The sequence below is a fragment of the Streptomyces sp. NPDC001157 genome (assembly GCF_053598255.1).
This window is the reverse complement of sequence record NZ_JBSFJW010000028.1, coordinates 1-112,365: the sequence shown is the minus strand read 5'-3', so window position 1 is coordinate 112,365 and position 112,365 is coordinate 1. Positions and strand designations below refer to the sequence as shown.

Annotated in this window: 103 protein-coding genes, 1 rRNA gene, 4 pseudogenes and 1 riboswitch; of the genes and pseudogenes, 43 read left to right on the top strand and 65 right to left on the bottom strand. The window is 70.2% G+C overall.

Features of this window, described 5'->3' with window-relative positions:
- Positions 1-9,163: 9,163 nt before the first annotated feature.
- The 5 genes from ACWDAG_RS35440 to ACWDAG_RS35420 form a co-directional block, all read right to left on the bottom strand.
- Entirely contained in the window at positions 9,164-9,409 is a 246-nt protein-coding gene (locus tag ACWDAG_RS35440) for a hypothetical protein (RefSeq protein ID WP_450699651.1), read from the bottom strand.
- Positions 9,406-9,582 (bottom strand): hypothetical protein, encoded by a 177-nt coding sequence (locus ACWDAG_RS35435; RefSeq protein WP_450699650.1) that lies wholly within the window; start codon positions 9,580-9,582, stop codon positions 9,406-9,408. The genes ACWDAG_RS35440 and ACWDAG_RS35435 overlap by 4 nt, the downstream gene beginning before the upstream one ends.
- A gap of 625 nt (positions 9,583-10,207) precedes the next feature.
- Positions 10,208-10,834 (bottom strand): YigZ family protein, encoded by a 627-nt coding sequence (locus ACWDAG_RS35430; RefSeq protein ID WP_450699649.1) that lies wholly within the window; start codon positions 10,832-10,834, stop codon positions 10,208-10,210.
- A gap of 62 nt (positions 10,835-10,896) precedes the next feature.
- Complete coding sequence (locus ACWDAG_RS35425; RefSeq protein ID WP_450699648.1) at positions 10,897-11,469, bottom strand: SixA phosphatase family protein; 573 nt, start codon at positions 11,467-11,469, stop codon at positions 10,897-10,899.
- Positions 11,466-12,230: a hypothetical protein gene (locus tag ACWDAG_RS35420; protein WP_450699647.1), complete on the bottom strand. Its 765-nt coding sequence runs from the start codon at positions 12,228-12,230 to the stop codon at positions 11,466-11,468. The genes ACWDAG_RS35425 and ACWDAG_RS35420 overlap by 4 nt, the downstream gene beginning before the upstream one ends.
- A 352-nt stretch (positions 12,231-12,582) precedes the next feature.
- Between ACWDAG_RS35420 and ACWDAG_RS35415 the strand changes: the two genes are divergently transcribed.
- Both ACWDAG_RS35415 and ACWDAG_RS35410 read left to right on the top strand, forming a co-directional pair.
- On the top strand, positions 12,583-12,990 hold the full coding sequence (locus ACWDAG_RS35415) for a CoA-binding protein (protein WP_450699646.1): 408 nt from the start codon (positions 12,583-12,585) through the stop codon (positions 12,988-12,990).
- Between the two features lie 268 nt (positions 12,991-13,258).
- Positions 13,259-14,905 (top strand): APC family permease, encoded by a 1,647-nt coding sequence (locus tag ACWDAG_RS35410; protein ID WP_450699645.1) that lies wholly within the window; start codon positions 13,259-13,261, stop codon positions 14,903-14,905.
- Positions 14,906-14,998: 93 nt separating this feature from the next.
- Here the strand turns inward: ACWDAG_RS35410 and ACWDAG_RS35405 are convergent, their stop codons facing one another.
- The gene (locus ACWDAG_RS35405) at positions 14,999-15,529 is read right to left on the bottom strand and encodes a hypothetical protein (protein WP_450699644.1); all 531 of its coding nucleotides are present in this window, start codon (positions 15,527-15,529) and stop codon (positions 14,999-15,001) included.
- A gap of 220 nt (positions 15,530-15,749) precedes the next feature.
- On the opposite strand from ACWDAG_RS35405, the gene ACWDAG_RS35400 reads away from it, so the two are divergent.
- A complete protein-coding gene (locus ACWDAG_RS35400; RefSeq protein ID WP_450699643.1) occupies positions 15,750-16,967 on the top strand; it encodes a 4-hydroxybenzoate 3-monooxygenase in 1,218 nt (405 codons plus the stop codon).
- Between the two features lie 12 nt (positions 16,968-16,979).
- Here the strand turns inward: ACWDAG_RS35400 and ACWDAG_RS35395 are convergent, their stop codons facing one another.
- Positions 16,980-17,339, bottom strand: a complete 360-nt coding sequence (locus tag ACWDAG_RS35395; RefSeq protein WP_450699642.1) for an ArsR/SmtB family transcription factor — start codon at positions 17,337-17,339, stop codon at positions 16,980-16,982.
- Positions 17,340-17,400: 61 nt separating this feature from the next.
- On the opposite strand from ACWDAG_RS35395, the gene ACWDAG_RS35390 reads away from it, so the two are divergent.
- Entirely contained in the window at positions 17,401-18,468 is a 1,068-nt protein-coding gene (locus ACWDAG_RS35390) for a cation diffusion facilitator family transporter (RefSeq protein WP_450699641.1), read from the top strand.
- 122 nt (positions 18,469-18,590) lie between these two features.
- Here the strand turns inward: ACWDAG_RS35390 and ACWDAG_RS35385 are convergent, their stop codons facing one another.
- Both ACWDAG_RS35385 and ACWDAG_RS35380 read right to left on the bottom strand, forming a co-directional pair.
- Entirely contained in the window at positions 18,591-19,145 is a 555-nt protein-coding gene (locus ACWDAG_RS35385) for a YbaK/EbsC family protein (protein ID WP_450699640.1), read from the bottom strand.
- A 32-nt stretch (positions 19,146-19,177) separates the two neighbouring features.
- The gene (locus tag ACWDAG_RS35380) at positions 19,178-19,750 is read right to left on the bottom strand and encodes a helix-turn-helix domain-containing protein (RefSeq protein WP_450699639.1); all 573 of its coding nucleotides are present in this window, start codon (positions 19,748-19,750) and stop codon (positions 19,178-19,180) included.
- A 113-nt stretch (positions 19,751-19,863) separates the two neighbouring features.
- Between ACWDAG_RS35380 and ACWDAG_RS35375 the strand changes: the two genes are divergently transcribed.
- Positions 19,864-20,721 (top strand): EamA family transporter, encoded by an 858-nt coding sequence (locus tag ACWDAG_RS35375; RefSeq protein WP_450699638.1) that lies wholly within the window; start codon positions 19,864-19,866, stop codon positions 20,719-20,721.
- On the opposite strand, the gene ACWDAG_RS35370 is transcribed toward ACWDAG_RS35375, so the two are convergent.
- Complete coding sequence (locus tag ACWDAG_RS35370) at positions 20,718-21,482, bottom strand: acyltransferase (protein ID WP_450699637.1); 765 nt, start codon at positions 21,480-21,482, stop codon at positions 20,718-20,720. The genes ACWDAG_RS35375 and ACWDAG_RS35370 overlap by 4 nt on opposite strands.
- 129 nt (positions 21,483-21,611) lie before the next feature.
- Here ACWDAG_RS35370 and ACWDAG_RS35365 point away from each other — a divergent pair, with 129 nt between their 5' ends.
- The 3 genes from ACWDAG_RS35365 to ACWDAG_RS35355 all read left to right on the top strand — a co-directional run bounded on the left by ACWDAG_RS35365 (position 21,612) and on the right by ACWDAG_RS35355 (position 23,314).
- A complete protein-coding gene (locus ACWDAG_RS35365) occupies positions 21,612-22,223 on the top strand; it encodes a hypothetical protein (RefSeq protein ID WP_450699636.1) in 612 nt (203 codons plus the stop codon).
- Entirely contained in the window at positions 22,220-22,663 is a 444-nt protein-coding gene (locus ACWDAG_RS35360; RefSeq protein WP_450699635.1) for an RDD family protein, read from the top strand. Before ACWDAG_RS35365 ends, ACWDAG_RS35360 begins: the two co-directional genes overlap by 4 nt.
- Positions 22,664-22,783: 120 nt before the next feature.
- Positions 22,784-23,314: a gamma carbonic anhydrase family protein gene (locus ACWDAG_RS35355; protein ID WP_450699634.1), complete on the top strand. Its 531-nt coding sequence runs from the start codon at positions 22,784-22,786 to the stop codon at positions 23,312-23,314.
- A gap of 65 nt (positions 23,315-23,379) precedes the next feature.
- On the opposite strand, the gene ACWDAG_RS35350 is transcribed toward ACWDAG_RS35355, so the two are convergent.
- From ACWDAG_RS35350 to ACWDAG_RS35335, 4 genes are all read right to left on the bottom strand, one after another.
- Positions 23,380-24,021, bottom strand: coding sequence for a DedA family protein (locus ACWDAG_RS35350; RefSeq protein WP_450699633.1), 642 nt, complete (start codon positions 24,019-24,021; stop codon positions 23,380-23,382).
- 86 nt (positions 24,022-24,107) lie between these two features.
- Positions 24,108-25,667, bottom strand: coding sequence for a carboxylesterase/lipase family protein (locus ACWDAG_RS35345; RefSeq protein ID WP_450699632.1), 1,560 nt, complete (start codon positions 25,665-25,667; stop codon positions 24,108-24,110).
- A complete protein-coding gene (locus ACWDAG_RS35340; protein ID WP_450699631.1) occupies positions 25,664-28,129 on the bottom strand; it encodes a beta-glucosidase in 2,466 nt (821 codons plus the stop codon). Before ACWDAG_RS35340 ends, ACWDAG_RS35345 begins: the two co-directional genes overlap by 4 nt.
- A 270-nt stretch (positions 28,130-28,399) precedes the next feature.
- Positions 28,400-30,190 carry a ricin-type beta-trefoil lectin domain protein gene (locus ACWDAG_RS35335; protein ID WP_450699630.1) on the bottom strand — a complete coding sequence of 597 codons (1,791 nt, stop codon included), beginning with the start codon at positions 30,188-30,190 and terminating at the stop codon, positions 28,400-28,402.
- 360 nt (positions 30,191-30,550) lie between these two features.
- On the opposite strand from ACWDAG_RS35335, the gene galU reads away from it, so the two are divergent.
- The gene (gene galU, locus ACWDAG_RS35330) at positions 30,551-31,489 is read left to right on the top strand and encodes a UTP--glucose-1-phosphate uridylyltransferase GalU (protein ID WP_450699629.1); all 939 of its coding nucleotides are present in this window, start codon (positions 30,551-30,553) and stop codon (positions 31,487-31,489) included.
- A 66-nt stretch (positions 31,490-31,555) separates the two neighbouring features.
- Here the strand turns inward: galU and ACWDAG_RS35325 are convergent, their stop codons facing one another.
- The 5 genes from ACWDAG_RS35325 to ACWDAG_RS35305 all read right to left on the bottom strand — a co-directional run bounded on the left by ACWDAG_RS35325 (position 31,556) and on the right by ACWDAG_RS35305 (position 36,498).
- Entirely contained in the window at positions 31,556-32,008 is a 453-nt protein-coding gene (locus tag ACWDAG_RS35325; RefSeq protein WP_450699628.1) for a DUF4442 domain-containing protein, read from the bottom strand.
- Positions 32,009-32,121: 113 nt separating this feature from the next.
- Positions 32,122-32,967 (bottom strand): spermidine synthase, encoded by an 846-nt coding sequence (locus tag ACWDAG_RS35320; protein ID WP_450699627.1) that lies wholly within the window; start codon positions 32,965-32,967, stop codon positions 32,122-32,124.
- Positions 32,968-33,021: 54 nt separating this feature from the next.
- Entirely contained in the window at positions 33,022-33,861 is an 840-nt protein-coding gene (locus tag ACWDAG_RS35315; protein WP_450699626.1) for a patatin-like phospholipase family protein, read from the bottom strand.
- A gap of 463 nt (positions 33,862-34,324) precedes the next feature.
- Complete coding sequence (gene tuf, locus ACWDAG_RS35310; RefSeq protein WP_450699625.1) at positions 34,325-35,494, bottom strand: elongation factor Tu; 1,170 nt, start codon at positions 35,492-35,494, stop codon at positions 34,325-34,327.
- Positions 35,495-35,775: 281 nt separating this feature from the next.
- The gene (locus ACWDAG_RS35305) at positions 35,776-36,498 is read right to left on the bottom strand and encodes a DNA alkylation repair protein (protein WP_450699624.1); all 723 of its coding nucleotides are present in this window, start codon (positions 36,496-36,498) and stop codon (positions 35,776-35,778) included.
- A gap of 49 nt (positions 36,499-36,547) precedes the next feature.
- Between ACWDAG_RS35305 and ACWDAG_RS35300 the strand changes: the two genes are divergently transcribed.
- Positions 36,548-37,318 (top strand): TVP38/TMEM64 family protein, encoded by a 771-nt coding sequence (locus ACWDAG_RS35300; protein ID WP_450699623.1) that lies wholly within the window; start codon positions 36,548-36,550, stop codon positions 37,316-37,318.
- A 7-nt stretch (positions 37,319-37,325) separates the two neighbouring features.
- Here ACWDAG_RS35300 and ACWDAG_RS35295 read toward each other — a convergent pair whose 3' ends face one another.
- Positions 37,326-38,495 carry a thiolase family protein gene (locus ACWDAG_RS35295; protein ID WP_450699622.1) on the bottom strand — a complete coding sequence of 390 codons (1,170 nt, stop codon included), beginning with the start codon at positions 38,493-38,495 and terminating at the stop codon, positions 37,326-37,328.
- 107 nt (positions 38,496-38,602) lie between these two features.
- Between ACWDAG_RS35295 and ACWDAG_RS35290 the strand changes: the two genes are divergently transcribed.
- Complete coding sequence (locus ACWDAG_RS35290) at positions 38,603-39,073, top strand: winged helix-turn-helix transcriptional regulator (RefSeq protein ID WP_450699621.1); 471 nt, start codon at positions 38,603-38,605, stop codon at positions 39,071-39,073.
- A gap of 21 nt (positions 39,074-39,094) precedes the next feature.
- Here ACWDAG_RS35290 and ACWDAG_RS35285 read toward each other — a convergent pair whose 3' ends face one another.
- The 4 genes from ACWDAG_RS35285 to ACWDAG_RS35270 all read right to left on the bottom strand — a co-directional run bounded on the left by ACWDAG_RS35285 (position 39,095) and on the right by ACWDAG_RS35270 (position 42,265).
- The gene (locus ACWDAG_RS35285) at positions 39,095-39,370 is read right to left on the bottom strand and encodes a YciI family protein (protein ID WP_351481081.1); all 276 of its coding nucleotides are present in this window, start codon (positions 39,368-39,370) and stop codon (positions 39,095-39,097) included.
- Positions 39,371-39,441: 71 nt separating this feature from the next.
- On the bottom strand, positions 39,442-40,161 hold the full coding sequence (locus ACWDAG_RS35280; RefSeq protein ID WP_450699620.1) for a cupin domain-containing protein: 720 nt from the start codon (positions 40,159-40,161) through the stop codon (positions 39,442-39,444).
- Positions 40,155-41,081 (bottom strand): DUF6807 domain-containing protein, encoded by a 927-nt coding sequence (locus ACWDAG_RS35275; RefSeq protein ID WP_450699619.1) that lies wholly within the window; start codon positions 41,079-41,081, stop codon positions 40,155-40,157. Before ACWDAG_RS35275 ends, ACWDAG_RS35280 begins: the two co-directional genes overlap by 7 nt.
- Complete coding sequence (locus ACWDAG_RS35270) at positions 41,078-42,265, bottom strand: Gfo/Idh/MocA family protein (RefSeq protein WP_450699618.1); 1,188 nt, start codon at positions 42,263-42,265, stop codon at positions 41,078-41,080. The genes ACWDAG_RS35275 and ACWDAG_RS35270 overlap by 4 nt, the downstream gene beginning before the upstream one ends.
- Positions 42,266-42,527: 262 nt before the next feature.
- Between ACWDAG_RS35270 and ACWDAG_RS35265 the strand changes: the two genes are divergently transcribed.
- Positions 42,528-43,403 (top strand): undecaprenyl-diphosphate phosphatase, encoded by an 876-nt coding sequence (locus tag ACWDAG_RS35265; protein ID WP_450699617.1) that lies wholly within the window; start codon positions 42,528-42,530, stop codon positions 43,401-43,403.
- A 160-nt stretch (positions 43,404-43,563) separates the two neighbouring features.
- Complete coding sequence (locus ACWDAG_RS35260; RefSeq protein WP_450699616.1) at positions 43,564-43,743, top strand: hypothetical protein; 180 nt, start codon at positions 43,564-43,566, stop codon at positions 43,741-43,743.
- 10 nt (positions 43,744-43,753) lie between these two features.
- Here ACWDAG_RS35260 and ACWDAG_RS35255 read toward each other — a convergent pair whose 3' ends face one another.
- The gene (locus ACWDAG_RS35255; RefSeq protein WP_450699615.1) at positions 43,754-44,671 is read right to left on the bottom strand and encodes an alpha/beta fold hydrolase; all 918 of its coding nucleotides are present in this window, start codon (positions 44,669-44,671) and stop codon (positions 43,754-43,756) included.
- A gap of 131 nt (positions 44,672-44,802) precedes the next feature.
- Here ACWDAG_RS35255 and ACWDAG_RS35250 point away from each other — a divergent pair, with 131 nt between their 5' ends.
- On the top strand, positions 44,803-45,414 hold the full coding sequence (locus tag ACWDAG_RS35250) for a TetR/AcrR family transcriptional regulator (protein ID WP_450699614.1): 612 nt from the start codon (positions 44,803-44,805) through the stop codon (positions 45,412-45,414).
- 27 nt (positions 45,415-45,441) lie between these two features.
- Here ACWDAG_RS35250 and ACWDAG_RS35245 read toward each other — a convergent pair whose 3' ends face one another.
- Positions 45,442-46,422: an LLM class flavin-dependent oxidoreductase gene (locus ACWDAG_RS35245; RefSeq protein ID WP_450699613.1), complete on the bottom strand. Its 981-nt coding sequence runs from the start codon at positions 46,420-46,422 to the stop codon at positions 45,442-45,444.
- Between the two features lie 155 nt (positions 46,423-46,577).
- Between ACWDAG_RS35245 and ACWDAG_RS35240 the strand changes: the two genes are divergently transcribed.
- Both ACWDAG_RS35240 and lnt read left to right on the top strand, forming a co-directional pair.
- On the top strand, positions 46,578-47,063 hold the full coding sequence (locus ACWDAG_RS35240) for a nuclear transport factor 2 family protein (RefSeq protein WP_450699612.1): 486 nt from the start codon (positions 46,578-46,580) through the stop codon (positions 47,061-47,063).
- Between the two features lie 70 nt (positions 47,064-47,133).
- The gene (lnt, locus tag ACWDAG_RS35235; RefSeq protein WP_450699611.1) at positions 47,134-48,723 is read left to right on the top strand and encodes an apolipoprotein N-acyltransferase; all 1,590 of its coding nucleotides are present in this window, start codon (positions 47,134-47,136) and stop codon (positions 48,721-48,723) included.
- Here the strand turns inward: lnt and ACWDAG_RS35230 are convergent.
- Positions 48,647-49,552, bottom strand: a complete 906-nt coding sequence (locus tag ACWDAG_RS35230) for a Gfo/Idh/MocA family protein (protein ID WP_450699610.1) — start codon at positions 49,550-49,552, stop codon at positions 48,647-48,649. The two genes, lnt and ACWDAG_RS35230, sit on opposite strands and share 77 nt — an antisense overlap.
- Positions 49,553-49,726: 174 nt before the next feature.
- Between ACWDAG_RS35230 and ACWDAG_RS35225 the strand changes: the two genes are divergently transcribed.
- Together ACWDAG_RS35225 and ACWDAG_RS35220 are read left to right on the top strand one after the other, a co-directional pair.
- On the top strand, positions 49,727-50,239 hold the full coding sequence (locus ACWDAG_RS35225; protein ID WP_450699609.1) for a DinB family protein: 513 nt from the start codon (positions 49,727-49,729) through the stop codon (positions 50,237-50,239).
- A 112-nt stretch (positions 50,240-50,351) separates the two neighbouring features.
- Positions 50,352-50,828, top strand: coding sequence for a hypothetical protein (locus ACWDAG_RS35220; protein WP_450699608.1), 477 nt, complete (start codon positions 50,352-50,354; stop codon positions 50,826-50,828).
- Positions 50,829-50,855: 27 nt separating this feature from the next.
- Here ACWDAG_RS35220 and ACWDAG_RS35215 read toward each other — a convergent pair whose 3' ends face one another.
- From ACWDAG_RS35215 to ACWDAG_RS35185, 7 genes are all read right to left on the bottom strand, one after another.
- Positions 50,856-51,377, bottom strand: a complete 522-nt coding sequence (locus ACWDAG_RS35215; protein WP_450699607.1) for a hypothetical protein — start codon at positions 51,375-51,377, stop codon at positions 50,856-50,858.
- Positions 51,378-51,499: 122 nt separating this feature from the next.
- Positions 51,500-52,183 carry a uracil-DNA glycosylase gene (gene ung, locus ACWDAG_RS35210; RefSeq protein WP_450699606.1) on the bottom strand — a complete coding sequence of 228 codons (684 nt, stop codon included), beginning with the start codon at positions 52,181-52,183 and terminating at the stop codon, positions 51,500-51,502.
- 104 nt (positions 52,184-52,287) lie between these two features.
- Positions 52,288-53,871 carry an ABC transporter substrate-binding protein gene (locus ACWDAG_RS35205; protein WP_450699605.1) on the bottom strand — a complete coding sequence of 528 codons (1,584 nt, stop codon included), beginning with the start codon at positions 53,869-53,871 and terminating at the stop codon, positions 52,288-52,290.
- Between the two features lie 212 nt (positions 53,872-54,083).
- Entirely contained in the window at positions 54,084-54,845 is a 762-nt protein-coding gene (locus tag ACWDAG_RS35200; RefSeq protein WP_450699604.1) for an SDR family oxidoreductase, read from the bottom strand.
- 13 nt (positions 54,846-54,858) lie between these two features.
- Positions 54,859-55,620 carry a 3-oxoacyl-ACP reductase FabG gene (gene fabG, locus ACWDAG_RS35195; RefSeq protein ID WP_450699603.1) on the bottom strand — a complete coding sequence of 254 codons (762 nt, stop codon included), beginning with the start codon at positions 55,618-55,620 and terminating at the stop codon, positions 54,859-54,861.
- A gap of 157 nt (positions 55,621-55,777) precedes the next feature.
- Positions 55,778-56,227 carry a DUF3037 domain-containing protein gene (locus tag ACWDAG_RS35190; protein WP_450699602.1) on the bottom strand — a complete coding sequence of 150 codons (450 nt, stop codon included), beginning with the start codon at positions 56,225-56,227 and terminating at the stop codon, positions 55,778-55,780.
- Positions 56,224-56,988, bottom strand: a complete 765-nt coding sequence (locus tag ACWDAG_RS35185; protein ID WP_450699601.1) for a HipA family kinase — start codon at positions 56,986-56,988, stop codon at positions 56,224-56,226. Before ACWDAG_RS35185 ends, ACWDAG_RS35190 begins: the two co-directional genes overlap by 4 nt.
- Positions 56,989-57,143: 155 nt before the next feature.
- On the opposite strand from ACWDAG_RS35185, the gene ACWDAG_RS35180 reads away from it, so the two are divergent.
- Positions 57,144-57,656 carry a Rieske (2Fe-2S) protein gene (locus ACWDAG_RS35180; RefSeq protein WP_450699600.1) on the top strand — a complete coding sequence of 171 codons (513 nt, stop codon included), beginning with the start codon at positions 57,144-57,146 and terminating at the stop codon, positions 57,654-57,656.
- Positions 57,657-57,659: 3 nt separating this feature from the next.
- On the opposite strand, the gene ACWDAG_RS35175 is transcribed toward ACWDAG_RS35180, so the two are convergent.
- A complete protein-coding gene (locus ACWDAG_RS35175) occupies positions 57,660-58,310 on the bottom strand; it encodes a cysteine hydrolase (RefSeq protein WP_450699599.1) in 651 nt (216 codons plus the stop codon).
- Between the two features lie 157 nt (positions 58,311-58,467).
- Here ACWDAG_RS35175 and ACWDAG_RS35170 point away from each other — a divergent pair, with 157 nt between their 5' ends.
- The gene (locus tag ACWDAG_RS35170) at positions 58,468-58,935 is read left to right on the top strand and encodes a pyridoxamine 5'-phosphate oxidase family protein (RefSeq protein ID WP_450699598.1); all 468 of its coding nucleotides are present in this window, start codon (positions 58,468-58,470) and stop codon (positions 58,933-58,935) included.
- Here the strand turns inward: ACWDAG_RS35170 and ACWDAG_RS35165 are convergent.
- From ACWDAG_RS35165 to ACWDAG_RS35155, 3 genes and pseudogenes are all read right to left on the bottom strand, one after another.
- Positions 58,932-59,834 (bottom strand): LysR family transcriptional regulator, encoded by a 903-nt coding sequence (locus ACWDAG_RS35165; RefSeq protein WP_450699597.1) that lies wholly within the window; start codon positions 59,832-59,834, stop codon positions 58,932-58,934. The genes ACWDAG_RS35170 and ACWDAG_RS35165 overlap by 4 nt on opposite strands.
- A gap of 46 nt (positions 59,835-59,880) precedes the next feature.
- A pseudogene (locus tag ACWDAG_RS35160) lies at positions 59,881-60,030 on the bottom strand (EamA/RhaT family transporter); the annotation flags it as partial.
- A gap of 51 nt (positions 60,031-60,081) precedes the next feature.
- Complete coding sequence (locus ACWDAG_RS35155) at positions 60,082-61,413, bottom strand: aminotransferase class I/II-fold pyridoxal phosphate-dependent enzyme (RefSeq protein WP_450699596.1); 1,332 nt, start codon at positions 61,411-61,413, stop codon at positions 60,082-60,084.
- A gap of 35 nt (positions 61,414-61,448) precedes the next feature.
- Here ACWDAG_RS35155 and ACWDAG_RS35150 point away from each other — a divergent pair, with 35 nt between their 5' ends.
- Together ACWDAG_RS35150 and ACWDAG_RS35145 are read left to right on the top strand one after the other, a co-directional pair.
- Positions 61,449-62,135, top strand: a complete 687-nt coding sequence (locus ACWDAG_RS35150; protein ID WP_450699671.1) for a pyridoxamine 5'-phosphate oxidase family protein — start codon at positions 61,449-61,451, stop codon at positions 62,133-62,135.
- Positions 62,135-62,782 (top strand): FMN-binding negative transcriptional regulator, encoded by a 648-nt coding sequence (locus tag ACWDAG_RS35145; RefSeq protein ID WP_450699595.1) that lies wholly within the window; start codon positions 62,135-62,137, stop codon positions 62,780-62,782. The genes ACWDAG_RS35150 and ACWDAG_RS35145 overlap by 1 nt, the downstream gene beginning before the upstream one ends.
- 30 nt (positions 62,783-62,812) lie before the next feature.
- Here the strand turns inward: ACWDAG_RS35145 and ACWDAG_RS35140 are convergent, their stop codons facing one another.
- From ACWDAG_RS35140 to ACWDAG_RS35130, 3 genes are all read right to left on the bottom strand, one after another.
- A complete protein-coding gene (locus tag ACWDAG_RS35140) occupies positions 62,813-63,766 on the bottom strand; it encodes a DMT family transporter (protein WP_450699594.1) in 954 nt (317 codons plus the stop codon).
- 169 nt (positions 63,767-63,935) lie between these two features.
- The gene (locus tag ACWDAG_RS35135; protein ID WP_450699670.1) at positions 63,936-64,940 is read right to left on the bottom strand and encodes an EamA family transporter; all 1,005 of its coding nucleotides are present in this window, start codon (positions 64,938-64,940) and stop codon (positions 63,936-63,938) included.
- A 46-nt stretch (positions 64,941-64,986) separates the two neighbouring features.
- Entirely contained in the window at positions 64,987-65,532 is a 546-nt protein-coding gene (locus ACWDAG_RS35130; RefSeq protein ID WP_450699593.1) for a Clp protease N-terminal domain-containing protein, read from the bottom strand.
- A 220-nt stretch (positions 65,533-65,752) separates the two neighbouring features.
- Between ACWDAG_RS35130 and ACWDAG_RS35125 the strand changes: the two genes are divergently transcribed.
- Positions 65,753-65,920 (top strand): hypothetical protein, encoded by a 168-nt coding sequence (locus ACWDAG_RS35125; RefSeq protein ID WP_450699592.1) that lies wholly within the window; start codon positions 65,753-65,755, stop codon positions 65,918-65,920.
- Between the two features lie 117 nt (positions 65,921-66,037).
- The gene (locus tag ACWDAG_RS35120) at positions 66,038-66,466 is read left to right on the top strand and encodes a type II toxin-antitoxin system Rv0910 family toxin (RefSeq protein WP_450699591.1); all 429 of its coding nucleotides are present in this window, start codon (positions 66,038-66,040) and stop codon (positions 66,464-66,466) included.
- Positions 66,467-66,531: 65 nt separating this feature from the next.
- On the opposite strand, the gene ACWDAG_RS35115 is transcribed toward ACWDAG_RS35120, so the two are convergent.
- Positions 66,532-67,167 carry a PadR family transcriptional regulator gene (locus tag ACWDAG_RS35115; RefSeq protein ID WP_450699590.1) on the bottom strand — a complete coding sequence of 212 codons (636 nt, stop codon included), beginning with the start codon at positions 67,165-67,167 and terminating at the stop codon, positions 66,532-66,534.
- 195 nt (positions 67,168-67,362) lie between these two features.
- Here ACWDAG_RS35115 and ACWDAG_RS35110 point away from each other — a divergent pair, with 195 nt between their 5' ends.
- The 7 genes from ACWDAG_RS35110 to ACWDAG_RS35080 all read left to right on the top strand — a co-directional run bounded on the left by ACWDAG_RS35110 (position 67,363) and on the right by ACWDAG_RS35080 (position 75,304).
- A complete protein-coding gene (locus ACWDAG_RS35110; protein ID WP_450699589.1) occupies positions 67,363-68,115 on the top strand; it encodes a TnsA-like heteromeric transposase endonuclease subunit in 753 nt (250 codons plus the stop codon).
- Between the two features lie 353 nt (positions 68,116-68,468).
- Positions 68,469-69,992, top strand: a complete 1,524-nt coding sequence (locus tag ACWDAG_RS35105) for a Mu transposase C-terminal domain-containing protein (RefSeq protein WP_450699669.1) — start codon at positions 68,469-68,471, stop codon at positions 69,990-69,992.
- On the top strand, positions 69,989-71,038 hold the full coding sequence (locus ACWDAG_RS35100) for an ATP-binding protein (RefSeq protein WP_450699588.1): 1,050 nt from the start codon (positions 69,989-69,991) through the stop codon (positions 71,036-71,038). The genes ACWDAG_RS35105 and ACWDAG_RS35100 overlap by 4 nt, the downstream gene beginning before the upstream one ends.
- A 631-nt stretch (positions 71,039-71,669) precedes the next feature.
- Positions 71,670-72,668: a TniQ family protein gene (locus ACWDAG_RS35095; RefSeq protein WP_450699587.1), complete on the top strand. Its 999-nt coding sequence runs from the start codon at positions 71,670-71,672 to the stop codon at positions 72,666-72,668.
- A 116-nt stretch (positions 72,669-72,784) separates the two neighbouring features.
- On the top strand, positions 72,785-73,435 hold the full coding sequence (locus tag ACWDAG_RS35090; protein ID WP_450699586.1) for an HAD family hydrolase: 651 nt from the start codon (positions 72,785-72,787) through the stop codon (positions 73,433-73,435).
- 115 nt (positions 73,436-73,550) lie between these two features.
- On the top strand, positions 73,551-74,204 hold the full coding sequence (locus ACWDAG_RS35085) for a class I SAM-dependent methyltransferase (RefSeq protein ID WP_450699585.1): 654 nt from the start codon (positions 73,551-73,553) through the stop codon (positions 74,202-74,204).
- A gap of 203 nt (positions 74,205-74,407) precedes the next feature.
- Complete coding sequence (locus ACWDAG_RS35080) at positions 74,408-75,304, top strand: aminoglycoside phosphotransferase family protein (RefSeq protein ID WP_450699584.1); 897 nt, start codon at positions 74,408-74,410, stop codon at positions 75,302-75,304.
- Positions 75,305-75,367: 63 nt separating this feature from the next.
- Here ACWDAG_RS35080 and ACWDAG_RS35075 read toward each other — a convergent pair whose 3' ends face one another.
- Both ACWDAG_RS35075 and ACWDAG_RS35070 read right to left on the bottom strand, forming a co-directional pair.
- Positions 75,368-77,008, bottom strand: a complete 1,641-nt coding sequence (locus tag ACWDAG_RS35075; protein ID WP_450699583.1) for a thiamine pyrophosphate-binding protein — start codon at positions 77,006-77,008, stop codon at positions 75,368-75,370.
- Positions 77,005-77,790, bottom strand: a complete 786-nt coding sequence (locus ACWDAG_RS35070; RefSeq protein WP_450699582.1) for a cyclase family protein — start codon at positions 77,788-77,790, stop codon at positions 77,005-77,007. The genes ACWDAG_RS35075 and ACWDAG_RS35070 overlap by 4 nt, the downstream gene beginning before the upstream one ends.
- 144 nt (positions 77,791-77,934) lie before the next feature.
- On the opposite strand from ACWDAG_RS35070, the gene ACWDAG_RS35065 reads away from it, so the two are divergent.
- Positions 77,935-78,744, top strand: a complete 810-nt coding sequence (locus ACWDAG_RS35065; RefSeq protein ID WP_450699581.1) for a PhzF family phenazine biosynthesis protein — start codon at positions 77,935-77,937, stop codon at positions 78,742-78,744.
- Positions 78,745-78,763: 19 nt separating this feature from the next.
- On the opposite strand, the gene ACWDAG_RS35060 is transcribed toward ACWDAG_RS35065, so the two are convergent.
- Complete coding sequence (locus ACWDAG_RS35060) at positions 78,764-79,564, bottom strand: CPBP family intramembrane glutamic endopeptidase (protein WP_450699580.1); 801 nt, start codon at positions 79,562-79,564, stop codon at positions 78,764-78,766.
- Between the two features lie 185 nt (positions 79,565-79,749).
- Between ACWDAG_RS35060 and ACWDAG_RS35055 the strand changes: the two genes are divergently transcribed.
- Positions 79,750-81,510, top strand: a complete 1,761-nt coding sequence (locus tag ACWDAG_RS35055) for a substrate-binding and VWA domain-containing protein (RefSeq protein ID WP_450699579.1) — start codon at positions 79,750-79,752, stop codon at positions 81,508-81,510.
- A 146-nt stretch (positions 81,511-81,656) separates the two neighbouring features.
- Here the strand turns inward: ACWDAG_RS35055 and ACWDAG_RS35050 are convergent, their stop codons facing one another.
- A complete protein-coding gene (locus tag ACWDAG_RS35050) occupies positions 81,657-83,174 on the bottom strand; it encodes a glutamate-cysteine ligase family protein (protein ID WP_450699578.1) in 1,518 nt (505 codons plus the stop codon).
- A 552-nt stretch (positions 83,175-83,726) separates the two neighbouring features.
- On the opposite strand from ACWDAG_RS35050, the gene ACWDAG_RS35045 reads away from it, so the two are divergent.
- The 4 genes and pseudogenes from ACWDAG_RS35045 to ACWDAG_RS35030 form a co-directional block, all read left to right on the top strand.
- A complete protein-coding gene (locus ACWDAG_RS35045; RefSeq protein WP_450699577.1) occupies positions 83,727-84,311 on the top strand; it encodes a hypothetical protein in 585 nt (194 codons plus the stop codon).
- Positions 84,312-84,697: 386 nt separating this feature from the next.
- Positions 84,698-84,904 (top strand): DUF5999 family protein, encoded by a 207-nt coding sequence (locus tag ACWDAG_RS35040; protein ID WP_390700276.1) that lies wholly within the window; start codon positions 84,698-84,700, stop codon positions 84,902-84,904.
- A gap of 107 nt (positions 84,905-85,011) precedes the next feature.
- Positions 85,012-85,339, top strand: a pseudogene (locus ACWDAG_RS35035) (LacI family DNA-binding transcriptional regulator); the annotation flags it as partial.
- A 144-nt stretch (positions 85,340-85,483) separates the two neighbouring features.
- Positions 85,484-85,649, top strand: a pseudogene (locus ACWDAG_RS35030) (LacI family transcriptional regulator); the annotation flags it as partial.
- Between the two features lie 148 nt (positions 85,650-85,797).
- On the opposite strand, the gene ACWDAG_RS35025 reads toward ACWDAG_RS35030, so the two are convergent.
- From ACWDAG_RS35025 to ACWDAG_RS35005, 5 genes and pseudogenes are all read right to left on the bottom strand, one after another.
- On the bottom strand, positions 85,798-86,850 hold the full coding sequence (locus tag ACWDAG_RS35025; RefSeq protein ID WP_450699576.1) for an endo-1,4-beta-xylanase: 1,053 nt from the start codon (positions 86,848-86,850) through the stop codon (positions 85,798-85,800).
- A 52-nt stretch (positions 86,851-86,902) separates the two neighbouring features.
- Positions 86,903-87,667 (bottom strand): carbohydrate ABC transporter permease, encoded by a 765-nt coding sequence (locus ACWDAG_RS35020; protein ID WP_450699668.1) that lies wholly within the window; start codon positions 87,665-87,667, stop codon positions 86,903-86,905.
- Between the two features lie 53 nt (positions 87,668-87,720).
- Positions 87,721-88,728 (bottom strand): carbohydrate ABC transporter permease, encoded by a 1,008-nt coding sequence (locus ACWDAG_RS35015; RefSeq protein ID WP_450699575.1) that lies wholly within the window; start codon positions 88,726-88,728, stop codon positions 87,721-87,723.
- Positions 88,729-88,734: 6 nt separating this feature from the next.
- Positions 88,735-90,030 carry an extracellular solute-binding protein gene (locus ACWDAG_RS35010; protein WP_450699574.1) on the bottom strand — a complete coding sequence of 432 codons (1,296 nt, stop codon included), beginning with the start codon at positions 90,028-90,030 and terminating at the stop codon, positions 88,735-88,737.
- A gap of 351 nt (positions 90,031-90,381) precedes the next feature.
- Positions 90,382-90,653, bottom strand: a pseudogene (locus ACWDAG_RS35005) (potassium-transporting ATPase subunit C); the annotation flags it as partial.
- 179 nt (positions 90,654-90,832) lie between these two features.
- Between ACWDAG_RS35005 and ACWDAG_RS35000 the strand changes: the two are divergent.
- Positions 90,833-91,390 carry a hypothetical protein gene (locus tag ACWDAG_RS35000; protein WP_450699573.1) on the top strand — a complete coding sequence of 186 codons (558 nt, stop codon included), beginning with the start codon at positions 90,833-90,835 and terminating at the stop codon, positions 91,388-91,390.
- 100 nt (positions 91,391-91,490) lie between these two features.
- On the opposite strand, the gene ACWDAG_RS34995 is transcribed toward ACWDAG_RS35000, so the two are convergent.
- Positions 91,491-93,353 (bottom strand): NAD-binding protein, encoded by a 1,863-nt coding sequence (locus tag ACWDAG_RS34995; RefSeq protein ID WP_450699572.1) that lies wholly within the window; start codon positions 93,351-93,353, stop codon positions 91,491-91,493.
- A gap of 622 nt (positions 93,354-93,975) precedes the next feature.
- Between ACWDAG_RS34995 and ACWDAG_RS34990 the strand changes: the two genes are divergently transcribed.
- Both ACWDAG_RS34990 and ACWDAG_RS34985 read left to right on the top strand, forming a co-directional pair.
- Complete coding sequence (locus ACWDAG_RS34990; RefSeq protein WP_450699571.1) at positions 93,976-95,925, top strand: APC family permease; 1,950 nt, start codon at positions 93,976-93,978, stop codon at positions 95,923-95,925.
- A gap of 148 nt (positions 95,926-96,073) precedes the next feature.
- A complete protein-coding gene (locus ACWDAG_RS34985; protein WP_450699570.1) occupies positions 96,074-96,592 on the top strand; it encodes a hypothetical protein in 519 nt (172 codons plus the stop codon).
- Here the strand turns inward: ACWDAG_RS34985 and ACWDAG_RS34980 are convergent.
- Positions 96,570-97,169, bottom strand: coding sequence for a DUF1707 SHOCT-like domain-containing protein (locus ACWDAG_RS34980; protein ID WP_450699569.1), 600 nt, complete (start codon positions 97,167-97,169; stop codon positions 96,570-96,572). The genes ACWDAG_RS34985 and ACWDAG_RS34980 overlap by 23 nt on opposite strands.
- Positions 97,170-97,285: 116 nt before the next feature.
- Between ACWDAG_RS34980 and ACWDAG_RS34975 the strand changes: the two genes are divergently transcribed.
- Both ACWDAG_RS34975 and ACWDAG_RS34970 read left to right on the top strand, forming a co-directional pair.
- Positions 97,286-97,681: a TOBE domain-containing protein gene (locus tag ACWDAG_RS34975; RefSeq protein WP_450699568.1), complete on the top strand. Its 396-nt coding sequence runs from the start codon at positions 97,286-97,288 to the stop codon at positions 97,679-97,681.
- A 202-nt stretch (positions 97,682-97,883) separates the two neighbouring features.
- A complete protein-coding gene (locus ACWDAG_RS34970) occupies positions 97,884-98,303 on the top strand; it encodes a TOBE domain-containing protein (RefSeq protein ID WP_450699567.1) in 420 nt (139 codons plus the stop codon).
- 47 nt (positions 98,304-98,350) lie between these two features.
- Here ACWDAG_RS34970 and gcvP read toward each other — a convergent pair whose 3' ends face one another.
- Positions 98,351-101,236, bottom strand: a complete 2,886-nt coding sequence (gene gcvP, locus ACWDAG_RS34965) for an aminomethyl-transferring glycine dehydrogenase (protein WP_450699566.1) — start codon at positions 101,234-101,236, stop codon at positions 98,351-98,353.
- 176 nt (positions 101,237-101,412) lie between these two features.
- Positions 101,413-101,508: riboswitch (glycine riboswitch) on the bottom strand.
- 113 nt (positions 101,509-101,621) lie between these two features.
- Here gcvP and ACWDAG_RS34960 point away from each other — a divergent pair.
- Entirely contained in the window at positions 101,622-101,999 is a 378-nt protein-coding gene (locus ACWDAG_RS34960) for a PRC-barrel domain-containing protein (protein WP_450699565.1), read from the top strand.
- Positions 102,000-102,053: 54 nt separating this feature from the next.
- On the opposite strand, the gene ACWDAG_RS34955 is transcribed toward ACWDAG_RS34960, so the two are convergent.
- From ACWDAG_RS34955 to rrf, 11 genes are all read right to left on the bottom strand, one after another.
- On the bottom strand, positions 102,054-103,418 hold the full coding sequence (locus ACWDAG_RS34955) for a DNA polymerase IV (RefSeq protein ID WP_450699564.1): 1,365 nt from the start codon (positions 103,416-103,418) through the stop codon (positions 102,054-102,056).
- 89 nt (positions 103,419-103,507) lie between these two features.
- Positions 103,508-104,191 (bottom strand): MerR family transcriptional regulator, encoded by a 684-nt coding sequence (locus ACWDAG_RS34950; protein ID WP_450699563.1) that lies wholly within the window; start codon positions 104,189-104,191, stop codon positions 103,508-103,510.
- A 260-nt stretch (positions 104,192-104,451) separates the two neighbouring features.
- The gene (locus tag ACWDAG_RS34945; protein WP_004002801.1) at positions 104,452-104,925 is read right to left on the bottom strand and encodes a bifunctional nuclease family protein; all 474 of its coding nucleotides are present in this window, start codon (positions 104,923-104,925) and stop codon (positions 104,452-104,454) included.
- Positions 104,926-105,010: 85 nt separating this feature from the next.
- Positions 105,011-105,748 (bottom strand): transcriptional regulator FtsR, encoded by a 738-nt coding sequence (gene ftsR, locus ACWDAG_RS34940; RefSeq protein WP_450699562.1) that lies wholly within the window; start codon positions 105,746-105,748, stop codon positions 105,011-105,013.
- A 44-nt stretch (positions 105,749-105,792) separates the two neighbouring features.
- On the bottom strand, positions 105,793-106,698 hold the full coding sequence (locus ACWDAG_RS34935; RefSeq protein ID WP_450699561.1) for an FHA domain-containing protein: 906 nt from the start codon (positions 106,696-106,698) through the stop codon (positions 105,793-105,795).
- 61 nt (positions 106,699-106,759) lie between these two features.
- Positions 106,760-107,596 carry a DUF881 domain-containing protein gene (locus ACWDAG_RS34930; RefSeq protein WP_450699560.1) on the bottom strand — a complete coding sequence of 279 codons (837 nt, stop codon included), beginning with the start codon at positions 107,594-107,596 and terminating at the stop codon, positions 106,760-106,762.
- Positions 107,597-107,601: 5 nt separating this feature from the next.
- Positions 107,602-107,934 (bottom strand): small basic family protein, encoded by a 333-nt coding sequence (locus ACWDAG_RS34925; RefSeq protein WP_003988855.1) that lies wholly within the window; start codon positions 107,932-107,934, stop codon positions 107,602-107,604.
- A complete protein-coding gene (locus ACWDAG_RS34920; protein WP_450699559.1) occupies positions 107,931-108,836 on the bottom strand; it encodes a DUF881 domain-containing protein in 906 nt (301 codons plus the stop codon). Before ACWDAG_RS34920 ends, ACWDAG_RS34925 begins: the two co-directional genes overlap by 4 nt.
- Before the next feature lie 107 nt (positions 108,837-108,943).
- On the bottom strand, positions 108,944-111,439 hold the full coding sequence (locus tag ACWDAG_RS34915; RefSeq protein ID WP_450699558.1) for a sugar phosphate nucleotidyltransferase: 2,496 nt from the start codon (positions 111,437-111,439) through the stop codon (positions 108,944-108,946).
- A gap of 114 nt (positions 111,440-111,553) precedes the next feature.
- Positions 111,554-112,162, bottom strand: a complete 609-nt coding sequence (locus tag ACWDAG_RS34910; protein ID WP_450699557.1) for a CDP-alcohol phosphatidyltransferase family protein — start codon at positions 112,160-112,162, stop codon at positions 111,554-111,556.
- Between the two features lie 108 nt (positions 112,163-112,270).
- Positions 112,271-112,365, bottom strand: a 5S ribosomal RNA gene (gene rrf / locus ACWDAG_RS34905); the annotation flags it as partial.

Here is a 112,365-nt window from a genome sequence, read left to right as displayed (position 1 = left end):
GCGAGCCGGCCAAACTGCTCCCCGCACCCGCGGGGTGATCCCAAGGCCACCGCCCACGCGGCCCGCCGCAAGGCCTGCTCTCCGCACTCGCGGGGATGATCCCACTGGCGGCCACTCCGACGTGTGGATGCGCCGCTGCTCCCCGCACGCGGGGATGGCCCAGCTCGGACGTCCTGCCGAGCTGGGTGAGGGAGAGCTTCCCGTTGCTCGCGGGATGGTCCCCTGTCGACGCGTGCCGAGGTCCCCGTGCATATGTGCTCCCCGCACGCAGGGATGGTCCCAAGTATGGTGCGAGGCTTCCCTTTTCCTGGGAGTGTTCCCCGTACCCGCGGGGATGGTCGACGATGTGCTCCCTGCACCCGCGGGGATGATCCCAGCAACGGCTACAGCGACCAGCAGATCGACGACTGCTCCCTGCGCCCTCGGGGATGATCCCCTGTACGTACCGCTGTGGGAGCCTGCGGTCGGCTGCTCCCCGCGCCCGCGGGGATGATCCCGGGACTGCATAACCGCCGGACGCGTCGGTGCCGTGTTCCCCACCCCCGCGGGGGATGATCCCGAGCTGGGTTGGTTCACCGGCGGTGGCGCTGGCTGCTCCCCGCACCTGTGGGGATGGTCCCTGGGCCGAGATCGGGACGGCACTGGTGTGTCGTGCTCCCCGCACCCGCGGGGATGGTCCCTCGGGCCGCATGACGGCTTCGCCGCCGGACAGGCGCTCCCCGCACCTGAGGAAATGGTCCCGCGGCGAACACCCACACAGCACCGCCGTACCAATGCTCCCCGCTCCCGCGGGGATGGTCCCGCCATTGGCGAGGAGCGGATCAAGGCGTGGAACTGCTCCCCGCATCCGAGGGGTTGTCCCATCATGCTCGGCGCCGAGCGCAGCGTCCTGGGCTGCTCCCCGCCCGCGGGGATAGTCCCGATGCGTAGAAACCGAGGCCTCCGACGGCGGCCTGCCCCCTGCACCTGCACGGATGGCTCCATCTGGGCCGGTGATATCGGCGCCTACGAGCGCTACTTCCCGCACCTGCGGAGATGATCCCGACCAGGGTCTCTTCTACGGGCACGAGACCGTCTGCTCCCTGCGTCCGCGGGGATGGTCCCATGGAGCGTGTGGTGCTCCTCAGAGACCGCGAGGACGGTCCCGTGCGCCGGTTCAGAGAGCCGGACGGCACGGTGCGCTCCCCGCGCCAGCGGGAGTGGTCCGCCTCATAATCGGGGGCGTCGGCCTCGTTCTTGTGCTCCCTCCACCGAGGGGGATGGTCCCGGGGAGTCCGGCATTACCAAATTCGACGCGGGCTGCTCCCCGCGCAGGTGGAGATGGTCCCAGACGACGCCCGTGGTAGAGCGCCCACGGCATCCGCCCCCGCGCGCGGGGGGATGCTCCCTCCTCGCTGGAGCCGGTCGGATCCCATCCCAACTGGGCCCCGCGCCCGCAGGGATGGTCCCGCCCACATCGCGCACTGCCTCGTCGGACCAGGGTGCTCCCCGCACTCGCGGGGATGACCCCCTCGCCTTCGAGGGCTGGGCGTGTCGACGACGGCTGAAAAGTGGACCAGTAGCGGCGCTTGGGTTCGGAACTGGATCACAATTCACGCGTCGTCGGCATGAGCGCGCGCCGACCCCTGCTCCCCGCACCGACGGGGATGATCCCGTCTCACCGGTGTCGAACGGGCCGTTGTTCTGCTGCTCCCCGCACCGGCGGGGATGGTCCCCAGCTCCGCATGTCCGTCATGGCCCTGGCCAAGTGCTCCCCGAAACCGCGGGGATGGTCCCAACGGACCGCACGACCGCAGGTGGGCCGCCCAGTGCTCCCTGCACCCGCGGGGATGGTCCCGCTCCCGGCCGACGGTGTCACCGTGCCGATCGACTGCCCCCTCGCCCCCATGGGGATAGTCTCATCTTGACCTTGTCGACTTCGATCTCGAACAGCTACTCCCCGCACGCGCGGGGATGGTCCCATAGGCGACGCCGTCATGGCGCAAGGCCGCATCTGCTCCCCGCACCTGTGGAGATGGCCGCCGCTTGTAGCGGCCGAAGGGCACGTTGCCGACCTGTTCCTCGCACCCGCGGGGATGGTCCCCAGCCGGTTCCCGGCGGTGTCGCCCTGCAGGTCTGCTCCCTACACCCGCGGGGATGGTCCGCGACATGGACCGATGTCACGGCCGATGTGCGCTGCGCCCCGTACCCGCGGGGATGGTCCCACGAAGGTCGCGTTCGTGACGTCCATCGCGAACTGCTCCCCGCACACGCGGGGATGGCCCCCGGAATGCCGAGCGCAGCAGCTTCGTCAGCAGGTGCTCTCCGCACCCGCGGGGATGGCCCCGTCTACCAGCCCGGCATCGTCACGTACGCGGGGTGCTCCCCGCACCGGCGGGGATGGCCCCAGGACGATCTGCATCAGGTCCGTGGTCTCGGCGTGCTCCCCGCATCCGCAGGGATGGTCCCGACGCCGACACCTGGCTGAGCCTGTACAGGCACTGCTCCCCGCGCCCCCGGGGATGGTCCCACCAGTGGCGGCAAGGATTCACAGGCCCAAAACTGCTCCCCGCACCCGCGGGGATGGTCCCGGCATCTGGTACGCCAACCTGACCGTCGCCCCGTGCTCCCGCACCCGCGGGGATGGTCCCTGCGCGGCGATCTTCATCCAGAACCTGGACGCGTGCTCCCCGCACCCGCGGGGATGGTCCCTACGGAACCCAACATGGCACCCTGGCCAGCGACAACTGCCGTCCGCACCCGCGGGGATGGCCCCTGGGACGCGGTCAAAATCAGCCACACCGCCTTGTGCTCCCCGCACTCGGGGGGGATGGTCCCGCTGTGGACGCCGGTACGGGTGACAAGACGGTCTGGCTCCCGCGCCCGCGGGGATGGTCCCCCCTCAGCTCGCGTTGAAGACGGAGACGAGCGTGCTTCTCGCACCCGCGGGATGTCCCCAGGAGCGGGCAGAGAAGTTCGACCGGGCCGTGTGCTCCCTACGCCGGCGGGGATGGTCCCCCAGGGACGTTTTCGCCGACATAGTCCAGGGGGTACTCCCCGCACCCGCGGGGATGGTCCCTGGTTGAGCCACCACCGGTAAGTGGAGCCGTCCTGCTCCCCGCGCCGGCGGGGATGGTTCCTGGCCACCGTCCTCGACCTTGAAGGTCTGGCTCTGCTCCCCGCGGACGCGGGGATGGTCGCCACTAGGAGCGCGCAGCCATAGCGGTGGTCGTGGTGAGGCAGACCGGCGTGGGCAGGAAGACGTCGCGGCCAGCCACTTCTCCCTCTGCTGTCGCGCCGAAGACCGCTCCGCTGTCTTCGCCCTCGCTGAGGAACCCCATGGTGCACAGCCACTTCGAGAGCACCCCGTCCAGCTACGCGTCCGCGTGCGCGGCCAGCCCGTTGGCCGACTGCACGCCCAGCTCGAAACCACCGGAGCCTGCGAACAAATCAAGGACGTTGGGACGTAGTCGAGTTGCCTTGTTTATGGCGGACGCGGCGAAATAGATGGCCTTGTTGGTGGGCCCCTACCACAACCACTCTCCGTATTTCGCACCGTCAGTAATGCGCTGACCAGGGGCGATTGGCCGCCAGAAGTTATCCACAACGGGCGTCTCCCCGCGCTCGCGGAGATGGTCCCCGCTCAGCCCGGGCGAACGCGAAGATCCTCGACCCCGGGGGTGGTCCCCAGGCTCGCGGGGTTGATCCCATCCGCTGGACGCTCCACCGCCGCATCATCGAAGGGGTCCCCGCGCCGCAGGGCTGGCCCGCCATGGACGGGGTGTACTTCCGTACGCTGTTGTTGGCCCGCTGCCCGCGGGGTTGGTGCCAAGTCGTCCAACCTGGTGGCAGTGCGGACTTTGCTCCCCGCCCGCGGGGATGGTCCCATCAGCTTGATGCCGGTCCCGTTGAAGGTGGCCTGCTCCCTGCACCCGCGGGGATGGTCCCCGGGCATGGATGGGCTGACAAAGGGCAGCCCCTGCTCCCCGCGCCTGCGGGGATGGTCCCGGACCGGGCACTTCGTAGCCGTGGGCCTCCAGGCGCTCCCGGCGCCCGCAGGGATGGTCCCAGCACCCGCAGATCCCGCACCACGACACCCCCTGGTCCCCGCACCCGGTGAGATGGTCCCGAAACGACCCCGGCCAAAGCGACCGCGGCTGGGTGCCCCCACTTCCACGGCGATGGCTCCGTCAAGGTAGTCCTTCGGCCGGATGATGCCCACCTGCACCTCGCACCAGTGGGGGATAACCTCCAGTTGATGTTCAGGTCGACCGCATAGGCGGTCTGCCCCGCACCCGCGGGGATGGCCCCACCACACCTACCGGATCACTGCAGACAGCCTCCGCTGCTCCTCGCGCGCGGGGATGGTCCCTTGCCCATGAACTCGACGGTGCCCGTGGTGCCCTGCTCCCCGCCCCGCGAGGATGGTCCCTGGAGAGACTGCGCCTGCGTGCCCTCCGTGAGCTGCTCTCCGCGCCCGCGGGGATGGTCCCAGTTCGGCCATCTCATCGGCGACCGTGGTGCGCTGTTCCCCGCACCCACGGGGATGGTCCCGCCGGGGTGAACGGTCCGGCCTGGATGCTGGGCTGCTCTCCGCACCCGCGGGGACGGCTCCCATACGCCGCATCTATCGTGGGCGAGCGCCATCTGCTCCCTGTACCCGCGGGGATGGTCCCATGGCCGTCAAGCAGCCCAAAGGCCAGACGATCGGCCCCCGCATCCGCAGGGAGGGTCCCCACGTCCTGGCCGAACCTAGCCCACAGCACAAGTGCTCCCCGCATCCGCGAGGATGGTCCCCCGGCTAGCAGCGCGGTACCCGCGGTCGTCGCGTGCTCCCCGCACCGCGGGGATGGTCGCCCCCGCCCTCGTAGATCTCGTGGATCCCCGACGTGCTGTGTCGGCGACGGCTGAAAAGTGGACCAGTAGCGAACCCAAGTGTCGGACGTGGGTCACGATTCACGCGTCGCCGACAGTGCTGCTCCCCGCACCCGCAGGAATGGTCCCTCCGGTGCTGCCCAGGATCTGACCGAGACCGCCTGCTCCCCGCTACCAGCGGGGGTGGTCCCCAGCTGGACCAGATCGACGCGACACTCGGATTCTGCTCCCCGCACCTGCGGGTATGGTTCCTGCGGGTCGTCGTACTAGGCAGGCCGTCGTACTGCTCCCCGCAGCCGCGGGGATGACCCCGAGTTCGGCGCGGCGGCGATCGTGGACGCCATCTGCTCCTCGCGCCCGCGGGGATGGTCCCCCAAGGCGACGTTCGTGCGCCAGTGGGTCGCCAGCCCCGCACCCCCGGGGATGGTCCCGCCACGCTCGCAGGGAAGCTCACCTGGCTCGGGTGCTCCCCGCACCCGCGGGGATGGGCCCTGGCCGCTGCTGCTGGCCGCGTTCATCATCACCTGCTCCCCGCGCCCGCGGGGATGGTCCCGTGATCGGAAACGTGACGGGGAAGCTGAGGCCCTGCTCCCCTCGCCCGCGGGGGTGGTCCCGGCATCCATGTGGAGTACTGCAACTGGCCGGTCTGCTCCCCGCGCCCGCGGGGATGGGCCCCCGGTCGCCGCCCGGATCTCCCGCACCGTCGGCTGCTCCCCGTGCCCGCGGGGATGGTCCCAACCTCGACGTGCTCGAGAAGAAGCAGGAGCACTGTTCCCCGCACCCGCGGGGATGGTGCCTTGGAACGCTCGCGCTGTCCTGCTTCCCGCGCATGCGGGGATGGTGCCACGATCACCTCGTCACCCTCGCCGGTGGCGCTCTGCTCTCCGCGCCCGCGGGGATGGTCCCGTGCCCGTCGCACGGCCGAGCCGGTCGCGCACCTGCTCTCCGCACGCGCGGGGATGGTCCCGAGCTGCGTGTCGACGGCTCCGGCGACACCATCTGCTCCTTGCACCCGCGGGGATGGTCCCGCGCCCAACTTCTCCGCGCCGAACCAGCTCGTCTGCTCACCGCACCTGCGGGGATGATCCCGCCAACGGCGGTGTCTTCCAGGGCCCGGCGATCTACTCCCCGCACCCGCGGGGATGGTCCCACGACCATGCTGCTGTCGGCCATGGCTCCGGCCTGCTCCCCATGCCCGTGGGGATGGTCCCAGCATCGCCCCTAGCAGCGCCTCCTCCGCCCGCTGCTCCCCGCACCCGCGGGGATGGCCCCTGCGACGGCCACGCGTCCACCCGGGCGCCGGTCTGCTCCGCGCACCCGCGGGGATGATCCCTCCACGCACGACGACCAGGTGGACGCTACGAGCTGCTCCCCGCACTCGCGGGATGGTCCCCAGGCTTCGGTGTGGTCGTCGGTCACCACGAGCTGCTCCCCGCATCCGCGGGGATGGTCCCCCGGACGAACCGCTCGACCGTGGTCCGAGCATCTGCTCCCCGCACCCTCGGGGATGGTCCCCTGATGCTGCAGCACAAGACCGCCACTATCGGCTGCTCCCCGCACCCGCGGGGATGGTCCCCAGCCGCGGTAGATCCATTCCATGGTTCCGCCCTGCTCCCCGCGAACGCGGGGATGGTCCCCCCAGGAAGGAGGGGCTGCGGCTGGTCCATACCTGCTCCCAGCACCCGGGGATGGTCCCGTCGATGGCCGAGGTCACTCTCACGAACCTGACTGCTCCCCGCACCCGCGAGGATGGTCCCACCGGCCCGCTGACCTCGATCTCGGCGGTCTTCTGCTCCCCGGGCCCACGGGGATGGTCCCATCAGGTAGCGGCCCTGGTGATCGGTGATGACCTGCTCCCCGGAACCGCGGGGATGGTCCCAGAACCGCGGCCATGGCGGTGGCAATCGGGATCTGCTCCCCGCACCCGCGGGGATGGCCCCTGGCCCCCCACGGAAAAGGCGAAGGCGATCTACTGCTCCCCGCAGTTGCGGGGATGGTCCCGTGGGCTGACGGTGGCTCAGGGCAAGATGAGCCTGCTCTCCGCACCCGCGGGGATGGTCCCCAGGACTCCCCGGCCCGGCCCTCACTGCACCACTGCTCCCCGCACCCGCGGGGATGGCCCCCGCGTCGCCGGCCTCGTCATGCGTGACAACGACTGCTCCCCGCACCCGTGGGGATGGTCCCGGCAGGTCAGCTGTCCAGATCCCGTCGGTTGTGTGCTCCCCGCACCCGCGGGGATGGTCCCGGCAGGTCAGCTGTCCAGATCCCGTCGGTTGTGTGCTCCCCGCACCCGCGGGGATGGTCCCGGCTGCCACCGGTTGTTCCCGTGGTACTCACTGTGCTCCATGCACTCGCGGGGATGGTCCCGGCGGTGGGCTCGCGCTGCCGTGGCTGCGCGCTGCTCCCCGCACCTGTGGGGATGGTCCCAGCACTCCTCGCAAGGCGGTGTCCGACCGCTGCTGCGCCCCGCACCCGCTGGGATGATTCTCGACAATGCTCCCCTCCGCAAGTGGGACAACCTCACGGACACCCACTGCTGCCCGCACCCGCGGGGATGGTCCCAAGGCGGTCTCGGGCGCGCTCCACGGTCGTGAGTGGTCCCGCACCCGCGGGGATGGTCCCCGCTGATGAACATGCGCGAAATCAGCGTGGAGTGCTCCCCGCACCCGCGGGGATGGTCCCCGTGCCGAAACGGCGGCTCAAGCGGCTCGGTGTTGCTCCCGGCACCTGCAGGGATGATCCCATCGCGTGGAACCCGGTGATCGGCTGCGCGTACTGCTCCCCGCTCCGCGGGGATGATCCCGCATGGGACAAGCTCGACGCGTACCGGCCGGACTGCTCCCCGCACCCGCGGGGATGGTTCCGACAAGGAACTCAGCCTCAAGATCACCGTTGGGTGCTCCCCGCAGCCGCGGGGATGGTCCCCGCTCAACGTGGATCGCCATGGAAGGTGCCAACTGCTCCCCGCGCCCGCGGGGATGGTCCCTGGGTGGCGAACGGCACTCCGTGGACGCTCGCCTGCTCCCCGCGCCCGCGGGGGATGGTCCCGCGAACGACATCTCATCCATGTCGCCGCGTTCCTGCTCCCGCGCCCGCGGGGATGGCTGTCGGCGTCGGCTGAACTCGGACCCACATTGGGCCCAGAACTCACGCGCCGTCAGAGGGCAGCGTTCGGCCATGGTCGAGAATGGCCCCGTCATGCAACTTGTCGATGACGGCGCCGTTCTCTGCCCATTACCTTCCTCGTATAGCCCGGTTCGGGCTCGTGGCCTCCGGGGCCGGTATGGCTCTTTGCCCCTGTCCTTGATGATCCGGGGGGTGCTGTCGCCGGTCCCGGCGGCACCGGTTGATCGCTGATGGAAGCGTGTCCGCCGACAGGCAGGGCTGCGTAATGTGGCTGCCGATCTCCGGTGCCCGGGCGGGCCACCGGTCGTGACTCCGGGGAGGGAAAGCCCGGTGACCAGCAACAATTTCACGTCGATCGATGTGTTCTGCGCTCTGGGCGTGGGCAAGTCCACCCACCACGGCACGGCCCTGCTGCATGATGGCCGCATCACCTTCGACAAGCCGCTGCCCAACGGCGAGCCCCAGCTGCGGGAGCTGTTCACCCGCCTCAAGCGCAAGGGGAAGGTCCTTTCGCGTCGTCCATGCCGACGCCGATCAGCTTCTGCTCCCCGCACCCGCGGGGATGGTCCTGTCACGGTGCGCTTCGCTGAGGCGCCCCATCCGTGCTCCCCGCCCCCGCGGGGATGGTCCCGCGCCGTACCTTCAGGGCGCCATCATCATGGCGTCCTCCCCGAACCTGCGTAGAGATGGTCCCAACCAGATCGGCCTGCCGCTGACCATCACCATGTGCTCCCTGCACCCGCGGGGATGGTCCCACGATGGTTTGGTCGTCGGGCATGTGGAGGTAGTGCTCCCCGCACCCGCGGGGATGATCCCACCGGTTTCACGCAGGGATATTTGTGGCGCAAGTGCTCGCCGCACCCGCGGGGATGGTCCCTCGCCGCCCATGGCCAGGATCGGCACGTCGTCGTGCTCGCCGCACCTGCAGGGATGATCCCATCGCGTGGAACCCGGTGATCGGCTGCGCGTACTGCTCCCCGCTCCGCGGGGATGATCCCGCATGGGACAAGCTCGACGCGTACCGGCCGGACTGCTCCCCGCACCCGCGGGGATGATCCCGTCGTCGTCCCCGACCAGGCCCCGGTGTTGCCCTGCTCCCCGTACCCGCGGGGATAGCCCCCTGTTCGCCGTGCGGTGCACCAGCCCGTACGCGTGCTCCCCGTAGAACGGGTCTCCCCTGGCTTCAGCAGCTGTGGCTCATGGCCAGGACTTCCAGCGCGCGCCACGGTTCGTTCTCCGCCACGGTGCCGTCCTGCACCAGTTGGTCGATCGCGGCTCGTACTGCAACCGCGGTCTCCAACGGGATTTCCCGCACCCCGAACACTGTCTCCAGCGGGGCTGTGCCCTTGCGACTCGGGCCACGCGTGTCCGCGTCGAACCAGCCCTCGGCCAGCTCACCCGCATGCCGCTCAAACACAGTGAGGATCACACCGAGCGCGGTTGCGCTGTTGCCGATCTGTACGCGGCCCGGGAGGTCTCCACCGCATCGAGCACCGGCTCACACTGCTCAAGCCCGGCCACCCACCGCTCATCCGCAGTCGCCGTCGACCGGCCGGCATCGAAGGCCGCCTCGGCCCGCAGCAGCTCGTCGGGCAGGAACATGAACTGGACGCTGGCGAAGTCGAGGTTCGCCTCGCCGAGGGAGGCGACGTCGACCTTTCCAGCAGATCCAGCATCTTGTCGTCGAGGCCCGTGTACTGCCGCCACTCCACGTTCTCCAACTCGTCGTACAGCTCCTCCAGGTCGCCGGATCGTCCTGGCCCCGCGATGGCGTTGCAGGAGAGCTGGAGGGGCGATCAGCCGCTGGCAGGGCAGCGGTTCATCTATCCGATCTGCGACAGGCCAGCCTCGATCGCCGCGAGCGTGCGGTGATTGCCGGACAGCACCTAGCCAGGCAGGCCTCGATTCCACACGACGATACGAAGCCTGAACCCAGCACGCACCCAGCACGGGAGCGATCACCAGGGATGACAAGCGGTGCCCACAGGTCAGCACGAAACCAGCACCGGCACCGCCCCCGAGCGCCGCGAGGATGAGCGGAACCACACTTGACCTGGCACTTTGCGAAAACCGTGCAACTACGTTAAGCAGCGCCCCGAAAATTTGTGCAGCAGCCTCATGATCCCCGACCCTAACGGCCGGGTGTGACATCACGGTCGGTCACTCCCGTATCGGCCCGTCATGAACCGTCCCACACCGGTCCGTTATGCCCTTTTCATAACGAATCTCACGCGTCCCCGTAGGCCTCCCCGCCCAGTTCGAATCCGGCCGTCCCGGCGGTCACGTCGGCGAGCCAGGCCCGGAAGGCGTCCACGTCGGAGTCCGGCAGGCCGACCTCGATGGTGACCGCCTCGCCGTAGCGCACGTCGCGTACCTCGCGGCCCGTCGAGTGCAGGTCGTTCTGGACCTTGCCGGCTCGCTGGTGGTCGACGGTCACCGTGGCCAGCCTGAATCTGCGGCGGGTGAGGGTGCCGAGGGCGTCCAGGGCCTCGCCGACCGCGCCGCCGTAGGCCCTGATGAGTCCGCCCGCGCCGAGCTTGACGCCGCCGTAGTAGCGGGTGACGACGGCGACGACGTACCGCATGTCGCGGCGCAGCAGCATCTGCAGCATGGGGACGCCCGCGGTGCCGCCCGGTTCGCCGTCGTCGCTCGCCTTCTGGACGGAGGCATCGGCGCCGATGACATAGGCCCAGCAGTTGTGGGTGGCGTCCGCGTGCTCCTTGCGCACGGCGGCGATGAAGTCCTGGGCCTCCTGCTCGGTGGCCGCCGGCGCCAGGGCGCACAGGAAGCGGGAGCGGTTGACCTCGGTCTCGTGCACGCCCGCGTGGGCGACCGTGCGGTACTCGTCCTGCATCCGGTCAGCCTATGCGGCGCACGTGCGCTCGCCCGCCCCGGAGGGGTGCGCGGCCCGCCGGCTCAGTCCTGCTTGCCGCCGTCCTTCTTCTTGCCGTCCTTCTTGCCCCGCGGCACGAGCATGCTCGTCAGCAGTGCCGTGCCCGGGGCGAGTGCCTCCCAGGCGGTTCCGCGCCAGGCCAGTATCGCGATCGCCGAGGTCGGGAACTTCAGCCGCACCTCGTCCAGGGCGTCGTCGAGGCTGTCCCCGGCCAGTTCCAGGACGAGTTCCTCCAGGCCGGGGTTGTGCCCGACCAGGAGCAGCGTCTCGACCTCGCCGGACACCTCGTGCACGGCGGTCAGTAGGTCGGCCACGTCGGCGGCGTACAGCCGCGGGTCATGGCGTACCGGTGGCGGTGTGCCCCACTGGGCCGAGGCCAGTTCCCAGGTCTGCCGGGCGCGTACGGCGGTGGAGCACAGGGCCAGGTCCGGCAGGCAGTCGGCCTCGGCGAGGGCCCGGCCGGCGGCAGGCGCGTCCCGGCGGCCGCGTGGCGCGAGCGGGCGTTCATGGTCGGGGACCTTCTCTGGCCAGGCCGACTTGGCGTGCCGCAGCACCACCAGGCGACGCAGCGGGCCGACTCCCGCGCGCGCGATCACGCCGGGGATCCGAGGTCGCGGGTGAGATCGAGGCCGAGCAGCCGGTCCGCGTAGGCGTACGTCTCGAAGCGGGCACCCTCCGGCAGCTCGGGCTCCGTCTCCACCCAGGTGAGCACCCCGAGCACGGAGGGGATGTCCAAGTCGTCCTCCCAGGCGGTACGGAGGCGTGTGCGCGCCTCGTCGGGGATCGGCCGGGACGGCTGCTGTGCCCAGGCGGCGACCGCGCGGCGCCAGCGCGCGAGGGTTTCGCGGGCCTCGGTCAGGACGGCCGCGTCGAGCCGCAGGGGTGTGCTCCGGTGCCGGGAGAGCAGGGCCAGCCGCAGGGCGGCCGGGTCGGCGCCCCGCGTGGTGGCGGGTGCCTCCGAGTCGACGGCGGCGACGGCCACCCGGACGCCCTCGGGTGTCGCTCCGCCCTCCCCCACGACGTGCAGGACCTGGGCCTCGCCCAGTCCTGGACCGACATCCCGCCGGTCCTCAAAGGGCCGGATGCCGAGCGCGGCAGCCCCGGCCCGCAGCTCGGCCTGCCCCCGCTCACCGGTCAGCACCCCCCACACCGGGGTTCCGCCGAGTTCCAGGGCCCGCACCAGGAGGTCGGCCACCAGCAGCACCCGCAGGGCGCCGGTGTGGAAATCCGGCACATGGGCTTCGACCCGGGTCAGCCCCCGGCGGACCGGGGCGGCGTCGACGGACTCGCCGGTTCGGGCGTCGGTGATGCGCAGCACGGGCTGAGCGTAGGCGTGCGGACGGCCGCGCGCAGGCATCCGGCGCGAATTCCGCATCCCGCGGCTGGATTCCACCAGGTGCGTGACACGCACGCGCGCGTGCTGCTGCCCTCGCGCGGATGTGACGTACGCGCGCGTACAGAGCTCATCCCCACTCGGCCCCACCTTTCGCTCATGCGCGAGGCTCACTTGTCCGCGCACGGCGTTCGCGTCCGCCACGTGCGGCAGGAAGTCCCGCAGGCCGGGCTCCTCATCGACGATGACCACGGCGCAGGGCCCCTTCGGCGCGAGGGGCGACTGCTTGGGGGGGACCGGGGAATCGGGGAATCATCATGCACTCCTGGCCGTTGTCGGGCAGAAGGGCAAGTCCACGAGGTGCAGGGAGGCCGCGGTGTACGGCGACGAGGCAACGGTCCGCAAGATCCTCACCGAGTCCGGCGACACCTGGGCCGTGGTCGGCCTCTCGTCGAACCGGGGCCGTGCCGCCTACGGCGTCGCCCAGGTGCTGCAGCGCTTCGGCAAGCGCATCGTGCCCGTCCACCCCAAGGCGGAGACGGTGCACGGCGAGCAGGGGTACGCCTCCCTCGCCGACATCCCCTTCGACGTGGACGTCGTCGATGTCTTCGTCAACAGCCACCTCGCCGGACCGATCGCCGACGAGGCGGTCGCCAAGGGCGCCCGGGCCGTCTGGTTCCAGCTCGGCGTGATCGACGAGGCGGCGTACGACCGTACGCGGGCGGCGGGCCTCGACATGGTGATGGACCGTTGCCCCGCCATCGAGATACCGCTGCTCGGCTGATCCTGCTGGGTCGACACACTCCCACATGTGGCACCGGTCACACTGCGACCGCTCACGCATGGCCGCGTCCACTGCCCATTCCGTGGTCGGTTCCAGTGGTCACAGCGGTTTCCGCTGCCTTCACAGCCTCTGAAGCTCTGTCCAGGAAGCTCCCGGGCGTTGGTCAAAACTTCACCATGAGCCTTCTGCTCGACCCCTGGTGTTTCCTAATCTGCGACGTCGCATGGACTGAAAACATGTATTCATCTCGTGAGAGGTCGCTGAAAATATGGTGAGCGTCGAACAGACCTCCCTGAAGGACACCGGAGGCTCAACAGGCCTCCGGCGGGACGTCGGACTGATCGGTCTGATGTGGGCGTCCGTGGGTTCAATCATCGGCTCCGGCTGGCTGTTCGGCGCCAAGAACGCCGTCACCATGGCCGGTCCGGCGGCGATCATTTCGTGGATGATCGGCGCCGTCGCAATCGTCCTGCTCGCGCTCGTGCATGCCGAGCTCGGCGGCATGTTCCCGGTGGCGGGCGGCACGGCGCGTTATCCGCACTACGCGTTCGGCGGCCTGGCCGGCATGTCGTTCGGCTGGTTCGCCTGGCTGCAGGCGGCCACCGTGGCCCCGATCGAGGTCGAGGCCATGATCGGCTATGCCGGACACTGGGACTTCGCAAAGGGCTACCTGCACCACAGCCCCACGGACAGTACCCTGACGACCAGCGGCCTGATCGTCGCGATCGTCCTGATGGCCGTCTTCGTCGCGGTCAACTTCCTCGGCGTGAAGGTCCTCGCACACACCAACAGCGCGGCCACCTGGTGGAAGATCGCCGTCCCGCTCGCCACGATCTTCATCGTCGCGGTGGGCCACTTCCACCCGGGCAACTTCACTTCGGAGGGCTTCGCCCCGTTCGGCGCGAAGGGCGTGCTCAGCGCGATCAGCACCAGCGGCATCATCTTCGCCCTGCTGGGCTTCGAACAGGCGATCCAGCTGGCGGGCGAGAGCCGTGACCCCAAGCGCGACCTACCTCGCGCGACCCTGGGCTCGGTCGCGATCGGAGCGACCATCTACGTCCTGCTCCAGATCGTGTTCATCGCCGCACTGCCGCACAGCACGTTCGCGCACGGATGGGCCAAGCTCGACTTCCCGGGCATCGACGGCCCCTGGGCGGGCCTGACCACCCTGGTGGGCCTGGGTTGGCTGAGCGTCGTGCTGTACCTCGACGCCGTGGTCTCCCCCGCGGGCACCGGCCTGATCTACACGACCGCCACCTCCCGCGTCTCCTTCGGCCTCTCCAAGAACGGCTACGCGCCGAAGCTGTTCGAGAAGGTCGACGCCCGCGGTGTGCCGTGGTTCGGTCTGATCCTCTCCTTCGTGACCGGCATCATCTGCTTCCTGCCCTTCCCGAGTTGGCAGAAGCTGGTCGGCTTCATCACCTCGGCCAGCGTCCTGATGTACGCGGGCGCACCGCTGGCGTACGGCGTCTTCGCCGACAAGCTGCCGAACCACGAGCGCCCCTACCGTCTCCCCGGCGGCAAGGTGATCTCCCCGCTGGCCTTCGTGGTGGCCAACCTCATCATCTACTGGGCCACCTGGGACATCCTGTGGCGGCTCGGCGTGGCGATCATCCTCGGCTACGTGCTCCTCGGCGGTTACGCCGTCTACGCCAAGAACAAGGGCCTGCCGGACGCGCCCCGGCTGGACTTCAAGGCCGCCCAGTGGCTGCCGGTCTACCTGGTCGGCATGGGCGTGATCTCCTGGCAGGGCGGTTTCGGCGGCCAGGCCAACATCCCGCTGTGGTGGGACATCCTGATCGTCGCCGCCTTCTCCCTGGGCATCTACTACTGGGCCCGGGCCGTCGCCCTGCGCCCCGAGGCGATCCAGCGCAGCATCGACGAGGTCGTGGTCGTGGACGCGCCCACGCACTGACCCCCCTCACATTCCTCCTGGAATGCACGAGACGGCGGTGGGCCCCCGGTTCGGGGCCCACCGCCGTCTCTTCTTGCTCAGGTCAGCGACAGGTCACCGGTCGTAGACGAGGCGGAAATTCGGAGCAATGAACTTGTGGGCGTAGGCGGTGTGCTTCTCACCCGTGGCGGTGCATGTGTCGGTGCCGTGCGCGAGGCATGCGTACCGGCTCTGGGTCACCTTGTTGGTGGTGTAGGCGGAACGCCACTGCACCCTGCCCGACTTGTTCTTGGCGGCGCTGTAGCTCTCACTGGCGGTGACGCTGTAGGTCTTGGCCGCCGAGTAGCCGACGGCGGCGGAGACGGCCTTGACCGAGACGGAAAGCGTGCCGCTTACGGTCGTGGTGACGCTGGTCGACAGCGAACAGCCGACCGTACGCGTCGTACCCGACTTGCTGAAGACGTCGCAGGTCTTCCAGCCACCGTACGTACGGTAGCCCGCGCCGACATGGGTGACCTTCCACCGGTACACGACCGGGTTGTCCTTCGGTGTCACGGTGGAGGCGGTGGCGGTGCCGGTGGCCGCGACTCCGAGGCCGGTCGCGAGTGCGAGTGCAACAAGGGCACTGCCTGCTTTGTTCTTCATCATTGGTTCCCCGTTTGAAATCGAAATCACTGAACACCCGTGACACTAGCAGCGGTTGGGATCATGAATCCAATGCGAATAGGTATGGACGAAGGAAAGAAACGACCACCATCGAGAAAGGATCCGTTTTCCGCAGAATGCCTTTCCTCAAGTAATCCTCAAGAGGATTTGCAGCACAGGGAGTTCACGTGAACAGGTGATCAACCGCCATACTGCTCGGGTGACTTCCTCCCCCCACCCCAACTCCCCCTCCCCGCAGCGCTTTCCGGTGGTGATCGTGGGCGCCGGGCCGGCCGGTCTCACCATCGGGAACATCCTGCGGGCCGGGTCGGTCGACTGCCTGGTCCTGGAGACGGAGACACGCGAGTTCATCGAACAGCGGCCACGGGCCGGTGTGCTCGAGGAGTGGGCCGTGCGCGGACTCCAGGAACGGGGCCTCGCGGAGAACCTGCTGGAGCGGGCGCAGCTGCACACCCAGTGCGAGTTCCGCGTGGGGGGACAGCGGCACCGGTTCTCCTACACCGACCTGACGGGGCATCACCATTTCGTCTATCCGCAGCCTCTGCTGGTGACGGACCTGGTGCGCGAGTACGCCGATGTGCGCGGCGGCGCCATCCGCTTCGGCGTGCGGGACGTGCAGTTCCACGGCCTGGACACGGACCGCCCGGCGGTGTCGTACCTCGACCCCGAGACCGGTCGGCGCACGCTCGTGCACTGCGACTTCGTGGCGGGCTGCGACGGAGCACGCGGGGTGACCCGGACCGTGCTTCCGCAGCAGGCCCGGATCGCCCGGCACGACTACGGCATCGGCTGGCTGGCGCTGCTGGCCGAGGCGCCGCCGTCCAGTGACTGCGTGGTGTTCGGCATCCATCCGAACGGCTTCGCCGGGCACATGGCCCGCAGCCCCGAGGTCACCCGCTACTACCTGGAGTGCCCGCCCGGCGACGCCCCGGGCAACTGGCCGGAGGACCGCGTCTGGGCCGAACTGCAGGAGCGGCTCGGCGCCGCCGACCGGCCGCCGCTCACGGAGGGGCGGCTGATCGAGAAGCGCGTCCTCGACATGCACAACCACGTGGTCGAACCCATGGTGTTCGGCCGTCTCTTCCTGGCCGGGGACGCAGCCCATCTCACCGCGCCCATCGCGGCCAAAGGCATGAACCTGGCCCTCCACGACGCCTTCCTGCTCGGCGACGGGCTCGTCGCCCATCTCACCAAGGGCGACGCGCGCGGCCTCGACGGCTACTCGGCGGCCTGTCTCGGACGGGTGTGGGACTACCAGGAGTTCTCTCAGTGGCTGTCGGAGGTGTACCACGGCGCGTCATCGGGCGACGCCTACCGTGCAGGCACGACGCTGGCCCGGCTGCGCCGCCTCTTCGCATCCCCCGCTGCCGCGGCGGCGTTCGCGGAGCAGTACCTCGGCAGGAGCTCCGCGTCCTGAACGCCGTGATCCTCAGTCGTGCAGCGGCCGATCGCTGAGGCGGTGGTCCGCCACCTTCAACGCCTCGTCCACGAGCCGGCGCAGATGGCCGTCGCGAAGCGAGTAGATGACCCTGCGGCCCTCCTTGCGCGTGTTCACCAGACCCGCCAGCCGCAGCCGCGCCAGGTGCTGGCTGACCGCGGGCCGGGCCGCCCCGCCCGCCTCCGTGAGGGTCGTGACGTCGGCCTCGCCGCCGGTCAGGGCATGCAGCAGCGCGAGGCGGGTGCGGTCGCCCAGCAGGGCGAGGAGTTCGGCGGCGAGTGCGAACTGTTCCTCGCCCGGGATGCGCGGGTGCGCATCCTTCGCAGTTGATAGGTGCATGCGTGCGCTCATACGCACATAATGGTCCCGTGGGCGTCCCGCGTCCACCACCGCGCACCGGAAGGGGCCCCACGTGAGCGACCGGCACCACCATCACGACGGCGAGCACCACGACCACCACGGGCACCATGGGCACTCGCACCACCACCAACCCACCGGACTGAGGCACCGCCTCGGCCACCTCCTCACCCCCCACTCCCACGAGACCGCCGACAAGCTCGACTCCGCACTGGAGTCCTCGGCCCGCGGAACGCGTGCGCTGTGGGTATCGCTGGGCGTCCTCGGGGCCACGGCCGTGGTGCAGGCAGTGGTCGTGGTCCTGTCCGGTTCGGTGGCCCTGCTCGGCGACACGGTGCACAACGCCGCCGACGCGCTGACCGCCGTACCGCTCGGGATCGCCTTCGTGCTGGGCCGGCGGGCGGCCACGCGCCGCTTCACGTATGGCTACGGCCGGGCCGAGGACCTCGCCGGGATCGCGATCGTGCTGACGATCGCCGCCTCGGCGGCTTTCGCGGCCTGGGCGGCGGTGGACCGGCTGCTCGATCCGCGCCCCGTCGCGCACATACCGGCGGTGGCGGTGGCCGCTCTGGTCGGGTTCGCCGGAAATGAGTGGGTGGCCCGCCACCGGATCCGGGTGGGCCGGGAGATCGGTTCGGCCGCGCTGGTCGCCGACGGACTGCACGCCCGCACGGACGGGTTCACGTCACTGGCCGTGCTGCTGGGCGCCGGCGGCTCGGCGCTGGGGTGGCAACTCGCCGATCCGCTCGTGGGGTTGGCGATCACCGCGGCGATCGCGCTGGTGCTGCGGGACGCCGCCCGGGAGGTGTTCCGGCGGGTGATGGACGCCGTCGACCCCGAACTGGTGGACCGGGCCGAGCGGGCGCTGCGGGAGGTGCCGGGTGTGCGGGAGGTCGGTGAGCTGCGACTGCGCTGGATCGGTCACCGGCTGCGCGCCGAGGTGGCGGTGGTGGTCGACGGCGAGGCCACGGTACGTACGGCGCACGGCATCGCGGTCGAGGCCGAACACGCGCTGCTGCACGCCGTACCGAGACTGACGGCGGCCCTGGTGCACGCAGATCCGGCACCGATACCGGGGCAGGCGGACCCCCACCTGGCCTTGGCACATCACGCGACGCGCTAGGCGACCCCGGCAAAGTACGGTGCGGTTCCGGAGCGCCCTGAAGGGGCGCGGGGAACGGCGCGACCAGCCCCGACGAATGCCGCAGACGACAAACGGCAGGCCCCTGAAGGGGCGCGGCGTCGTCAGACGCCCAGTCCCTCCAGCACCACCGCCCCCGGCAGCTCCGCGAACGCCTTCCCCGGCACCAGCAGCTTCCCCCGCCGGCGCCCGCTACCGACCAGGACGTAGGAGAGATCGGCGACAGCCGAGTCCACGAGTACCGGCCAGCCGTCCGGGAGTCCGATCGGGGTGATGCCGCCGTACTCCATGCCGGTCTCCGCCGTCGCGGTGTCCATGGGCGCGAACGAGGCCTTGCGGGAGCCGAGTTGGCGGCGGACGACGCCGTTGACGTCGACCCGGGTGGTGGAGAGCACGAGGCATGCGGCGAGTGTCGTCTCGCCGCCGCGCTTGCCTGCCACCACCACGCAGTTCGCCGACTGCTCCAGCAGTTCCTGCCCGTAGTGCTCCACGAAGACGGCGGTGTCGGCCCACTGCGGGTCGGTGTCGACGTAGACGATCTGGTCTGCGGGGACGCTGCCGCTCCAGTGGCGTACGGCTTCGGCGACCGGGCGGGTCAGTTCGTCGAGGGCGTCGGGGGCAGGGATCGCGATGTCGAAGTGTCCGATGGGTGGGCGCATGGCCGCACGTTAACAGGACGTCCCGGGCCGCCTCAGCGCACGGGCGGGACGGAGACCGCCAGCACGAGCTCCATCGGCACATCGCCCTGGTTGCCGTAGCTGTGCGGGGCGTTGGCCTCGAAGGTGACGCTGGCGCCGGCCGGGACGCGGTACTCCGCGCCCTCCACCGTGAGGGTCAGCTCACCCGCCGTCACATGGGCGATCTCCACCGTGCCCGTGGGGTGCGGGTCGGAGGCGCTGCTGTCGCCCGGCATCAGCCGCCAGTCCCACATCTCCAGCGGGCCCGGCGCCTCGGTGCCGGCGAGCAGCCGGCTGTAACTTCCCGCGTCGGTGTGCCACAGCCGTACCACCTGATCGGCCGGGACCACGCGCACCTTCGGCCCCTGCTCATAGTCGAGCAGAGTGGTGACACTGACGCCGAGCGCGTCGCCGATCTTGACGACGGTGCCGATGCTCGGGTTGGTGCGGGCCTGCTCGATCTGGATGAGCATGCCGCGGCTGACCCCGGCGCGGGCGGCGAGCGCGTCCAGGGTGAAGCCCCGCTCGCCTCGCCAGCGCTTGACGTTGCGGGCCAGGGACTGGGTCAGCAGATCGAGGTCCGACACGTTCCGTCCAATATCCACATACCGAGGTCAATATTCTGGATGGCAGAGTTCATTGTACTGAACTACGGTGGTGTGCACCCGATCGTTCACCGAACTGTACTGCGAGGCGACCCGTGACAGCATTCTTCGCCCTGGCCACCAGCCTGCTCTGGGGCCTTGCCGACTTCGGCGGCGGACTGCTGACTCGGCGCACGCCGGCGCTCACGGTGGTCGTCGTCTCGCAGGGGATCGCCGCGGCCGTGCTGGGGGCGATCGTGCTGACCACGGGTGGCTTCAGCGAGGCGGGTCCCCGGCTGTGGTTCGCCTTCGCCGCCGGGCTGGTGGGCCCGGTCGCCCTGTTCTCCTTCTACAAGGCCCTCGCGCTGGGCCCGATGGGCGTCGTCTCCCCGCTCGCGACCCTGAGCGTGGCGGTCCCGGTGAGCGTGGGCCTCTTCCTCGGCGAACGTCCCGGCCTGACGCAGGTCGCGGGCATCGCGGTCGCGGTCACCGGCGTCGTTCTCGCCGGCGGACCGCAGCTGAAGGGCGCACCGGTGCAGCGTCAGGCCATCGTGCTCACCCTCGTCGCGGCCCTCGGCTTCGGCACGGTCTTCGCCCTGATCACCGAAGCGTCCACGACCGTGACCGGCCTCTTCCTCGCCCTCTTCGTCCAGCGCCTGACGAACGTGGCCGCGGGCGGCATCGCGCTCTACGCCTCCGTGAAGCGGGGTGGCGAGGCCCTCCCGCCCGGCGGCTTCCCCTGGGCGTCCCTCCCGGCCCTGGCCTTCGTCGGCCTCGCGGACGTCGCCGCGAACGGCACGTACTCGGTCGCCGCCCAGCACGGCCCCATCACCGTCGCCGCCGTCCTCGCCTCGCTCTACCCGGTGGTCACCGCACTCGCCGCGCGCGGCTTCCTCAGCGAGCGCCTCCGCGGCATCCAGGCCGCGGGCGCGGGCCTCGCGCTAGTGGGCACGCTGCTCCTGGCGACGGGCTAGGACTCAGGTTCCAGCTCGGCCAGCCTTGCCACCGCCTCCTCGTCCAGCTCCGAGAGGGCCCGCAGCTGGTCGGGCGTGATCCCGTCGGGAATCGGCACGGGCGCGGGCGTCCTCAGCGGCGGCTGCCAGCCTTCGGCGGCCGTCCACCGGCGTACGACGCGGGCGGGTGCCCCCGCCACCACGGCATGGTCGGGCACCTCACCCCGGACCACGGCCCCGGCGGCCACGACCACGTTCCGCCCGATCCGCGCACCCGGCAGGATCACCGCACCGGTGCCGATCCAGCAGCCCGGCCCGATCTCCACGGGCTCCATGCGCGGCCACTGCTTGCCGATGGGCTCGTGCGGATCGTCGTACGAGTGGTTCGTGGACGTCACATACACATACGGCCCGAAGTAGCAGTCGCTGCCGATGGTCACCGTGGTGTCGGCGATGACGTGGCTGCCGCGGCCCAGCACGACGCCGTCGCCGATGCGCAGGATCGGGTCGGGACCGAGGTCCAGGTCGGGCATCAGTCCCGCGGTGAGGGTGACCTGCTCGCCGACGATGCAGTGGGAGCCGATATGGATCCAGGCCTCGCCGAAGACGGTGCCGAGCGGGAAGGCGAGCCGGGTGGCTTCACCGATCGAGCCGAAGCGGAAGCGGCCGGGGCGCTGGGCCGTCACCGAGCCCGTGCGCTGCACCCAGGCCCAGCCCGCGTGGACGGCGCGCTGGGCGAGGCTTCGCCGCCAGGATGAGAACGTGTTCTTGCTCTTCGGCACGGAGTCACCGTACTCAGCGTGCGGGGCGCCGAGGCGGTGCGGAAGCTGTGATCTTCACCCCACCCGAGGGTGCGCGGATCACCCGTGACGGATGAGGCGAAGGCGCCTGGGCTGTGGTGCGATGGTGGGATGAGCTGGCGCAGCTTGGTGGATCCCTTCGACGTCGCCGGACGGCTGACGCGATATGCGCTGGAGACCGCCGGCCCGGTCGTCGACCGTCTGGTCCGCGCGGGTGCGACTGCCGTGGTGGACCGGCTCGACCTCGACGGCTTGGCGGGCCGTATCGACGTCGACCGGATCGCCGACCGGGTGGACGTGATGCGGGTCGTGCGCCGGGTCGACATCGACCTGATCGCGGACCGGGTCGACGTGGACCGTATCGCCGACCGCTTGGATGTGAACCGGGTGGCGGCCCGGGTGGATGCGGACGAGATCGCGGCCCGGCTGGACCTGGACCGGATCGCGGCACGCATCGACGTCGACCGGATCGCCGGCCGGCTCGATGTCGACGCCGTGATCGCCAGGGTCGACCTGGTCTCGCTCACCAGGGCGGTGCTGGAGGAGATCGACCTGGGTCGGATCGTCCGGGACACCAGCGGCGGGATGGCCGAGGAGACGGTGGACGCGCTGCGGCTGCGCAGCATGAGGGCGGACCGGATGGTGAACCGCGTCGCCGACCGGCTGCTGCACAGACCCGGCGTTGCTCCGGCACACTCCGACGGGCACGGGCAGCCACCGTGACACAGGGGGACCCGGGCTCCGGGAGCGACACCGCGGGAGTGGTGTCGCGGTGCCTCGCGGCGCTGGTCGACGTGATCGTGGTGGCGGGCATCGGGCTCGCCCTGCAGTTCGCGTACGGCGGTCTGAGGCTGCTCGTGGCCGGGCCGCCGTTCCGCATGCCCGACCTGTCCGCCTGGCAGACGGGGGTGCTCGGCTGGGCTGTCGCCGTGCTCTATCTGGGCGTGAGCTGGGCATCGACCGGTGGCACCCTCGGCGACTGGCTGCTGGGCCTGCGGGTCACCGGCCGCACCGGGCGGCTGCTCGGCATCCTCCGCGCGCTGCTGCGTGCCGTGCTGTGCATCGCTCTCCCCGTGGGCCTGCTCTGGATTCCCTTCAGCCGACGCCGCGCCTCGCTCCAGGACGTCGTGATGGCCAGCGCCGTGCGGTACCACCGGTTCTGACGAGCGGCCTGCACCGTGCGGTCGAACGAGGGTCCGCAGCTCGTGACGCGCGGCCCCGGCGCCCGACGCCAAGCGCTCATCACCTACCGTGCGTTCTGTGTCGACGACGAGGAGAGGGCGATGACGCACAAGGCGTTGATCACGGGTATCGGCGGTCGGGAACCGAAGATCGACGGGGAGGCCTTCGTGGCGCCCACGGCGTCCGTGATCGGGGACGTGACGCTCGAGGCGGGGGCGAGCGTCTGGTACGGGGCGGTGCTGCGGGGGGACGTCGAGCGGATCTCCGTCGGAGCTCAGGCCAATATCCAGGACAACTGCACGCTCCATGCCGACCCGGGGTTTCCCGTCAGCATCGGCGAGCGGGTGTCCGTGGGGCACAACGCGGTGGTGCACGGGGCGACCGTCGGGGACGACTGTTTGATCGGCATGGGGGCGACCGTGCTGAATGGGGCTGTGATCGGGGCCGGGTCGCTGGTGGCCGCGCAGGCTCTGGTGCCGCAGGGGATGCAGGTGCCGCCGGGGTCGTTGGTGGCGGGGGTGCCGGCGAAGGTGAAGCGGGAGCTTACGGAGGAGGAGCTTCAAGGGGTGACGCTGAACGGCACCTTGTATGCGGAGCTTGCCACATCACACAGGGAGATCCATCAGTCATAGGGCTGGTCGGTGGGAGCTTGTCGCCCCCCCGGCGGAGCCGCATGTCGAACACAGCCCCGCGCCCCTCAGGGGGCGCTCACCTCGACCTCTTCCTGACGCGCGCCCTGCGCCTTCTTGGCCTTGCGCCTGATGACCAGCATCGACGTGAGACCGATGAGCACCGCGGCCACCAGACCCAGATACGAGAACCTCTTCAGCCAGTCCTCGGCGACCACGCCCACGTAGTAGATGACCGCTGTCGTGCCGCCCGCCCAGCAGATGCCGCCGAGGACGTTGGCGGTCAGGAACTTCCAGTACGGCATGTGGAGGACGCCCGCGAGGGGGCCGGCGAAGATGCGCAGGAGGGCGATGAAGCGGCCGAAGAAGACGGCCCACATGCCCCACTTCTCGAAGGACTTCTCGGCGGTGGCGACATGGCCCTCGCTGAAGTGCCTCGGGAACTTCCTGCCCAGCCAGGCGAGCAGCGGGCGGCCGCCCTTGCGGCCGATGGCGTAGCCGATGGAGTCGCCGACCACGGCACCGGCCGTCGCGCACGCGCCGAGCACGATCGGGTTGACGGCGGAGTGCTGGGAGGAGAGCAGGGCGGCCGAGACCAGGACGATCTCGCCCGGCAGCGGGACGCCCAGGCTCTCCAGACCGATGACCAGTGCCACCACGGCGTAGACGGCTGCCGCGGGCACCGTGTCGAGCCACTCCTGGACGTGCAACGCCGGTCCCTCCCGATTCGTAACCCTTTGGTACATGTGTTCCCGGCGTGCGCCGCACGGGGGCGCACGCCGGGAAGCCTACCGGGTCAGCTCGTCGAGGCGCCGTCCCACAGATCGCACTGGTGTTCCTGATGGACAGTGGTGCTCAGGGTGTTTCCCCCCTTGGACGCGGTCTTCAGGGAGAGGACCACGCCCGGGCCGGCGGGCATCGGGGGCTGCCCCGCGGCCCGCGGCACACCGTCCCGTACGAAGGACCCCCAGTACTGGACCATCTCCCGCGACAACACCTTCTGCTCGGCGTTCAGCGGGCTCTCCAGGCCGAAGTGCTTGAAGAGGTACTGGACCTCGTTGACGTGCGTCGCGCCGAAGTCGAAGTCCGTGTGCAGGTTGCGCAGGGAGGCGAAGGGCGGGGAGGTGCGGTCGGCGAACTCGTACGAGTAGACCGGGCCGCGGGTGGCGAGCAGCCCGTCGAGCCGCAGCGCCGGGCAGCTGAACAGGACGTCGCCCAGTGCGGTGGCGTACGCGATGGTCGGCGTCGGGTACGCCGACAGCGGATAGCGCTGGAGCGCCGCCTCCCCGAAATCGTTCCGCATGACCCCCGGGTACTGCTCGGCGGTGAGCGGTGTGCCGTTCAGGTCGAAGCTGGAGAAGGCGAACAGCCGGCCCTCGTCCTTGTTCGAGCCGTTGATCACGGGCACCCGGGCCGCGGTTCCCCGCGCGACGGCCTGTTCGGGCTGTACGGGCAGGAACGCGCCCCCGACCACCGGGTTCCAGTCGAAGTCGCCCTGCGCCTCCAGGATGTCGCGGGCGGACTTGCCGCGCAGACAGGCCACGGTGGTGCAGCCGAGTTTCTTGGCGAAGTCGGCCCCCTGGGCCACCGCGTCCTGGTGCGTACGGGCGGTGCAGTCGTCGTAGGCGCCACTCTCGATGATGCCCGCGCGGAACAGGCCCCTGGCCGTCGGTGAGGCCAGCTGGGTGCAGACCGAGCGGCCGCCCGCCGACTCGCCCGCGATGGTGACGCGGCCCGGATCGCCGCCGAAGCGTCCGATGTCGGCCCGCACCCAGCGCAGCGCGGCCTGCTGGTCGAGCATGCCGAAGTTGCCGGAGACCCCGTCGTGCGTCTCGCCGTCGAGACCGGACGTGGCGAGGAAGCCCATCGCGCCGAGGCGGTAGTTGACGGTCACGACGACCGTTCCGGTCTGCCGCGCGAAGGTGTCGGGGACGACGTCCTGACCGGCGCCGGCGGTCAGTCCGCCCCCGTGGAACCAGACCAGGACCGGCCGCCGGGCGGAGCCTTCGGGGACGTACACATTGAGGTCGAGACAGTCCTCCGTGTACGACGGCTTGTCGTAGCCGGGGTCCCAACTCGCGTTCTGTACACACTTGTTGCCGAAGTCCGCGGCGGAACGCACTCCTTTCCAGGGTCGTACGGCGTGCGGCTCGCGCCAGCGGAGCTTCCCGACCGGCGGCTCGGCGTACGGAATGCCGAGGAACTGCCGTCCCTCGGCGGTGGTTTCGCCGCGCACCAGACCCGCTTCGGTGCGGATGACCGGATCGCCGCCCGACGGCGCGGCCTGCGCCGCCGGGACGGGTGTGACGAGGGCGGCCGCGAGGGCCGTCAGGCCGATCACGATGCGTCGTATCACGTGCCCACCTCCACGTTCGTACGCAACCGGAGATCACGCGAGGACGCACCGACCCATACCGTGCGTCGGCCGGTGCCAAGTACCCAATCGTGACGCTTCCGGTCCCATGAGGACAATGTGCGTGCGGTGACTTCCACGGCGATCCGCCGCCGTTCCCCCGCCCGCAGGGTCAGCCGCCGGTAGCCGCCCAACACCCGTACCGCCTGGTCGAGTCGGAGGTCCGGCGACGGTCCGACGTACACCTGCGGCACGTCGACGCCGTCCCGCCGGCCGGTGTTGCGGACGGTGAAGGAGACCTCGATGCCGTCTTTCGTGCGGCGGGCCCGCAGATCCTCGTACGAGAAGGAGGTGTACGACAGCCCGTGCCCGAAGGGGAACAGCGGCCGCACTCCTTCGGCGTCGTACCAGCGGTAGCCGACATGGATGCCTTCGGAGTACTCCTCGGTGCCGTCCACGCCCGGGTAGCGGCGCGGGTCGCCGGCGACCGGGTGGTGGTCGTCGTCGACCGGGAAGGACTGGGTGAGGCGGCCGCCGGGGTCGCACTCGCCGTACAGGACTGCGGCGGTGGCGGCCGCGCCCTCCTGGCCCGGGTAGTACATCTGGAGCACGGCGCCGGTGCGCCGCAGCCAGGGCATCGAGGTCGCGGACGAGGTGTTGAGGACGACCGTGGTGCGCGGGTTGGCCGCGGTGACGGCCTGGATCAGCTGCTGCTGGTGGCCGGGGAGGGCGATCGTGGTGCGGTCCAGGCCCTCGGTGGCGTCCTCGTAGGCGAACAGGACCACGTCCCGGGCGGCGCGCGCGGCCTTGACGGCCTCGGCGACGTCCTGTGCGCGCGTCGCGCCGGTGCTGCGCCGCAGCCGGAACAGCAGACCGTCGGCTCCTCCCTGCGCGGTGATCTTCAGCGTGTGGGCGCCCTTGGCGAGGCTGAGGGTCTTGCGGCGCACCGACAGTCCGTCGGGGGCGGCCGAGACCAGTCCGCCCGTGAAGAACTCGCCGTATCCGGAGGCCTGCGGGAACAGTTCGGTGCCGTCGAGGAGGACCTTGGGGCGGGCCGTGGGCGCGGACGAGAAGTGCAGGACGAAGGTCCACTCGTCGGCCTCGGGGACGGTGAGCGTCCCGTCGTAGGTCCACACCTTGCCGGCGTCGACCCCCTGGCCCTCACTGCCGAAGGCGGGGCTCAGCGCGGACGCCGGGATCGCCTTGCCGAACAGATCCTCACCGAGGGAGTAAGTGACCTTCCCCGCACGGGACTTGATGGCATCCATGGGGCTGTCGGCGTGGTCCGGCACGACGTGCGCGCTGCCGCCGCCGCTGACGAAGGGAAGGGTGCCGGTCGGGCCGATCACCGCGACGGTGCCGCCGCGGGCCAGGGGAAGGGTGTGGTGATCGTTGTGCAGGAGAGTCGCGCCGGCCTTGGCGACCTCCAGGGCGACGGCGGCACCCGCCGGTGCGTCACGGTCCGGGCGCGGTGGCGCGGTGCCGTCGAGGAGACCGAAGCGCTCCATGACGGTGAGGATGCGGCGTACGGAACGGTCGACAAGGCGCTCGGGCACGCTGCCGTTCTGCACGGCCGACTTGAGCGCCGTACCGAAGTGGGTGCCGTCGGGCATCTCCATGTCGAGGCCGGCGGCGATCGCGGCGACGGTGCTGTGCGCGGCGAACCAGTCGGTCATCACCCAGCCGTCGAAGCCCCAACGGTCGCGCAGGATGTCCGTGAGCAGGGTCTTGCTCTCGCAGGAGAACGTGCCGTTGACCTTGTTGTAGGCGCCCATCACGGCGCCGACTCCGGCGCCGACGGCCGCCTCGAAGCCGCGCAGTTCGATCTCGTGCATGGTCTGCTCGTCGATCCGCACGTCGATCGACATGCGGTCCTTCTCCTGGTTGTTCATCGCGTAGTGCTTGACGGTGGCGATGAGGCCCTCGCCCTGGATGCCCCCGATCTCGGCGGCGACCATGCCGGAGGCGAGCAGCGGGTCCTCGCTGAAGGTCTCGAAGTTGCGGCCCGCGTACGGGGTGCGGATCAGGTTGACCATCGGGGAGAGCAGGACGTCCTGGCCCAGGGCGCGGCCCTCACGTCCGATGACCTGTCCGTAGCGTCGGGCCAGGTCCGGGTCGAAGGCGGAGGCCAGCAGGACGGGGGCGGGCAGGGCGGTGGCGTGCCGGGTGACACGGACGCCGGCGGGGCCGTCGGCGAGGCGGAGGTGGGGGATGCCGAGGCGCTCGACCGGCGGGACATAGCCCGCCTGGCCGAGCGACTTCGCGTCGGTGGCGCCGTGCAGGAGGGAGATCTTCTCGTCGAGGGTGAGCTTGCCGATCAGACCTTCGACGCGGGCGCCGGCGCCCGCCTCTGGTCTGTCGAGTGCGTGCGCGGGGGGCGTGAGTCCGCTGGTGGCCGCCGTGGCGACGGCGATCGCGCCGCCCAGCAGACGCAGTGCGGATCTCCGGGAGACAGTGTCGGTCATGGGCCGTCACTCCTTCGGTGTGCGGGCACGACGTTGTGAACCGCAGGCACGCCCGGCGGCCCGGACTGCTTTCGGCATCTGAACGCAGTCTGCTTCAGGACCGACCTGACACCCCGTAGGGCACCGTGGGCGCGGCGGGAAAACTATGACCGCCAGTGACTCGTGTCAATAAAGCGAACAGGAAACACTCCGATGCCGACAAGAAACGAAGCTGGGGCCACCCCGGCGGGATGACCCCAGACAAGTTGCATGTCTCTGTATGCGCCTTGATCAGTGCAGGGCGCTCTCGAGCTGTTTGGCCCTGTCCGTGACGAAGGCGACCGTGCCCAGCACGTCGGCCGGTAGCGTGCGCACCCGGTCAAGGGGCGTCGGCGGCCCGGAGGGTTGGGTTTCGTCGTTGACCTGGGCGAACCGCTTCTCGTACTGCCCCTCGTAGGGCTCGCCCCCGGCCGTCCGCTCCGGGGCCCGGGAGCCGGGCGGCTTCGGTGCGCGACCGGGAGATTCCCGACCCGCGGGGCGACCACTGTCCTGCGATCCCTCCCGCTTCTGCGTGCGGTCGGTGTCGTCGGGGCCGACTTCAAGTGTCCACCGCTGCCCACCGGAACCGTCCCGTGCGGTGACGACGACCTCCGTCCGCCTGCCCGGGGCGACGAGCAGTCCCTTTCCGCCGCGCAGCAGGAGCTCCCCGCGGACCGTGAGGTCGTAGCGCACCTCGCCCGCGTGCGCCACGCAGTCGGCCAGGGTCACCGAGTTGTTGTCGGCGTCGGAGTCGAGGCACAGGGTGGGGTCGGTGTCGCTGCGCAGCAGACCGTCGTCCTGGTACGACCACTGCTGCGACCCGGCGGCGGAGCAGGCCGCCAGTACGGCCGCGGCACCGGGCCTGGGCCTGCCGCCCTCGACGTCGAGGCAGAGTCCGGCCTTCGGGTTGCGAAGCCTGCCGCGTCCGACCTCGACGGGCTGCCCCGCCGAGGCGGGCGACGCGGAGCCGCCCGACGAGGTGTCGCCCGCGGGGGGCGAGGGGTGCAGAGTGCTGCTGCTGGGCGCTCCCCAAGTGGCGCCGGAGTCGCGGACAGCGTTGTCGTCGGACCAGCCCTTGCTGACCAGAACCGTGGCGAGCAGGGCGAGCGTCGTCAGACCGACACCCACGACGACGGCCTTGGTGTGCTTGCGCGGCGAGTCGGGTCGGTGACGCCCGCCGCCGGGACGCGCGTTGCCGCGCCCGGGCGTGAGCGTCAGGTCTCCGCCGCGGCCGGGGCGGGAGTCGAGATAGCGCCGGGCGCCCCAGCCGAGCACGGTCTCCGCGAGCAGCACCTCCAGGCCTTCCTCGAAATGACTGAGCTGTTCGGCGGCGTGACGGCAGTACCGGCAGTTCATCAGATGCTGCTGGACATCCGGGAGCAGGGCACCGCCGCGGCGTATCGGGACGTCGAGGAGGCGGTTGTAGAAGCGGCATTCCTTGCCGGGTGCGAGTTCCCGGTGGGCGCGCACACAGCCCACTCGGAATTGCTCGCGCGCCTGCTCCAGTGCGGCCGAGGCGGTGGGTGCGTCCACCCCCAGCAGACCAGCCGGTACGGTTATGGGTTCGGCCTCGACCTCCGAGTGCCACAGCAGGCATTGCGAGGCCCCCGGAAGGGCCCGGAATGCCCGCTCGGCGATTTGCCGTCTTTCGGGCGTCGCGGACCGCGCTGCCCGCAGTCCGCGCCCGCCGGTCGTTTTGCGGAGTTCCGGCAGGAGAGCGGAAATACCGTCGTCCGCGGCCCACTCCTTGACGGTGTCCCGTACGGCCATGAGGAGTTGCGGCCGCAGGGCGCCGCCGCCCGGCCGGCCAAGTACCCGGTGGAACGCGGCGGCCGCGGCCATGGATGCCGGACTCTCCCCGGAGGCAAGGCAGATGACTGCGTAGTCGTACGTGGCCCGCCAGTGCCGCGCCAGCAGCAGCGCACCCGCACGGGCACTCGCGGCACCCGGGGCCAGCTGTGCGATGAGGTTGCGGTCGGACTCGGCGGGCCCCGATCCGGGACGCGGCGGGTACGGCGGTCGTGGGGGGTAGGGGGATTGCACTGAACCATTTCCTTCCAAGCCGCAGGACGGTAGGCGGATTTCGCGTCCATCGGAAAGCAGGCGCCTCTTTGGTGCATACCTATGTCGGGTCAGGTTCTGGGACCGCTACAGGGCCGTTCACTTTCGCACAATTGACTTACAGGAAACAAGGAGTTCGAGTGACGAAAGTTCAAAACACGGCAACTTCAAATAAGTTACCGGCGGTATCCGCACCGGCATGCGAAACAACCGCAGGGCGGCTGGCGAGTTGTGTGCACCCCGGGCGCTTGGTACACGAAACCTCCACTGCCGGGCCATCCCACAGCGGGATCCCACGTTTCTCTCTGGGGGCTCTCATCCACGTGCGCCAGCATCGGCCGCATGATCGTCCCCCACACCACTTCCACTCGCGCGGTCACCAAGGCCGTGATCCCTGCCGCCGGCCTCGGCACCCGTTTCCTGCCCGCGACCAAGGCGACCCCGAAGGAGATGCTGCCGGTCGTCGACAAGCCGGCCATCCAGTACGTCGTCGAGGAGGCCGCCGCGGCCGGGCTCGACGACGTCCTCATGGTCACCGGACGCCACAAGCGCGCCATCGAGGACCACTTCGACAACGCCTTCGAACTGGAGCAGGCCCTCGCCGTCAAGGGCGACGCGGTACGTCTGGACGCCGTGCGCGATCCCGCCCGCCTGGCCGACATCCACCACATCCGCCAGGGCGAGCCCCTCGGCCTCGGCCACGCCGTGCTGTGCGCCCGCCGCCATGTCGGCGACCTGCCCTTCGCCGTCCTGCTCGGCGACGACCTGATCGACCCCCGGGAGACCCTCCTCAGCCGCATGCTCGACGTCCGCGACCGGCACGCGGGCAGCGTCATCGCCCTCATGGAGGTACCACCGGAGCAGATCCACCTCTACGGCTGCGCCGCCGTCGAGGCGACCGGCGAGGACGGCGTGGTCCGCGTCACCGGCCTGGTCGAGAAGCCCTCCCCCCAGGACGCACCCAGCAGCTATGCGGTGATCGGCCGCTACGTCCTCGACCCGGCCGTCTTCGACACCCTGGAGCGCACCCCGCCCGGCCGCGGCGGCGAGATCCAGCTCACCGACGCCCTGCAGGAACTGGCCACGGGCGGCACGGTGCACGGCGTCGTCTTCGACGGTCTGCGCTACGACACCGGCGACAAGGCCGACTACCTGCGCACCGTGGTCCGCCTCGCCTGCGATCGCGACGATCTCGGCGCCGAATTCACCGCCTGGCTCAAGGAGTTCGTCGCGGGCCTGGAGGGCGGCACCGGCTCCGAGCGGCGGTGTCTCGCGGCCTGAAGACACCTTGAAGACACACAGAAGGCCCGGGGGGATTCACGCCCGGGCCCGGTGTGCAGCTGCTGCTCAGCCGTTGGGACGCAGCGTCCACACGACGGTCATCTCACCGGTGACGGCTCCGTCGGCGCGCCGGATCTCGATCGACACCGGGAACTCGGGGCGCTGCCCCGCGTCCAGCTCCGCGACGACGTCGGCGACCGGGCGACCGAGCGTCGCCGTGGCGGTGACAGCCCCCATCGCGAGCTTCTTGTATGCGATCTCGGCGCGCACGGCGAGCGGCACGGCCCGCGCGAGCTGTTCCCCGAACGCGGCCAGCACGATCGTCCCGCTCGCGGTCTCCCCGAGCGTGAACATCGCGCCGGCGTGCGGTCCACCGACATGGTTGTGGTATTCGCCCTGGTCCGGGAGGGCCACCACGGCCTTCTCCGGCGTGGTCTCCAGGAACTCGAGGTTCAGGGTCCGGGCCATCGGCACGGTGGCGGCGAGCATCTCGCCGATGGACATCTGGTCTGCACTCATGCCGGGAATGTTACCCACGAGTAGGCGCGAGTGGCCAGATCCGTGCGGTGTTCCAGAGATCACGAGCCGCGCTCGCGGGCGGTGGTGGAGAGCATGCCGAGTGCCCGGACGGTTCAGCCGATGCCGAACGCCCCGTCGGGAGGCTCGGGTGATGGCACGGCGTCCTCGTCCCGCACCGGGCGCGCCCCCGCGATGAAGTCGTGGATTCCGGGCCCGTACTCGACCCGTGCCGGGAAGGCGTCCGCTGCCGTGAGCCTGGTCAGGGCGGCCGTGTCGACGGGGTGGTGTGCGGCGACGAGTACGGCGTTCCCGAAGCGCCGCCCGCGCAGGACGGCCGGTTCGGCGATCAGCGCCAGCTCCTCGAACTGCGTGGCAAAGGTGGCGAGTTGGGAACGGAGGAAGGCGAAGGGCGCTGCGTCGGCGAGGTTGGCCAGGTAGACGCCTCGGTCGCGCAGCACCCGTGCGGCCTCGCGGGCGTAGGCGACGGAGGTGAGGTGTGCCGGGACGCGGGAGCCTCCGAAGACATCGGCGACGATCACGTCCGCCGAGTCCGAGGGGGCCGCCTCCAGCCAGGTGCGGGCGTCGGCGGTGTGCAGGGTGACGGCCGAGCCGACCGGGAGCGGCAGGTGTTCCACGACCAGTTCCAGCAGGGCGCGGTCCGCCTCGACGACGTCCTGTCGTGAGCCGGGCCGGGTCGCGTCCAGGTACCGGGGCAGGGTGAGCGCGCCCCCGCCGAGATGGAGCACGTCCAGCGGGCTGCCCGGTTCCGCCACGGTGTCCAGGACGTGCCCGAGCCGTCGCGCGTACTCGAACTCCAGGTGTGCCGGCTCGTCCAGGTCCACGTACGACTGCGGCGCCCCGTCGACCGTCAGCAGCCAGGCCCGCTTCCGGTCGACGTCGGGCATCAGCTTGGCGGTGCCGTGATCGACGTCTCGGGTCACGGGTATCGGCTCGTCCACGGGTCCATTGTGCCGGGAGCAGGGGCCGCGGGCGTGCGGTCCGGGCTCGTGGGGTCAGGTGCCCCAGACCTGCGCCACCCGTCTCGCGTGCTCCTTCGCCTGTTCGCGTCCCGCCCTTGCCGAGGCCGCTCGGACCGCAGGGTCCAGGGCGTTGCGCCCGATCGCGTCCTTCGCGGCCGCCGAGGGTGTCACCACCGCGACCCGGGCACCCTGCTCGGTGAGCCGACTGCCCTGGTCGGCCGCCGAGGCGAGGGGGCCACCGCCCGAGGCGATGGGGGCCAGGACGACGACGCGTTCGTATCCGCTCGCCAGGTGCGCGTTGGCCGGTGAGTACACGCCGCCGTCGGTCCAGCGACGGCCCTCGATGGGCCAGGTCGGCCAGACGCCCGGCACCGCGCAGCTCGCGGCGACGGCGTCCACCAAGGGCACGCCGCTGTCCTTGTCGAAGACCCGGAGCGTCCCGGTGGCCGTGTCCACGGCGGTGATCCGCAGGGGGCCGTCCGGCCAGCCGGGCGACACCAGCCGGCTCTCGATCGCTGCCCGGCGGGCCGCTTCGGAGGGCGTCCGCGCACGCAGCGCCATCCGGCCGAGTTTGCGGCCGTACGCCTCGGGTGTGCGTGAGGTGAGTGCGGCCCACACGAAGCGGGCGATCACACCGGAGCCCATGCGTGCGGGTATCTCGCCCTCGGGTTCGGCCAGTTGACGCTCGTACAGCTCCTGCGGTGTGCGCAGCCTCAGAAGCTGGGCCGCCACCGCCGACCCTGCCGACGTACCGAACACCACGTCGGCGTCCCCGAGATCGACGCCCGCCTCGGACAACCCGTACACCATCCCGGCCAACCATCCGATCCCGCCGACGCCCCCACCGCCGAGTACCAACGCCCTGCCCGCCATGGTCTCCCCCCGTCTCTCCACGACCCACGACTGCGTGTGCGATCAAGTCTTGCGCACGGCACTGACAACGGGGCCCGGACAGCCGGACGTGCGGCGCCACCCCCGAGGAGGCGGGTGCTGCGCAAACTGCGCCGACCAACGTCACGGTGCCCGCACCAACCGCGTGGCCCCCTCGCGGATCGCGGAGCCGAGCCGGCCCCGCAAGAACGACGCCCCCAGCACCGGACAACCAGGACACAGCGCCCACCCCGAAGAAGCAGGCGCCGCACAGGCTCAGCCGACCGACGTCACCCTCCTCGCGCCGACCGTGCGACCGCCCTCGCGGATCGCGAAGCCGAACCGGCCCACAAACACACCGCCCCCAGCCCCACCCCCGCCTCACCGCACCCAACAATCGCCATCCCCCAGCACCGACAACTCAGCACACGGCGCCCGCCCCCGAAGAAGCGAGCGCCGTGCAAGTTCAGCCGACCGACGTCACCGTCCCCGCACCGACCGTGCGACCGCCTTCGCGGATCGCGAAGCCGAGGCCCGGCTCCAGTGGCACGTCGCGGCCGAGTTCGACCGTCATGGTCACGGTGTCGCCGGGCCGGGCGAGGGCCGTCTCGCCGAGGTCCACGTCGCCGACCACGTCCGCGGTACGGATGTAGAACTGCGGCCGGTAGCCGCTCGACACCGGGGTCGAACGTCCGCCCTCGCGCGTCGACAGGACGTAGACGCGCGCGGAGAAGCGGCGGCTCGGCGCCACGCTGCCGGGCGCCGCCACCACGTGTCCGCGCCGGACCGCGTCCCGTGGGACGCCGCGCAGCAACAGCGCCACGTTGTCGCCGGCCTGCGCCTCCTCCATGGGCTTGCCGAAGGTCTCCAGGCCGGTGACGACGGTCTCCAGCCCGGCGCCGAGCACTTCGACCCGGTCGCCCACGTGGACCACACCGCGCTCGACCGCGCCCGTCACCACCGTCCCCCGGCCGGTGATGGTGAGGACGTTCTCGACGGGCATCAGGAACGGCGCGTCCAAGTACCGCTCGGGCATGGGCACATACGTGTCCACGGCGTCGAGCAGTGCCTCGACGGACGCCGTCCAGCGCGGGTCGCCCTCCAGGGCCTTCAGACCGGAGACCCGCACGACGGGCACGGCGTCGCCGCCGTAGCCGTGCGCGTTGAGCAGCTCGCGGACCTCCAGTTCGACGAGCTCCACCAGCTCCTCGTCGGCCGCGTCCGCCTTGTTCAGGGCCACCACCACGTGGTCGACGCCGACCTGCCGGGCGAGCAGCACGTGCTCGGCGGTCTGCGGCATGATCCCGTCGAGTGCGGAGACGACGAGGATCGCCCCGTCGAGCTGCGCGGCGCCGGTGACCATGTTCTTGACGTAGTCGGCGTGGCCCGGCATGTCCACGTGCGCGTAGTGGCGGGTGTCGGTCTCGTACTCGACGTGCGCGATGTTGATGGTGATGCCGCGCGCGGCCTCCTCCGGGGCGCGGTCGATGCGGTCGAACGGCACGAACGTGCCGGTGCCGCGCTCGGCCAGCACCTTGGTGATGGCGGCGGTCAGGGTGGTCTTGCCGTGGTCGACGTGGCCCATGGTGCCGATGTTCAGATGCGGTTTGGTGCGCACGTATGCCGTCTTGGGCATGGCGATACCTCGAAGCCTCTTCGTAGAGCGATGTGGAGAGATGGGGACCCCGAGGACTCGCCGACCCTCCCCCTGCGGGGTCCGCCGGACGATCCGGAGAGGGTCAGCTTCGGGCGCCGTCGACTGCGGCGACGAGTGTGGGAACGGCAGCCTTCGGGGCATCCGCGACTGCGGATGCTGCGAGGTGGAAGGCGTACCGGAACATGACGCCGATCATTGCCGACGCTTTGCCCGGCGTCGAATGATTTTTCAGGTCACGGGAGTTCGGACGCCGCTCCGGTTCAGGGCCCGATGTTCTTCAGTGCCTCCCGGACCGACAGCGGCGCGAACCGGCCGCGCTCCCGGGTCAGGAAGGCCTGTACGGCCTCCGGGTCGGTCTTGGCGTACTCGCGCAGGCACCAGCCGATGGCCTTGCGGATGAAGAAGTCGGGGTGCCCCGACTGGCGCAGGCAGTAGGCGAAGAGGCGTTCGGTGTCGGTGCGTTCCTTGTAGCGCAGCTGGTGCAGCAGGGCGGTGCGGGCGATCCACAGGTCGTCGTCCGCGATCCAGAGGTCCATGTCCGCCGTCAGCTTCGGGTCGGCCGCGACCAGGGCGCCCACGACGTGGGCGGCAAGGAGGTCGACGGTGTCCCACCAGGGGACCGTGGCGACGAGGTGCCGGGCCACCGGCAGGAACCCGGAGGTGCACACGCGCGCGTGGCGGCGCAGATAGTCGACGGCGAAGTAGTGGTACTCGCGCTCGGGCAACCGCCAGCAGCGCAGGGCGATCGCCGTGCAGTCTCCCTCTTCGGGGCGCGGCAGGCCCGCGACGACGGTACGGGACAGGGACCGGCGCACCGGTGTGGTGAGGCCCAGGAAGGGGGCCACGTCCTTCATGTACGCGCGCATGGACACGGCGCGCTCCGGGTCGGCCGCGGCGGCGTACGTGGCGCTGAGCCGCTCCAGCACGGTGTCGGCGAGTGTGCTGAACGGCACATGGGGTGTGACCTCACCTGTGACGCTCATGGGACGAACCATACGGCGATCACACACATTTGTCGGTTAGTGTCACCGGATGCTCGATGCCACCACCCGCTCTGGGGGCACCGCCGCGGTCTCTCCCCGGGCCGCCGCCACGGAACTCGCCGTCGCCGTACCCGTACCACCGCCGAGCCTGGGCGCGCGCTGCACCCGTGTGCTGCTCTCGCCGTGGTCGCGGCTGTCCCTGCTCGTCGTCCTGCTCGCGAGCGCCGCCGGTGCCATGCTGCTCTTCCAGCCGCAGCGGATGCTGGCGCACGGCTGGCCGCCGCAGCTCGGCGGGGCCGCGGCGGCCATGGTGTTCGCGGGAGCGTACGGGCTGTGCACCGTGGCGTTCGTGCCGCGGCCGCTGCTGAACCTCGGGGCGGGCGCGCTCTTCGGCTCCCAGCTGGGCACCGGGACGGCCCTTGCGGGCACCGTGCTCGGCGCCGGCATCGCCTTCGGACTGGGCCGGATGCTGGGGCAGGACGCGCTGCGCCCGCTGCTGCGGGGCCGGCTGCTGAAGGCGGCGGACGGGCAACTCAGCCGGCACGCGTTCCGTTCCATGATGGCGGCACGGCTCTTCCCGGGGGTGCCGTTCTGGGCTGCGAACTACTGCGCCGCCGTCTCCCGCATGGGCTGGCTGCCGTTCGTGCTCGCGACGGCGCTCGGCTCGGTGCCGAACACCGCCGCGTACGCCGTCGCCGGCGCCCGCGCCTCCGCGCCGACGTCCCCCGCCTTCCTGATCGCCATGGCCTGTATCGCCGTACCGGCTCTGGTGGGCGCGGTGGTGGCCTGGCGCAAGCGGCATCAGCTGCGCGGTCGCTGACGGCCGGCTACACGCCTTCCAGGATCATCGCGTTGGCCAGTCCGCCCGCCTCGCACATGGTCTGCAGGGCGTAGCGGGCGCCACGCGCGCGCATGGCGTGCACGAGGGTGGTCGTCAGACGGGTGCCACTGGCCCCGAGCGGGTGGCCGATCGCGATCGCACCGCCGTGCACGTTGACCTTGGCGAGGTCGGCGCCGGTCTCCTGCTGCCAGGCCAGGACGACACTGGAGAACGCCTCGTTGACCTCGAAGAGGTCGATGTCGTCGAGGGTCAGGCCTGCCCTGCGCAGCACCTTCTCGGTCGCCGGTATGACGCCCGTGAGCATCAGCAGCGGGTCGGAGCCGGTGACGGCGAAGCTGTGCAGCCGGGCGAGCGGGCGCAGACCCAGGCGGGCCGCGGTCTCGCTTGAGGTGATCAGCACGGCGGAGGCGCCGTCGTTGATGGGACTGGCGTTGCCCGCGGTGACGTTCCACTCGATCTGCGGGTAGCGCTCGGCGAAGGCCGGGTCGTGGTAGGCGGGCCGCAGGCCGGCGAGGATCTCGGTGGTGCTGTCCGGCCGTACGCACTCGTCGCGCGTGACGCCCTCCAGGGGCGCGACCTCGGTGTCGAAGAGCCCCTTGGCCCAGGACTCGGCGGCCTTGTGGTGCGAGGAGACCGCGAAGGCGTCCATCCGGTCGCGGGTGATCGACCACTTCGCGGCGATGAGCTCGGCGCTGATGCCCTGGGGGACCAGACCCTCCGGGTAGCGCTCGGCGACGCCGGGGCCGAAGGGGTCCTTGCCGGGTGGCACGTTCGACCACATCGGCACTCGGCTCATCGACTCCACACCGCAGGCGACGACGAGGTCGTACGCCCCCGACATCACGCCCTGGGCCGCGAAGTGCACGGCCTGCTGGGAGGAACCGCACTGGCGGTCCACCGTGGTCGCCGGGACGGTGTCCGGGAAGCCCGCCGACAGCACGGCGTAGCGGGTGGTGTTCATGGCCTGCTCGCCGACCTGGTCGACGGTGCCGCCGATGACGTCGTCGATCAGCGCCGGGTCGACGCCGGAGCGGTCGACGAGGGTGCGCAGGGCGTGGGCGAGAAGTTCGACGGGGTGGACGTGGGAGAGGGCGCCGCCCGGCTTGCCCTTGCCGATCGGGGTGCGTACGGCTTCGACGATGACTGCGTCACGCATGTGCGTGCCTCCACGGCGGATCAGCGGGAACTACTAGTGAGTAGGAAATCCAAACTCACCATAACTCTGAAGGTTGGAAAAACAAACCCTCCCCTAGACTGGGCGTCATGGCCGCCACCAAAGACCCGCGCCCCTGTTCCATCGCCGACGCCCTGGCGCTCGTGGGCGAGAAGTACTCCCTGCTCGTCCTGCGGGAGGTGTGCCTGGGCAACGGGCGCTTCGACCAGCTGGTGCGCAACATCGGCGCCCCGCGTGACGTCCTGGCCGCCCGCCTGCGCCGCCTGGTGGACGCCGGGATCCTGACGAAGCGCGCCTACAGTGAGCGGCCGCAGCGCTTCGAGTACCGGCCCACCCCGGCGGGCCTCGAACTGGAGCCGGTCCTGATGACCCTCAAGGAGTGGGGCGACCGCCACCTCCGGGGCGGGGTCGACCTCCCCATGGTGGTCGAGCACATCTGCGGCAACGAACTGGTCCCGGTCGTCACCTGCCAGGCCTGCGGCAAGCCGGTGCACCACGAGGACCTCGCCGCCCACCCGCAGGTCGAGGGGTGGACGGTGGCGGGGCCGACGGCGGCCTAGGCCCCGCGGGCAAGGTGCGGCTCAGGACGGGGCGAGGGCCTCGTTCCACTCCTGGATGCGCCAAGACTTCACCACTCCGTGCAGCACGAACGGGTCGCCGGCGACAAAGTCCTCGGCCGCCGCGCGGGTGGTGAAGACGGCCATCGAACCCTCTTCCTGGGGGTTCGCGAACGGGCCGATCATCAGCAGCTCACCGCGCTCGACGTACTCCTGGTAACGGGCGGCGTGCGCGGCGAAGTGGGCGGGCGCCTTCGCGGCCAGGTCGTCGGCCGACTCGTAGAACACGACGTATTTCATCGGGCCTCCCGGTGCTCTGGGCCCAGCCGATGCGTCCAGGCTACCCACCGTCGCGATCAGGGCGCACCCGGTCAGTTCGCCCGGTACACGTCCAACCGCCCGCACATCCCGAACTTCCCATGCTCCGAAGGCAGTTCCGCCCGTACGACGGCCTCCGCGAGATGGCCGACGTCGCCCTTCTCCAAGCGGTCGAGCTGCTCCCCCGTGGCTGCGGCGGCCGCTTCCGCGCCCCGTCGCCAGCGCTCGCGCCACTCGGCGAGCCGGGGGCGTACCAGTGCTGCGGCGGCGCGGTGGAAGGCGGCCAGCGCCTCGGGGCCGTCCGCGTCGCGCAGAGCCCGGTAGCCCTCCAGGGCGAGGTCGCGGCGGGTGCGGGCGAACCGCTCCTGCTCCTCCTCCGGCACCTCCGTCGGAATCCTGGTGGCAGCGGCGTACGTCTCCGCGTCGGTCAGGTACGGCGGCGGCAGTGTCAGGACCGCGTCGCCGGCCTCCGGCAGGCCGCTGTTCTGCATCAGCACCGTGATGCGCAGGTCGTCCTCGTTGACCAGGCGGTGGATGGTGCCCGGCGTGAACCAGGCGACCGTACCGGGTACGAGGGGCGTGACCTCGTACCCGGACGTCGTGAGGGTCTGCACCGCACCCCGGCCGCCGGTGACGACATACGCCTCCGAACAGCTCAGGTGCATATGGGGAGTTCCGCCGCAGACGCCGTCCACGGCCGGCCAGTCGTAGACGGACAGATGCGAGACGGCGACTGAGCCCGGCAGTCCCGTGAACTCCCCTGTGCTCACCACGGATGCGCCTCCAGGTACTTGGTGATCTCCTCCCGCTCCCAGGAACCTTCGGCCACCACGATCCGGTAGCGGCGGGTGAGGGTGTCGCCGGGGGCGAGTTCCAGTTCGTCGTAGAACGCCCAGGAGGGGGCGACGGCGGCGAACGGCTCGTTGCGTACGAACCAGTGGGCGGGGTGGGTGCCCCGCTCACCCAGGTGGTCGTTCTCGGGGGCGTGCTCGAAGACGAGGGTCGCGTGGCCGTCGCTGCCGTCGTGTTCGCCGGAGAAGGCGAGCCAGGGCGACTGCTCGCCCATCAGACCAGGACCCTCGGCATCGGCGCCGATGATCCGGCCGTCGCGGAAGGCGCGCGGGCCGCGCCAGAACAGACCGGTGTAGCCCGCCAGTTCACGCCCCGCGGTGGTCGGACTGCCGAAGCGCAGCGGCTCGTCGCGGCGGTTGGTGACGGCGCTGGCCCAGGTCAGCGCCCAGGAGCCGGACTCCGCGTCGACGTCGTGGATCTCGATACGACGCTCCTCGTCGGCCCACAGCTCCCCGCTGTACGGGTGCCAGGTCAGCCGTTCGGCGATGACCGCGCGGTCGTCGTGAACCGCCACCTCGTCGAAGGCGACGTGCGCCATCGAGCCGACGCGCTCGGGCAGTTCGAGGTAGCCCTCGCCGTGGACGTAGGAGTTGCCGCCCCACAGATTCGCGCCCGACAGGTGCGAGGCCGTCAGTTGCAGGCCCTTGTGCCAGCGGTGGTCGTTGGGGCGGTAGTCGGTGACGACCTCGCCCGCCAGGGTGCGCAGCGGGTGGATGTACGGCTTCGGGGACTCCCAGGCCGCCTCGGGGGCGTAGACGTAGCTCAACAGCTCGACGCCGCCGGTCCGTTCGGTGATCGTGATGCGGTCGCCGAGGGCGTGCACGACACGCAGCCCGGTCATGCGGACGCCTCCTGGGCCGCCACGGGAGCGACGGGTGCCCAGCCGGGCGCTCCTCCGTGCATCGCCGTGTGGAACGGGTCGCCGGGGCCGATCTCGCCGGCCCTGACCGTGGTGTCCGTGAAGGCCGCCTTGTAGATCGCGGCGATCAGCTCCAGGCTGGTGCGCCCGTCGGCCCCGCTGCTGCGTGGACGCTCCCCCGCGCGCATGCTCGCCACCAGCTCCCGCAGCTGCTCCAGGTGCGAGCTGGGCACGTCCGCGCCGAAGTCCTGCCAGGCCGCGGCCTCGTCACCGGACACGCCGGGGGCCGGGGTGATGCGCCAGTTCGCGTTGGAGTGGCCGTAGAGGTGGGTGAGCTCGACCGTGGCGCGCTCGCAGTCGATGCGGATGCGGCTGACCTCGTCGGGGCTCAGCACGCTGTTGACGACCGTCGCCATCGCCCCGTTCTCGAAGCGGATCAGCGCGGTGGAGACGTCCTCGGTCTCCACGTCGTGCACCAGGCGCCCGGCCATGGCGCGCACCTCGCGCCACGGGCCGAGCAGGTCCAGCAGAAGGTCCATCTGGTGGATGCCGTGGCCCATGGCGGGGCCGCCTCCCTCGGTCGCCCAGCGGCCGCGCCAGGGCACGGCGTAGTAGGCGGTGTCGCGGTACCAGGTGGTCTGGCAGTGCGCGACCAGCGGCCGGCCCATGGCCTGCTCGGCGAGCAGGCGCCGTACATGCCGGGAAGCGGAGCCGAAGCGGTGCTGGAAGACGATCGACGCGTACGGACCGCCGTCCTTGCCCTCCTCGGCCTGCACCGCGTCGTAGTCGGCGAGCGTCGGCACCGGCGGCTTCTCGCACCACACCCACGCCCCGGCGCGCAGGGCAGCGATCGTCTGCTCGCGGTGCAGCGTCGGCGGGGTGCAGATGCTCACCAGATCGGGGCGCTGCTCGCGCAGCATCTGATCCAGGTCGGTGTACGCGTGCGGGATCCCGGTCGTCCGGCAGAACTCCTCGACCGCGGTGGCATCGATGTCGACGGCGGCGACGACCTCCGTCTCGCCCTCCTCGGCGAGCCTCGCCAGCGCGGGCAGGTGCGAGCCCCGCCCGATGGCGCCGGTGCCGATGACGGCGGCCCGGATGCGCCGGCCGGCGAGCGGAGCGGCGGGGGCCGGGGACGTCCCGGGGTGGGTCTCGGACGTGGACATGGACCTGATCAGCACTCCTCCGGGAACGACGAGCTACGGGAGGAGCAGCGTCAGCAAGCGCTTTCTCCTCCCAGAAACGTAAGCTCCGTCCCCGCACCTGGTCAACCACCCGAAACCCAAGGCCGCCGACTGCCCCCGAAACCCCTGTGCCGGGTCTGTCGGCCCCGGACGTTAGGCTGCGCTGCACACCCGTGATCACGACGCCCGCCGGCTCGACGTCCCGTCGCGCCTGCCACGATCAGCACTTGGACGCCGTACATCCATGTCTTGGTTTGAATCCCTCGTCCTCGGACTCGTCCAGGGGCTGACCGAGTTCCTCCCCGTCTCCTCCAGCGCGCATCTGCGGCTGACCGCCGCCTTCTCGGGCTGGAAGGACCCCGGCGCGGCCTTCACGGCGATCACGCAGATCGGCACGGAGGCCGCCGTGCTGATCTACTTCCGCCGGGACATCGGGCGGATCATCTCGGCGTGGGCCCGCTCGCTGGTGAACAGGCAGATGCGCAGGGACCACGACGCGCAGATGGGCTGGCTGGTGATCGTCGGTTCGATACCGATCGGCGTGCTCGGGCTGCTGTTCAAGGACCAGATCGAGGGTCCGTTCCGCGATCTGCGGATCACCGCGACGATGCTGATCGTCATCGGCGTGGTGATCGGCATCGCCGACCGGCTGGCGGCGCGCGACGAGACGGGCGGCCGGCACCGGGCGCCCAAGCAGCGCAAGACCCTTGAGAACCTGGGCGTGAAGGACGGTCTCGTCTACGGCCTGTGCCAGTCGGCGGCCCTGATCCCCGGCGTCTCCCGCTCCGGCGCCACCATCAGCGGCGGCCTGTTCATGGGCTACAAGCGCGAGGCCGCGGCCCGCTACTCGTTCCTCCTCGCCATTCCCGCGGTGCTGGCGTCCGGCCTGTTCGAGACCAAGGACGCGCTGGAGAGCGGCCATGTCTCCTGGGGTCCGACGCTGTTCGCGACGGTGATCGCCTTCGCGTCCGGGTACGCCGTCATCGCCTGGTTCATGAAGTTCATCTCGACCAAGAGCTTCATGCCCTTCGTCTGGTACCGCATCGCGCTGGGCATCGTCATCATCGCCCTGGTCACGGCGGGCGCACTGAGCCCGCATGCGGCGGAGTCGGCGGGCTGACCAGGGGCGGGCGCCCGGGCGGAAGTGCGGACCTCAACGCTCCGCCGCGCCATGGAACTTGAGGCTCCGGGCGGCCGGGCGAAAATCCGTGACCAATGACATACGGCATGGGTAGCCGTCCGGTAGCGCAGTGTCAGTGCTTGCCCCTAGGCTTGAGCGCATGTCCCCCCATTCCTTAACCCCTGGTTCCGTGCGTTCCGCCGCCGAGGTCAACGAGCAGATCCGTGCGCTGTGGATGCGCGCGGGCGGTTCTCTGTCGGCTCAGGAGCGCGCGGAGTACGAGCTGTTGGTGGTCGAGTGGGCGGCGGCGATCCAGAGCAGTGTCATCGAGGCGGCCTGAAGCGGAGACGTCAGCCGACGTCGTCCATGAAGTCCAGCATCCGGCGGTTCACCTCGTCCGCATGGTCGATCTGCGGTCCGTGACCGGTGCTTGAGACGATCTCGGCCCGGGCGCCCGGCACCAGGCGCGGCACCCGCTCCACCTGCCGCCGCGGGTGCACCAGAAGGCTTCGTCTGCCGAGCACCAGATAGAGCGGTGTGCGTACCGTGGACAACTCGGCGTCGGACAGCGGCAGTGGAGCCGGGCGCCGGACACGATAGGCGCGGACGCCCAGCCTCACCATCGAGCGCAGTTCCGGCACGATCAGGACCGGCTGTTCGAGCCAGCGGGCAAGACGCGGGCGCAGGGCCTTGGGCGCGAAGGTCGCGAACAGGCTCACGAAGATCCAGACGAAGAAGCGCAGCCCGACCTTCTCCAGACCACCGGGGTCGAGCAGCGTGACCGAGGCGAGGCGATCGGGCCTGCGGTGCGCCTGGTTCAGGGCGAGCCAGCCGCCGTACGAGGAGCCCACGAGGTGGACGCGGTCGAGGCCGAGTTCGGCGAGCGTCTCGTCGAGCCACTGGGCGGCGCGTTCCGGCTGGTGGATGGGCTCGCGCTGCACACTGCGGCCCGGGTCGCCGGGGGTGTCGATCGCATAGACGGGCCGTTCGGCGCTGAGCGCGGGGGTGTTCGGGTACCACATCGCGGAGCAGCTGCCGGCGCCGTGCACCAGGACGACCGGCGTGCGGGACTCGGCGGCCGGGTCGGCGGGGCCGTACCGATAGACGTGCGTCGTACCGAAGTCGGTCTCCACGTCCGTCTCCGCGACCGCCCGCGCGCCCATGGCATAGAGGGCGTCGCACGCGGCGAAGTAGCGGTCGCGCAGCACGTCGTTGACGTACCGCCCGACATCGGGACGGGCACGGCCGCGGGTCGTGGTCTCGGGCACGGATGGCCACCTCCAGAAGCGATCCCCTGTTCGTGATACGACCGTACCATTTATTTGGTACGGCTGTACCATGACGGGGTGGAGGTGGCCCGGCCGGCGGGCCGCTCAGCCGGACGAGGGCGAGGCACGCCATGCCGAAGCGCGTGGACCACGCACAACGACGCACCGAGATCGCCCAGGCGCTCATCCGGGTCGCCGGGCGACGCGGGCTGCATGCCGTGGGGATGCGCGATGTGGCCGCCGAGGCCGACGTGTCGCTGCGGCTGGTCCAGTACTACTTCGAGACCAAGGAGAAGCTGCTGCTCTTCGGCCTGCAGCAGCTGGTGGAGAGATTCGGGGAGCGGGTCGCCGCCCGGGTCGCCGCGGCGGGGGACGGTGCGGGCCCGCGCGCGACGGCGGAGGCGCTGCTGATGACGGCACTGCCGACCGACGAGGAGAGTCGCACCTTCCACCTCCTCTACACCTCGTACGCCGTTCTGGCCGTGACCGACGAGGCGCTCGCCGCCCAGCCCTTCATCAAGGATCCGGACGCCGCCGAGGAGGCCCTGACCGCGCTCCTCCGGCAGGCCGGGGAGGCGGGTCTCCTGCGCCCGGGCGTGGACGCGCGGATGGAGGCGGTCGGACTGCTCGCCCTGTCCGCGGGGCTCGGCACCAGCGTCCTCGTCGGCCAGCGCAGTCCGGAGGCGGCCGCCGAGGTCCTGCACCACCACCTGGACCGGATCTTCACGGCCACGGCCCGTTGACGACCGTTCGGCGGCGGTGCTCCCGGCTCACGCGGCCGGGGCGACGTGCTGCTTCACGAGTGCGTACGCTCGCAGGCGGTCGGCCGGCGCGTAGACGGGCGTCACCAGCATGAGTTCGTCCGCGCGGGTCACCTCCACCAGGTCCGCCAACTGCTTCGCGACGACGTCGGGCGAGCCGTGGGCCTGTTGGGCGCGGAAGCTCGTCAGCGCCCGTTCCTCTTCCGCGGTGAACGAGTGGGCGGCCGCCTCCTCGGGAGTGGGGAAGGGGATGTCACCCCGCCCCTTGAGGAGGCCGGCCTTGACGACGTCCATCGGGCCCGCCAGCCGGGCCGCCTCCTGCTGCGTCTCGGCGCACACCGTTTCCACGCAGATCAGCACCCGGGGGCGCTCGCACCAGCGGGAGGGGGAGAAATGCGCCCGGTAGTGACCGAGTGCGGCGAGGGTGTTGTCCGGGCGGATGTGATGGGCGAAGGCGATCGGCAGTCCGAGGTCCGCGGCAAGTGCCGCGCCGGCCGTACTCGACGCGAGCAGCCACGGCTCCGGGAGCGGGCCGAGCGCGACCTCGTCCACCAGGAAGCGCAGGATCGCCGACACGTCGTCGCGGTACTCGTCGTCCGTCGCCGGCCCGGCCCCGCGCCGCAGGGCCCGCGCCGTCTGCTCGTCGAACGTGCCCGGGCCGCGGCCGATGCCCAGGTCGATCCGGCCGGAGTGCAGCGCGGCCAGCGTGCCGAACTGCTCCGCCAGCATGATCGGGGCGTGGTTCGGGGCGAGAACGCCCCCGGAACCGAGACGCAGGGACGACGTCAGCGCGGCCGCGTGCGCGGTCAGGACCACGGGCGGAAACGCCCCGATGGCCGGGGAGTGGTGGTGCTCGGCGTACCAGAGCCGCAGGTAGCCGAGGTCTTCGATGCGCCGGGCGAACTCGGTGGTGTCCCGTAACGTGTCCGCGGCTCGGGCGCCGGACTGGACCATGGCCACTTCGAGGGCGCTGATCGGAATGGTGATCATTCGGTCAGTATAGGAATCACGCGTCGGCATCCGGAGGCGCCGGACGCCGAACGGCGGGCACGGGCAAGGAAGTTGGCGGGAGGCGTTGACAACGAAGTTGTGTCTTCGCCGCACTCCCCCTTGGCCCGGCACGTCCCATGCCCAACACTTGGCCGATGACGCAGCGCGTGGAGCTCGCGACCGTGATGGACCGGCTGGCTGTCGACGAAGTGGTCACCGACTACGCGGCGGCCGTGGACGACGGTGACTGGAAGGCGTACCAGGGGCTGTTCACGCCCGACGGGCGCGCGGACTACCGCTCGGCCGGCGGCATCGAGGGAGGTGCCGGGCAGGTCGCCGCGTGGCTTGCCGAGAGCATGCTGCTTTTTCCGATGCGGCAGCATCTGATCGTCAACCGCCGGGTGCGGTTCGGGATGCTGGAGCAGGACGTCGGCGACACCGCGCGCGTGCGCGCCGACTACGTGAACCCGATGCGGTTCACGGCGGACGGAGGAGGAGCGGCCGCTCCCGACTTCGTGTGCGGCGGCCGGTACGCCTTCGGGCTGCTGCGGACGTACGACGGCTGGCGGCTGCGCGAGGTCGTCGTGGAGGAGAAGTGGCGGCGCCTTCCCGAGCCGCGTGTGGCCCCCGCGGCCGAGTGATCCGGGGCCCTCTGTCCACGATCAGCGAAAGAACGCACACTGGAGCCACCGCCGGGTAGGGAGGTGCCGTATGAAGACCTTTGGTCCATGGCTCACCTCTCCGTGGCGGCGCTCGGCGATCGCCGCGCTGGCGGGCGCCCTGCCGGTGTTCGCGTTCCCCGCGCCCTCGCTGTGGTGGTTCGCCTACGTCGCCCTGGTCCCCTGGATCGTGCTGGTCCGCTCCGCGCCCACCGGGAAACGGGCGGCCTACGACGGCTGGTGCGGCGGGTTCGGCTACATGGTGGCCGTGCACCACTGGCTGCTGCCGAGCCTGAACGTGTTCATCTTCCTCATCGCCGCGCTGCTGGGGGCCCTGTGGGCGCCGTGGGGCTGGCTGGTGCGGCGCTTCCTGGGCGGGGTGCCCGGGCCGGGGCGCGGCCTCGCCGCGCTCTTCGTGCTGCCGTCGGCCTGGCTGATGGTCGAGCTCGTGCGTTCCTGGCAGGGGCTGGGCGGGCCGTGGGGCATGCTCGGCTCCAGTCAGTGGCAGGTGGAACCCGCGCTGCGGCTCGCTTCGGTCGGCGGGGTGTGGCTGCTCAGCTTCCTGGTGGTGGCCGTCAATGTCGCCGTGGCCGCGCTGGTGGCCGCCCGGGTCGGTGGCGTGTCACTCACCACTGCGGTCTGGGTTCCGGCGGTGGCGGGCCTGGTCGCTACCGCCGCCGCGACCTCGGCGGCCTGGGCGTGGTCGCCGCGTCCGGACGTCGACGGCCGGGTGCGGATCGCCGTCGTGCAGCCGGGCGTCATCGACGGCGCCGACCAGCGCTTCGACCGCGAGGAACAGCTCACCCGGCGGCTCGCCGGGCAGCACCCGAACCTGATCGTGTGGGGCGAGAGCAGTGTCGGATTCGACCTCGGCCAACGCCCCGACCTTGCGAAACGGATCGCGGCCCTCTCCCGCGAGACGGGCTCCGACATCCTGGTCAACGTGGATGCACGGCGCTCCGACAAACCCGGCATCTACAAGAGTTCGGTGCTCGTCGGCCCGGACGGGCTGACCGGCGACCGCTACGACAAGATGCGGCTCGTGCCCTTCGGCGAGTACGTGCCCTTCCGGTCGGTGCTGGGCTGGGCGACCTCCGTCGGCAAGGCGGCCGGCGAGGACCGCAGGCGGGGCTCGGAGCAGGTCGTGATGAACGTCGGGCACGGGCTGCGCATCGGTCCGATGGTCTGCTTCGAGTCGGCGTTCCCCGACATGAGCCGCCATCTCGCCCAGGACGGCGCCGAGGTGCTGATAGCGCAGTCGGCGACGTCGACGTTCCAGCACAGCTGGGCGCCCGAGCAGCACGCGTCACTGGCCGCGCTGCGCGCCGCGGAGACCGGACGGCCGATGGTGCACGCGACGCTGACGGGGGTGTCGGCCGTGTACGGCGCGAGTGGGCAGCGGCTGGGTTCGTGGCTCGGCACGAGCTCCAGTGCAGCAGTGGTGTACGACATTCCGCTGGCCCACGGCACCACCCCCTACGTCCGCTACGGCGACTGGCCGGTGCAGGGTGCGTTGCTGATCCTCGCCGTGTGGTGCGCGGCCGAGGGTGTGCGGGCGGTGCGGCTCAGGCGGCCCGGTCCTCAACCGCACGTACCACCCGCTCGCACAGTTCGTGAGTCGCCAGTGCGTCCCGGGCGCTGAGCACCTTCCCCGCCCGTACGGCGTCGAGGAACGCCAGGACCGCCTGTTCGATGCCGCGCTGCCGGGCCACCGGCACCCAGTCCCCGCGCCGCCGCACGGTCGGCTGGCCCTTGTGGTCGATCACCTCGGCGAGGTTGACGACCTGCCGTTTGGTGTCCTGTCCGGACACCTCGAGGATCTCCTCCGCCGAACCGCTGAGCCGGTTCATCACCCCCAGCGCGGTGAACCCCTCCCCGGCCAGTTGCAGCACGACATGGTGCAGCAGACCGGCCTCCACGCGCGCGCGTACCGTCACGTCGTCGACGGGCCCCGGCACCAGGAAGCGCAGCGTGTCCACGACGTGGATGAAGTCGTCGAGGATCAGCGAGCGCGGCTCCTCCGGCAGCCCGATGCGGTTCTTCTGCATGAGGATCAGCTCACGCGGGTGCTCGGCGCACTGTGTGTACCCGGGGGCGAAGCGCCGGTTGAAGCCGACCGCGAGCGAGACGTCGCGCTCCTCGGCGAGCGCCACCAGCCGCTCGGAGTCGGCGAGTTCGTAGGCGAGCGGCTTGTCGACGTAGGTCGGCACGCCCGCCTCCAGCAGCCGGGTCACGATCTCCGGGTGCGTGATGGTGGGCGCGTGCACGAAGGCGGCGTCGAGGTCCTGGGCGAGCAGCGCGTCCAGGGTGGCGTGCCGGTGGTCCGCCGGGAGGTGGAGGCCGTCGCCGACCCGGTCGAGCGTCGCGGGCGTACGGGTGTGCAGGTGCAGTTCGACCCCGGGGAGGCCGGAGAGCACCGGAAGGTAGGCCTTCTGCGCGATGTCGCCGAGTCCGATGCAGCCGACCTTCACGGGGTGATCTCCTCTAGCGGTTGCCTGCCGGGGTCCTGCCGGAAGCATACGGCTGCTGCCGCGGCCGCCGGCCGGCGTCGGAATCGAAGCCGCGCAGGAGGAAGGCCGGTGCCACCCGCACCCGGCTGCCGAAAACGCGTGGCCGGTGCGGATCCGTTGGGAAAGGATGCGGTCATGACGACCGAGCGCAGTGAACCCGGGACCACCGCCGACGAACGCACCATGCTGGACGGCTGGCTGGACTATCACCGCCAGACGCTGGCCTGGAAGTGCGAGGGCCTGACCGACGAGCAGCTCAGGACGGCCGCCGTGGAGCCGTCCGCACTGTCCCTGATGGGGCTGGTGCGGCACATGGCCGAGGTGGAGCGCTCCTGGTACCGCCGGGTCCTCGCGGACGAGGACGCGGGCCCGATCTACTTCACCGACGAGGACCCGGACGGCGAGTTCCATCTCACCGAGGCCGACACCTGGGCGGAGGCCTACGCGACCTGGCAGGCCGAGATCGAGGCCGCCCGGCGCACCGCGGCACGCTTCGCCCTGGACGACATCTCCAAGGGCAAGCACCGGCGCACCGGCGAGCGCTTCAACCTGCGCTGGATCCACACCCACATGATCGAGGAGTACGCCCGTCACAACGGCCATGCCGACCTGATCCGCGAGCGCATCGACGGCACCACGGGCGACTGACGTCACCCGGAGCGCGCGCCCGGCCCCCGTACGGGGCGGTAGATCACCCGCCCGGGGCATCCTTCGCTCATACGCCGCCGCCAGGGGCGCCCGACCCGACATCGTTGCGCGGGTGCATCGAACGACGACCACCGCAACGCTCCTGGTCACCGTGGCCGTCTCGGCCCTCGCCGGCTGTGTGACGATCCAGCGCCCGCCACCGGCAGGCCCGCCACCGGCACCGTCACCGCCGTCGCTGCCGTACCCGGACGACCAGGGGACTCCGCAGATCGTGCAGGCGCCGGTCCATGAGGCGCTGGAGGGGGTCGTCCCGTCCGGGCGGCCGGAGCGCAGGCCACCGGAGCGGCAGCCACCCCCGGCCGGACAGCCGGCGCCGCCTCACTCGCATCCGCGGCCCCGTCCCCGTCCCCGGCCACCGCACCCGGAGCCGGGGCACCACGGGCAGCCGCGTGTCGAGGTCCCGGACGTGTCCAAACCGGTCCCGAAGAATCCGAAGAGCGCGGACATGTGTGCCCTCGGCCGGACGTACGGGGGCTGGCGCGCGGACAGCCCGGAGGCGGTCATCTGCAAGCAGGCGTACGGCAGTTGAGGCGGTCGTGGCCGCTCCGGGCGGGCGCTACGGCCGCTGCCGTGGCGGCCCCCACCGGCCGTCGCCGTCCGGGCTCCCCTCCCCCAGCCGCAGTTCCAGTCGCCCGATGGCCGCCCGCACCCCGTCCCCGTAGCGGTCGTCAGCCAGTGATTCGGCCGCTCTGCGGGCCTGGCGCAGATGGGTGCGGGCGGCGCCGCTGCGGCCGAGCTTCACATAGTCGGCCGCCAGGTTCAGATGCAGCGAGGGGTAGAGGGCGCGGACCGCGAGGGTGCCCTGGTGTTCCGCGAGTCGGTCGTCCGTGAGTTCCTCGGCTGCGGTCAACGCCCGTAGGTCCCAGGCCAGTTCGTCCGCCGGGTCGTCCTGGGCGTCGGCCATGTAGTGGGCCAGGGTGCAGCGGTGCAGGGCGTCGCCGTGCTCGCCGATCTCCGCCCACAGCTGCAGGAAGCGGTGCCGGGCCTCCTCCCGGTCGCCCGCGTGGTGCAGCATGACGACCTGCCCGATCCGCGTCATCACGGCGTCCGGCGCCGCCTGCTCCTGCCCGTTGGCCACCGCGTCCTCCGCACACACTCGCCGGCTGGTCGGCTGTCCCGACCGACGCTAACCGCAGCCCGCGGCAATCCCGGTCAGGCGGCACCGGGCCGATTCGGTGCGGAACCGGCCCGGCGGGGTGGTCAGCCCAGGTTCGGGATGGTCCAGTCGATCGGCTGGTGACCCTGGAGGGCCACCGCCTCGTTGATCTGCGTGAACGGGCGGGAGCCGAAGAACTTCTTCGCGGACAGCGGGGAGGGGTGGGCGCCCTTGACCACCACGTGCCGGGTCTCGTCGATCAGCGGGAGCTTCTTCTGTGCGTAGTTGCCCCACAGCACGAAGACCGCCGGGTCGGGCCGGTCGGCCACCGCGCGGATCACGGCGTCGGTGAACCTCTCCCAGCCGCGGCCCTTGTGCGAGTTGGCCTCGCCGGCGCGCACCGTGAGCACCGCGTTGAGCAGCAGCACGCCCTGCTTGGCCCACGGCATCAGATAGCCGTTGTCCGGGACGGGCAGGCCGAGCTCCTCCTTCATCTCCTTGTAGATGTTGCGCAGCGACGGCGGGGTCCTGACGCCCGGGCGGACAGAGAAGCACAGGCCGTGTCCCTGGCCCTCGCCGTGGTACGGGTCCTGGCCGAGGATCAGGACCTTCACCTGGTCGTAGGGTGTGGCGTCCAGCGCGGCGAAGACCTCCTCGCGCGGCGGGTACACAGGACCCTTCGCCCGCTCCTCCTCGACGAACTCCGTGAGCTCCTTGAAGTAGGGCTGCTGCAGTTCGTCGCCCAGGACCCCGCGCCAGGACTCGGGCAGCATGGCGATGTCGCTCACGTCAACTTCCTTACGATGTGCGGTAGACCGGGTGTGGTCGCTTCCAGGTTCAGAACCTACAGGCGACCACTGACAACGGCCCCGCACTGCCCGAAGTGCACCGTCTACCAGCTGGTCTTGCGGGACAGCTCCCCCATCAGCATGATCGTCGACGGGTCCAGCGCCTGCTCCGCGCCGGAGATGTCCTCGCTCGCGGCCACGTACTGCTTGCCCTGCCACAGCGGCAGCAGCCGAGCGTCGCGCACCAGGATCTGCTGGGCCTGCTCGAAGTCGGAGACCACGTTGGCGCGGTCGCTCTCGCTGCGGGAGCGGGGCAGCAGCTTCCCGGTGATCTCGGGCGCCGGATAGGGCGTGCCGAGCGCGTTCTGGTTGCCGACGAACGGCGCGATGAAGTTGTCGGGGTCCGGGAAGTCGGGGAACCAGCCGCGCCCGAACACCGGGTACTCGCCGTCCTGGTAGCCCTTCACATACGTCTTCCAGGGGCGGCTCTTCAGGGTGATCGTGAACAGCCCGGAGTCCTCCAGCTGCCGCTTGATCTCCGCGAACTCCAGCTTGGTGGAGGAGCCGTAGCGGTCGGTGGTGTACCAGAGGGTGAGCGGGACGCGCTGGGTGATGCCGGCGTCGGCGAGGATCTTGCGGGCCCTGGAGGTGCTGGGGTTGCCGAAGTCGTCGAAGAAGTCGGTGGTGTGCCCGGTCAGGCCCTTGGGGACCATGGAGTACAGCGGCTCGACGGTGTCCTTGTAGACCTTGTGGGCGATCGCGCCGCGGTCGACGAGCTGGGCGATCGCCTTGCGCACGGCGGTCTTGCCGGCCCAGGAGTCCTTCGGGTTGAACACCAGGTAGTTGATCTCGATACCGGAACCCTCGATGAGCTGCAGGTCCCCGCTCGCGTCATGGCGCTGGAGGTCCACGATGTCGTTCGCGTTGAGGCCGCGGAAGGCGACGTCGAGCTGCTTGTCCTTGAGGGCCGTGACCATGGTGGACGAGTCCTGGAAGTAGCGGATGGTCACCGCGTCGTTCTTGCGCTCGGCGTAGCCCTTGTAGTTGTCGTTCTTGACCAGCTCGGCCTTCTTGCCGTCCTCGTAGGACTGGAGTGTGTACGGCCCGGAACCGTCGATGCCGTCTTCCTTGCGCAGGGACCTCTCGGGGTACTCCCCGGGGTCGACGATCGACATGGCGGGGGTGGCGAGCACGAACGGGAAGGTGGCGTCGGGCTTGTTGAGGTGGAAGACGATCTTTCGGTCGCCCAGCGCCTGCACCCGGGCGAGGCTGCCGAGCAGACCGGCGGGCCCTCCGTTGACGTTGATCTTCAGGATCCGGTCGATGGAGTACTTGACGGCCTTGGCGTCGAGCGTGTGCCCGTTGGAGAACTTCAGACCCTCGCGCAGCTCACAGGTGTACGTCGTGTTCGAGCTGTCGGAGAAGCGGCAGCTGTCCGCCGCGTCCGGCTGCGGTGTGGTCGCTCCGGAGGGGTAGCTGAGGAGCGTCTGGTAAATGTTGCGGAACAGTTCCCAGGACTGGTCCCAGGAGGCCGCGGGATCCAGTGTGCTGGGTGCGCTGGTCGTCCCCACGACGATGGGGCCCTTGTCGTCGGAGGAGTCGGACGAGAGGACTCCGCACCCCGCCACCAGCGACGATATGGACGCGATGGCCGCCGCTTGCCGCAGGCCTCGGTTCCGGTTGAACACGCGCTCGCTCCTCGATCTGCCGTACCAAGGGTCGGCAGACCATACCGCAGTCAACCGAAGGTTGAACCCGGTCGGCACAGGGGCCTTGATCAGCTTCTTCATGACGACGTTGTCATTCCGCCGTACTGCTCTCGTACGACGACAAGGGCGCCGTTTCCGTCAAGGAAACGGCGCCCTTGTGCACCCGATCGTTACGGTTGCAACGGCTTGCGTCAGGCGACGCCGGCGTTGAGGAAGATGCCGCCGTCGACGACGAGCGTCTGGCCGGTGACCCAGGCGGACTGCTCGGAGGTGAGGAACGCGGCGGCGCCGCCGATGTCGGAGGGCACGCCGAGCCGGGCCAGCGGGTAGGCGGCGGCCGCCTCCGCCTCCCGGCCCTCGTACAGAGCCTTGGCGAACTGGGTCTTCACGACGGCCGGGGCGATCGCGTTGACCCGCACCTTGGGCGCGAACTCGTGCGCCAGCTGCTGGGTCAGGTTGATCAGCGCGGCCTTGCTGACGCCGTACGCGGCGATGAAGGGCGAGGGCGCGAGGCCCGCTACGGAGGCGATGTTGACGATCGCGCCGCCGTTGTCCTTCTGCCAGGCGTGCCAGGTCTTCTGCGCGAAGCCGAGCGCGGAGATCACGTTGGTCTCGAAGACCTTGCGGGCCACGTCCAGGTCGAGGTCGGCGATCGGGCCGAACACCGGGTTGGTACCGGCGTTGTTCACCAGGTAGTCGACGCGGCCGAAGGCCTCCATGGTGCGCTCGACGGCCTCGGCCTGGTGCTCCAGGTCGTGCGCCTTGCCGGCGATGCCGATGACGCGCTCGGCGCCGAGCTTGTCGACGGCCTCCTTGAGGGCGTCCTCGTTGCGGCCGGTGATGGCGACGCGGTCACCACGGGCGACGAGCGCCTCGGCGACGCCGTAGCCGATGCCGCGGCTCGCGCCGGTGACGAGGGCGACCTTGCCGGAGAGTGCGGGCAGTTCAGTCATGGTGCGTGATCTCCTAGTCGAGCGGTCCGCCGGCGACGTACAGCACCTGGCCGGAGACGAAGCCGGCCGCCTCGCCCGTGAAGAAGGCGATGGCGTTGGCGATGTCGTCCGGCTCGCCGACCCGGGCCACTGGGATCTGGGTGGCGGCCGCGGCCTTGAAGTCCTCGAAGCCCATGCCCACACGCGCGGCGGTGGCGGCGGTCATGTCGGTGGCGATGAAGCCGGGGGCGACGGCGTTGGCGGTGATGCCGAACTTGCCGAGCTCCTTGGCGAGGGTCTTGGTGAAGCCCTGCAGACCGGCCTTGGCGGCCGAGTAGTTGACCTGGCCGCGGTTGCCGAGCGCCGAGGAGGAGGACAGGTTGACGATGCGACCGAAGCCCGCGTCGACCATGTGCTTCTGGACGGCCTTCGACATCAGGAAGGCGCCGCGCAGATGGACGTTCATGACGGTGTCCCAGTCGGAGACGCTCATCTTGAACAGCAGGTTGTCGCGCAGCACGCCCGCGTTGTTGACGAGGATCGTCGGCGCGCCGAGCTCCGCGGCGACGCGCGCGATCGCGGCCTCGACCTGCGCCTCGTCGGAGACGTCGGCGCCGACCGCGAGGGCCTTGCCGCCCGCCGCGGTGATCTTCTCCACGGTGTCCTTGCAGGCGGCCTCGTCGAGGTCGATCACGGCGACCGCGCGGCCCTCGGCGGCCAGCCGTACGGCGGTGGCGGCGCCGATGCCGCGCGCTCCGCCGGTGACCACAGCGACCCGCTGCTCAGTGGTGGACATTGCTGCTTCTCCTCGCCCTCGAGAAAGTACGCCCGCTTGAAAGTACGTCCGTCGTCGGTACGCCCGCTCAGTGAGCGACCGCTTAGTACCTTCGGCAGACGTGACGCTAGAAGGCCTGGCACTCGGTGTCAACGGCACGCGGCGCGGGTGTGATCCATTACCTCACCAGCAGGTCGAGCAGGCGCTCCGTCTCGGCCGCCGGATCGGCGGTGAGCCCAGTGTGCACCGGACCGGGCTGGACGACCGTGGAACGCGGCGCAATCAGCCACCTGAAGCGCCGTCCGGCGTCGTCGCCCGCGGCCTGTCCGGCCGCGTCCCCGCCTCCGCACACGCGCTCGACGGCCCCGAGCGCGGCCCGGATCCCGGCCACGTCCGCCGCCGGGTCGAGGGCCAGCAGCCGCGCCTCGTCGAGGTGGGTACGGGCGCCGACGTAGGCCTTGGCACGGCAGTAGACGAGTACACCGGCGTTGATGCACTCGCCGCGCTCCACGCGCGGTACGACGCGCAGCAGGGCGTACTCGAACACGTCCCGGTCGCCGCCCTGACCGCCGCGGATGATGTGCCGCTCGACCACCGAGCCGGCCATGCGGATATGGCGCTCGCTCACTTGCCCTCCTCGATTCCGGTGACGCGCTCGTGGACGACGGCGGCCCGGGCCAGCAGCGGCCGCGCGTAGGCCCGCCGGAGGTCGTCCGGGGTGTCGAAGCCGGGTTCACCGGCCAGCCAGGCGTCCGGGATCTCGGCGGTGACCTCGGCGAGGAGCTCCTCGGTGACGCGGGGCGCCAACTCGGCGGCGGCGCCCGCGAGATCGGGGGCGAAGCGGGCGAGGGCGTGGTCCGAGGCGTCGTAGGAACGGCCCGCGGAGGCCTCCGCGCCTGGCCAGTTGTGGTGCCAGATCATGGTGGCGCCGTGGTCGATGAGCCACAGATCGCCCTGCCACATCAGCAGGTTGGGGTTGCGCCAGGAGCGGTCGACGTTGTTGACCAGGGCGTCGAACCAGACGATCCGGCCGGCCTCCTCGGGGCTCACCGGGAAGGCGAGCGGGTCGAAGCCGAGGGCGCCGGAGAGGAAGTCCATCCCGAGGTTGGTGCCGCCGCTGGACCGCAGCAGATCCTGCACCTGCTGCTCGGGCTCGCCGAGCCCCAGCACCGGGTCGAGGCCGACCGTCACCAGCCGCGGCACCCGCAGGCCGAGGCGGCGGGCGAGTTCGCCGCAGACGACCTCGGCGACCAGTGTCTTGCGGCCCTGTCCCGCGCCGGTGAACTTCAGGACGTAGGTCCCGAAGTCGTCGGCCTCGACGAGTGCGGGCAGCGATCCGCCCTCCCGCAGGGGCGTGATGTAGCGGGTCGCGATGACTTCCTTGAGCATCGCCCCAGGTTACTGGCCGACAGCGGAACGACAGCTCCGGCTTACCCCCTCCTGATCCCGAACCCGTCAAGCTCTCGACGTCGTCTGAACAACCCTTGCTCGGCGACCGTACCCCTGGGCAGATCTTCGAAGCTTGCATGGAAGGGAACGTCAGCATGACCAGCGAACCGCTTCATCCCGTTCCGGCACCCGACCGCCGTACTGTCGTGGCGGCGGTGGGCGCCACGGGGCTCGCCGTCGCGCTGACCGCGTGCGGATCGGACAAGGGGTCCTCCGACTCCTCGTCCTCGAACACGCAGGCGGGCGCCAACGCGAGCGGCGGCGCCGGCTCGGGCGACCCCAGCGCGCGCGGCAGCGACTCCTCCGGCTCCGGCGGCGGCACGACGCTGGCGAAGGCCGCCGACATCCCGGAGGGCGGCGGAAAGATCTTCAAGGACCACGGCCTGGTGGTCACGCAGCCGACGGCCGGCACGTACAAGGCGTTCTCGTCCAAGTGCACCCACCAGGGCTGCGCGGTGTCCGAGATCTCAGGCGGCGTCATCATCTGCCCATGTCACAAGAGCGAGTTCTCGGTGACCGACGGCAGCGTGAAGAAGGGCCCCGCCACCCAGCCGCTGCCCGCCGAAAAGATCACGGTGAGCGGCGACTCGATCATGATGAACATGTGACGCTCAGCCGCCTCCCGTCCGCCGGGGCCGTTTGAAGCAGCCCAGCACCTCGTCCGTGGTCGCGATGGTGGCGACCAGTGCGAGGGTGTGACGGATCATCGCGGGGGTGTAGTCGGAGGGCACTCCCGCGATGGCGTCGGAGGGCACGACGGCGGTGTAGCCGCGGTTCACGGCGTCGAAGACGGCGTTCGGGATCGCCACGTTGGCCGAGACCCCGGTCACGACCAGCGTGCGGCAGCCCAGGTTGCGCAGCAGTGCGTCGACGTCGGTGCCCTGGATCGGGGACAGTCCGTGCAGCCGTCGTACGACGAAGTCCTCTTCGGCGACCTCGATCGGGGCGGCGACGCGCACCGCTGTCGTACCGGACAGCTGCTGTACGGGGAGACGCTCGGCGGCGCGGAAGAGGCGGGCGTTGCGGCTCGCGCCGCGGCCGTCGGGGCGGCGTTCGGCGATGGCGTGCACGACCTGGATCCCGCTCTCGTGCGCGGCCGCCACCAGCCGGGCGACGTTGGTGAGAGCCCCCGACGAGCGTGCCGCGCGGGCGAGTTCGGGCAGCGCGCCGTCCGGGCCGACCACCCCTTGCTGGCACTCGACGGTCAGCAGCACGGTGGTCGCCGGGTCGAGGAGTTCGCTGAGCTGCTCGTACGACGGCACGGTTCCCCCTCGGCGGCGGCGCTCCGGAGCGCGTGAGCGTAGCGGCCATTGCGCATGGGCGGAAGACGTCCCATCCTTTTCGGACCGTCCTTTTCTGACGTGATGTCAGAGGATCACTGGAGTTCCTCTGACACGACGTGAGAGAAGAGGGGGCCGCATGACCGTCACTCAGCGTCGGGGCCGGAAGATCATGATGACGCCCGGTGAGCTGGACGAGTTCCTCGTCACCCAGCGCACCTGCCGGGTCGCCACCGTGTCCGCGGGCGGAGCGCCGCACGTCAGCACGTTGTGGTTCGCCTGGGACGGCACCTCGATGTGGCTGTACTCCGTCGTGCGCAGCAAGCGCTGGACCGACCTGCGGCGCGATCCGCGGGTCGCGATCGTCGTCGACACGGGCGAGGAGTACGACGAGCTGCGCGGCGTCGAGCTGTCCGGATCCGTGGAGTTCGTGGGCGAGTTCCCCCGCATCGGGGAACTGTGCGCCGAACTCGACGTCCCGGAGACCCTGTTCGCCCGCAAGAACTTCAACCTGGAGGAGATGCCCCACGACGGCCGGCACGCCTGGGTACGGCTGACCCCCGAGAAGATCGTCTCCTGGGACTTCCGCAAACTGGGCCCCGCCTAGCCCACCTCGCGCCCGGCGTCCTGAAGTGCCTGCACCGCCGCCCGGATCGACGGGCGGCGGTCGGCGTCCGCGCGCCAGACGGCGTAGACCTGGCGCCGCACCGACTGGCGCACCGGCACGGCCCGCACGCCCTCCGGGAGCGGTCCGCGCCCCAGTCTCGGTGCCACGCACACCCCCAACCCCGCATTGACCAGGGCGAGTTGAGTGGGGTGCTCCTCGGCGCGATGAGTGACGCGCGGCTCGATGCCCTTGGAGCGCAGGGTGTGGATCAGCCACTCGTGGCAGAACTCGTTCTCGCCCCAGGTGATCCAGTCGTCGTCGGCGAAGTCCTCAAGGTCGATCTCGGTGCGCCCCGCGTAACGGTGATCCGCAGGCATCGCGACGTCCGCGGTGTCGTCGAGGATGACCGCCTTGACCAGTCCGTCCGGCATGGGCAGCGGCCTGTTGTACCAGTCCAGGACGACGGCGAGGTCGAAGTCGCCGCGCATCACGGCGAGGACGGCGGGCTCGGGCTCCGTCTCCCGCGAGGTGACGCGCAGCCCGGGATGCGCCCTGCGCAGCCGGGACAGCGCGGCCGGGAACAGGCCGCGCGCCGCGGTCGGGAACGCCGCCAGCCGCAGCTCCCCCACCACCTCCCCGCGGTGCGCCTCCAGGTCGGACTGGGCGAGCTCGACCTGCGACAGGATGCGGGCCGCATGCTCGGCGAGCAGTCGGCCCGCGTCCGTGAGCCGCACGCCCCGCCCGTTCTTGGCCAGGAGCTGCTGGCCGACCTCCCGCTCCAGCTTGGCCAGCTGCTGGGAGACGGCCGACGTGGTGACATGCAGCCCTTCGGCGGCACCGCTGACGGAGCCGTGCCGGGCGAGGGCGTCGAGGGTGCGCAGCCGCTCCAGATTCAACATCTAAGCAATGCTACGAGGTATCGCACGCAAATTCTCGGTTGTGCTACGAGATGCCCCACAGCGGTGAGGTCGCGTTGCAGATGCCGGCCAGGGTGGGCGGGGTGGACGGCTCCGAGCAGGCGAACAGCGAGAACGGCAGCGCGTCGAGCAGGAACGCGGCGACCGCCGGATGCCCTGGTTGGTCGCACCCACGCGGCGGAGCCGCACATCGATGCAGCCGCGCGCCCCTGGGGAGTTGCGCTTCCGCCTAGACGTAGCTTCGGGTCGGCGATGGGCCCAAGGCCCTTGCGATTGCGTCCGCCAAGAGGTTGACCTCGTCCGGTGCCAGGGTCGCCACCGTGACGCGGATTCCCGGTGGTGCGCTCATGCGAAAGCGGGCGCCGGGGGCGACCGCCCAGCCGGCGTGGAGGAGGGCGGCTACGGCGGTGGTTTCGTCGGGGACGGGGATCCAGACGTTCAGGCCGGTGCGCCCGTGGCTCTCGACGCCGCGCTTGGCGAGGGCGTCGATCAGGACGTCGCGGCGGGTGCGGTAGGCCGCCGCGACCGCGCGTGTGTCCAGCGCCTCGTCGGCCCACAGCCGTACCACCGCCCGCTGGATGAGGCGGCTGACCCAGCCGGGGCCCAGGCGGTGCCGGCCGCTCACCCGGTCGACCGTGGTGGTGTCGCCGGTCAGGACGGCGAGGCGCAGGTCGGGGCCGTACGCCTTGGCGACCGAGCGTACGAAGGCCCAGTGCCGGGTGATCCCGGCCAGGGGGTGCAGCGGGAGGTCGACGATGCCGTGGCCGTGGTCGTCCTCGATGAGCAGGATCTCGGGGTGGTCGCGCAGCACGGCGCGCAGGGCACGCGCGCGCGTGGCGGTCACCGCGGCGCCGGTCGGGTTCTGGGCGCGGTCCGTGACGATCAGGGCGCGGGCGCCGGCCGTCAGAGCCTGCTGTACGTCGTGGGGAAGCGGGCCCTCGTCGTCGACGCCCACCGGGGCCGTGCGCAGGCCGAGTGCCGGGACGAGGTCGAGCAGGCTGCCCCAGCCGGGGTCCTCCACGGCGACGGTGTCCCCCGGCTTGAGGTGCGCCGCGAGCACGCGCTCGATGGCGTCCAGGGAGCCGGACGCGACCGTCAGCGGTCCGGCCGGCACCCCGTCGGCGTCGAGTTCCGCGCGCGCGATCCGCGCCAGCTCCGGTTCGACAAGGGCGTCTCCGTACAGCACGGGCTCCCGGTCGCCTTGTTCGCCCGCCGCCGCGAACGCCTTCGCCAGAGAGGGGAGCAGTGCCGGGTCGGGGTTGCCGTTCGCCACGTCCCGCACTCCCGCGGGTACTTCCATCCGGACATAGTCGCGCCCCGTGGTGGCGGGCTTGGGCCTGATCCGACTGCCGCGACGCCCGGACGTCTCGATGACCCCGCGCTCCCGCAGGATCCGGTACGCGGACGCGACCGTGTTCGGGTTCACGCCCAGCTCGACCGCCAACTCCCGCATGGGTGGGAGCAGTTGACCGGGCTCCAGCTGTCCGGAACCCACGGCAAGCTCGACGCTCGCCGCAATCTCCGCTGCGCGACGCCCCTCGATCCGATATTCTTCTAGCACAAACCTCATTATGCACTAGTGCAATGGAGATCGCAATGCAGGGGACCCCGCAGCGGCCGACGTCGCAGCCCGCCGCCTACACGCCGACCGACCGCACCGTCCCCACCCGCTCCGCGGACCGGGCGTCGTACGACAGGGAGCTGGTGCACGCGATACTCGACGAGGGTTATGTCTGCCATCTGGGCTTCGTGCGGGACGGTGCGCCGGTGGTGCTGCCCACGCTCTACGGGCGGGTCGGCGACCGGCTTTACGTGCACGGTTCGACGGGTTCGCGCCCGCTGCGGATGACCGGCAAGGCGGACCCGGGGCTGGCCGTGTGCCTGACCGTCACGCATGTCGACGCGCTGATCCTGGCCCGCTCGGCCTTCCACCACTCGATCAACTACCGGTCCGTGGTGGTGCACGGCATCGCGCACGACGTGACGGACCCCGAGGAGAAGCGGGCGGCACTGGACGCGCTGGTCGACCACGTCGTACCGGGCCGGGCGGCCGACTCCCGGCCCGCGAACAAGAAGGAGCTGGCCGCCACCGCCGTGATCCGCCTCGACCTGAACGAGGTCTCGGCCAAGCTCCGTACGGGCGGTGTGAACGACGAGCCCGAGGACCTGGCCCTGCCGCACTGGGCCGGCGTCGTCCCGCTGCGCAAGGGATACGAAACCCCCGTCGCCGACGCGGACCTGGTCCCGGGCATCACTCTCCCCGACTACCTTGCGGTGCCCTGATGCTGATCCACCCGTGGGACGCGGCTCGTGACGAGACCGAGTGGCAGCAGTGGCTGGGCGCCCACGACTTCGGGCAGCTCGCCGTCAACGGCCTGCCGGGGGAACCGCCGCACGTGCAGCCGCTGCACTTCGCGTACGACGCCGAGCGCGGCGTGGCCGTCACACACCTCGCCCGCCCCAACCCCCTGTGGCCGGCACTGGAGGCGGACCCGGACGTCGTCCTGAGCGTGGTCGACGACTACGTGTACGTCCCGGGGCCCTGGCAGGCCCCGCCGGACGCCCCGCCCGAGCACGGCGTCCCGACGAGCTTCTACGCGGCCGTCCAACTCCGTTGCCGGGCGCACGTCGTGGACGACCCGGCCGAGAAGGCCGCGCTCCTCAACCGCCAGGTCGGCCACTTCCAGCCGGAGGGCGGCTCGGCGCCGGTGGCGGCCGACGAGGCACCCTTCGGCAGGTTCCTCGCGGGCATCCGCGCGCTGCGGCTCGAAGTGGTCGACGTACGGGCGAAGTTCAAGTACGCCGGCCACAAGCCGCAGGAGGTGCAGGACCGGACGGTGGCGGGCCTCGCGGCGCGGGGCGGTGCGCGGGACGCGGCGGCCCGGGAGCACCAGTTGCGGCGGCGAGGGGCGTGGCCGGCGGGGCGGTGATCCGTCGGGTGCGGGGTCCGCACCCCCCTTTCACGCGAGCACCGGGTCCTCCGCCTCCGTCGGCGCACCGCCCGTCTCCGCCAGCGCCAGTCCGGCGACCGAGCCCAGCATCAGGAGCGTGCCCACGACGGTCGCCGTGGTGAGCCGTTCGCCGAACAGGAGGATCGCGAGGACCGTCGCGCCCACCGGCTCCAGCAGCATGATCACGGACACGGTGGCTGACCGGACGACGGCCGCGCCCGCGAAGTAGAGGCCGTAGGCGAGGGCCGTGGGAACGGCCGCGATGTAGGCCAGCAGCCAGACGGTCAGAGCAGCGTGGTCGGTGTGCGGGAACAGTCCGTCGACCAGTGCGAACGGCAGCAGGCAGAGGCTGGTGACCGCGAACGCCCCCACCGACGTACCGGAGGCGTCGACCTCGCCTTCCCTGCCCCACCAGCGCGTGAGCAGGGTCAGCACGCTGTACCCGGCCGCCGACAGCAGGGCGAACAGCGCACCAGAGGGGCGTACGGTCGCCCCGCCGCCGCCGAGGACCAGCACTCCCAGCCCCGCCAGGGCCCCGGCCACGGCGGTCAGGCCGCCGCGGCCCAGCCGCTCCCCCATCGTCAGCCGGGCGCCCAGCGCGATGAGCACCGGGCCGGTTCCGAGCGTGACGACGGTGGCGACGGCGAGGCCGGTGGCGGACACGGCCGCGAAGTAGGCGGTCTGGAAGACGGCGAGCCCGAGACCGCTGGCACCGACCCGCAGCGCCCGGCGACGGAGCGGTTCGCGTACGGCGGTCCGCCGGCGCGGACGGAGCAGGCGGGCGGCGAGGAGCAGGACGAGGCCGGCCGCGCAGCGCCAGAAGGAGAGGGCGGCACAGCCCATGTCACTGGCCCGGTAGACCAGGGAGGCGGCCGCGCCCGCGGTGCCCCATGCGGCACCGGCGACGATCAGGTAGAACAGGCCTCGCCCGACGGGCAGGCCGAAAGCAGCATTCGACGACACGAATGTCTCCGCAGAAGTTTCGGAAGGGGGCCGGCATCAGCCGGGCCGTGGACTTCTTCTGCGGGCAGCACCGCCCCGCCCGGCACCGGGCCGGGCGTGGGTTCCGGAGGGCCCGCCTCAGGCGGCCGGAGGCGGAAGAACGAGTGCGTTCGAATGCATGATCAGCAGCCTAGGCGGCGCTTTCGCGGGACGACAACTCCCTTTCCGGGCCGCCGCTCGCGACCGGCTCCGGGGACCCCTTGGCGGGTGCCGAGGACTGGGCGATGAACGCCCCCACCAGGACGACCGCACCGCCGACGATCTGCGGCGCCGACAGGTGCTCGCCCAGCAGCACCCAGGCCAGGACCGTCGCGACCACCGCTTCGAGGCAGGCCACGACGCCCGCGACCTGCGGCGAGAGCCGGCGCACCGACAGCACACCGGTGACGTACGCGAGGACGGTGGCGATCAGGACGATCCAGGCCAGCAGGAGGAAGGCGGCGACGGGAGCGCCGTCCATGTGCGCGGTGCCCGTCAGCACGGACCAGTGCATGGTCCATGGGCGGGCCACGGCGGTCAGGACGAGGGCGCCGATCAGCAGGCCGTACGCGATGACGCCGAGCGGGTCGGGTGCGTCGTCGCCGGCGTCGCTGCCCTGGTCGGACAGGACGAAGTAGCCGACCTGGCAGCAGGCGGCGCCGAGTGCGAGCAGCAGGCCGACGGCGTCGAAGCTCAGCCCCGACCAGACCTCGACCACACAGGCGAGCCCGCCGGCCGCGAGGACCACGCCGAGCGCGGCGGCACGGGTCACCGGCCGCCGCTGCACGAACCGCACCCAGCCCAGGACCAGGGCGGGCGCGAGGTACTCGACGAGCAGCGCGACCCCGACGGGTATGCGGGAGATCGCAGCGAAGTAGCAGGCCTGCACACCGGCCACGGCCAGCAGTCCGAACCCGGCGAGCAGCGCCGGGCGGCGGCGCAGCAGCGCGCGGTGGCGCACGGCGACCGGCAGCATCACCAGGGCGGCGCCCGCGACACGCAGCCACACCACATGGAGCGGGTCGAGTCCCGCCTCGATCAGGGGTTTCGCCGCGACCCCGGATCCTCCGAAGGCGACCGCGGACCCGAGGGCGAGACCGAGCCCGGCACTCCTGCCGCGGCCGCCCCGGCTGCTCTCAGACGTATGCACGGGCACATGATGACAGGCCACGACATGAGCGTCACCCCCGATGACACCTGTCTCAGCGGTTGGACCACCTGGACCGCGCCAGCAGGTCCTCGACGCGTGCCGGCACGGCGCCCGCTTCGACGCCGGCCCGGCCGAGGACCTCGACGGCGCGTGCCTGCGGGTCGACCACGATCGCTACGAGGAGGTCGATGCCGCGAGCAGGTCCGGCGCCGCGGGCAGCCGCACGGTCGCAGGCGTAACCCATCGCCCCCGCGGCCAGCGGCGAGAAGCCCTCGGCCTCCACCACCACGGGTACGGCGCCTGAGTCCTCGACGGAGCCCTGCCAGCGCAGGCCGTAACCGATACTGCGCTGCACCAGGTAGCCGAGCAGCCGGGCGATCTCGGCCCCGTCGTCGAACACGGCCCGCACCTCGGGATCGTGCTCCAGGAGCGAGTGCAGCAGGTGGGCCGTGTCGATCTGCCGGTCCCCGTCGCGCACCGCCCGGCGGCGGGCACCGGAGACCACCGCTGCCAGTTCGGCACTGAGCCTGGCATCGTTGTCCACGCAGGGGCCGACGGCCTGTTCGCCGACCGACTGCCGGGGGATACGGGGTTGCACAACCCCTACCCCATCAGCCTCCTCGCCTCCGGTCATCCCCGAGGGGGAGCATCTTGGCGTCCCACAGGGAGTGGACCCGGCGGGACGGAATCTCCTCCTTACGGATGAGATCTGGCCGTTCTGCCCGCGGGGGCGCGCGCCGCCTTGTCGCGCGCCCGGACGTGCAACCACAGCGCCCCGTCGCACGTCCAGAAAGTGCGTGGAGAGCAGGTGCTGGCTGGTGTCCCTGCCGGCCGTCGACGGCAAGCAGTACGTGTACCGGGTGTACGCCCCGGAGGACGCACTGCCCGCCGACCTGTTCTGGGACGCCTGGCACTGCCACGACGAGAGCACCTTCCCGCGCGCTTGCGATCTCTTCGACGCAGCGCTGATCCGCCGGGTCGGCTGAGCCTTCGGGGGCGCGCCGGAAAACGCCCACATTTTCTGACGGTTCATCAGTATTGAATGTTCCAGGCCCTGAGGCTACGTTCCGCGACACCACAGCCCGACACGAAGAGGTGGTCGCATGCCCGAAATCAACGCGGAGGCACGGATCGAGGCGCCGGCCGAGAAGGTGTGGGCACAGCTGATGGACTGGCCCGCGTACGGCGAGTGGAACGCCACCCACACCAGCTTTCCGCAGGGCGGCCCGGCGGCGCTCGAAGTGGGCGGGACCTTCCAGGAGAACATGAAGCTGATGGGCTTCCCGGCCGAGGTCGAGTGGACCATCTCGGAACTGGAACCGGCCCGGGTCTTCGCCATCACGGGAAAGGGCCCGATGGCCGTCACCGTGGCCACGCGTTACACCCTGACCCCCGAGGGCGAGGCCACGAAGGTCCGCATCGACGGCGAGTTCACGGGCGCCGCGGTCACCTTGATGGCGGGCAGGCTGAAGGACTCGGGGACGGCCGCGCTGAACGAGTCATTGCGCAAGCTCGCCGGGCTGGTGTCCTGACCGCCGGACACGGGAAGGCGCCCCGCGGACCACTCCGCGGGGCGCCTTCGTCGCCGTGAGAACTGTCAGTCCTCGTCGGCGAGGATCAGGTACAGCTTCTTGCGGGCTTCGTTGATGACCGTGAGCGCCTTCTCGCGCTGCTCCTTGTTGCCGGTCTTCCAGACCTGGCCGAAGGCCTCCATCAGACCGAAGCCGGCCTGGCGGATCTCACCGAGCGCCTCGAAGTCGATGCCACGGGAGGCCTCCTCCCAGGGCGCGTCCGGGCCCTCGTCGGCCGCGCTGCGACCGGACTCGGTGAGCGAGAAGAGCTTCTTGCCGCCCTCGCTCGCACTGGCGATCAGGCCCTCGTCCTCCAGCAGCTGGAGGGTCGGGTACACCGAACCCGGGCTGGGCTTCCACGCCCCGCCACTGCGCTCGGCGATCTCCTGGATCATCTCGTAACCATGCATGGGCCGGTCCTTGAGCAGGGCCAGGATCGACGCTCGCACGTCACCCCGCCGCGCCCTGCCCCTCGGTCCGCCGCGCCCTCGTGGCCCCCAGGGGCCCGGACCGAAGCCGGGTCCGCCGAAACCGAAGCCGCCCGGGCCACCGCCCGGTCCGCCCGGCCCGAAGGGACCGAAGGCACCGCGCCGGCCCTCGAAACCACCCCGGCCGCGAGGGCCGGGTCCACCGTGTCCACGTTCGAATCCATGGGAACGCATCGCAATCACTCCATTCCATCGTTGATCTGTCGCGATGCTTCAACGATATATCGGGACTGTTCGCATGACAAGGCCCGAGGGAACATCCTTGGTGTCCTGTCTCACTCAATCGAGTCGTTTTCTCAACGAACCGAGTCGTTCGGGCTTCCGTCTCAGCGAACCTAGTCGCGCGGTTGAGCGTGCTGGGGGTGCTGGATGGCTGTACCGGCTGGGGTGGATCAGGCGAGGCCGTGCGTCGAGTTGTCGTACGTGGACGCGGTGCACGGGCGTCGTCGGCTTCCGCTGCGGGACTGTGTGACGGGCCGGTTCGAGGATGTCGATCCGGTACGTACGTTTCGCTGGTCGCGCGGTGAGCGTCACTTCCCGGGCTGGTACTGGGCGGCGACGACCGGGCGGCACGTCGGCTTCGAGTCGTGGCTGGAGCGGGACCGACTGCTGCTGATGGACTTCGATCCGAGCGTGGTGGGGATCGGCTCGCAGCCGTTCTGGCTGCACTGGCATGACGGCGAGCGGGAGCGTCGGCACGCCCCGGACTACTTCGTGCGCCGCGCGGACGGCTCGGCGGTGGTCGTCGATGTTCGTGCGGACGATCGGATCGAGCCGAAGGACGCCGAGGCGTTCGAGGTGACGCGTCTGCTCTGCGCCCAGGCCGGGTGGAGGTTCGAGCGGCTGGGGACACCGGACGCGGTGCTGCTCGCGAATGTCCGGTGGCTGTCGCGTTACCGGCACCCACGGTGTCTGCGCCACCCGGCGGCTGCCCGGCTCCGGGAGGTCTTCGCAGCCCCGGGACCTCTCATGGTGGGGGCGGACGCCGCCGGGGATCGGCTGTTGACGCTGCCTGTGCTGTTCCACCTCCTCTGGATCCAGGATCTGGCCTCCGAGGAGATGACGGTCGAGTTGCTGGGTCCGCGCACGATTGTCCACTTGGCCAACGGAGCTGGCCGGTGACCGGGAAGAGGCGAGTGCCGCAGACGTCCCGCATCACGGAGTTTCCCGAGGCCGCCGCTGAAGAGGCTGGCTGGTGGGAGAGGCACATCCTGGAGGTCTTGCACGGCCTGCCGCCAGATGCTCCAGAAGGGACCAAGCCGCGGCCGGAGTTCGATCCGGAACAACACTCGCTGGCCCAGCGCGAGCGGGCCAAGGCCGCGGAGCTGACGGCAGCCGGGCATCAGGTGTCGGCCAGCGGAGTCAAGCAGCGGCGCCAGCGCTACCAGCGCGATGGACTGGTCGGGCTTGCGGACCGCCGGTCAGCCAAGCAGATGCAGGCCTTCGGCCAGGTCGAGCCCGCCGTGGTGGAGGCCATGCGACAGGCGATTGCCGAGACCGCCGAAGCATCGTCGAGGACGATCGGCTTCATCATCTGGCGGACCAAGCAGATCCTGTCCGACCAAGAGGAGACCACCGGCATTGAACTGCCGTCTCGGGCCACGCTCTACCGGCTGTTCGACAAGCTCGCCACGGGGACCCACGCCACCGGTTCGGCCCGAACCCGCCGATCGATCGGTGCACGGCCATCTGGGCCGTTTAGCGAAGTGCCGGCGAGTGCGCCCGGTGAGCTGATGCAGATCGATTCCACACCGATGGACGTGCTGGTGAGACTGGATGACGGTGTCGCCGAGAAGGTCGAACTGACGGGCATGGTCGACATCGCCACCAGGTCGATCACCGCAGCGGTGCTGCGGCCCTCCACGAAGGCCGCGGACGCCTCTGCGCTGCTGGCTCGCAGTGTTACCCCTGAGACGATGCGTCCTGGCTGGGCGGAAGCCTTGCGGATGTCCCGGTCAGCGTTGCCGCACCGGCGGCTGCTGAGCATCGACAAGCGCCTGGAACACGCGGCCGCTCGCCCGGTGATCGTGCCGGAGACGATCGTCTGCGACCACGGCAGCGTTTTCATCTCGCACGCCTTCCGCGCGTCCTGTCGCTATTTGGGTATCAACCTGCAGCCAGCGCACAAGGCGACGCCGACCGACAAGGGCACGATCGAGAAGACCCTGGGCTCTGTTGCCACGCTGTTCGCCCAGTTCGTCGCGGGATACACCGGCTCGACGACAGACCGCCGCGGCCGGGGTCTGGAAGAAGGACCGCTGTGGTCGCTGCCCGAACTTCAGAACCTCCTCGACGAATGGATCATTGCCATCTGGCAGACAAGGCCCCACGACTCTCTGCGCGACCCGGACGCGCCGGCACGGGCATTCTCGCCGAACGAGAAGTACGCCACGCTGCTCGAGTCCTGCGGATATGTGCCAGTGCCGCTCAGCGGGGAGGACTACGTCGAGTTGCTGCCGGAGCGCTGGCAGGCGATCAACGCCTACGGGATCCGCATCAAGCACCGCACCTACGACAGCCCCGAGTTGAACCCGCTGCGCCGCCAGCGCTCCGGGGTGACGACGAAGAAGGGCCTGTGGGAGGTCCACTACGACCCCTACGACGTCTCCCGGATCTGGGTACGCGATACCCGTGCCGATCGGTGGATCACGATGTTCTGGAAGCATCTGCACCGCGCCGGAGTCCCCTTCGGCGAGCTTGCCTGGGATCACGCTCGCGCCCAGGTCCCCGGCGGCACCGAGGAACAGATCGCCGACGCGGCCGCAGCCTTGTTGCGGCGGGCCCACGACGGTCCCGCTGCGGAACAGGACCGTCCGGCCAAGCGCTCGAAGCGCGACCGCCGCGTCGCCGCTCGCACCCGGGCCACCACGACCGACCGCCCGGTCCCCGATCTGCCCGCCACCGAGCCCGAACACAACGACGAGTCGGACACCGAACTCGCCGACGTCATCCCGCTGGGCCTGTTCGACCCACTCGCCAACCCCTGGAGGCGCACGTGACCCCCTCCTGCCCAGCGGCCGGGCCCACGACAGTGCAGGAGGCCGACGCCGAGGCGAACCGACAACTGACCACCCTGGCCGGCTGGCGGAAGTTCATCGACGGACCGCCCCCGCCCCCTGCCCGACTGTCCCTGAGCGAACTGCAGAAACTGCCACCGACCGAGCGGGACCTTTACGACGAGGACCGCCTCGATCATCACGCCCGGATGCTCACAGTCTCCACGTCGTTCGTCGAAAAGACGCGGATCTGCGGCCGTCGCCTGGTCCTGCTGAACCGGCACGCGATCAGCGCCCGGCGCGGTCTGATGGTCTCGGGCCTTCCAGGCACCGGCAAGACCAGCGCCATCGCCCAACTCGGCCGCGCCCACGAACTCCTCGACCGGGCCCGTCACCCGAAGGTCGGCGACCGCATCCCGGTCCTCTACATCACCGTTCCACCCGCTGCGACCGCCCGCATGGTCGCGGCGGAGTTCGCCCGGTTCCTGGGACTTCCGGTCCGTCCCCGGTCGAACATGACCGACATCATCGAGGCTGTGGTGGGCGTCTGCACCGATACCCGCACGGGTCTCGTGGTCGTCGACGAGATCCATAACATCTCGCAGAGGACCCAGGCCGGCGCCGAGGTCTCCGACACATTGAAGTACTTCTCCGAGCGCATCCCCGCAACCTTCGTCTATGCGGGCATCGACCTGGAGACCAGTGAACTGCCGATCGGCACGCGGGGCGCTCAGATCGCAGGCCGCTTCACTCTCGTCCCCACCGGCCCGTTCCCCTACGGCGATGAGTGGAAGGGCCTGATCGCGACCATGGAGGAGACCCTGATCCTCCACGACCATCCACCGCGCAGTCTGGTCAAACTGGACCGCTACCTGCACAACCGCACCGACGGGATGATCGGAGCCCTGTCCCACGCCATCCGGGGCGCCGCGATCGACGCGATCCTCAACGGCACGGAACGCGTCACCAAGGAAGGCCTCGACGCCATCCCCCTGGATCACGCAGCGGAGTCCGTCCGTCCCACCCGGAAGCCCGTCAGGCAGCGATGATCGATATCCCTCCTCCCCGCCTGCCGATCTACGTTCGCCCGGCCGACGACACCGTCGACTCCTACATCCGGCGCCTGGCGCACGCCAACCACCTCCCGCCCGCTGATCTGCGCTCCCACCTCTACGCGATGGGCTCCGTCGGCCCGCCCCTCGTCGAGAAATTGGCCGCAGTCACGGGACGCCCCCTTGCTGACCTGCAACGAGCGCTGATCGACACGCGATGCGGCAACTGTTTCCAGCCCCTGCGCTCCCGGAGGGTCAAGGGCCGACCCGCACGATGGTGTTCCGACCACTGCCGCCTGACCGCCCGCCGGAAGCGCGTCCCGCTCTCGCGCCAAGGCGCCCGCCGGCACACCGCCCACAGAGCGCCCTGCGCCCACTGCGGCACCGTCGTCGAACGCAACCGCCCGTTTCGCTGGTGTTCCGAGCCTTGCAGGCAAGCCTCCTACGATGCCCGGTGGGCCACGGGGCAGTGCGGACACTGCGGGCAGGATCTGCAGCAGAAGACAAGCTCCTCATGCGGAAATCGGTGCCAGCCGGTGTGGTGTTCCCGTACTTGCCGCGCCGCGGCCCACCGTGAACGCCTCAGAGCCGTCCCCGACCTTCTCCATCTGCGGGAACGCGACGAGTAGTGCCACCGAGACAGCCGCTTCCGCGCACCGTCCCCCTCTTTCACAACGAGACCCTGGACTCCTTCCTCCACAGGCTCGCCGCCGCCAACCACCTTCCGGCCGACCAACTGCTGCCCCTCTTGAAGATCCGCCGCACCAGGAAGACCCCCGCCAACACGCTCCTTGAACCTCTCGCCGCCGCGGCCGGAGTCCGCCAACGCGCCCTGGAACTGGCCCTGCCCGAATTCCTCGACGCCGATGCCGACAGCACCGACAAGCCCGGCACCATCGGCCGTCCGCGCTCAGCCCTGCACACCGCAATCCAGCGTCCCGCCTGCCGCCGTTGCACTCACGCCGCAGGCATCACCATGCCCGTGACCTGCTGGACCACTCATGACCGCAACGTCTGTCTCCGCCACCGCCTCTGGATCGGCAACGGCATCGCCAACGCCGACGAGCAAGTCGACATCAGCAGGCTCCCCGACACGCTACGAGCCCAGAAACACCACCGAAATCTGGTGGCCCGCCACGGCCGCCGCTGGGTCCGCAACGCCTATCCGGATGCCCGAAAGATGTACTTCGCCTGGCTGCAGCAGTCCGCTGACCCATTCGATCTGCTCGACACTGCACGCCACATCCTCACCGATGGTACGGGGAAACACCCCTCTCCCGACCTGACGCTCACGATGGTCTTCCACCCTCAAGTCGTGACGCTCGCCGGACTTCTCGCTGGCCGAGAGTGGGAACGCCGCGCTGTCGCCGTCGGCCACGTCACCTGGCTCGTCGAGCAGATCACCGTCCGCAACATCCTTCTCGGCTACGTCCCCAAGGAACGCACGGACCCCCTGATCCAGTGGGTTGAGCGGCATTTCTCCACCCACAAGTTCGTCGCCTTCCACCGAAGCCCGACGATCTACGACGCGTTCTTCCCTCGCGAAACGATCCCGCCACCGCGCCAGCCCGATGAAGCTGACGCGGAAACACGGTGGAGCCCGTTCCACCCCTACTACCGCTGCTGAGTGGCCCTGCAGAAGTCCATCCTTGACGATCCGCAACATCCGCTTCGCCGGCCTCGTGCCGCTGCCAGCCGGAAACTGGCCTACTTCGCAGGAGGTTCCATGATCTACTCCCGGTCATGCCGTTGTTGCTGCTGGACCTCGACAACACCCTTGTCGACCGGGATGCGGCCTTCCGCGCCGCCGTCGCTGACTTCCTTGCCGAGCACAACCTGCCCGACTCCGACCTCACATGGGTGATGGCCATCGACGCGAGCGGCTACACCGCGCGTTACGACGTCGCCGCAGCCCTCACCGACCGATACGGCGAGGTGGTGCCAACCGCCGCCGTCCGCGCCCTTCTCGACAACGGCGCCGCCGACCGCGTCGTCCTGGCTCAGTCGGCCCGCGAGGCGCTGAACAAAGCGCAAGCAGACGGCTGGACTTGCGTCATCGTCACCAATGGCCGCACCGTCCAACAGGAGGCGAAGATCCGGAAGACCGGACTCGACCGACTCGTCCAGGGCTGGGTCATCTCCGAAGCAATCGGCCACAAGAAACCCGAACCGGAGATCTTCCAAGCGGCAGCCGATGCCGTCGGCGTCCCCCTCCCGGGCGCGTGGGTCATCGGCGATTCACCCCACGCCGACATCGCAGGCGCCAGCGCGCTCAGCCTTCAAAGCGTGTGGGTGACGGACGGACGTGCCTGGACCCAAGACTCCTACCAGCCCACCCGCGTCGCTGCCGACGTCGCCTCCGCGATCAACCACGCCATCACTGCACCCGGATAAAGCCTCGTCGCTCATTTCCCGGCCAGCGCTCGCTTCGAGCGTGGTCGACTCATCAAGGCCCCACCGCCGTGACACCACAACCGGCTTCGGCCGGGCTCCCAGGGAGGCATCTGCCATGTCCGACCTCGACAGTCAGGTCCCCTACTGGGATACCGCTGCGGCCACGAAGACGTTCACCCACCCGCTCCATCTGCCCTGGCTCAACGAGATCAGCACGCACGCTGCGATCCTTGACTACGGATGCGGATACGGCCGCATCATGGAGGAGCTCGCGCAGCGCGGCTTCGACAATCTCACGGGTGTCGACGCCTCTCCGGGAATGATCAGTCGTGCACGCCATCTTCACCCCACCATGCGCTTTGCTGCCCTGGATGCACCACCAGCCTCGCCCTACCCAGACGCAGGATTCGACGCGGTTCTGCTCTTCGCCGTGCTGACCTGCATTCCCGGCAACGAAGCTCAACACCGGTTGATCGCCGAGCTGAACCGCATCCTCAAGCCCGGCGGGATCCTCTACATCAGCGACCTTCTGCTGCAAGACGACGAACGCAACCGGAATCGCTATGACCGGCATGCTGCTCACTACGGCAGCTACGGCGTGTTCGAAACCGCCGACGGTGCGGTCTGCCGCCATCACGACCGCGAGTGGTTCGCCACGCTGCTTCCTGGGTTCCGGACCATCGACACCCGAACGATCACGGTGCTCACCATGAACGGTCACGAGTCAACGGGGATCCAGATCCTCGCGCGCAAGACCGAATCGGCGTGAGCGCAGGTCAGATCCACAGGGATTGATCTCTCCGCACGCCGAAGATCTGCCGTTTTGTCTCAGCGAACCCAGTCCACGCGTCTCAGCCATTCCAGTCCATGCAGGTCACCGGCCGGAGCACGACTGACTTCGTTGAGACAGGACACTTGGCCGACGCGAATCTCAGTTGATCTGTGGACCGTGGCGTCTGGAGACTGGCCGACATGACCATGCATGCTGACCAAGTCGACGTGACCACCGACATCGTGGCGGCCTTGGTCCGAGAACAGTTCCCGCAGTGGAGCGGAAAGGCGATCCAACTCCTGCCGTCGACCGGGACGGTCAACGCCATCTTCCGCATCGGGAACGAGCTCTCTGCGCGTTTCCCCCTGCGTCTGACCGATGCTGCCGAGGCGCTGGCGGTTCTGGAACAGGAGGCCCGGGCAAGCGCGGAGCTGGCGCAGGTGTCCGGGTTCCCCGTCCCCGAACCCGTCGCCTTGGGAAAGCCCGGAGCGGGGTACCCCATGCCCTGGTCGGTCCAGACGTGGCTGCCGGGAACGGTCGCCTCCGATGCCGACCCGAGTGGGTCGGACGCTTTTGCCGAGGACCTCGCGGCCTTCATCGCGACCCTGCGGAAGGCCGACACGCGGGGGCGGCTCTTCAGCGGCGACAACCGCGGCGGCGTTCTCACTCACCACGACGAGTGGATGGCGACGTGCTTCGAGGAGAGTGATGGGCTGCTCGACGTGCCCCGGCTGCGCCAGGTGTGGAGCCACTTTCGGGAGTTGCCCCGCACCGGTGCCGACGTGATGAGCCATGGCGACCTGATCCCCGGCAATGTGCTGATCGCAGGCGACCGGCTCAGCGGCGTCCTCGACACCGGCGGCTTCGGACCCGCCGACCCGGCGCTGGATCTGATCAGCGCCTGGCACCTGTTGCAGCCAGGCCCGCGGGAGGTGCTCCGGCGGACACTGGGCTGTGACGATCTGGAGTGGGAGCGCGGCAAGGCATGGGCGTTCGAACAGTCGCTGGGTCTCGTCTGGTACTACGTCGAGAGCAATCCGGCGATGAGCAGAATGGGGCGCCGGACACTGGACCGCATTCTGGAGTCGATGGAGTGATGACGCCCCGATGGTGGGCCCGGCCCCAGGTCAGGGGCGGGCCCCTACGGGACCGTGCCGCGCTCAGTGGCCGCGGAACGCCTCCTCCAGCCACCAGGAACCGTGCTCGCGGGTCACCTTGGCGTCGATCAGCAGGGGTGCCGAGCGCGGCCCGGCGACCCAGTCCCGCACGGCCTTGAGGTCGGCGGGCGTGCGGACGGTGACCGCCTCGAAGCCGTAGCCGCGGGCCACGGCGGCGATGTCCGTCTCCGGGAAGGTGACCGTGTCCAGCGGGAAACCGTCCGGACCGAAATGGTGCACCTCCGCTCCGTAGGCCTCGTCGTTGTAGACGACGACCACCATCGGCAGGGCGAGCCGGCGCACGGTGTCGAGTTCCACGGCGCTCATCAGCGCGCCGCCGTCACCGAGGGCGGCCACGGGGAGCCGGCCGGGCTGGGCGAGGGCCGCGCCGATCGTGGTCGCGAGGCCCAGGCCGATCGACTGGAAGGCCTGGGTGAAGCAGAACCCGTGGTGGTCCGGCACCGACAGGTACGCGCTCGGGTAGCCCATGAAGTTGCCCGAGTCCACGCCGACGACCCGCTCCGCGGGAAGGATGTCGTCCAGCGCGATGCTCAGCGTCCGCGGGTCGATCCGCTCACGGGTGCCCTCGTCCTCGTACGGCACATCCCGCCACCGGACCCGCGCGGCGAGGGCCTCGGCGACATCGGGCGTGCGGTAGCCCGTTCGGTCCTCGCCACCGGCCTCCAGTGCCCGCCGTGCCGTGCGTTCCACGTCGCCGGTGACGCCCAGGGCGATCTCCCTGTGCGCGCCGAGCGCCTCCGGGTCGTCGTCGACCTGGACGACGGTCGCGTCCGGGCCGATCAGACTGCCGTGCCGCATGGTCCACATGTTCAGCGCGCAGCCCCAGCCGACGATCAGGTCGGCGCCTTGGATCAGTTCGACCGCGAGGGGCGAGGCGAAGCCGCCGGAGACGTCGAGCGAGAAGGGGTCTGCCTGGAACAGGCCGCGGGCCACGGCCGAGGTCGCCAGGAGGGCGCCGTACCGGTCGGCCAGGGCGAGGAGCGCGTCGCGACTGCCGGTGGTGCGCGCGCCCCGGCCGGCGACGAAGACCGGCCGCCGGGCGCCCTCCAGGGCTCGTACCAGCTCCGCCACCGCAGCCTCGGACGGTTCGACGGGTTCTCGTACGGGCATGGGGTGGGCGTCCAGCAGGGCCGCGTCGGGCACGTCCAGGGCCTGCACCTCCAGCGGCAGGTTCAGCAGTACCGTGCGCCGCTCGTGCCGGGCCCGCTGAAGGGCCGCGCGGGCCTGTTCGACCGCGTCGTGCGCGGTCGTCACACGCGCGGTGACGGCACCGACGGAGTGCGCCAACACGGCTTGGTCGATACGGAAGTTGGAGCGCTGCGCGGTCGCCTCGGCGGCCAGCACCAGCAGCGGGGTGCGGCTCTTGGCGGCCTCGGTGATGCCGGTCAGGGCGTTGGTCAGGCCGGGGCCCTGGTGGACGCTGAGCGCGGCGACCGTACCGCTGGTGCGGGCGTACGCGTCGGCCATGGTCGCGGCGCCGCCCTCGTGCCGTGTGGCGACGAAGCGCGCGCCCGCCGCCACCATGGCGTTGGTCAGATGGAAGTTGCCCGACCCGACCACGCCGAAGACATGGTCGACCCCCGACGCGACCAGTGCCCGTCCGACGGCTTCGGCGACCTTCACGACCGCTCCACCAGGGCGAGTACGCGTGCGGGGGATCCGGAGCCCGAGACGATGGGCAGCGGTCCCGCGATGACGACGGCGCCGGTCGGGGGCAGGGAGGCGAGGTTCTGCAGTTGGGTCAGCCCGTACTTGTCGGCGCCCAGGAAGTAGGAGTGGCAGGGGAAGGCCGGGTCGAAGGAGTGCGCCCGACCCGCGTCCGTGCCCACCGTCTCCGTGCCCAGGCCGATCACCGGTGACTCCTCGGCGACCCAGCGGGCACACTCCGCGGAGAGGCCGGGGGTGTGCGGACCGTTCTCGTCGGCGTTGAGGAAGGCCTCCTGCGACTGCGAGCGGGCGTCCCAGCCGGTGCGCAGCAGCAGCCAACCCCCGTCGGGCAAGGGCCCGTTGTCGGCCTCCCAGGCCTTGATGTGGTCCACCTCGACGAGGAAGTCGGGGTCCTTGGCGGCGTGGTCGGAGAAGTCGAGTACGACCGCGGGGGCGATCAGCCGTGCAGCCGGTACCGAGGCGACATCGGCGAGGTCCTTCCCGGTGACCCAGTGGACGGGGGCGTCGAAGTGGGTGCCGGTGTGCTCACCGCTGCGGAAGTTGTTCCAGTACCAGGCCGGCCCCCGGTCGTCGTACCGGCTGATCTCCTCCAGCTCGAAGGCCTGGGTCTGGCCGAACTGGGGCGGCAGCTGGATCACCGGTGTGGTGGACGACAGCGGCGAGGTGAGGTCGACGACTTCGATCGATCCCCCCTGCAGCCCGGCGAGCAGGACGGCGAGCACGGACGGCTGGGACATGACGGCCTCCTGGGCAAAGGCTGAACGGTCAACGACAGGGTGTCAGCCGAGGGTCGCCTCGCTAAGACACGCGGCCCGGAAATCGGTCCACCGACCTCGAATTGGCCTTGGTGGGAAGCTCCACCTCGCCCTAGCGTCGAGGCCATGCGCATCCGAATCGTCGACGCCTTCGCCGACCGCCCCTTCACCGGCAACCCCGCCGGTGTCCTGCTTCTCGACGACTTCCCCGACGACGAGCGGCTGCAGAAGATCGCCCTGGAGGTCAACCACGCGGAGACGGCGTTCGCGCACCGGCTGCCCGAGGGCGGGGAGGCCGACTGGGCGCTGCGCTGGTTCACGCCCGCGGCCGAGGTCAACATGTGCGGGCACGCGACCCTCGCCACGGCGCACGTCCTGCACACGACCGGCGCCCACGAGGGCACGGTGCGGTTCGCCACCCGCAGCGGCGTCCTGGTCGCCACGCCCCAGCAGGACGGCTCGATCACCCTGGACTTCCCGACGGCGCCGCTCACCGAGGTCGAGGTGCCGGCCGGGGTCGCCGAAGCGCTGGGCTCCCAGCCGCACGCCGCCTTCGACACCGGCCCGAACGTGGGCGACCTGGTCCTCGAACTCGCCGACGAGAAGACCGTCCACGCGCTCATCCCGGACCACAAGGCGCTCGCCGCCTACTCCCAACGCGGCATCATCGCCACCGCCCGCGCCGAGGACCCCGCCCGGGGCTACGACTTCGTCTCCCGCTGCTTCTTCCCGAACCTCGGCATCGACGAGGACCCGGTCACCGGCAGCGCCCACACGGCGCTCGCCCCCTTCTGGTCCGAGCGCCTGGGCCGCCCCGACCTCACCGGCCTGCAGGCCTCGCCCCGCTCCGGCCGTGTCCGCACACAGCTGCGCGGCGACCGCACCCTGCTGAGCGGCCACGCGGTCACGGTCATCGAGGGCGAACTGCTCGCCTAGAAAGCCGGGCTGCGGACGCTCAAGCCGTCGGCAGCCACCCCACCTTCCCGGCCAGCAGCGCATACCCCACGAACGCCCCGATGTCGAGCAGGGAATGCGCCACCACCAGAGGGCCCACCCGCCCCCAGCGCCGGTACAGGTACACGAACACCACACCCATCACCATGTTGCCGACGAAGCCGCCGATGCCCTGGTAGAGGTGGTACGAGCCGCGCAGTACGGAACTGGCCACCAGGGCAGTGCCCGGCGTCCAGCCCAACTGCCCGAGCCGGCGCAGCAGATAGCCGACGACGATGACCTCTTCGAGGATCGCGTTCTGCATCGCCGAGAGGACCAGCACGGGGTACTTCCACCACACGTCGGGCAGCGCCTCCGGCACCACCGTGAGGTTGAAGCCGAGCCCGCGTGCGGCCAGGTAGAAGGCGATTCCGGTGCTGCCGATCACCGCCGCGATCCCGGCGCCACGGCCGAGGTCGGGCCACGGCCGGGTGCGGTCGAAGCCGATGGTGCGCAGGCTCTGGCCCTCGCGCAGCAGGAGGTGCGCGACCAGCGCGACGGGCACCAGGGCCGTGGTGATCCCGAACAGCTGCCAGGCCAGATCCAGCCAGGGGCGGCCCGGCGCGGCCGAGGCGTTGAGGGTGGCCGCCTGCTCCTTGAGGCCCCCTGGTTTCGTGACCGATCCGACAAAGCTGATCAGGGCGGACACACCACTCGCACCGAGCGAAAGCCCCAGAACGAGCAGCGTCTCGTCACGGAGAATCCGTCGCGAGGGCCGTTCCGGCGGAAAGGAATCGGCCACCGGGCCCGCCTCTGCCTGCACACCTGCCTCCAGTTGAGTAATCCAGCCTCATCCCCACCGTCACCCCGCTAGGGTCTCGAAAGAACTTACGAGGATCGTGCGCTTGGCCGTCAGGGGGGACGGACGCCGTACGGGGCAAACCTCCCCTTTGCCTGCCATACGGCCGCGGTCCGGCACGAGGTTCAACAGGGAGGGGCACCACCGTCATGGGACGTCACAGCTTGCCCGATCAGTATGGGGCGGGCGGCAGCGACCCCCGTCCACGGGCGCGGCGCCGCACGGTGGCCGTGGCGACCGTGCTCGTCCTCGCCGTCGTCGGCGGCACGGCGGGCGCGGTCAAGAGCGGCCTGCTGTCGTTCGGCTCCTCCTGCCAGGACGACCCGGTGCGTCTGAAGCTCACCGCGTCGCCGGACATCGCCCCTGCCCTCACGGCCGCGGCGAAGCAGGCCCGGCGCGGCAACATCACCTCCGACGGGCGCTGCCTCGCGGTCACGGTGACCGCAGGCGACTCGTACAAGGTCGCGGACGCGCTCGCCGCGGGCAAGAAGCCCGAGGCGCAGCTGTGGGTGCCGGACTCTCAGCTGTGGATCGACCGGATCACGGCGGACAACGGCCCGATCGACGTGACTCCGGTGGGGACGGTCGCCTCGACGCCGATCGGCGTGGCCATGGTGCCCACGGCCGCCAAGTCGCTGGGGTGGCCGAAGAAGACGTACAACTGGGTCGACCTGGTGGGCGCCGCCATGCAGGACAAGTCGCTCAGGCTGGGCGCGGCCGATCCCGCGCGCAGCGCCACCGGGCTGCTCGCGCTCACACAGCTCAGCACGGCCGCCGCCGAGCTCAAGGGCGGCGACACCCAGGTCGCGGCCATGATGAAGACGCTGTCGCAGCGCACCTCGGACAGCGACGGCCAGGTCGCGGACACCCTGCCCCGCGACTCCTCGGGCACCGAGCTGGGCAACCCGAAGCGGAACCAGGCGCTGGTGCTGTCCGAGCAGGCGGCGTACGCGTACAACTCCTCGGCCGGCGCCGGCGTGGACATGTTCTACCCGAAGGACGGCTCGCCGCGGCTCGACTACCCGTTCGCCACGGTCGACGAGCTGAGCACCGACGAGAGCCGGGCCGCGCTGCGGTTCGTGAACTACCTGCGGCAGCCCGCGCAGCTCCGGCTGCTGCAGAAGTACGGCTTCCGCACCTCCGACGAGGAGGCGCCGGAGGCGGTGGTCGCCGAGGCGGGCGGCACCAGCCCCCAGCCGTACACCGATCCCACGCCCCAGCCCGCCTCGGACGCCGCGCTCCAGGAGACCCTCGGCACCTGGACGATCACCGTCCAGAGCGCCCGGCTCACCACGGTCGTGGACGCCTCCTCTTCCATGTCGCAGCCGGTGCCGGGGACCGGCGGCCAGTCCCGCATGGACGTCACGAAAGGGTCCCTGCTGCAGGCCCTGGCCACCTTCACGCCCGAGGACGAGATAGGCCTGTGGGAGTTCTCCACGAAGCTGGACGGCGCCAAGGACTACCGCGTCCTGGTGCCGACCGAGCGCCTCGGCGACCAGAAGGGCAGCGGCACCCAGCGCGACCGGCTCTCGGCGGCCTTCAACGCCCTCGAGCCGGTACCGCACGGGGCGACCGGGCTCTACGACACCACGCTCGCCGCGTACCAGGCGGCGACCTCGTCCTACGCCAAGGGAAAGTTCAACGCGCTGGTCGTCCTCACCGACGGCGTGAACCAGGACCCCGGCAGCATCTCCCGCTCCGAGCTCATCACCCGACTCCAGAAGCTCACCGACCCCGCGCGCCCGGTACCGCTCATCATGATCGCCGTCGGCCCCGACGCCGACCGCCAGGAAGCCGAACAGATCGCCGGGGCAACAGGCGGCTCGGGGCAGTCGGTCAGCAGCCCGTCACAGATCCAGTCGGTGATGCTGAGGGCGATCGTGGCGGCGGGGTCGCGGGGAGACGACTGAACAGGGTGCGCGAAGTCCGCTGGGGTACGGCCGCGTCCTGAAGGGGGGCGGGGAACTGCGCGACCAGCCACGACGGCGCCGCAGACAGCGATCGCGCCCGCGGCGAAGCCGCAAATGGACACAGTCAGCGGAACGCTGAGCGCAGCTCAGCCCAAGGGCACGGGCTCCGGCAGCCCCACGGGCCACGTATGCACCGGCTCCCCCACCCGCATCAGCTCGCTGTACCTCCGAGTCGTGGCCGCCAGCGCGGCATCCCGTGCCAGCCCGGCCTCCAGACCCCGGTGGAACGTCGCCGCCTGCCACGTCGCGCCGTTCACCCGGCGCCGGCAGCGCTCGTCGATCACGCCCAAGTAGAGGTCCCGGTCGGCCGGTTCGACTCCCCACGCCTCCAGCCCGGCCTCGGCGAGCGGCAGCAGTTCGTCGCGTACGAGGCTCACGGCGTCGACCTGTGTGGTGCCGCCGTACCGCCCCCGCCGCGGCCACTCCAGGCGGGCGTCGATCCCGTGCTTGCAGGCGGCGTCGAAGTTGGCGGCGGCCGCCTCGAAGGGCATTCGGGTCCACACCGGCCGTGACTCCTCGGCGAGGGCGCGGACAAGGCCGTAGTAGAAGGCCGCGTTGGCGATGACGTCGGTGACGGTGGGCCCCGCGGGCAGGACACGGTTCTCGACGCGCAGGTGCGGGACGCCGTCGGCGATGCCGTAGACCGGGCGGTTCCAGCGGTACACGGTGCCGTTGTGCAGGACGAGTTCGGCGAGCTTGGGCACGCCGCCTTCGTCGAGGACCTCCAGAGGGTCCTCGTCGTCGCAGATCGGCAGCAGGGCCGGGAAGAACCGCAGGTTCTCCTCGAACAGGTCGTACGCCGAGGAGATCCAGCGCTCCCCGAACCAGGTGCGCGGGCGCACCCCCTGCGCCTGCAACTCCGGCGGCCGGGTGTCGGTGGACTGCTGGAACAGCGGGGGCCTGGACTCGCGCCACAGCTCGCGGCCGAACAGGAAGGGCGAATTGGCGCCCACGGCGATCTGCGCGGCGGCGACGGCCTGCGCGGCGTTCCAGACGTCGGCGAAGCGGCCCGGGGTGACCTGGAGGTGCAGTTGTACGGAGGTGCAGGCGGCCTCCGGGGCTATGGACTTCGAGGTGCAGGTGAGGCGCTCCACGCCGTCGATGTCGAGGACGAAGTCCTCGCCGCGGGCGGCCACGATCTGCTCGTTGAGCAGGGCGTAGCGGTCGACGTCGGAGAGGTTGGAGGAGACCAGGTCGTCGCGGTCGAGGGTCGGCAGAATGCCGATCATCACGATTCCCGCGTCGAGCTCCCCCGCTTTTCGATGGGCATATGCCAGCGAGGTCGTCAGTTCCTCGGCGAGCCGGTCGAATACCCGCCCGCCCAATCGGTGTGGGGCTATGTTTACTTCCAGATTGAACATGGCGAGTTCTGTTTGGAAATCACGGCTTGCGATCCGCTCGAGAACCTGGGCATTGAGCATTTTCGGCATGCCGTCGGCACCGGCCAGATTCAGTTCGATCTCCAGCCCCATGAGGTTCTTCGGGCGATCGAACCGCTTCTCGTCCAGGAGCCGCTCCAGTCCCGTCAGACACCTGCGGAGCTTGTCGCGGTAGTGCTGCCGATCGGACAGGTCGAACCGCCCCGCCACGACCTTCTCCCCCATCGAAGCGTCCCTCCTCGCGTGGGCGGCCCGAAGATCCGGCCGCCCGGTGTCGGGGTCACGTGGGATGATGCCCACACGCGGCGATCGATAACGTCCCCGGGCGGGGACGCCGGCCGCTAATCTGATGAGCGTGACCGGTGGCACATTCGCCGGGCATGGGGCACGGCGCAGTTTCGGGCCGAGACAACCTCGTGAAAAACGCCGACGAGAATTGGCCGACCCCTTCCCGGCTATTCTCCGAGGTCACCGGCGTAAGGCGCGAGCGGAATCGGGATGATTCCCGCGTATCGCCGACCGGATGGACCCTTGCCGAGTGCACCCGAAACAGCTAGACGAAACACCGTGTGAACACAGTTCGTATAAACTCCGCGAACAAGACAGAGGGTTGGCGCCCGCGGTCATGGAACCTGCCGTCGAGGTGACGTGCGGCAGGCCTCACCCACACTCCTCGTTCCCACGCCCCGGCCCCTGCCCCTCTGGCCCCGTGAGCAGACAGCGCCGTCCGCCCCCGCCCTCGCGCCACCGTGCCTGTCGAATGAGAGGCGACCCACCATGCCGCTGCATGTCCCCCCGGCTCCCGCGCCCGCCCTTCGCACCGTCCTGACCGCACTCGGTTCCCCCACCGCGGTCCGCGAGGCCCGAACTCCCTCCCTGCTGCGTTCCCAGGGCCCCGCCACTCCCGAACTCCCGCTGCCCGTATACGTACTGGACGAGCTCAGCCCCGCGGGCGTGTCCGCCACCCGGCTGGCCGGGTGGCGCTTCCTGATCCGCTGCGGCGAGCGCTCGGTGGCCGCAGCGGACACCATGCTGACGCCCGACGGCTGGGCCTTCTCGCACTTCTTCGAAGGCCCGTACATCGCCTCCACCGAGCGCGCCCTGCGCCAGGCCGAGACGATGAGCCAGCCCTACCAGCCTCGCCTGCTCTCGGTACCCAGCCTGTACATGCTCACACTGTGGCTGCACGGCGACTGCACCGCGGACGGCGCCACCGGCCACCCCGCCGCCACGGACCTGCTCGTCCCGCTGGCGCCGGCACCGCCCGGCATAGCCGCCCATCGCCCGCACCGCGTCGCCGAACTCCTCCCGGTGCTGACCCATCGGGTGACTCCCGTCCGGCTACTGGGCTCGCCCGCCTGACCACCGCCCGTCGCCAGACCTTTCGTACCCCGTCCCGGAATTCCGGGACGGGGTACGACGCTTTTCCGCCCGGCAATTCGCTCGTACGAGCAGCCAATTGCTCGTACGAGCCGAAAACAGCATCCGACCTGGACGGACTAGCCCCATCCGACCACCGAGAACCACCCGAAGTGACAGTGCAGTTGGACTGAACCGTCCGCACGGGGGATGCGTCCTCAACCTGTGAGAAAGCGGTGCTGCGAAATCCCTGCGGATTGACGCCCGTGGGGCAACACTGGGACTGGACCGACTTATCACTACGGGGGGCGGCCATGAACGGAGCTTCAAGCCGCGAGACAGACAAGACAGCCATCTCACACATCACGACAGAGCGAAAGATCCCATCAATGTGCCAGCACCAGCCACCGTGTCCGACAGCCCACTCCGCCGACCGGGAATCCGCCCGACTTGTGGCGCACCACCCGGAGCAGGGATGGAGCCTGCTGTGCAACGGCGTTCTGCTCTTCGAGGACACCGGTGAGCTCCTGCCCGACGGCCAGATCATCGCGCCGCACCGCCCGGTGGGCGCCGGCCAGGTGATGACGGCCGCCTGAGCGGCACCGGGCGGCGCGCCACCCCGCCCGGAGACTTGAGGGGCCGGTCGCAAGGACACCCTGCGAACCGGCCCCGACGCATGTGCGGAGGCGATCACTGCCCGTAGTTGCGCGTGTCGGCCACGTCGACTCAGGGGGAATTGGCGGCGGAGGAGGCCGGGGTCTCGGAGCCGACCGCGTCCCGGGTCATCAGCGGCCGCACCGACGTCTCGCCGCAGACCCGTGCCCCGGTCGAGGCCCTGCCGCTGCGGAACGGCCCCCGCAGACGCGACCGGCCGCTGCTCGCCCCAGTCTTCAACGACCTCTACGGCCCTTGGGCGGTGGGGATCATCCGGGGCGTCGAGGGGCCCGCGGAGGCGGCCGGGTTCGGCGCCCGTGGTGTCGGCGATCCACGGCCTGTCCGGCGACGCCCGCCTCCGCGGCAGCCGCGCGCGGGGACGGGCTCGGCGTGCTGCGGCCGGGCGAGCACGGCTCGACGTTCGGCGGCAGCCCGCCGGCGCCGTGGTCGGCACGGCCGTCGTGGAGCTGCTGGAGACGGGCGCGTACCAGCGCCGGGCCGGCCAGCTGGTCGTGGTCCTGCGCGGTGCGACACGGAGCCCGCGGACCCGCGCCTGCGACGGCGTCGCCCTCGTCACCTCGGCGCTGGAGCCTGTCGCGCACGAGGAGTTACGGGCCCTCGGGGTCCCGCCCCATCGGGCACCGCAGGATCGGCCTCGTCACGGGCCCGCCCAGGCCGCTGTGCAGCGCTGTTGCCGGCCCGGCGAACAGCCCGGCTCACCACGGGTGGAGCCGGGCACGGAGCTCGTGGTGCGGTCGAACACGGCACCCCCGGCGCCCTGAGCCGGGGGTGCCGGACCCCGGCGGTGCTCCCCACTGCACCGCCGGGGCGTTCTCTACTTGCCGCCCAGCGCCGCCCTGATCGCGAAGTAGGCGGGTTTGGGCCGCAGTTGCTCGTCCCACGGGAGCGCAGCACCTTCACCGGGGAAGAACGCCGGGATCCACGAGTACTTGTCGGTGTAGTCCCACACGGTGATGCCCACGCACCGCCGCACCGTGAGACATGCCTCGGTCAGGTCCCGGTACCACTGGGCCTGCTGCGCCAGCTTCTCGTCGGTCGCCGGCAGGATCATCCGTACGTCGACCTCGGTGAGCGCGGTGTCGAGGCCGAGCCGCGAGAAGCGGCGCAGGTTGTCCTCCAGGGTCGTCGGATAGCCGTACTGGAGGGCCAGATGGGCCTGGAGTCCGATGCCGTCGAGCGGGACCTTCCGGGCCTTGAGGTCCTTCGCCAGCCGGTAGTAGGCGTCGCTCTTCGGGCCGACCGCCTCGATGTTGTAGTCGTTGAGGTAGAGCTTGGCGTGCGGGTCGGCCTCGTGGGCCCAGCGCAGCGCGTCGGCGATGTAGCCGGAGCCGAGCGTCTTGTACCAGAGGGTCTCGCGGTAGGTGCCGTCCTCGTTGAACGCCTCGTTGACGACGTCCCAGGAGTAGACCTTGCCGCGGTAGTGCCGTACCTCGGTCTGGATGTGCTTCTTCAGTACGGCCCTGAGCTCGTCCGCGGTCCATTCGCGGCCGGTGAGCCAGTCGGGCAGCTGGCTGTGCCAGACCAGGGTGTGGGCACGGACCCGCTGGTGGTTCTTGCGGGCGAGGTTCACGATCTGGTCGCCGTTCGTCCAGTCGAAGACGCCCTGCTGGGGCTCGGTGGCGTACCACTTCATGCCGTTGCCGGGCGTGATCATGTCGAACTCGCTGCCGAGCAGGGCCGTATAGGCGGTGTCGGTGAGTTCGGGGTTGTCGGTGGCGCTGCCGAAGTAGCGGCCGTGGCGCTGGGCCAGTTCCGCGAGCGTCGGCTGCTTCGGGCTCGCCTGGGCCGCGGGGCCGGTGGCGATTCCGGCGGCGACCAGGACGGCGGCGAGGCCGCCGGCGAGTCTGAGACGGGTGGTCTTGCGCATGGTGCGACTCCTCACGGTGTGGGGTGCGGGGCCGTACGGACGCCGGTGCGCCTCATCCCTTGGTGGCACCGGCGGTGAGGCCGCCGACGAGCTGCCGCTCGGCGACCGAGTAGAAGGCGAGGGCGGGCACCATCGCGAGGACGAGATAGGCGAAGACGCGCGCGTACTCCGCCGAGTACTGGCCCTGGAACTGCTGGACGCCGATCGGCAGGGTCCACCATGTGTTGTCGGTGAACACCAGCAGTGGCAGGAGGAAGTTGTTCCAGCTGGTGACCACGGCGAGCACCGAGGCCGTGCCCAGCGCGGGCCGTGCCATGGGCAGCAGTACCCGCCAGAAGAACCCGAACGGGCTGCAGCCGTCGAGGGTGGCCGCCTCCTCCAGCTCACCGGGGATCTGCCGGAAGAACCCGCGCAGGATGATGATCGTCACCGGCAGTCCGTATGCGGCCTGCGGGAGGATCACGCCCAGCGGGTTGTCGAGCAGGTCGAGGTAGCGCAGCAGCAGGAACAGCGGCAGCGCGGCCACCGCGAAGGGGAACATCAGACCCATCGCGAAGAAGGTGAACAGCAACTCCCGCCCGCGGAAGGCGAACCGGGCGAAGGAGAAGGCCGCGAGCGCGGACACGGTGACCATGAGCACGGTCGTCGCCACGGCGATCAGGGTGCTGTTGCCCAGCAGCCTCCAGAAGCTGCCGGAGCCGAGGATGTCGGTGTAGTTGCCGGTCAGCCAGTGCTCGGGCAGCCCGAAGGGATTGCGGGAGAGTTCGGCCGTCGACTTGAAGCCGGACATGACGGCGTACAGCAGAGGTACGACCATCAACGCGCCGACGGCGACCAGGACGACGTGCAGCGGCAGTTGGCGCAGGGTCTTCACGTGCCGTCTCCCCTCATGTTCGTGGTGGCCCCTTCGAGGTCGCGGCGGAGCACGAACCGCTGGTAGGCGAGGGCGAAGACGAGGCAGATGCCGAACATGACCACGCTGATCGCGCTGGCGTAGCCGACCTGGTAGCGCTTGAAGCCGTACTGGAACATGGTCACGGCCATCGTCTCGGAGTGGTGGTCGGGGCCGCCCTGGGTGACCACCCACACCAGGTCGAAGAGCTGGACACCCCAGATGACGGACAGGAAGACGCTGATGCGCAGGGTGGGCGCGAGCAGCGGCAGGGTGACATTGCGGAACCGCTGCCAGGGCCCGGCGCCGTCGATCAGCGCCGCCTCGGTCAACTCGGCCGGGATGGACTGGAGTCCGGCCAGGTAGAGCATCATGTGGAAGCCGAAGTACTTCCACGTCATGACGAGGAACAGGGTCGCCATGACGTAGGACGGATCGGCGAACCACTCCCCGCCGAGCCCGTCGAGGCCGACGGCGCCCAGGACGTGGTCGGCGAGTCCGTCGCCCGGGGCGAAGATCATGCTGAACAGGACGCCGGTGATGGCCTCGGACAGGACGTACGGCGCGAAGAACAGCATCCGGTACACGGCCCGGCCGCGCAGCCGCTGGTTGAGCGCCACGGCCATGGCGAGCGCGAACGGCAGCTGCAGCGTGAGCGACAGCGCCATCAGGACCAGGCAGCGCCACAGGTCGCCCAGGAAGACGGGGTCCTGGAAGAGGCGGGTGAAGTTGTCCGTGCCCACGTAGTCGGAGGGCATACCGAACCCGCCCCAGCGGAAGAAGGCGGCGTACAGCGCGAACAGCATCGGCAGCAGGACGAGGCCGATGAACAGCACCAGGGCGGGCACCTGGAAGCCGACCGCGGTGAGCCAGTTCAGCAGGCGCCGCCGGGCCCGCCCCCGCGCGAAGTCCGCGGCGGGAGGCGGGAGTTCGAGATCCGGGCCGCTCCGCTTGTCCGGAAGGAACGTGGAGGACGTGGAGGTCATCGGCGGCTACTGCTCTTCCTTCGCGGTCTTCGTGACCGACTGCGTGACCTGCTCGGGGGACTTGGACCCTGCGATGAGCGCGGCGACGCTGTCGTTGATCTCCTGCCCGACGGCCGGTGCGTACGCCTGGTCGAGGTAGAGCTGGAAGCCGGTGGAGCCCTTCAACTGGGCTTCTACGGCCTTGAGGTTCGGGTCGCTGAGGGCGCTCTCGGCACCGGGGGCCACGGGAATGGCCCCGGTCTTCTTGACGAGTTCCCGATCGGTGGTCTCAGAGGCGAAGAACTTCAGGAAGTCGACGGCCGCCTGCGGGGCGCCCTTGCGCAGGGCATGCCCGCCGCCCCCGCCGAACACCTCCGTGATGGCGCCCTTTCCGCCCTCGACCGCCGGGAACGGGAAGAAGCCGAGGTTCGCGCCGAGCCCCTTGCCCTGGTCCGCCTCCACCTGCGGGGCCCACTGGCCCATGAGCTCCATGGCCGCCTTGCCGTTGCCGACGGTCGCGGCCTGGCCGCTGGGTGTGGAGTAGGCGGCGCCGAGGAATCCCTTCTGGAACGGCTGGAGTTGGACGAGGTCCTTGAGGTGCTGTCCGGCCTCGACGAATCCAGCGCCGGTGAAGTCCTTGTCGTCGCTGGCCTTCTGGAGGGCGTCGAGGCCCGCGGTGCGCATGGAGAGGTAGGCCCAGTAGTACATGCCGGGCCACTTCTCCTTGCCGGCGAGGGCGATGGGGGTGATGTTCCTGGCCTTCAGCTTGCGCACGGCGTCGAGGAAGCCGCTCCAGGTGGTCGGGGGCGCGGCGATGCCGGCCTGCTTGAACAGGGCCTTGTTGTACCAGAAGCCGATCATGCCGATGTCGAACGGAATGGCGTACGTCTTGTCGTCGAAGATGTACGCCTTCGTCGAGGCCGGCAGCAGTTGGCCCGCCCACGGCTTGGTCCGGTCGGTGAGGTCCTCGACCATCCCCGCGTCGATCTGCTGCTTGAGGACGCCGCCGCCCCAGGTGTGGAAGATGTCGGGGAGCTTGCCGGAGGCGGTCAGCGCCGTCATCTTCGCCTTGTAGGCGTCGTTCTCGAGCTGGACGATCTTCAGCTTCACCTTGGGGTTCTGAGCCTCGAACTTCTTGGCCAGACCGGCCCATACGGTTTTCGCGGGCTCGGTGGTGGAGATGTTCCACCACTCGACGGTGGTCGTCCCGTCCGACGACCCTCCGTCCGAGTCTCCGCCGCATCCGCTCAGTGCCGTCATGCCCAGACCGGCCGCGGCGGAGGCCGCCAGGAAGCCGCGGCGGGACAGTGCCCGATCGCCCATCATGCGCTCCTTGGGTAGGGACGGCGCGTCCACGACCGTCCGCTGGGACCGAAAGTTTCGGAGATGATCCAGAAAGCTGCGTTGTTGCCGCACCCTAGAGACAGCTCCCAAACCGTGGCAACCCCTTGTACGCGGTGAATCTGCGTCCAACTTCCACGAGGCCCCCCAGCGTTGACGCAGGCACAGGAAGAGCCGAGAGTTTCCGGTGCATTCCGGAGACACGTCGACTCGAAGGATCAGGCGGGCGGAGGCCCCGTCGATCGGGGTGCTGCTGGCCGAAACATTCGGCCTGTTCGACGAAGGATGTCGTCGTGGGGGCGGGGCTTGCCGCGTCGTCGGTCTCCACCAGGATCACCTCGGGGGCCGCTGGACCTCCTCGACCCGCCGGCGAACGGCGGCGGGAGCCTTCGGATCCGGATGGCTCCGGCCCTCGCCCATGGAGCCGAGGGTGCGCCCCTCGTGTGACCCTTGCCGAGCTTCTCCACCCGGACGACGGACAGGCCGTTGCGCTCGACGACCCGGTGCACCTGGATGTCGGCGTACTGGGGAGACATGTCCGGGTCCAGGCCGGAACCGGAGGACGTGTCCGCGTCGACGGGGACCTCGGAGGGCTCGACCGTGTAGCACCAGCACGATCACCTCGGGCCTGTACGCCACCGACGTCATCGCATCCAGCGAGAGCACGCCCGGCTCGGTGGTCAGTACGGACATGGTTGCGGAGCCGTCAAGCAGGACCACGGGGCCGTATGGGTCCCGTCAAGGCCCATTCCCCCATGTCACAGGGTCTCTTACCGTCTGCCGTATGGGACACCGCGACGACGCGCGACGACACGGATCCGGCGCCGGAGAACCGGAATGCGGCCCGACGGTCCACGATCGCCGCTGGGCACGGGATCTGATCGGCGCAATCCGCTGTGCGACCGCGCTCCTCGGCCTGCTGTTCCTGATCGACTGGGCTGCGGACACCCTGTCCCTGTGGCGCGGGGCGCTGTGGTGCGCGCTCGCCGTACTGCTCTTCCTCCTGCTCTGCCCCGACCGGATCCGCGCCGGTGAGGGGTGGCTGACCTCGCGCCGCCTGCTGCGCACCCGCAAGGTCCGCACCGACCTGCTGGTCTCGGTGCGCTCCCTCGACGGAGTCACCCAGCGTCTGGTGCTCCGGGACGCCTTCGGTGAGCGCGTCGAACTCGACCCCGCCGTTCTCGTCCACAATCCCGACCTCTGGCACCGGTTGCACGAGGACGCCCGGAAGTCGCCGGCCCTGAGCACCCTGTTGTGCGGGAGCACCGCGCTGGACCGGGTCTCGCAGCGGGTGGAGCGCGAGACGGCCGAGACGGTGTTCAGGGTCTCCGATCTGAGGTGAAGCTCCCCTGAGCGGGCCGGGCAGAGTCCGCTGCCGGGCGGCGGAGCCGCAGTGGACCTACGACACATCGCCGCGCATCCCGCGCAGCGCTTGCCCGCAGTCACCGCCGCCGGTCCGCCGGATGCGGCGGCACGCCCGTCATCAGGATGTCCAGGCCGCGCCGCGTCGTCGCGAGGACCACGCGGTCGCCCGCCCGCAGGATCCTCCCCTGCACCGGACGCCAGTCGAAGCCCGTCCGTCCGGGAGGCAGTCCGGGCAGGCCGTCCACGGCCGCCGACACGGGCAGCGGGCCGGTGGCGGTCCCGACGGCCAGGACCCGCCACTCGTTCGCCCGGAAGGCCTCGCGCACGGAGCGCCCCTCCAGCTCGGGATGCCCGGCCACGTCCACGCAGGTGAACAGCAGCGAGCCCCGCTCCACCGGCATCACCCCCAGCACATGGCGGCCCATCATCGCGGCGGCGAACGAGGGAGCGGCCAGGGCGGAAACGCTTCTGCTGCGGGTCAGTGCGTCCGGGTAGGAGGCGCGCAGGGTGCGCTGGAGGGTGGCCGCGAAGGCGTCGTCGTACAGCCGCGTCACCACCCGAAGCGCGGGGTTCGTCTCCCGGACGGCCATGACGATGTCGAGGTTCTGGCCGTCGTCGCGAGTCAGGACGAGCAGCGAGCCGCTCTGCCTGATACGGGCCAGTTCGAGAACGCCGGGAGCCGTGGCGTCCTCCAGGATCAGCGGTACGCCGAGCTGGCGGGCGAGGGCGACGCCGCGGGCGTGCGGGTCGCGTTCGATGGCCACCACCTGGTGGTCGGTGGCGCGCAGCCGGGCCAGCACCCGGGTGCCGACCATGCCCAGGCCGACCAGGACGATGTGCCCGCTGACATCGTCCTCGGGCGGATGGCTCGCCGAGGCGGTGCGGAAGGCCTCGGTGGCGTTCATGGTGGCGGCGACGACGAGCGGGAGGACCGCCAACCCGACGAAGCCGGCGAGCAGTTGCAGTATGCGACGGGCGACCGACTCCTCGGTGGCCGGGTCGCCCATGGTGAAGATGTCCAGCAGCGGCAGGTAGAAGTTCTTCCACCACGGGTGCTCGTCCGCGAAGAGCGCGGTGGCGGTCGCGAGCGCCAGGACGACCGCCGCCAACGCGCCGTAGACGGCGGCGAGTTGATGGGAGAGGAAGACCTTCCACGGCAGGTGGGTGAGGCGTGCGCGCAGCCATCGGCGGGGGTGGAAGCGGCGGGCGCGGGCGGCCGTCTCGGCGGCGAGATGCGTGACCTCCTCCAGCATCAGCCGACCGTGCGTGAACTGCCGGTGGTAGGCGGTCCGGGTGTCGGGCAGCAGCTGGGTGCCCTCCTCGCCGGGCGTCTCGGGGCTGTCCTGGCTGGCAGGGTCGTCCTCGTGGGCGCCGGACAGGACGGCAAGGGTGGCCAGATCGGTGGTGTTCGACGGGGCTCCCGCGGGCCGTACGACGCCGCGGAAGACCTTGCCCTCGACCTGGAGGGTGTGCCCGTGGCCCACGGCCGCCGCTGCCACGAGTTCCGGTACGGCGGTGTCGGCGTCGGAGAGCACCGTGGTGGAGGTGTCCTGGACGAGGCCGTCGCACAGCCCCGCCGCCCGGTCCAGCAGCCGTTCCAGGTGGTGGCCGCGTTCACGGTTGAACATGCGGACGACCAGCCGCACCGACGGGTTGACGGTCCGCGCGAGCAGCGCCGCGGTCATGTTGACCTGGTCGTCCCGGTAGGTCAGGGCGAGCGCGGCGGCCCGTTCGACGCCCGCCGCCCGCAGGGCCCGCTCGTCGGGTCGGGCGGAGATGTGCAGCTCGACCGGGGAGTCCGGGTCGTCGTGCAGCGCGGCGATCTCCGCGCCGCGCTCGTCGCTCGCGTGCGGCAGCACGACGGTGACGATCTCGCCGCACACGGCGTCCAGTTCGACGGCCAGCCGGTGCGCGAGTCCGTCGTCGCCGCAGATCACCATGTGCTGCGATCTCGGGCCGGGATCTGGGCTGGTGGGGAGAGTTGACGTCACATCAGGCTGAACGACGGGGCTTACGGGGGCTGTTCCGGCCGGGGGCCCCACATGATCCAAGAATCCGTCAAGAACATGCCAATGAGCCCGCCGCCCCGGCCCCTGCGAGCCTGGCGCCACTGCCCGCGTCAGCGACCAGGCGTGCCTGCCGCGGTGGCACCCTGCCCAGGCCCGGGGCCTGCATGAAGCACCCGAGGTGGTGCCCGTTGCCCGTACGCCCACGGCTCGACTTGGCAGGACGACGTCGTAGGCGCCGCGCAGGTGGCTCGCGGACGAGCACAGCAGCCGGGCGCCCAGCACGGCCCCCTGGCTTGGGAACCGGATGCCATGACGCTGGGTGTCCGGCCCGGACCACCGGGCCTCCCTCCTCCAGACAGCCCAAAGCATCACCAACCATTCCAGAAGCATCCTTCCTGGGCGCCGATCCAGCCGAGCAGCGAGTCTTAACGGAAGCTTGACGCCGTCCGCCCCCTCATCCGTGGGCCCCGGCGTCACTCTCCGCTTACGCTGGTGCCGCCGTCCGCGTGATGGCCGGAACCCACACGCTGAGCCGCACATCAGGAGCACGCCGATGGCCACGACCGAACACCCTGCGCCCAGCCGCCTGCGTTCCTGGATGCTGGAGGGCCTGTCCGACATGGGCAAGGGTGTCCAGCAGGCGCCGCACGCCCAGCCGGAGGCCCCGCACAAGGGGCAGCGCTGGTACCGCGTGATGTGCCTGACCGGCGTCGACTACTTCTCCACCCTGGGCTACCAGCCGGGCATCGCGGCTCTGGCGGCCGGCCTGCTCTCGCCGATCGCGACCATCGTCCTCGTGATCGTGACGCTCGCCGGCGCGCTGCCGGTCTACCGCCGGGTGGCCGAGGAGAGCCCGCACGGCGAGGGCTCCATCGCGATGCTGGAGCGACTGCTGTCCTTCTGGAAGGGCAAGCTGTTCGTCCTGACCCTGCTCGGCTTCGCCGCCACCGACTTCCTGATCACCATCACCCTGTCGGCCGCCGACGCCTCGACCCACCTCGTCGAGAACCCGCACCTGACCAGCGTCCTGCACGGCAAGGAAATGCTGATCACGCTGATCCTGGTGGCCCTGCTCGGCGCGGTGTTCCTCAAGGGCTTCCTGGAGGCGATCGGCGTCGCCGTCGCCCTGGTGGTCGCCTATCTCGGGCTCAACGTGGTCGTCGTGGCCGTCGGCCTCTGGCATGTGATCACCGCGGGCCACGTGGTCACCGACTGGACCAGCGCACTGACCGCCGAGCACGGCAACGTGTTCGCCATGATCGGCGTCGCCCTGCTGGTCTTCCCCAAGCTCGCGCTCGGCCTCTCCGGCTTCGAGACCGGCGTCGCCGTCATGCCGCACGTCCAGGGCGACCCGGGCGACACGGAGGACAACCCGCAGGGCCGCATCAGGGACACCAAGAAGCTCCTCACGGCCGCCGCCCTGATCATGAGCGTGTTCCTGATCCTGACCAGCTTCATCACCACGGTGCTGATCCCGGCGAAGGAGTTCAAGTCCGGCGGCCAGGCCAACGGGCGCGCCCTCGCCTACCTGGCCCACGAGTACCTGGGCAACGCCTTCGGCACGGTCTACGACATCTCGACCATCGCCATCCTGTGGTTCGCCGGCGCCTCCGCCATGGCGGGCCTGCTCAACCTGATGCCCCGCTATCTGCCCCGCTACGGCATGGCCCCGCACTGGGCCCGCGCCGTACGCCCGATGGTGATCGTCTTCACCCTGATCGGCTTCCTGGTCACCTGGATCTTCGACGCCGACGTCGACGCCCAGGGCGGCGCCTACGCCACCGGCGTCCTGGTCCTGATGTCCTCCGCGGCCATCGCGGTGACCATCGCGGCCCACCGCGCCCGGCAGCGCAACTGGACCGTCGCCTTCGCCACCGTCTCGGCGGTCCTGCTCTACGTCACCGTCGCCAACGTCATCGAGCGCCCCGACGGCGTCAAGATCGGCGCCTGCTTCATCGCCGGCATCATCCTGGTCTCCCTGCTGTCCCGCCTCGCCCGCGCCTTCGAGCTCCGCGTGACCAGCGTGACCTTGGACGACATGGCGGAACGTTTCATCCGGGACATGTCCAGCCGCAAGATACGGTTCATCGCCAACGAGCCCGACCGGCGCGACAAGGCCGAGTACCGCGACAAGATCGAGCAGATCCAGAACGACAACGACATCCCCGGCGAGGACTTCGTCTTCGTCGAGGTCACGGTCGTCGACCCCTCGGAGTTCGAGGCCGGCCTGACGGTCCGCGGCGAGGTCCTCCACAACCGCTACCGGGTGCTGACCCTGGAGTCCTCGTCCATCCCGAACGCGTTGGCCGCTCTGCTCCTGCATGTCCGAGACACCACGAACTGCACCCCGCACATCTACTTCGAGTGGACCGAGGGCAGCCCCTTCGCCAACTTCCTGCGCTTCTTCCTCTTCGGCCAGGGCGAGGTCGCCCCGGTCACCCGAGAGGTCCTGCGCGAGGCAGAACCGGACCGCGCCCGCAGGCCACGCGTCCACACGGGCTGAACACCGGCCGGGCCCCGAGGGGCGCGGAGCCGCACATCGGCACACCCGGAGCCCACCACCGTCAGGATCCCGTCAAGATCCGGCCCCACGGCGTAAGAACGCCGTCAGCGGCCGCGCCCAACCGCCCCCGTCGGCCTACCTTCGCCTCATGCGACGGGTTGGACCGCCGAACCCTGCCGGAGACCGCCACTGGCGTGGCAGCGCCCGACTCGCCGCGTGCTGCGCCCTCGTCTTCTGCGCCATGACGATGCTGGTCGACTGGGACGCCGAGACCCTCACCCCACTGCGCGCCCTGCTGTGGCTCACGCTGTCGGCGGCCGTCTTCGCCGTCCTTCTCCCGCCCCGGGTCACGGCGGGCCCGGGCTGGCTGGCGGTACGCGGGCTCGGCCGCCGGCGCGCCATCCGTACGGACGCCCTGGTCGCCGTGAGGCAGTTCAGTGGCGCCTCCTCGCACCTGGTCCTGCGCGACGCCGACGGCCACCGCCTGGAACTCGACCCCCGTGTCCTGATCGCCGACCCGCTGGTGTGGCACGAACTGGACACGGGCATGCACCGCTCCCTGGAACGCGGCACCCTGCGCCAGGGCACGGACGTCCTACGGGCGCTCGGCCACCGCATCGACGACGAGACAGCCCAGGCGGTGCTCAGGGCCTCGGGGCTCTCCTGAGGAACCCGCGCCGCTGCGGACGCACCACCACTTGACCGAAGTTCATACGGCCGTGAATCGCGATGCGCAGTTCCACGGGCACCCCCGGGGCGGCCGCCGAACGGTTCTTGACGCCCCCGTAGTCGAGCATCAGCGAGTCCGTGTCCACCACGATGCCCGGCCGGATCAGCAGCTTCAGCGCGCCTCCACGCAGGTCCACCTCGATGTGCAGGGTGTCGTGGGTGATCACCGCATCGGTGAAGTCGAGCGTCACCTCGCCCCACTCCGAGTCGATCTCCAGCCGCCGCGGCACTGTCCAGCCGTCACCGCGCCGGGTGGAGGCGCCGCGTTGCTCGATGCGGTCGATGTCCTTGCCTGCGACCTCCGAGGCCGATTCCGGCAGGTCCACCGTCAGAACCGCCAGTTCGCCCAACGTGCGGGCGGTCAACGCCGCCTCCACCCGCTCGTCCAGCTCCTCCGCGGTCAGCCGACCGTCCCCGGCCGCGACACGCAACACCTCCACGACCTGGTCCCGGTCCGCGTGCGAGGCCCTCAGATCGAGCGACGCCCCGCCACTGCGTGACAGCTCAGCCGACATACCCACACCCCGAATCCCCGACATCAAACTAACGCTATATCGCGTTACACCCAACACTCAACCCCACGCTCAACCCCACGTCCGCCACGGCCCGTTCCCGGCCCTATCGTGACCGCATGCAGAGCTACACAATCGGCCAGGCGGCACGGCTGCTCGGCGTGAGCCCGGACACCGCACGCCGCTGGGCGGACGCCGGCCGGGTCGCGACCCATCGCGACGAGGGCGGCCGACGACTCATCGACGGCCGGGACCTGGCCGCCTTCTCCGTCGAACTCGCCAAGGCGGGCGGCACCGAGGAGGAGACCTCCTACACCTCGGTCCGCAACGCCTTCCCCGGCATCGTCACCGCGATCAAGCTCGGTGACGTGGCGGCCCAGGTCGAGATCCAGGCCGGCCCGCACCGCCTGGTCTCACTGCTGACCCGCGAGGCCGTGGAGGAACTCGGCCTCGAGGTCGGCATGGAGGCCACCGCCCGGGTGAAGTCGACCAACGTGCACATCGACCGCACCTGACCCACAGACCACTCCCTCACCGCCGGCCACCTCCACCCGGACGACGAGTTGCCCCGTACACCGTCCGAGTCCCGCGCCCTGGCCACCGGCCCCGCCCGCCCCTGGCGCTGCGAGGGGGCCGACCTGGAGACCAGTAGTGCTCAAAGCGACGCATACACACGCGCACCCGGCATAACGCCCCCGTAGGACTACGGTGAGCCCCATGAGCCTGAGCATCCGCAACCAGATCCCCGGCACGGTCACCGCCATCACTCCTGGCGAGGCCATGGCCACCGTCAAGGTCCGCCTCACCGGCGGCCAGGACCTCACCGCGGCGATCACGCGCGAGTCCGCCGAGGAACTCGGCCTCGCCGCGGGCACCGCCGTACGCGCCCTGGTGAAGTCGACGGAGGTCTCCCTGGCCACAGCCCCGGTCGAGGGCCTGTCCATCCGCAACCAGTTGCCGGGCAGGGTCACCGACGTGACCACCGGCGGCGCGATGGCCTCCGTGAAGGTCGCCGTCGACGGCGGCGAACTGACCTCCGCGATCACCAAGGACGCCGTCACGGACCTCGCCCTGACCACCGGCACACCCGTCGTGGCCCTGATCAAGTCGACGGAGATCTCACTCGCGACGGCATAACGGGAAAGGGCCCCGCCGAAGCGGGGCCCTCCTCCACGACCGCTGCCTCAGTCGTCGTACGCGTCCAGCGGCGGGCACGAGCACACCAGGTTCCGGTCGCCGAAGGCCTGGTCGATCCGGCGCACCGGCGGCCAGTACTTGTCGGCGGCCGACACCCCGGCAGGGAAGACGGCCTCCTCACGCGAGTACGCGTGCTCCCATTCCCCGCCGAGCGCGGCGGCGGTGTGCGGCGCCCCCCGGAGCGGGTTGTCCTCGGCCGGCCACTCGCCCGCCCCGACCTTCTCGATCTCCGCACGGATGGCGATCATCGCCTCGCAGAACCGGTCCAGCTCGATCAGGTCCTCGGACTCGGTCGGCTCGATCATCAGCGTGCCGGCCACCGGGAACGACATCGTCGGCGCGTGGAAGCCGTAGTCGATGAGCCGCTTGGCCACGTCGTCGACGCTCACCCCGGTCGCCTTGGTCAGCGGCCGCAGATCGATGATGCACTCGTGCGCGACCAGCCCGCCCGGACCGGTGTAGAGCACCGGGTAGTGCGGCTCCAGCCGCTTGGCGATGTAGTTGGCGCTCAGCACAGCCACCTGCGTGGCCCGCTTCAGCCCCTCGCCGCCCATGAGCCGCACGTACGCCCACGAGATCGGCAGGATACCCGCGGAACCCCAGGGAGCCGCAGAGATCGGCCCGACGCCCGTCTCGGGGCCGGCCGCCGGCTGCATCGGGTGGTTCGGCAGGTACGGCGCAAGGTGCGCCCGCACACCGACGGGTCCGACGCCCGGACCGCCGCCACCGTGCGGGATGCAGAAGGTCTTGTGCAGGTTGAGGTGCGAGACGTCACCGCCGAAGTGCCCCGGCTTGGCAAGCCCCACAAGGGCGTTGAGGTTGGCGCCGTCGACGTACACCTGCCCGCCGGCCTCGTGCACCTGCGCGCAGATGTCGGCGACATGCTCCTCGAAGACACCGTGCGTGGAGGGGTACGTGATCATCAGCACCGCCAGCTCGTGGCGGTACTGCTCGATCTTCGCCCGCAGGTCCTCGACGTCGATCTCGCCGTCCTCGGCGGTCTTCACGACGACGACCTTCATCCCGGCCATCACGGCGCTGGCGGCGTTCGTACCGTGCGCGGACGACGGAATCAGACACACGGTCCGCTGCTCGTCCCCGTTGGCCCGGTGATATCCGCGTACGGCGAGCAGTCCGGCCAGCTCGCCCTGCGATCCGGCGTTGGGCTGCAGGGACACCTTGTCGTACCCGGTGACCTCGGCGAGCCGCTCCTCCAGCTCACGGATGAGCGTGAGGTAGCCCTGCGCCTGCTCGGCGGGTGCGAAGGGGTGCAGCTGCCCGAACTCGGGCCAGGTGACCGGCTCCATCTCGGTGGTCGCGTTGAGCTTCATGGTGCAGGAGCCCAGCGGGATCATGCCGCGGTCGAGTGCGTAGTCGCGGTCGGCGAGCCTGCGCAGGTAGCGGAGCATCGCGGTCTCGGAGCGGTGCTGCTGGAAGACCGGGTGGGTCAGGTAGTCGTCGGTGCGCAGCAGACCGGCGGGCAGGGAGTCCGCGGTCGCCGCGTCCAGCGCCTCGATGTCGCCCTCGACCCCGAACGCGGTCCACACGGCGCTCAGTTGGGCCCGCGCGGTGGTCTCGTCGCAGGCGATCGACACGTGGTCGGCGTCGACGAGGTGAAGGTTGACGCCGTTCTCCCGCGCGGCGGCCACCACCTCGGCGCCGCGGCCCGGCACCCGCACGGTGAGCGTGTCGAAGTAGGAACCGTGCACGACCTCGACACCACCGGCCTGAAGGCCCGCGGCAAGGATCGTGGCGTACCGGTGGGTGCGCCGCGCGATCGCCTTGAGCCCCTCCGGCCCGTGGTACACGGCGTACATCCCCGCCATGACGGCGAGCAGCACCTGGGCGGTGCAGATGTTGCTGGTGGCCTTCTCCCGCCGGATGTGCTGCTCACGGGTCTGCAGCGCGAGGCGGTACGCCTGGTGCCCGTCCGCGTCCACGGACACACCCACCAGCCGGCCGGGCAGGCTGCGCGCGAACTTCTCGTGCACGGCCATGTAGCCGGCGTGCGGCCCGCCGAAGCCCATCGGCACACCGAAGCGCTGCGTGGTCCCTACCGCGATGTCCGCGCCGAGCTCCCCGGGCGACTTCAGCAGCGTCAGCGCCAGCAGATCGGCGGCGACGGTGACCAGCGCACCGAGCTCGTGCGCCTGGTCGATGAGCGGCTTGATGTCGCGCACGACGCCGGAGGCGCCGGGGTACTGGACGAGCACGCCGTTGATCTCACGCCCGGCGACCTCGGCCGGAATGCCGTCGCTCAGGTCGGCGACCACGACCTCCACACCCGTCGGCTCGGCACGCGTCTCGATCACGGCGATGGTCTGCGGCAGCACGTCCGCGTCGATCAGGAACAGGCCCTTCTTGTTCCTGCCCATGCGCCGGGACAGCGCCATGGCCTCGGCTGCGGCCGTCCCCTCGTCGAGCAGCGAGGCACCGGAGGTGGGCAGCCCGGTCAGGTCGGCGACCATGGTCTGGAAGTTGAGCAGGGCCTCGAGCCGCCCCTGCGAGATCTCGGGCTGGTAGGGCGTGTAGGCCGTGTACCAGGCGGGATTCTCCATCACGTTGCGCAGGATGACGGGCGGAGTGAAGGTGCCGTAGTACCCGAGTCCGATCATGGAGTCGAGCACCTGGTTCCGGTCGGCGAGCGACCTCAGCTCGGCCAGCACCTCGGCCTCGGTACGCGCGCCCGGCAGCTCCAGCGCATCCGAGTTCTTGATCACATCCGGCACCGCGGCGGCGGTCAGCTCGTCCAGCGAGCCGTATCCGACGTGCGCGAGCATCTTGGCCCGTGCCTCATGATCAGGCCCTATGTGGCGCTGCTCGAACGGGATGCCCTGTTCGAGCTCGGAGAGCGGAATGCGATGGGCGGTCATTGCGGAGGCCTCCTGGTCTGACACGACCTGCGAGGGGCACCACGGCGCGGGTGCCCGGACGGCCTCCCCCTCTGTCATCTCAACCTGAGAGCTTCACCGGATCACCCGAGGGCGCCCGGCTTTCACCGTCGGTGAGAGCGGAAGCCGTCGACACCCGCCCTGCTTTCCAGAGTGACCTCGTCCGCGCGGTACGTGTGCCTGAGAGATTCCGGGGAGGATTTGCTCCTTCGGCGCCTCCGATGATGTCTGGAGGACTCTCCCGCACGGGGTCAGCAGCCGTTGTCAGCCTACCAGCGAGCGCAACAGTGGATCCTTCGAGTGGCCGCCATCACCAATGTGCTCTTTTGTAGTGCTTACGGATGAGTTGCGACCAAGTGGAGGGCCCGTGCAGACCGACATCGATCCGCGCAACCTGATCGGCCGCAAGGCGTTCGACCGCAACGGCACCAAGCTCGGCACCATCGACGAGGTCTACCTCGACGACGCGACCGGCGTGCCGGAGTGGGCGGCCATACGCACCGGCCTGTTCTCCCGGGACGCCTTCGTCCCCCTGGAACCCAGCGAACTGATCGAGGGCACCCTCCGCGTCCCCTACGACCGGTCCCTCATCAAGGATGCCCCCGACTTCGGCGTCGGCCGCCACCTGTCCCCCGAACAGGAACTCCAGCTCTACCACCACTACGGTCTGGACATCGCCGCTCCTTCCTCCTTCCCGGATCACGACTTCGGCAAGCTCGCGGGTACGGAGGACGCGGACGCCTAGCCCGACCCCTCGCACCGCGCGCGGCCCCCCGCGCGGACCGGCACCATCCCCCGGTCAGGCACCGACTCCCTGCACGGAGGCCCCGGGTCTCCCCGTCACCAACGGCAACGGGTCCGCCGGCTCCAGCTGAGGGTCATCGGTGCGAAACGTCCGCACCCGCCCCGGTCCCGAGTCCGGCGTCTCGAACCGCACGGTCACCCGCCCGAGCCCGCTTCCCTGCACCCACCCGTGCCCGAACTCGGCATGCCGCACATCGTGCCCCGCGGGCCACCGCCGCTCGACGACCACCTGCTGCTCCTCGACGGGCTCCTCGTCCGCCTCGTCCGCCGAATGATCCACGCCGTCCCCCGCGGCCTGCGCGAACAGATCCTCCTGCGTGTAGTCGGCCAGCCCGCTCACCCCGACCCCCAGCAGCCGCACACCCCCCGTCGTGTCCACCGAATCCAGCAGCCGGGCGGCAGCCTCCCGTACCACCGCCGGGTCATCCGTGGGCCCGCGCAGTGTCTCGGAACGAGTCAGCGTCGAGAAGTCGTAGCGCCGCACCTTCAGCACGATGGTCCGGCCTGAAAGGCCCGCACCACGCAGCCGCCGCACACACCGGTCCGCCAGCCGCTGCACCTCCAGCCCCACCCTCACCCGGTCGTGAATGTCCACGTCGTACGTGTCCTCGACCGACACCGACTTGGCCTCACGCTCGGCCACCACGGGCCGGTCGTCGTGCGCCAGTGCCATGGCGTACAACGCGTGCCCATGGGCCTTGCCCAGCAGCCGGACGAGCTCGTCCTCACCGGCCTCGGCGATCTCGTCGACCGTGGTGATTCCGGCCCGCCGCAGATGGTCCCCCGTGGCAGGCCCCACCCCTGGCAGCATCCGCACCGACATCGGTCCGAGCTTGGCCCGCTCGGTACCGGGCTCGACAAGCACCAGCCCGTTCGGTTTGGCCTCCTCGGAGGCGATCTTCGCGAGCATCTTGCAGGCGGCAAGGCCCACGGACCCGGTGAGCCCCGTATCCGCCCGTATGTCGGCGCGCAGCTTCTCCCCCACCAGCCGCGCCGACGCCGCGTCCCAGGCCGCCTCTCCGGCCTCCAGGTCCACGAAGGCCTCGTCCAGGCTCAGCGGCTCCACCAGCGGCGACAGCGAGTGCAGCAGCCCCATGACCTGCTCGCTGATCGACCGGTAGAACGCGAAGCGCGGCACCAGATACGCGGCGTTCGGTGCCAGCCGTCGCGCCTGCGCCATCGGCATCGCCGACCGCACCCCGAAGACCCGCGCCTCGTACGAAGCGGTGGCGACGACCCCGCGCGGCCCGAGCCCACCCACGATCACGGCTTTCCCGCGCAGACTCGGCTTGGATGCCTGCTCCGCCGAGGCGTAGAAGGCATCCATGTCGAGATGCAGGATCGTGGGCGCGTTTCTCACATCTCCGATGCTGCCCTACGCCACTGACAATGCCGTCCTACGACCTCCTACGGCCGCCGAAGCGCCCTGCGAAGCCGCAGCAGATGCGGTCAGACCGCCCGGTTCCGCCGTCGCGCCAGCTCGTCCGCCGGGTTGTGCCCGACGAGGGTCTCGCCGGTGTCGATCCGCTCGCCGTGCAGCTGCGAGAGCGCGCTGTCGACGTCCCGCCACACCACACCGACGGCGATCCCGAAGATCCCCTGCCCCCCCTGGAGCAGCGCATGGACCTCGTCGGGCGAGGTGCACTCGTAGACCGTGGCGCCGTCGCTCATCAGCGTCATGCGCTCCAGGTCCCGGAAGCCCCGCTCACGCAGGTGCACCACCGCGGTACGGATGTTCTGCAGCGACACCCCGGTGTCCAGGAACCGCTTGACGATCTTCAGGACGACGACGTCCCGGAAGCTGTAGAGCCGCTGCGTGCCCGACCCGTGGGCGGGCCGCACGCTCGGCTCGACGAGCCCGGTACGGGCCCAGTAGTCCAGTTGCCGGTAGGTGATGCCCGCGGCCGCGCAGGCCGTCGGACCGCGATAGCCGATCTGCTCGGACGCCATGGACGCCGCCCCTCCGCTGCTCGGCACGGCCGCCGGTCGCTGCGGAGCGTGATCGGCCGCGCTGCCGGAATGGGGGTCCCCCCAACTCGAACGAAGTTGAGAGCTTGGGGGAGGGTACGGACCGCTCTCCCCGAGACTGCGTCCGGGGCCACCCCCAGCCGTACCGTCGCCGCTGCTTCTCACGCCGACCTCCGTCCTTGACCTGCCATCTCGACGGTAGGCAGTCACCAGGGGTGCGTCAACGATCGCCACACTCGGCACGCCGAGTGATAATCACCCTAAGAGTGGTTTCCCGCACCCCACCGCGGGGAAAGGCTAGCCGAATGCGCTCGGATGGGGCCGCAGGACGCTCTCACTCGCCGTTGGCACTTGCCGGCATTTGAGCCGTGACCGGCGGCGAACCGGCCCGCCGCGGAGTCCGACTCCGCCGGGCCGACCACGCCTCACTGACTGCTTGTCCCGAAGTCCTCCGGCGAGATCTGGTCGAGGAACTCGCGGAACTTCTCCACCTCGTCCTCCTGCTCATCCGGGATCGCGATGCCTGCGTCGTCGAGCACGCCGTCGCTGCCGTAGATCGGCGTTCCGGTGCGCAGCGCCAGCGCTATGGCGTCGGACGGACGGGCACTGACTTCGACCCCGCTGGCGAAGACCAGCTCCGCATAGAAGACGCCCTCACGCAGATCCGTGATGCGTACTTCGGTCAGCTCCTGACCGACGGCCTCCAGCACGTCCTTGAACAGGTCGTGGGTCAGCGGTCGTGCGGGGGCCATGCCCTGCTGGGCGAAGGCAATGGCAGTCGCCTCCCCCGGCCCGATCCAGATGGGGAGGTAACGGTCGCCTCCCACTTCACGCAGGAGCACGATCGGTTGGTTGGAGGGCATTTCGACCCGGACACCTACGACATCGAGCTCGTTCACACAGCAACCCTAGGACCTGCCCGGGACGTTTGGGTAGTCGAGCCGAGAACGGGAGGCCGATCCGGCCTCCGCGAACACGCCGGACTCAGGGCAGCCGCACACCGAGCGCGGTCTGCACGAGGGCGGCGTGCAGCTTCACCGTGAGCGCAGCCAGCTCCTTCGTACGTGCCTCGGCATGCGCCCTGGTCTGCGGATTGCGATGGCGCTTCAGCGGGGCCACCACCTGGTCCACGAGCCCGGCCTCACGGTCGGCGGCCGCCTTCATGGCCCTGAGGTGCCTCGGTTCGATCCCGAACCGCCCGAGCTCCACGACGAGCGAAGCCACGGTCACCGTCTCCGCGTCGTACGCCCCGTCCGGCAGTGGCGCGACCAGGCCGTACGACTCCCACTCCGCGAGTTCCTGCTCGCCGATCCCGGCGGCCGCGAGCAGCTCCGCCCGTCCGATCCGAGCCGCGGTGGGCCCCTCGGGTACATCGAGGAGGGCCTCGCCGTCCCGCTGGCGTCCCACGACGGGCAGCGGGACCGCCTCACCGCGCTCCATGGCGTCCAGATGCTCGCGGATCACCTTCAGAGGCAGATAGTGGTCCCGCTGCATCCTCAGCACATGGCCGAGGCGCTCGACATCGCCCTCGCTGAACTTGCGATACCCCGAGGGGGTGCGTTGCGGCTCGATGAGCCCTTCCGACTCCAGGAAGCGGATCTTGGAGATCGTGACTTCGGGGAACTCGTCGCGCAGCACGTTCAGCACCGTGCCGATGCTCATCAGACCGCTGTCCGTGCCGGCGGTGCCGGGCACGGCACCGCCGCTCGGTGTTCGAAGCATGGGCATTCCCTTGGGGTCCCCCCGGGCGGGGTCTGGGGGAAGGGTCAGTAGCCCCGCTGGCTTGCGTAGAAGACCAGCCGGTACTTTCCGATCTGCACCTCGTCACCGTTGTTCAGAGCGACCTGGTCGATCCGCTCGCGGTTGACGTACGTGCCGTTCAAACTGCCCACGTCGGCCACCGTGAACGAGCCGTCCGCGCCACGGCGGAACTCCACATGCCGACGCGAGACCGTCACGTCGTCCAGGAAGATGTCGCTCTGCGGATGACGCCCGGCCGTGGTCAGGTCACCGTCCAGCAAGAAGCGGCTGCCCGAGTTGGGCCCGCGGCGCACGACCAGGAGCGCGGAGCCCAGCGGCAGCGCGTCGACCGCCGCCTGTGCCTCAGGGGAGAGCGCCGGCATCTGCGTCTGACCGGTGACCTCGGCGTCGTAGGCCTCAAGGCCGGAAATCGAGATCGTGGACGTCGTCTCGGACGGCCGCTCGGCCGCGCCGCCGGTCCGCAGCGGAGCGCCACAGTTGGAGCAGAAGCGGCTGTTCTCCGCGTTGCGGTTACCGCACCTCGTACACACCAGGGCCGACATAGGGGAAAACCCTCCACCCGTACTTGAGGTTGACGGTTGCCCGAAACCTATGCCGCCGGACTGCGCAGGGTCAACAGACGGCGCGCCCTGACCTCCGTGAATGTCACCACCCGGACCAGGGACCTGGTCCCGGAACAGCGGGCGCTGGCCCTCTGCATCGGGCTGTGCGCGATGACGAGCGGTCGCGTTGTCGCTACCCTCTCGCGCGCTCTTGCCGAACAACTTCGCAAACAACTTCACGGGCGATTCCCCTTGACCGAAACAGACCCGCCCGTGGGGCAGGACGAACCCTGATTGCATACACCGGCCGACCCGGACATCCTCACAACGTCCGTATCCACCAGACAGTTTCCACCACGCACCACCCATTCGGTGCGCCGACCCCCCGCAACCTCATGCCCTCGCCGGACGTCGCCCATGCACCGCCTGTTCACTGGGAGGACGACCGAGCGTAGTCAGGCTGCTTCGCCGCTCGCAAGGCGTCCACGACGATCTTGTTCGACCGCTCGACGGCAACGGTGGCCTGCTCCTTCTCCAGAGTCTGCACCACGCCTCCAGGGATGTTGAGCGCCGGTTCGAGGTCCTCCGGCTTGCCGATGACCTTGAAACGAAACGGAGCGTTGATCTTGTTCCCGTCGACGCTCACGCTCTTGCCGGAGTCGGTGAGGTAGGTGTTGGCGACGACGCGCACGTCGTTCACCTGGATCGCCTCCGCTCCGGCCGCACGCAGCTCCTGGATCGCGTCGAGCAACATGTCCGCCTGGACCGTCCCCTTCTTGTCCTCGATGGTCATCGTGATGCCGGGACCCTGCGCGGCCACCGTGCCCGCCAGAATGCCGAGTTGCTTCTCCTTCTCGACCGTCTGCTTGCGGGCCTCCTCGGCCTGGTCGGAGCTGTTCTCCAGCTCGTCGCGCTGCTTCTCCAGTCCCTGCTTCTCGTCCTCAAGACGCTGTGTACGGTCGTCGAGTTCATCCAGGATGCGAACGAGATCTTCCTGACGCGCGCCACGCAGGGCGCTGTCGCTGTTGCTGTTCGAAGCCACCTGGACGGCCAGGCCGAAGCCGAGGCCGAACAGCAGGACGGCGACGATGAGTTGGGCGCGCGTGAGGCGCGGCGGCCACAGGCCCTTCACCAGCCGCTGCCGCCCGGTGAGAGAAGGCTGCTGCTGCTTCTCGGGAGCGGTCGTCACCTCGGGCTCCGTCGCGGGAACCTCCTCCGGAAGTTCCTTGCGGAGCCTGTTCTGCGGCGTCTCTTCGTTGTCGCTCATCGGCCTCACGCCCGGAAGACGTGCCGACGGATCGCCGCGGCGTTCGAGAAGATGCGGATCCCGAGGACCACGACGACACCGGTGGACAGCTGGGCGCCCACACCCAACTTGTCGCCCAGGAACACGATCAACGCGGCCACGACCACGTTGGACAGGAACGACACCACGAACACCTTGTCGTCGAAGATCCCGTCGAGCATGGCCCGCAGCCCACCGAAGACGGCGTCGAGCGCCGCGACGACGGCGATCGGCAGGTAAGGCTCGACGACCGCCGGAACCTCAGGCCGGACCAACAGGCCGGCCACGACTCCCACTACGAGGCCCAGTACGGCGATCACGATGTGCCCTTCTCAGTCTTCTCGGTCTTCGGCTGTGCTGTACGTACGATCACACTCGGTGCGGCAGGCAGCCGGAGGTCGCCTGCCACGGAGATGCTGGTCCGGATGCCGTAGGTCTCCTGCAGGGCGTGCAGATACAGCCCGTCGGCACTGTCCTGGAACCTGCTGCTCAGCTGCTTGCCGTTCCCCACGGCCAGCACGGTATAGGGGGGAACCAGCGGCTTGTTGTCGACCAGTATCGCGTCCCCCGCGGCCCTGATCGCCGAAAGCGCCGTCAGCCGCTGCCCATTGATCGAAACGGCCTCGGCCCCCGACTCCCACAGCCCGTTGACCACACGCTGCATGTCGCGGTCCCGCACTCGACCGGTGTCGGAGAAGTCCGAGGTCTCGCGCGGATTGCCGTTGCCACCGCTGGTGGCTTCCTTGGCGTCGTTCACGACCAGCTTCACGCCGGGACCGTGCACCTCGACGGCGCCCGACAAAATCCCCACCAGCTCCGACTGATCTCCGCTGCCGCCCTTCTTGAGGGCCTCCCGCTGGCGCGCACTCACATCGTCGCGCAACTTGTCGACGGAGCCCTCGAGCTTGTCCGCCGCCGTGGTCTCCCGGTCGATGCGGTTGATCAGTTCCTCGCGCTCCTTGGCGACGACGGGAGCCGCCACCCGAGCCTGTGCCGCTCCGACGGTCACGACGAGCGCCGCGAGCACCAGCCCGGCGGCCAGGCCGAGCCTGGCCCTGAGGGTCTTCGGCAGGGCGCCGTCGCCCGCGGCCTTCTTCCTGGCGGCCGCCTCGGCGTAGCCGTCGTCCAGGCTGTGGTCCATGACGTTGGTGAGCAGCGACATGGAAGCGTCCGGACGCGAGGGGCGCGTGGGTGTGCTCCGAACGGGGGGCTGCTGCGGCATGCCGCACATCGTCGCATGTCGCGACCACTACCTCCGAATGGCCCCACCGGCGTGCCGGACGGGCCCCCTCGGGGACACCTGTCCGGCACGCGCGCGTGCTGCGATTTTCAGCGGCCGGCGCTGTCCACGACCGCCGACCACTCGTCGAGCAAGGCCTGGGCGGAGGCGTCGTCGGGCCCCTCCGCCCACAGGTGGGTGACCGCCTCGGCCGGGTCGGGCAGCACCATCACCCAGCGTCCGTCGGTCTCCACCACCCGCACACCGTCGGTGGTGTCCACGAAGCGGTCTCCGGCCGCCTCGACCACGCGCCGCATCACGAGTCCCTTGACGGCCCAGGGAGTCGCGAGATCCCGCTTGAGGACGTGTGCCCGCGGAATCCGGGCATCGATCTGGCTGAGCGTGAGCTGCGTCCGCGCCACCAGACCGATCAACCGTACGAAGGCCGCCGTACCGTCGAAGACACTGCTGAACTCGGGGACGATGAAGCCGCCCTTGCCGTCACCGCCGAAGATCGTCGAGTCGTCGCCTCCGACCCTTGTCAGGTCATCGGGCGAGGTCGTCGTCCACTCCACCTGCGTTCCGTGGTACGCCGCCACCTGCTCGGCGATCCTCGTCGTGGTCACCGGCAGCGCCACCCGCCCACTGCGCCGCTCGGCGGCCACCAGATCCAGCATGACGAGCAGCGCCCGGTCGTCCTCGACGATCCGCCCCTTCTCGTCGACCAGCGACAAGCGCTCGCCGACCGGGTCGAACCGCACCCCGAAGGCGGCCCGCGACGACGCCACGATCTCACCGAGCCGCACCAGCCCCGACCGCCGCACATCGGCGGACTCCGTGGGCCGCGACTCGTCGAGCCCTGGATTGATGGTCAGCGAGTCCACACCGAGCTTGCCGAGCAGGCTGGGCAGGACAAGCCCGGCGCTGCCGTTCGACGCGTCGACGACGACCTTCAGTCCGGACTCGCTGATCCCTGTCGTGTCGACATTGCGCAAGAGCGAGCCGGTATAAGAGTCGAAGACGCTGGCGGGGAAGTGCAGGTCGCCGATCTCCCCAGGGAACGCACGCCGGTACTCCTGCCGCGCGAACACCCGGTCCAGCTTTCGCTGGCTGCCCTGCGACAGATCGGCACCGTTCCCGTCGAAGAACATGATGTCCACGGAGTCCGGCACCCCGGGCGTGGTCCGGATCATGATCCCGCCGGCGCTGCCGCGAGCCGTCTGCTGCCGGGCAACGGGCAGCGGTACGTTCTCCAGGTCCCGTACGTCGATGGCGCTGGCCTGCAGGGCGGAGATGACCGCCCGCTTCAGCGCACGAGCGCCACGGGAGTGGTCGCGGGCCGTGGTGACGGTGGAGCCCTTCTTCAGAGTCGTCGCGTAGGCACCGGCCAGACGCACCGCGAGCTCGGGCGTGATCTCAACGTTCAAGATGCCGGACACCCCGCGCGCGCCGAACAGATGCGCCTGGCCCCTGGACTCCCAGATGACCGAGGTGTTGACGAACGCACCGGCCTCGATGGTCTTGAACGGGTAGACCCGTACATTGCCCTGAACGATCGATTCTTCACCGATGAGACACTCGTCGCCGATGACCGCGCCGTCCTCGATCCGTGCGGCACGCATGATGTCGGTGTTCTTTCCGACGACGCAGCCACGCAGATTGCTGTGCTGCCCCACGTATACGTTGTCGTGCACAACGGCCTTGTGGAGAAACGCACCGCTCTTCACCACGACGTTCGAGCCCACGACAGTGTGTTCACGGATTTCGGCACCGGCTTCGACCTTGGCGTAGTCGCCGATGTAGAGCGGGCCGCGCAGTACGGCGTCAGGATGTACCTCGGCGCCCTCTGCCACCCACACACCCGGGGAAATCTCGAACCCGTCGATCTCGACGTCGACCTTGCCCTCCAGGACGTCGGCCTGAGCCTTCACATAGCTCTCGTGTGTGCCGACGTCCTCCCAGTAGCCCTCCGCGACATAGCCGTAGATCGGCTTGCCCTCCTTCATCAGCTGCGGAAAGACATCCCCGGACCAGTCCACGGGCACATCGGGCTCGACATAGTCGAAGACTTCGGGCTCCATCACATAGATGCCCGTGTTCACCGTGTCGGAGAAGACCTGTCCCCAGGTGGGCTTCTCAAGGAAGCGCTCAACCTTTCCCTCTTCGTCGACGATCGTGATACCGAATTCCAGCGGATTCGGCACACGCGTCAGACAAACAGTGACGAGCGCACCCTTTTCCTTGTGGAAGTTGATCAGCTCGGTGAGGTCGAAGTCGGTCAGCGCATCACCGGAGATGACAAGGAAAGCATCGTCCTTCAACGCCTCTTCGGCATTCTTGACGCTTCCTGCGGTACCGAGTGGCTTCTCCTCGTTGGCATAGGAGAGCTCCATTCCGAGCTCTTCGCCGTCACCGAAGTAGTTCTTGACCAAGGAGGCCAGGAACTGGACAGTTACGACGGTCTCGTTCAGCCCATGCCTTTTGAGCAGCCGTAGCACATGCTCCATGATCGGGCGGTTGGCCACGGGCAGGAGCGGCTTGGGCATGCTTGAGGTCATGGGGCGAAGGCGTGTGCCTTCACCTCCGGCCATCACGACGGCCTTCATGTCGGAAGCGTCCTCCTCAATGAGACGACGGTCTAGCCGACTTCACCCGTCAGATTGTCCCGCACTTTTCCGCCGAGGGCCATCGAGCCGCTTCGGCCGCAGCAATCGGCGAGTTCAATCGGCCATGGCGTCCGCACGGACCAGGCGGCGGACTTGTACCACGTAGAGGACTCCTGCCCACCAGTAGAGCGTTGTACCCCATCCAGCGAACGCCCATCCGAAAATAGCAGCGAGTGACGAGATCCATCCACTTCCGTCACTGAGCAGGAGCAACGGGAAGGCGTACATCAGGTTGAAGGTGGCCGCCTTCCCCAGAAAGTTCACCTGCGGCGGCGGATAGCCATGCCGCCGGAGGATGCCCACCATCACCAGCAGGACGAGCTCGCGTGCCAGAAGTACAGCGGTCAACCAGACTGGCAGAATCTCGCGCCAGGTGAGGCCGACCAACGTCGAGAGAATGTAGAGCCGGTCAGCCGCAGGGTCGAGCAGCCGGCCAAGACTGCTGATCTGGTTCCAACGCCGCGCGAGCTTGCCGTCCAGGTAGTCACTGACTCCGCTAAGAGCCAGCACCAGCAGCGCCCACCCGTCACTCTTCGGGCCTCCGAACTCAGGCCTGAGAATCAGCCACAGAAAGACCGGCACGCCGACGAGACGCGCCATGCTGAGGATGTTAGGGATGGTGAGGACCCGGTCCGTCTGGACGCGGGTCTCCTGGACCTCCACCCGGGGGCCTCCTGTGGGAAACGTGCCAACGATGCCTCCTGACCTTACCTCAACGCAAAAAAGCTCTGGCTCTTGGACTGTTGCCCAAGAGCCAGAGCTCTAAAAGGAGTTCGGCGGCGTCCTACTCTCCCACAGGGTCCCCCCTGCAGTACCATCGGCGCTGTAAGGCTTAGCTTCCGGGTTCGGAATGTAACCGGGCGTTT

Coding starts and splice junctions, on each gene's coding strand:
- gcvP (WP_450699566.1), bottom strand. CDS start 101,236: ATGACCGCCCATCGCATTCCGCTCTCCGAGCTCGAACAGGGCATCCCG.
- ftsR (WP_450699562.1), bottom strand. CDS start 105,748: ATGCTTCGAACACCGAGCGGCGGTGCCGTGCCCGGCACCGCCGGCACG.
- ACWDAG_RS35050 (WP_450699578.1), bottom strand. CDS start 83,174: ATGGGGGAGAAGGTCGTGGCGGGGCGGTTCGACCTGTCCGATCGGCAG.
- tuf (WP_450699625.1), bottom strand. CDS start 35,494: ATGCCCAAGACGGCATACGTGCGCACCAAACCGCATCTGAACATCGGC.
- ACWDAG_RS35275 (WP_450699619.1), bottom strand. CDS start 41,081: ATGACCGGGCTGCGTGTCGTGCACGCCCTCGGCGACCGCATCACGATC.
- ACWDAG_RS35055 (WP_450699579.1), top strand. CDS start 79,750: ATGGGACGTCACAGCTTGCCCGATCAGTATGGGGCGGGCGGCAGCGAC.
- ACWDAG_RS35015 (WP_450699575.1), bottom strand. CDS start 88,728: ATGACCTCCACGTCCTCCACGTTCCTTCCGGACAAGCGGAGCGGCCCG.
- ACWDAG_RS34985 (WP_450699570.1), top strand. CDS start 96,074: ATGCGACGGGTTGGACCGCCGAACCCTGCCGGAGACCGCCACTGGCGT.
- ACWDAG_RS34930 (WP_450699560.1), bottom strand. CDS start 107,596: ATGAGCGACAACGAAGAGACGCCGCAGAACAGGCTCCGCAAGGAACTT.
- ACWDAG_RS35200 (WP_450699604.1), bottom strand. CDS start 54,845: ATGACTGAACTGCCCGCACTCTCCGGCAAGGTCGCCCTCGTCACCGGC.
- ACWDAG_RS35185 (WP_450699601.1), bottom strand. CDS start 56,988: ATGCTCAAGGAAGTCATCGCGACCCGCTACATCACGCCCCTGCGGGAG.
- ACWDAG_RS35245 (WP_450699613.1), bottom strand. CDS start 46,422: ATGATCACCATTCCGATCAGCGCCCTCGAAGTGGCCATGGTCCAGTCC.
- ACWDAG_RS35290 (WP_450699621.1), top strand. CDS start 38,603: ATGGCCGCCACCAAAGACCCGCGCCCCTGTTCCATCGCCGACGCCCTG.
- ACWDAG_RS35325 (WP_450699628.1), bottom strand. CDS start 32,008: ATGAGTGCAGACCAGATGTCCATCGGCGAGATGCTCGCCGCCACCGTG.
- ACWDAG_RS35305 (WP_450699624.1), bottom strand. CDS start 36,498: ATGAGCGTCACAGGTGAGGTCACACCCCATGTGCCGTTCAGCACACTC.
- fabG (WP_450699603.1), bottom strand. CDS start 55,620: ATGTCCACCACTGAGCAGCGGGTCGCTGTGGTCACCGGCGGAGCGCGC.
- ACWDAG_RS35080 (WP_450699584.1), top strand. CDS start 74,408: ATGACCATGCATGCTGACCAAGTCGACGTGACCACCGACATCGTGGCG.
- ACWDAG_RS35385 (WP_450699640.1), bottom strand. CDS start 19,145: ATGCGCCCACCCATCGGACACTTCGACATCGCGATCCCTGCCCCCGAC.
- ACWDAG_RS35115 (WP_450699590.1), bottom strand. CDS start 67,167: ATGCGTTCCCATGGATTCGAACGTGGACACGGTGGACCCGGCCCTCGC.
- ACWDAG_RS35105 (WP_450699669.1), top strand. CDS start 68,469: ATGCGACAGGCGATTGCCGAGACCGCCGAAGCATCGTCGAGGACGATC.
- ACWDAG_RS35070 (WP_450699582.1), bottom strand. CDS start 77,790: ATGTCCCAGCCGTCCGTGCTCGCCGTCCTGCTCGCCGGGCTGCAGGGG.
- ACWDAG_RS35150 (WP_450699671.1), top strand. CDS start 61,449: ATGCAGGGGACCCCGCAGCGGCCGACGTCGCAGCCCGCCGCCTACACG.
- ACWDAG_RS35085 (WP_450699585.1), top strand. CDS start 73,551: ATGTCCGACCTCGACAGTCAGGTCCCCTACTGGGATACCGCTGCGGCC.
- ACWDAG_RS34980 (WP_450699569.1), bottom strand. CDS start 97,169: ATGTCGGCTGAGCTGTCACGCAGTGGCGGGGCGTCGCTCGATCTGAGG.
- ACWDAG_RS34915 (WP_450699558.1), bottom strand. CDS start 111,439: ATGAAGGCCGTCGTGATGGCCGGAGGTGAAGGCACACGCCTTCGCCCC.
- ACWDAG_RS35340 (WP_450699631.1), bottom strand. CDS start 28,129: ATGACCGACACTGTCTCCCGGAGATCCGCACTGCGTCTGCTGGGCGGC.
- ACWDAG_RS35240 (WP_450699612.1), top strand. CDS start 46,578: ATGACGCAGCGCGTGGAGCTCGCGACCGTGATGGACCGGCTGGCTGTC.
- ACWDAG_RS35120 (WP_450699591.1), top strand. CDS start 66,038: ATGCCCGAAATCAACGCGGAGGCACGGATCGAGGCGCCGGCCGAGAAG.
- ACWDAG_RS35045 (WP_450699577.1), top strand. CDS start 83,727: ATGCCGCTGCATGTCCCCCCGGCTCCCGCGCCCGCCCTTCGCACCGTC.
- ACWDAG_RS35285 (WP_351481081.1), bottom strand. CDS start 39,370: ATGAAATACGTCGTGTTCTACGAGTCGGCCGACGACCTGGCCGCGAAG.
- ACWDAG_RS35395 (WP_450699642.1), bottom strand. CDS start 17,339: ATGAGCGCACGCATGCACCTATCAACTGCGAAGGATGCGCACCCGCGC.
- ACWDAG_RS35315 (WP_450699626.1), bottom strand. CDS start 33,861: ATGGCGGGCAGGGCGTTGGTACTCGGCGGTGGGGGCGTCGGCGGGATC.
- galU (WP_450699629.1), top strand. CDS start 30,551: ATGATCGTCCCCCACACCACTTCCACTCGCGCGGTCACCAAGGCCGTG.
- ACWDAG_RS35265 (WP_450699617.1), top strand. CDS start 42,528: ATGTCTTGGTTTGAATCCCTCGTCCTCGGACTCGTCCAGGGGCTGACC.
- ACWDAG_RS35170 (WP_450699598.1), top strand. CDS start 58,468: ATGACCGTCACTCAGCGTCGGGGCCGGAAGATCATGATGACGCCCGGT.
- ACWDAG_RS34935 (WP_450699561.1), bottom strand. CDS start 106,698: ATGGGTGGTGCGTGGTGGAAACTGTCTGGTGGATACGGACGTTGTGAG.
- ACWDAG_RS35405 (WP_450699644.1), bottom strand. CDS start 15,529: ATGAAGAACAAAGCAGGCAGTGCCCTTGTTGCACTCGCACTCGCGACC.
- ACWDAG_RS35020 (WP_450699668.1), bottom strand. CDS start 87,667: ATGGTCGTACCTCTGCTGTACGCCGTCATGTCCGGCTTCAAGTCGACG.
- ACWDAG_RS35270 (WP_450699618.1), bottom strand. CDS start 42,265: ATGTCCACGTCCGAGACCCACCCCGGGACGTCCCCGGCCCCCGCCGCT.
- ACWDAG_RS35355 (WP_450699634.1), top strand. CDS start 22,784: ATGACGCACAAGGCGTTGATCACGGGTATCGGCGGTCGGGAACCGAAG.
- ACWDAG_RS34920 (WP_450699559.1), bottom strand. CDS start 108,836: ATGCCGCAGCAGCCCCCCGTTCGGAGCACACCCACGCGCCCCTCGCGT.
- ACWDAG_RS35165 (WP_450699597.1), bottom strand. CDS start 59,834: ATGTTGAATCTGGAGCGGCTGCGCACCCTCGACGCCCTCGCCCGGCAC.
- ACWDAG_RS35435 (WP_450699650.1), bottom strand. CDS start 9,582: ATGTTCCTGCCCGACGAGCTGCTGCGGGCCGAGGCGGCCTTCGATGCC.
- ACWDAG_RS35110 (WP_450699589.1), top strand. CDS start 67,363: ATGGCTGTACCGGCTGGGGTGGATCAGGCGAGGCCGTGCGTCGAGTTG.
- ACWDAG_RS35365 (WP_450699636.1), top strand. CDS start 21,612: ATGAGCTGGCGCAGCTTGGTGGATCCCTTCGACGTCGCCGGACGGCTG.
- ACWDAG_RS35430 (WP_450699649.1), bottom strand. CDS start 10,834: ATGCAGGACGAGTACCGCACGGTCGCCCACGCGGGCGTGCACGAGACC.
- ACWDAG_RS35180 (WP_450699600.1), top strand. CDS start 57,144: ATGACCAGCGAACCGCTTCATCCCGTTCCGGCACCCGACCGCCGTACT.
- ACWDAG_RS34970 (WP_450699567.1), top strand. CDS start 97,884: ATGAGCCTGAGCATCCGCAACCAGATCCCCGGCACGGTCACCGCCATC.
- ACWDAG_RS35040 (WP_390700276.1), top strand. CDS start 84,698: ATGTGCCAGCACCAGCCACCGTGTCCGACAGCCCACTCCGCCGACCGG.
- ACWDAG_RS34975 (WP_450699568.1), top strand. CDS start 97,286: ATGCAGAGCTACACAATCGGCCAGGCGGCACGGCTGCTCGGCGTGAGC.
- ACWDAG_RS35295 (WP_450699622.1), bottom strand. CDS start 38,495: ATGCGTGACGCAGTCATCGTCGAAGCCGTACGCACCCCGATCGGCAAG.
- ACWDAG_RS34995 (WP_450699572.1), bottom strand. CDS start 93,353: ATGGTGATCTGCGGCGACGACGGACTCGCGCACCGGCTGGCCGTCGAA.
- ACWDAG_RS35000 (WP_450699573.1), top strand. CDS start 90,833: ATGGGACACCGCGACGACGCGCGACGACACGGATCCGGCGCCGGAGAA.
- ACWDAG_RS35300 (WP_450699623.1), top strand. CDS start 36,548: ATGCTCGATGCCACCACCCGCTCTGGGGGCACCGCCGCGGTCTCTCCC.
- ACWDAG_RS35225 (WP_450699609.1), top strand. CDS start 49,727: ATGACGACCGAGCGCAGTGAACCCGGGACCACCGCCGACGAACGCACC.
- ACWDAG_RS35090 (WP_450699586.1), top strand. CDS start 72,785: ATGCCGTTGTTGCTGCTGGACCTCGACAACACCCTTGTCGACCGGGAT.
- ACWDAG_RS35025 (WP_450699576.1), bottom strand. CDS start 86,850: ATGCGCAAGACCACCCGTCTCAGACTCGCCGGCGGCCTCGCCGCCGTC.
- ACWDAG_RS35420 (WP_450699647.1), bottom strand. CDS start 12,230: ATGCCTGCGCGCGGCCGTCCGCACGCCTACGCTCAGCCCGTGCTGCGC.
- ACWDAG_RS35410 (WP_450699645.1), top strand. CDS start 13,259: ATGGTGAGCGTCGAACAGACCTCCCTGAAGGACACCGGAGGCTCAACA.
- lnt (WP_450699611.1), top strand. CDS start 47,134: ATGAAGACCTTTGGTCCATGGCTCACCTCTCCGTGGCGGCGCTCGGCG.
- ACWDAG_RS35145 (WP_450699595.1), top strand. CDS start 62,135: ATGCTGATCCACCCGTGGGACGCGGCTCGTGACGAGACCGAGTGGCAG.
- ACWDAG_RS35260 (WP_450699616.1), top strand. CDS start 43,564: ATGTCCCCCCATTCCTTAACCCCTGGTTCCGTGCGTTCCGCCGCCGAG.
- ACWDAG_RS35010 (WP_450699574.1), bottom strand. CDS start 90,030: ATGGGCGATCGGGCACTGTCCCGCCGCGGCTTCCTGGCGGCCTCCGCC.
- ACWDAG_RS35065 (WP_450699581.1), top strand. CDS start 77,935: ATGCGCATCCGAATCGTCGACGCCTTCGCCGACCGCCCCTTCACCGGC.
- ACWDAG_RS34990 (WP_450699571.1), top strand. CDS start 93,976: ATGGCCACGACCGAACACCCTGCGCCCAGCCGCCTGCGTTCCTGGATG.
- ACWDAG_RS35250 (WP_450699614.1), top strand. CDS start 44,803: ATGCCGAAGCGCGTGGACCACGCACAACGACGCACCGAGATCGCCCAG.